Source organism: Pelosinus sp. UFO1, from assembly GCF_000725345.1.
In the GTDB taxonomy this organism is placed as follows: domain Bacteria; phylum Bacillota; class Negativicutes; order DSM-13327; family DSM-13327; genus Pelosinus.
Window position 1 is genome coordinate 3066027 of sequence record NZ_CP008852.1, and the last position, 115343, is coordinate 3181369.

115 protein-coding genes, 1 tRNA gene, 1 pseudogene, 1 riboswitch and 1 other annotated feature (1 of these 119 only partly in view) are annotated in these 115343 nt (G+C 38.7%); of the genes and pseudogenes, 12 read left to right on the plus strand and 105 right to left on the minus strand.

What is annotated here, in order from left to right; translation table 11 throughout:
• Positions 1-62: 62 nt before the first annotated feature.
• The 3 genes from UFO1_RS14535 (at position 63) to UFO1_RS14545 (ending at position 3988) form a co-directional block, all read left to right on the plus strand.
• Complete coding sequence (locus UFO1_RS14535; RefSeq protein ID WP_038671923.1) at positions 63-1037, plus strand: GDP-mannose 4,6-dehydratase; 975 nt, start codon at positions 63-65, stop codon at positions 1035-1037.
• Positions 1038-1252: 215 nt separating this feature from the next.
• Positions 1253-3187 (plus strand): glycosyltransferase, encoded by a 1935-nt coding sequence (locus UFO1_RS14540; RefSeq protein WP_038671924.1) that lies wholly within the window; start codon positions 1253-1255, stop codon positions 3185-3187.
• 21 nt (positions 3188-3208) lie between these two features.
• A complete protein-coding gene (locus UFO1_RS14545; RefSeq protein WP_038671927.1) occupies positions 3209-3988 on the plus strand; it encodes a bifunctional 2-polyprenyl-6-hydroxyphenol methylase/3-demethylubiquinol 3-O-methyltransferase UbiG in 780 nt (259 codons plus the stop codon).
• A gap of 202 nt (positions 3989-4190) precedes the next feature.
• Here UFO1_RS14545 and UFO1_RS14550 read toward each other — a convergent pair whose 3' ends face one another.
• The 78 genes from UFO1_RS14550 to ribB form a co-directional block, all read right to left on the minus strand.
• Positions 4191-5027: a hypothetical protein gene (locus tag UFO1_RS14550; RefSeq protein WP_038671929.1), complete on the minus strand. Its 837-nt coding sequence runs from the start codon at positions 5025-5027 to the stop codon at positions 4191-4193.
• Positions 5028-5231: 204 nt separating this feature from the next.
• Positions 5232-6488, minus strand: coding sequence for a glutamate-5-semialdehyde dehydrogenase (locus UFO1_RS14555; protein ID WP_038671931.1), 1257 nt, complete (start codon positions 6486-6488; stop codon positions 5232-5234).
• Positions 6489-6503: 15 nt separating this feature from the next.
• Complete coding sequence (gene proB / locus UFO1_RS14560) at positions 6504-7631, minus strand: glutamate 5-kinase (protein WP_038671933.1); 1128 nt, start codon at positions 7629-7631, stop codon at positions 6504-6506.
• Between the two features lie 89 nt (positions 7632-7720).
• Positions 7721-8035, minus strand: coding sequence for a ribosome assembly RNA-binding protein YhbY (gene yhbY, locus UFO1_RS14565; RefSeq protein ID WP_038671935.1), 315 nt, complete (start codon positions 8033-8035; stop codon positions 7721-7723).
• A 12-nt stretch (positions 8036-8047) separates the two neighbouring features.
• Positions 8048-9319, minus strand: coding sequence for a GTPase ObgE (gene obgE / locus UFO1_RS14570; protein WP_038671938.1), 1272 nt, complete (start codon positions 9317-9319; stop codon positions 8048-8050).
• 216 nt (positions 9320-9535) lie between these two features.
• A complete protein-coding gene (locus UFO1_RS14575; RefSeq protein WP_038671939.1) occupies positions 9536-9751 on the minus strand; it encodes a Spo0B domain-containing protein in 216 nt (71 codons plus the stop codon).
• A 170-nt stretch (positions 9752-9921) separates the two neighbouring features.
• The gene (rpmA, locus tag UFO1_RS14580) at positions 9922-10212 is read right to left on the minus strand and encodes a 50S ribosomal protein L27 (RefSeq protein ID WP_038671941.1); all 291 of its coding nucleotides are present in this window, start codon (positions 10210-10212) and stop codon (positions 9922-9924) included.
• A gap of 7 nt (positions 10213-10219) precedes the next feature.
• Positions 10220-10540 carry a ribosomal-processing cysteine protease Prp gene (locus tag UFO1_RS14585; protein WP_038671943.1) on the minus strand — a complete coding sequence of 107 codons (321 nt, stop codon included), beginning with the start codon at positions 10538-10540 and terminating at the stop codon, positions 10220-10222.
• 1 nt (position 10541) lies between these two features.
• Positions 10542-10853 (minus strand): 50S ribosomal protein L21, encoded by a 312-nt coding sequence (gene rplU, locus UFO1_RS14590; RefSeq protein WP_038671945.1) that lies wholly within the window; start codon positions 10851-10853, stop codon positions 10542-10544.
• Between the two features lie 156 nt (positions 10854-11009).
• Positions 11010-12452, minus strand: a complete 1443-nt coding sequence (locus UFO1_RS14595; RefSeq protein ID WP_038671947.1) for an Rne/Rng family ribonuclease — start codon at positions 12450-12452, stop codon at positions 11010-11012.
• Between the two features lie 70 nt (positions 12453-12522).
• Entirely contained in the window at positions 12523-13218 is a 696-nt protein-coding gene (locus UFO1_RS14600) for a TIGR03936 family radical SAM-associated protein (protein WP_038671949.1), read from the minus strand.
• Complete coding sequence (locus UFO1_RS14605; RefSeq protein ID WP_038671951.1) at positions 13218-15071, minus strand: TIGR03960 family B12-binding radical SAM protein; 1854 nt, start codon at positions 15069-15071, stop codon at positions 13218-13220. Before UFO1_RS14605 ends, UFO1_RS14600 begins: the two co-directional genes overlap by 1 nt.
• A gap of 223 nt (positions 15072-15294) precedes the next feature.
• Positions 15295-16182: a M50 family metallopeptidase gene (locus UFO1_RS14610; protein WP_236639208.1), complete on the minus strand. Its 888-nt coding sequence runs from the start codon at positions 16180-16182 to the stop codon at positions 15295-15297.
• Complete coding sequence (locus UFO1_RS14615) at positions 16179-16919, minus strand: M23 family metallopeptidase (RefSeq protein ID WP_038671953.1); 741 nt, start codon at positions 16917-16919, stop codon at positions 16179-16181. The genes UFO1_RS14610 and UFO1_RS14615 overlap by 4 nt, the downstream gene beginning before the upstream one ends.
• Before the next feature lie 214 nt (positions 16920-17133).
• Positions 17134-18240 carry a rod shape-determining protein RodA gene (rodA, locus tag UFO1_RS14620; RefSeq protein ID WP_038671955.1) on the minus strand — a complete coding sequence of 369 codons (1107 nt, stop codon included), beginning with the start codon at positions 18238-18240 and terminating at the stop codon, positions 17134-17136.
• A gap of 169 nt (positions 18241-18409) precedes the next feature.
• Complete coding sequence (gene minE, locus UFO1_RS14625) at positions 18410-18688, minus strand: cell division topological specificity factor MinE (RefSeq protein ID WP_038671957.1); 279 nt, start codon at positions 18686-18688, stop codon at positions 18410-18412.
• A gap of 11 nt (positions 18689-18699) precedes the next feature.
• On the minus strand, positions 18700-19491 hold the full coding sequence (minD, locus tag UFO1_RS14630) for a septum site-determining protein MinD (RefSeq protein WP_038671959.1): 792 nt from the start codon (positions 19489-19491) through the stop codon (positions 18700-18702).
• 21 nt (positions 19492-19512) lie between these two features.
• Positions 19513-20121 (minus strand): septum site-determining protein MinC, encoded by a 609-nt coding sequence (gene minC, locus UFO1_RS14635; RefSeq protein ID WP_038671961.1) that lies wholly within the window; start codon positions 20119-20121, stop codon positions 19513-19515.
• 143 nt (positions 20122-20264) lie between these two features.
• Entirely contained in the window at positions 20265-22121 is a 1857-nt protein-coding gene (gene mrdA, locus UFO1_RS14640; protein ID WP_038671963.1) for a penicillin-binding protein 2, read from the minus strand.
• A 247-nt stretch (positions 22122-22368) separates the two neighbouring features.
• Positions 22369-22854, minus strand: coding sequence for a rod shape-determining protein MreD (mreD, locus tag UFO1_RS14645; protein WP_038671964.1), 486 nt, complete (start codon positions 22852-22854; stop codon positions 22369-22371).
• The gene (mreC, locus tag UFO1_RS14650) at positions 22851-23768 is read right to left on the minus strand and encodes a rod shape-determining protein MreC (protein WP_038671966.1); all 918 of its coding nucleotides are present in this window, start codon (positions 23766-23768) and stop codon (positions 22851-22853) included. The genes mreD and mreC overlap by 4 nt, the downstream gene beginning before the upstream one ends.
• A gap of 24 nt (positions 23769-23792) precedes the next feature.
• Entirely contained in the window at positions 23793-24827 is a 1035-nt protein-coding gene (locus UFO1_RS14655) for a rod shape-determining protein (RefSeq protein ID WP_038671968.1), read from the minus strand.
• A gap of 53 nt (positions 24828-24880) precedes the next feature.
• A complete protein-coding gene (gene radC / locus UFO1_RS14660; protein ID WP_038671970.1) occupies positions 24881-25582 on the minus strand; it encodes a DNA repair protein RadC in 702 nt (233 codons plus the stop codon).
• Positions 25579-26148, minus strand: a complete 570-nt coding sequence (locus UFO1_RS14665) for a nucleoside triphosphate pyrophosphatase (RefSeq protein ID WP_038671972.1) — start codon at positions 26146-26148, stop codon at positions 25579-25581. Before UFO1_RS14665 ends, radC begins: the two co-directional genes overlap by 4 nt.
• Positions 26149-26172: 24 nt before the next feature.
• Positions 26173-26445, minus strand: coding sequence for a DUF4321 domain-containing protein (locus tag UFO1_RS14670; RefSeq protein ID WP_038671974.1), 273 nt, complete (start codon positions 26443-26445; stop codon positions 26173-26175).
• A 65-nt stretch (positions 26446-26510) separates the two neighbouring features.
• Complete coding sequence (locus tag UFO1_RS14675) at positions 26511-27017, minus strand: Gx transporter family protein (RefSeq protein WP_038671976.1); 507 nt, start codon at positions 27015-27017, stop codon at positions 26511-26513.
• Positions 27018-27161: 144 nt separating this feature from the next.
• Positions 27162-28034, minus strand: coding sequence for an RnfABCDGE type electron transport complex subunit B (gene rnfB / locus UFO1_RS14680; RefSeq protein ID WP_038671978.1), 873 nt, complete (start codon positions 28032-28034; stop codon positions 27162-27164).
• 47 nt (positions 28035-28081) lie between these two features.
• The gene (locus tag UFO1_RS14685; RefSeq protein WP_236639209.1) at positions 28082-28675 is read right to left on the minus strand and encodes an electron transport complex protein RnfA; all 594 of its coding nucleotides are present in this window, start codon (positions 28673-28675) and stop codon (positions 28082-28084) included.
• Positions 28668-29327 carry an electron transport complex subunit RsxE gene (gene rsxE, locus UFO1_RS14690; protein WP_051788956.1) on the minus strand — a complete coding sequence of 220 codons (660 nt, stop codon included), beginning with the start codon at positions 29325-29327 and terminating at the stop codon, positions 28668-28670. The genes UFO1_RS14685 and rsxE overlap by 8 nt, the downstream gene beginning before the upstream one ends.
• 11 nt (positions 29328-29338) lie before the next feature.
• Complete coding sequence (locus UFO1_RS14695; RefSeq protein WP_038671980.1) at positions 29339-29905, minus strand: RnfABCDGE type electron transport complex subunit G; 567 nt, start codon at positions 29903-29905, stop codon at positions 29339-29341.
• A 5-nt stretch (positions 29906-29910) separates the two neighbouring features.
• Positions 29911-30906 (minus strand): RnfABCDGE type electron transport complex subunit D, encoded by a 996-nt coding sequence (locus UFO1_RS14700; protein WP_038671982.1) that lies wholly within the window; start codon positions 30904-30906, stop codon positions 29911-29913.
• 11 nt (positions 30907-30917) lie between these two features.
• A complete protein-coding gene (gene rsxC / locus UFO1_RS14705) occupies positions 30918-32240 on the minus strand; it encodes an electron transport complex subunit RsxC (protein WP_038671984.1) in 1323 nt (440 codons plus the stop codon).
• Positions 32241-32280: 40 nt separating this feature from the next.
• The gene (locus UFO1_RS14710; protein WP_038671986.1) at positions 32281-32703 is read right to left on the minus strand and encodes a SoxR reducing system RseC family protein; all 423 of its coding nucleotides are present in this window, start codon (positions 32701-32703) and stop codon (positions 32281-32283) included.
• Positions 32704-33037: 334 nt separating this feature from the next.
• Entirely contained in the window at positions 33038-33424 is a 387-nt protein-coding gene (locus UFO1_RS14715; RefSeq protein WP_038671988.1) for a biotin/lipoyl-containing protein, read from the minus strand.
• Positions 33425-33458: 34 nt separating this feature from the next.
• The gene (locus tag UFO1_RS25470) at positions 33459-33605 is read right to left on the minus strand and encodes a hypothetical protein (protein ID WP_173406224.1); all 147 of its coding nucleotides are present in this window, start codon (positions 33603-33605) and stop codon (positions 33459-33461) included.
• Between the two features lie 233 nt (positions 33606-33838).
• Positions 33839-35368: an acyl-CoA carboxylase subunit beta gene (locus tag UFO1_RS14720; RefSeq protein WP_038671990.1), complete on the minus strand. Its 1530-nt coding sequence runs from the start codon at positions 35366-35368 to the stop codon at positions 33839-33841.
• A 97-nt stretch (positions 35369-35465) separates the two neighbouring features.
• Positions 35466-35873, minus strand: a complete 408-nt coding sequence (mce, locus tag UFO1_RS14725) for a methylmalonyl-CoA epimerase (protein ID WP_038671993.1) — start codon at positions 35871-35873, stop codon at positions 35466-35468.
• 17 nt (positions 35874-35890) lie between these two features.
• A complete protein-coding gene (meaB, locus tag UFO1_RS14730) occupies positions 35891-36832 on the minus strand; it encodes a methylmalonyl Co-A mutase-associated GTPase MeaB (protein WP_038671995.1) in 942 nt (313 codons plus the stop codon).
• Between the two features lie 65 nt (positions 36833-36897).
• Positions 36898-37290, minus strand: coding sequence for a cobalamin B12-binding domain-containing protein (locus UFO1_RS14735; protein ID WP_038671997.1), 393 nt, complete (start codon positions 37288-37290; stop codon positions 36898-36900).
• A gap of 19 nt (positions 37291-37309) precedes the next feature.
• On the minus strand, positions 37310-38956 hold the full coding sequence (locus tag UFO1_RS14740) for a methylmalonyl-CoA mutase (RefSeq protein WP_038671999.1): 1647 nt from the start codon (positions 38954-38956) through the stop codon (positions 37310-37312).
• Between the two features lie 19 nt (positions 38957-38975).
• Positions 38976-40481: an acetyl-CoA hydrolase/transferase family protein gene (locus tag UFO1_RS14745; RefSeq protein WP_038672001.1), complete on the minus strand. Its 1506-nt coding sequence runs from the start codon at positions 40479-40481 to the stop codon at positions 38976-38978.
• Between the two features lie 30 nt (positions 40482-40511).
• Positions 40512-41162, minus strand: a complete 651-nt coding sequence (locus tag UFO1_RS14750) for a redox-sensing transcriptional repressor Rex (RefSeq protein WP_038672003.1) — start codon at positions 41160-41162, stop codon at positions 40512-40514.
• A 686-nt stretch (positions 41163-41848) separates the two neighbouring features.
• Positions 41849-43027 (minus strand): O-antigen ligase, encoded by a 1179-nt coding sequence (locus UFO1_RS14755; RefSeq protein WP_236639210.1) that lies wholly within the window; start codon positions 43025-43027, stop codon positions 41849-41851.
• A 197-nt stretch (positions 43028-43224) separates the two neighbouring features.
• Positions 43225-44508 carry a folylpolyglutamate synthase/dihydrofolate synthase family protein gene (locus UFO1_RS14760; RefSeq protein WP_038672007.1) on the minus strand — a complete coding sequence of 428 codons (1284 nt, stop codon included), beginning with the start codon at positions 44506-44508 and terminating at the stop codon, positions 43225-43227.
• Between the two features lie 166 nt (positions 44509-44674).
• On the minus strand, positions 44675-47353 hold the full coding sequence (locus UFO1_RS14765; protein WP_038672010.1) for a valine--tRNA ligase: 2679 nt from the start codon (positions 47351-47353) through the stop codon (positions 44675-44677).
• Positions 47354-47399: 46 nt separating this feature from the next.
• Positions 47400-47635: a binding site (T-box leader), on the minus strand.
• A gap of 73 nt (positions 47636-47708) precedes the next feature.
• A complete protein-coding gene (locus UFO1_RS14770) occupies positions 47709-48287 on the minus strand; it encodes a 3'-5' exonuclease (protein WP_236639211.1) in 579 nt (192 codons plus the stop codon).
• A 144-nt stretch (positions 48288-48431) separates the two neighbouring features.
• Entirely contained in the window at positions 48432-49904 is a 1473-nt protein-coding gene (locus UFO1_RS24115) for an ATP-binding protein (RefSeq protein WP_051788957.1), read from the minus strand.
• A 531-nt stretch (positions 49905-50435) separates the two neighbouring features.
• Positions 50436-50669 carry a hypothetical protein gene (locus tag UFO1_RS14780; protein ID WP_038672011.1) on the minus strand — a complete coding sequence of 78 codons (234 nt, stop codon included), beginning with the start codon at positions 50667-50669 and terminating at the stop codon, positions 50436-50438.
• A 265-nt stretch (positions 50670-50934) separates the two neighbouring features.
• A complete protein-coding gene (locus UFO1_RS14785; RefSeq protein WP_038672014.1) occupies positions 50935-51705 on the minus strand; it encodes a DUF2680 domain-containing protein in 771 nt (256 codons plus the stop codon).
• A gap of 97 nt (positions 51706-51802) precedes the next feature.
• Positions 51803-53074 (minus strand): cell wall metabolism sensor histidine kinase WalK, encoded by a 1272-nt coding sequence (locus UFO1_RS14790; RefSeq protein WP_038672015.1) that lies wholly within the window; start codon positions 53072-53074, stop codon positions 51803-51805.
• Between the two features lie 3 nt (positions 53075-53077).
• Positions 53078-53752, minus strand: a complete 675-nt coding sequence (locus UFO1_RS14795; protein WP_038672018.1) for a response regulator transcription factor — start codon at positions 53750-53752, stop codon at positions 53078-53080.
• Positions 53753-53814: 62 nt separating this feature from the next.
• Positions 53815-54132, minus strand: coding sequence for a hypothetical protein (locus UFO1_RS14800; protein WP_038672020.1), 318 nt, complete (start codon positions 54130-54132; stop codon positions 53815-53817).
• A gap of 266 nt (positions 54133-54398) precedes the next feature.
• Positions 54399-54830: a peptidylprolyl isomerase gene (locus tag UFO1_RS14805; RefSeq protein WP_038672022.1), complete on the minus strand. Its 432-nt coding sequence runs from the start codon at positions 54828-54830 to the stop codon at positions 54399-54401.
• Positions 54831-54987: 157 nt separating this feature from the next.
• Positions 54988-55197 (minus strand): hypothetical protein, encoded by a 210-nt coding sequence (locus UFO1_RS14810; RefSeq protein WP_038672024.1) that lies wholly within the window; start codon positions 55195-55197, stop codon positions 54988-54990.
• 96 nt (positions 55198-55293) lie between these two features.
• Positions 55294-55608, minus strand: coding sequence for a hypothetical protein (locus tag UFO1_RS14815; protein WP_038672026.1), 315 nt, complete (start codon positions 55606-55608; stop codon positions 55294-55296).
• Between the two features lie 320 nt (positions 55609-55928).
• On the minus strand, positions 55929-56543 hold the full coding sequence (locus UFO1_RS14820; RefSeq protein WP_038672028.1) for a LysE family translocator: 615 nt from the start codon (positions 56541-56543) through the stop codon (positions 55929-55931).
• A 16-nt stretch (positions 56544-56559) separates the two neighbouring features.
• Positions 56560-57012 (minus strand): Lrp/AsnC family transcriptional regulator, encoded by a 453-nt coding sequence (locus UFO1_RS14825; RefSeq protein ID WP_038672029.1) that lies wholly within the window; start codon positions 57010-57012, stop codon positions 56560-56562.
• 113 nt (positions 57013-57125) lie between these two features.
• On the minus strand, positions 57126-57512 hold the full coding sequence (locus tag UFO1_RS14830; RefSeq protein ID WP_038672031.1) for a hypothetical protein: 387 nt from the start codon (positions 57510-57512) through the stop codon (positions 57126-57128).
• 214 nt (positions 57513-57726) lie between these two features.
• Positions 57727-58656: a 1-phosphofructokinase family hexose kinase gene (locus tag UFO1_RS14835; protein WP_084159840.1), complete on the minus strand. Its 930-nt coding sequence runs from the start codon at positions 58654-58656 to the stop codon at positions 57727-57729.
• Between the two features lie 92 nt (positions 58657-58748).
• The gene (locus UFO1_RS14840; protein ID WP_051788958.1) at positions 58749-60209 is read right to left on the minus strand and encodes a rhamnulokinase family protein; all 1461 of its coding nucleotides are present in this window, start codon (positions 60207-60209) and stop codon (positions 58749-58751) included.
• Positions 60210-60261: 52 nt separating this feature from the next.
• On the minus strand, positions 60262-62034 hold the full coding sequence (locus tag UFO1_RS14845; protein ID WP_236639212.1) for an L-fucose isomerase: 1773 nt from the start codon (positions 62032-62034) through the stop codon (positions 60262-60264).
• Positions 62035-62055: 21 nt separating this feature from the next.
• A complete protein-coding gene (locus UFO1_RS14850; protein ID WP_038672037.1) occupies positions 62056-62748 on the minus strand; it encodes a class II aldolase/adducin family protein in 693 nt (230 codons plus the stop codon).
• A 62-nt stretch (positions 62749-62810) separates the two neighbouring features.
• The gene (gatY, locus tag UFO1_RS14855; RefSeq protein WP_038672039.1) at positions 62811-63677 is read right to left on the minus strand and encodes a tagatose-bisphosphate aldolase subunit GatY; all 867 of its coding nucleotides are present in this window, start codon (positions 63675-63677) and stop codon (positions 62811-62813) included.
• A gap of 107 nt (positions 63678-63784) precedes the next feature.
• A complete protein-coding gene (locus UFO1_RS14860) occupies positions 63785-64786 on the minus strand; it encodes a LacI family DNA-binding transcriptional regulator (RefSeq protein WP_038672040.1) in 1002 nt (333 codons plus the stop codon).
• Positions 64787-64958: 172 nt separating this feature from the next.
• On the minus strand, positions 64959-65993 hold the full coding sequence (locus UFO1_RS14865; RefSeq protein WP_038672042.1) for an aldo/keto reductase: 1035 nt from the start codon (positions 65991-65993) through the stop codon (positions 64959-64961).
• A 45-nt stretch (positions 65994-66038) separates the two neighbouring features.
• A complete protein-coding gene (locus UFO1_RS14870; RefSeq protein WP_038672044.1) occupies positions 66039-67085 on the minus strand; it encodes a galactitol-1-phosphate 5-dehydrogenase in 1047 nt (348 codons plus the stop codon).
• 2 nt (positions 67086-67087) lie between these two features.
• A complete protein-coding gene (locus UFO1_RS14875; protein WP_038672046.1) occupies positions 67088-68617 on the minus strand; it encodes an FGGY-family carbohydrate kinase in 1530 nt (509 codons plus the stop codon).
• 2 nt (positions 68618-68619) lie between these two features.
• Positions 68620-69045 carry an RbsD/FucU family protein gene (locus tag UFO1_RS14880; protein ID WP_038672048.1) on the minus strand — a complete coding sequence of 142 codons (426 nt, stop codon included), beginning with the start codon at positions 69043-69045 and terminating at the stop codon, positions 68620-68622.
• A 225-nt stretch (positions 69046-69270) separates the two neighbouring features.
• The gene (locus tag UFO1_RS14885) at positions 69271-70266 is read right to left on the minus strand and encodes an ABC transporter substrate-binding protein (RefSeq protein WP_038672050.1); all 996 of its coding nucleotides are present in this window, start codon (positions 70264-70266) and stop codon (positions 69271-69273) included.
• 112 nt (positions 70267-70378) lie between these two features.
• Complete coding sequence (locus UFO1_RS14890; protein ID WP_236639213.1) at positions 70379-71350, minus strand: ABC transporter permease; 972 nt, start codon at positions 71348-71350, stop codon at positions 70379-70381.
• Positions 71351-71381: 31 nt separating this feature from the next.
• Positions 71382-72872: a sugar ABC transporter ATP-binding protein gene (locus UFO1_RS14895; RefSeq protein WP_038672052.1), complete on the minus strand. Its 1491-nt coding sequence runs from the start codon at positions 72870-72872 to the stop codon at positions 71382-71384.
• Between the two features lie 475 nt (positions 72873-73347).
• Positions 73348-74286: a DUF1848 domain-containing protein gene (locus UFO1_RS14900; RefSeq protein ID WP_038672054.1), complete on the minus strand. Its 939-nt coding sequence runs from the start codon at positions 74284-74286 to the stop codon at positions 73348-73350.
• A complete protein-coding gene (locus UFO1_RS14905; protein ID WP_038672056.1) occupies positions 74283-74846 on the minus strand; it encodes a bifunctional transcriptional activator/DNA repair enzyme AdaA in 564 nt (187 codons plus the stop codon). The genes UFO1_RS14900 and UFO1_RS14905 overlap by 4 nt, the downstream gene beginning before the upstream one ends.
• 77 nt (positions 74847-74923) lie before the next feature.
• Positions 74924-75382, minus strand: coding sequence for a methylated-DNA--[protein]-cysteine S-methyltransferase (locus UFO1_RS14910; protein ID WP_038672058.1), 459 nt, complete (start codon positions 75380-75382; stop codon positions 74924-74926).
• Between the two features lie 228 nt (positions 75383-75610).
• Positions 75611-76063 (minus strand): N-acetyltransferase, encoded by a 453-nt coding sequence (locus tag UFO1_RS14915; RefSeq protein WP_038672060.1) that lies wholly within the window; start codon positions 76061-76063, stop codon positions 75611-75613.
• A 107-nt stretch (positions 76064-76170) separates the two neighbouring features.
• A complete protein-coding gene (locus UFO1_RS26015) occupies positions 76171-76332 on the minus strand; it encodes an aspartyl-phosphate phosphatase Spo0E family protein (RefSeq protein ID WP_038672062.1) in 162 nt (53 codons plus the stop codon).
• Between the two features lie 234 nt (positions 76333-76566).
• On the minus strand, positions 76567-77313 hold the full coding sequence (locus UFO1_RS14925; protein ID WP_201771024.1) for a class I SAM-dependent methyltransferase: 747 nt from the start codon (positions 77311-77313) through the stop codon (positions 76567-76569).
• 388 nt (positions 77314-77701) lie between these two features.
• Positions 77702-78355, minus strand: a complete 654-nt coding sequence (ribB, locus tag UFO1_RS14930) for a 3,4-dihydroxy-2-butanone-4-phosphate synthase (protein WP_038672064.1) — start codon at positions 78353-78355, stop codon at positions 77702-77704.
• A 117-nt stretch (positions 78356-78472) separates the two neighbouring features.
• Positions 78473-78618, minus strand: a riboswitch (FMN riboswitch).
• 219 nt (positions 78619-78837) lie between these two features.
• Between ribB and UFO1_RS14935 the strand changes: the two genes are divergently transcribed.
• The gene (locus tag UFO1_RS14935) at positions 78838-79674 is read left to right on the plus strand and encodes a methyl-accepting chemotaxis protein (RefSeq protein WP_038672066.1); all 837 of its coding nucleotides are present in this window, start codon (positions 78838-78840) and stop codon (positions 79672-79674) included.
• A gap of 67 nt (positions 79675-79741) precedes the next feature.
• On the opposite strand, the gene UFO1_RS14940 is transcribed toward UFO1_RS14935, so the two are convergent.
• The gene (locus tag UFO1_RS14940; protein WP_038672068.1) at positions 79742-80068 is read right to left on the minus strand and encodes a hypothetical protein; all 327 of its coding nucleotides are present in this window, start codon (positions 80066-80068) and stop codon (positions 79742-79744) included.
• 344 nt (positions 80069-80412) lie between these two features.
• Between UFO1_RS14940 and UFO1_RS14945 the strand changes: the two genes are divergently transcribed.
• Positions 80413-80922: a DUF1003 domain-containing protein gene (locus UFO1_RS14945; RefSeq protein ID WP_051788960.1), complete on the plus strand. Its 510-nt coding sequence runs from the start codon at positions 80413-80415 to the stop codon at positions 80920-80922.
• A gap of 484 nt (positions 80923-81406) precedes the next feature.
• Here the strand turns inward: UFO1_RS14945 and UFO1_RS14950 are convergent, their stop codons facing one another.
• The 8 genes from UFO1_RS14950 to citD form a co-directional block, all read right to left on the minus strand.
• Complete coding sequence (locus tag UFO1_RS14950) at positions 81407-83437, minus strand: methyl-accepting chemotaxis protein (protein WP_038672070.1); 2031 nt, start codon at positions 83435-83437, stop codon at positions 81407-81409.
• A 163-nt stretch (positions 83438-83600) separates the two neighbouring features.
• Complete coding sequence (locus UFO1_RS14955) at positions 83601-84869, minus strand: lactonase family protein (RefSeq protein ID WP_201771025.1); 1269 nt, start codon at positions 84867-84869, stop codon at positions 83601-83603.
• Between the two features lie 41 nt (positions 84870-84910).
• On the minus strand, positions 84911-85882 hold the full coding sequence (locus tag UFO1_RS14960; RefSeq protein WP_038672072.1) for a 2-keto-3-deoxygluconate permease: 972 nt from the start codon (positions 85880-85882) through the stop codon (positions 84911-84913).
• Positions 85883-85997: 115 nt separating this feature from the next.
• Positions 85998-86882, minus strand: coding sequence for a triphosphoribosyl-dephospho-CoA synthase CitG (citG, locus tag UFO1_RS14965; RefSeq protein WP_051788961.1), 885 nt, complete (start codon positions 86880-86882; stop codon positions 85998-86000).
• Between the two features lie 263 nt (positions 86883-87145).
• Positions 87146-87274, minus strand: a complete 129-nt coding sequence (locus tag UFO1_RS26020; RefSeq protein ID WP_256380517.1) for a hypothetical protein — start codon at positions 87272-87274, stop codon at positions 87146-87148.
• A 104-nt stretch (positions 87275-87378) separates the two neighbouring features.
• Complete coding sequence (gene citF, locus UFO1_RS14970) at positions 87379-88938, minus strand: citrate lyase subunit alpha (RefSeq protein WP_038672074.1); 1560 nt, start codon at positions 88936-88938, stop codon at positions 87379-87381.
• A gap of 17 nt (positions 88939-88955) precedes the next feature.
• Positions 88956-89867 carry an aldolase/citrate lyase family protein gene (locus tag UFO1_RS14975; RefSeq protein ID WP_038672076.1) on the minus strand — a complete coding sequence of 304 codons (912 nt, stop codon included), beginning with the start codon at positions 89865-89867 and terminating at the stop codon, positions 88956-88958.
• Positions 89864-90166 (minus strand): citrate lyase acyl carrier protein, encoded by a 303-nt coding sequence (gene citD / locus UFO1_RS14980; protein ID WP_038672077.1) that lies wholly within the window; start codon positions 90164-90166, stop codon positions 89864-89866. Before citD ends, UFO1_RS14975 begins: the two co-directional genes overlap by 4 nt.
• A 264-nt stretch (positions 90167-90430) precedes the next feature.
• On the opposite strand from citD, the gene UFO1_RS14985 reads away from it, so the two are divergent.
• The 5 genes and pseudogenes from UFO1_RS14985 (at position 90431) to UFO1_RS15000 (ending at position 93984) form a co-directional block, all read left to right on the plus strand.
• On the plus strand, positions 90431-91312 hold the full coding sequence (locus tag UFO1_RS14985) for a LysR family transcriptional regulator (RefSeq protein WP_038672079.1): 882 nt from the start codon (positions 90431-90433) through the stop codon (positions 91310-91312).
• A complete protein-coding gene (citC, locus tag UFO1_RS14990) occupies positions 91299-92360 on the plus strand; it encodes a [citrate (pro-3S)-lyase] ligase (protein ID WP_038672081.1) in 1062 nt (353 codons plus the stop codon). The genes UFO1_RS14985 and citC overlap by 14 nt, the downstream gene beginning before the upstream one ends.
• Before the next feature lie 26 nt (positions 92361-92386).
• The gene (gene citX / locus UFO1_RS14995; protein ID WP_201771026.1) at positions 92387-92896 is read left to right on the plus strand and encodes a citrate lyase holo-[acyl-carrier protein] synthase; all 510 of its coding nucleotides are present in this window, start codon (positions 92387-92389) and stop codon (positions 92894-92896) included.
• 327 nt (positions 92897-93223) lie between these two features.
• A pseudogene (locus UFO1_RS26225) lies at positions 93224-93274 on the plus strand (hypothetical protein); the annotation flags it as partial.
• A 521-nt stretch (positions 93275-93795) separates the two neighbouring features.
• Entirely contained in the window at positions 93796-93984 is a 189-nt protein-coding gene (locus UFO1_RS15000) for a hypothetical protein (RefSeq protein ID WP_038672083.1), read from the plus strand.
• Between the two features lie 107 nt (positions 93985-94091).
• On the opposite strand, the gene UFO1_RS15005 is transcribed toward UFO1_RS15000, so the two are convergent.
• From UFO1_RS15005 to lon, 15 genes are all read right to left on the minus strand, one after another.
• Positions 94092-94167, minus strand: a tRNA-Lys gene (locus UFO1_RS15005).
• 142 nt (positions 94168-94309) lie between these two features.
• Positions 94310-95719 carry an NADPH-dependent glutamate synthase gene (gene gltA / locus UFO1_RS15010; protein WP_038672085.1) on the minus strand — a complete coding sequence of 470 codons (1410 nt, stop codon included), beginning with the start codon at positions 95717-95719 and terminating at the stop codon, positions 94310-94312.
• Positions 95704-96558, minus strand: coding sequence for a sulfide/dihydroorotate dehydrogenase-like FAD/NAD-binding protein (locus tag UFO1_RS15015; RefSeq protein WP_038672086.1), 855 nt, complete (start codon positions 96556-96558; stop codon positions 95704-95706). The genes gltA and UFO1_RS15015 overlap by 16 nt, the downstream gene beginning before the upstream one ends.
• A gap of 193 nt (positions 96559-96751) precedes the next feature.
• Positions 96752-98419, minus strand: a complete 1668-nt coding sequence (locus tag UFO1_RS15020; protein ID WP_038672089.1) for a formate--tetrahydrofolate ligase — start codon at positions 98417-98419, stop codon at positions 96752-96754.
• 102 nt (positions 98420-98521) lie between these two features.
• A complete protein-coding gene (folD, locus tag UFO1_RS15025) occupies positions 98522-99388 on the minus strand; it encodes a bifunctional methylenetetrahydrofolate dehydrogenase/methenyltetrahydrofolate cyclohydrolase FolD (RefSeq protein WP_038672090.1) in 867 nt (288 codons plus the stop codon).
• A 31-nt stretch (positions 99389-99419) separates the two neighbouring features.
• The gene (locus UFO1_RS15030) at positions 99420-100268 is read right to left on the minus strand and encodes a UbiA-like polyprenyltransferase (RefSeq protein ID WP_038672092.1); all 849 of its coding nucleotides are present in this window, start codon (positions 100266-100268) and stop codon (positions 99420-99422) included.
• Complete coding sequence (locus tag UFO1_RS15035) at positions 100261-101721, minus strand: menaquinone biosynthesis decarboxylase (RefSeq protein WP_038672094.1); 1461 nt, start codon at positions 101719-101721, stop codon at positions 100261-100263. The genes UFO1_RS15030 and UFO1_RS15035 overlap by 8 nt, the downstream gene beginning before the upstream one ends.
• Before the next feature lie 39 nt (positions 101722-101760).
• On the minus strand, positions 101761-102510 hold the full coding sequence (tatC, locus tag UFO1_RS15040; RefSeq protein WP_038672096.1) for a twin-arginine translocase subunit TatC: 750 nt from the start codon (positions 102508-102510) through the stop codon (positions 101761-101763).
• A 10-nt stretch (positions 102511-102520) separates the two neighbouring features.
• Complete coding sequence (locus UFO1_RS15045; protein ID WP_038672098.1) at positions 102521-102718, minus strand: twin-arginine translocase TatA/TatE family subunit; 198 nt, start codon at positions 102716-102718, stop codon at positions 102521-102523.
• A gap of 145 nt (positions 102719-102863) precedes the next feature.
• Positions 102864-103817 (minus strand): polyprenyl synthetase family protein, encoded by a 954-nt coding sequence (locus UFO1_RS15050; protein ID WP_038675268.1) that lies wholly within the window; start codon positions 103815-103817, stop codon positions 102864-102866.
• Between the two features lie 316 nt (positions 103818-104133).
• Positions 104134-105762 (minus strand): L-lactate permease, encoded by a 1629-nt coding sequence (locus UFO1_RS15055; RefSeq protein WP_038672100.1) that lies wholly within the window; start codon positions 105760-105762, stop codon positions 104134-104136.
• Between the two features lie 348 nt (positions 105763-106110).
• Positions 106111-106590, minus strand: coding sequence for an AsnC family transcriptional regulator (locus tag UFO1_RS15060; protein ID WP_038672102.1), 480 nt, complete (start codon positions 106588-106590; stop codon positions 106111-106113).
• Between the two features lie 43 nt (positions 106591-106633).
• Positions 106634-107086, minus strand: coding sequence for an Lrp/AsnC family transcriptional regulator (locus UFO1_RS15065; protein ID WP_038672104.1), 453 nt, complete (start codon positions 107084-107086; stop codon positions 106634-106636).
• A gap of 228 nt (positions 107087-107314) precedes the next feature.
• Entirely contained in the window at positions 107315-107995 is a 681-nt protein-coding gene (gene yihA, locus UFO1_RS15070) for a ribosome biogenesis GTP-binding protein YihA/YsxC (protein WP_084159843.1), read from the minus strand.
• Entirely contained in the window at positions 107988-110315 is a 2328-nt protein-coding gene (gene lon, locus UFO1_RS15075) for an endopeptidase La (RefSeq protein WP_038672106.1), read from the minus strand. The genes yihA and lon overlap by 8 nt, the downstream gene beginning before the upstream one ends.
• 214 nt (positions 110316-110529) lie before the next feature.
• Here lon and UFO1_RS15080 point away from each other — a divergent pair, with 214 nt between their 5' ends.
• Complete coding sequence (locus tag UFO1_RS15080; protein ID WP_038672108.1) at positions 110530-111063, plus strand: hypothetical protein; 534 nt, start codon at positions 110530-110532, stop codon at positions 111061-111063.
• Position 111064: 1 nt separating this feature from the next.
• Positions 111065-112573, plus strand: a complete 1509-nt coding sequence (locus tag UFO1_RS15085) for an AAA family ATPase (protein WP_038672110.1) — start codon at positions 111065-111067, stop codon at positions 112571-112573.
• Positions 112574-112600: 27 nt separating this feature from the next.
• On the opposite strand, the gene UFO1_RS15090 is transcribed toward UFO1_RS15085, so the two are convergent.
• The 3 genes from UFO1_RS15090 to clpX all read right to left on the minus strand — a co-directional run.
• Positions 112601-112795: a DUF378 domain-containing protein gene (locus UFO1_RS15090; protein ID WP_038672112.1), complete on the minus strand. Its 195-nt coding sequence runs from the start codon at positions 112793-112795 to the stop codon at positions 112601-112603.
• A 22-nt stretch (positions 112796-112817) separates the two neighbouring features.
• Positions 112818-114494 carry an ATP-dependent protease LonB gene (gene lonB, locus UFO1_RS15095; protein WP_038672114.1) on the minus strand — a complete coding sequence of 559 codons (1677 nt, stop codon included), beginning with the start codon at positions 114492-114494 and terminating at the stop codon, positions 112818-112820.
• 221 nt (positions 114495-114715) lie between these two features.
• A protein-coding gene (clpX, locus tag UFO1_RS15100) for an ATP-dependent Clp protease ATP-binding subunit ClpX (protein WP_038672116.1) crosses the window boundary here: on the minus strand, positions 114716-115343 show its 3' end. The gene runs 635 nt beyond the window's last position; only the last 628 of its 1263 coding nucleotides appear in the window; its start codon lies off the right edge, out of view — the gene reads right to left on this strand; the stop codon is at positions 114716-114718.

A 115343-nucleotide genomic window follows, 5' to 3' on the forward strand; every position in this document is an offset into this window, starting at 1 on the left:
TGATCATAAAATAATTAGGACATTGGAAATACGCGATATTTTCAAAAGGAGCTTTTAAAAGCATGAAAAAAGCGCTTATCACTGGTATAACTGGTCAGGACGGCTCTTATTTAGCAGAGTTTTTGCTAAATAAGGGCTATGAAGTGCACGGAGTCGTTAGGCGATCAACTATGGAAACACTTACTAAAATGAGTAATTTAAAAAATGTTTTAGATAATATACACTTGCATACCTGCTCATTGGATAACCATTTAGCCGTTTATAAACTTATTTCACTAGTTCAGCCAGATGAATGCTATCATTTAGCCGCCTCTAGTTTTGTAAGTTATTCCTTTGAAGATGAAGTAAGTACTATTTTTTCAAATTTTATTTCTACTCATTATATTTTATCGAGTATTAAAGAGCTTGTTCCAAAGTGTAGAGTATACTTTGCAGGATCAAGTGAGATGTTTGGCTATGCCGATCATTCACCTCAAAATGAGCATACGAAATTTAATCCCCGCTCAATTTATGGAATATCAAAGCTATCAAGTTATTATATTGTGAAAAATTATCGTGAATATCATCACCTATATGCCTGCACGGGATTTACTTATAATCATGAATCGCCGCGCCGTAGCCATGCTTTTGTCACGCGAAAAATTACATCAGGTGTTGCTAAAATAGCTCTTGGATTGGCAACAAAAATTGAATTAGGTAATATTGATGCGATCAGAGATTGGGGGTATGCTCTCGAATATGTTACAGCAATGTGGCTCATGCTAAATAATCCACAAGGCCCTACTGATTATATAATCGCAACTGGCATACCACATACCGTAAGAGATTTATTAGAGGTAGCCTTTGGAGTGGTTAATCTTGATTATCAAGACTACGTAGTTGTAAGCAATGAGTTCTTTAGACCCGCCGAACAAATTCCATTATTAGGTGATTCCTTTAAGATTTACCAAGATCTTAAATGGCGTCCTACATGCCCTTTTAAAGATATTATTAAAGAAATGGTGGTTAATGATATAAATTTGTTAAAAACCTTTTAGTTGTCACACAATTTTGTAACCTACACTACTACACCTACTGCCTGAATTTGGTACTGGTCGCCTATTAAAATTCACCCGGAGAAGTTCTACGGTTGAATTGGTATCTACAAGACGATTTAACATTTTTACTTTTTTGCGAATATACTACAACTATGACGCCCATTATTTATAAAAGCTCAGTAATTGCGGTCATTAGAGCGGGAAAGGAGCGTATTATGAGTGTAAACATCCGCGTTGCCATCCCTATAATCGGCGGAGACTCTTGGTATGCGGGAGTTTCTCTCGTTGAATCAATTGTTAAAGCTGCTGCTTATCTGCCAGAAGATGAGCGTCCACAATTATTTCTTGTGGTAACAAACGATACTCTGCCCAGTTTCAGTTTGCACCAACCCTTTATCTCATATTTTGATGCTGTCATTTTCGTTGGTAACAACATAATAAATGCCCAAGCAACAATTAAGACGCCCTTTATTCACTATATATCCATGGATGAATTATTCGAAAAAATCGACTTATTATTCCCTGTTAACACAAAAGTTTACCCTGGCCACTGTGCAGCATCATGGATACCAGACTTTCAGCATCGTTATTTACCATTTCTTTTTTCTCAAAAGGAGTGTGATTCGCGAGATAAAACATTTGGAGAAATTGCTGCACAAGCACAGCTCATCATGCTTACCAGCCGAGCTGTAGAAAAAGATTTTCACGAATTTTACCCTTCCTCTGCAGCAGTCACCAAAGTTTTAGTAATCCCCACCTTACCCAATGAGGAATGGTATACTGCTGATTCTGTTGAAGTACAAAAAAGGTATGAATTACCTGACCGCTTTATCTTATGCTGTAACCAGTTTTGGACCCACAAAAATCATATCGCTTTATTTAAAGCCATCGCACTGATAAGAAGCCAAGGACAAGACGTACATCTTGTTTGCACAGGGTTTAATCTTGATTATCGCGATCCCGATTATTTCTCCAAATTACAACAAATGATAGTCGAACTTGGCATCACTGACCTAGTCCATATTCTTGGCCTAATTCCTCGTCGTGACCAAATACAGCTTATCAGGCGTAGTATGTTTGTCGTGCAACCTTCCCTTTTCGAGGGTTTAAGCATGATTGTTCAAGAATGCCAAGTGTTGGGTAAAACAATTATTGTTTCAGACTTAGATGTTCATCTTGAACATGAGTACGGAATCTATTTTCAACGTACTAATTTTCAAGATTTAGCAAAAAAAATTTCCGAGCTGCTACCAACATCGCAACCCGGCCCTGACTTGCCCCGTGAAATTCAAGCTAAAATTGAAAATACTACCAAAATGAACTCTTTCTCTCAGGAACTCTATACATTTATTAAACAGTCACAAATTATTTTTAATAAAATACCCCAACCAACAAATTCCGAAACAGCTACTCCCCTTCCTAATATCCCTACGATAACAATTGCCACTTCCTTGACAATAAGTAAAAATTTAGATATCCAAAAACAAGCGATTAGTAGCTGGGTACATCTAGGTTTCAAGGTTGTTTCAATAAATGCCTCTGATGAACTTGTTGTATTACAACCACATTTCCCAAATGTCGAATTTGTTGCCGCTCAGCGGGATGCTAGAGCTAATTATGGCAAACCTTATATTTATTTTGATGATATTTTATCATATTTAGCCAAACAGGACTGTAGAATATGCGGAATAGTCAATTCAGACATTCACTTCTTAAGAGAAAATCTTCCGGCATTAATTTACCAGAATGCGCTAGATTCTTTGGTTTTTGGCTCAAGAATTGATATCGTATCACTTGACGCCCCTGCTGAGGGCCAAATATTTGACGGTTTTGATTATTTTTTCTTTGATAACAACGTTCTACCCCGTTTTTTGCCCGAAGATTTCTGTATTGGATTACCTTGGTGGGATTATTGGCTGCCACTAAACTTCTTATCTAACAAACGTACTATAAAAAAAATAATTACCCCTGTCGCCTATCATATCATACACCCCTGTGCTTATAATTTAGATTCATGGAGAGTCCTTGGACTTAACTTGGCAAAATTTTATGGTGAACCAGCCAACGTATCAAGCAATATATTGGCTGATTTACAGCATTCTATTTTTAGTGTTATACAAACTTCTGCCATCCCTATCTCGCTAACGTAAATAATCTTGGAAGTGATAAAAATGGAAAAGTACTCTATCTGGGAAACACCTCGAAATATCCAAAATATAAATGACTGTTACTTTTATCATACCATCAACTTACCATATTATGGAGTAATGAATGGTTCATGGGACTTACGAGCTAACATTGATAATTATTTAGGCAATGTCAACTTTAATGGCAAACGCGTATTAGATGTAGGCACTGCCAGCGGATTTTTATGCTTTGAGATGGAAAAAAGAGGTGCAGAAGTTGTAGCCTTTGATTTATCATTAGATCAAGCATGGGATCATGTGCCTTTTTGCACCAAGGCTGGCGTATATACACAAGAGGTCCAAGATTTTATAGCACAACGTATACCACACATTCAGCAACTGCATAATAGTTTTTGGTTTTGTCATCGTGTGTTAAACTCCAAAGCCAATGTCTGCTACGGCAATGCTTATGAAATACCTCGGGAAATCGGTGATGTGGACATTTCCCTTTTAGGTTGCATTTTATTGCATATGCGCAACCCTTTGGCTGCTATTGAAAGCGCCGCCAAACTTACAAGAAAAACAATAATTATCACTGAACCGGCTTTTTTAGATATTGACTACAACTTACCGGCCATGACTTTACATCCTAATTTAGACAATCCAAATTGTTTAGAATCGTGGTGGCAATTGACCCCCAGGCTTGTTGGAAATTTTTTGCAGATTTTAGGGTTTACAGAAATATCAGTTACCAACCATATCCAAATAGGTACTAATCAGCAGCCTTATCGCCTGTTTACAGTTGTAGGCAACAGAGTCGGTTGACTGAATAAGAAAAGACAAAGGCTTGTGCTAACCGGCAGAAGCCTTTGTCTTTTATGTCGATAAAAAGAGTTTATATACATACTATCAGACTAATAAATCCCTGAACCCAGATAAAGATCGGATTTCGGGGACTTTATGCTGTTCAGCTCAAAAGAATAGCCTGATCTTTCCACTTCAAAAGTCCGACTATTAAATTTGACTACTACAGGCCCACCCACCGGCAAGCAGCATAATCAAAAACTACCGGAACATTACTTGCGTATACTATTTCTCCTGCAAAGTACTTCATAAACGGCTTAGCCACTCCTTGAAAATGAAGTGCTTTCAATCGAATCAATTTATTTAATTCTATGTGCTTACCAAATATCCCCTCATTGGTAAGATATATTTTTTTCCGTCCAAACCAAGTTTCAAATCCTTGAGAACAGTTAATATTAAAATCAAACACAGATTCATTTGCTATATTTGATAAATCAAATATTTTATCTGGATACTGTTGGTAATAAAATAAAAAAAGAGTCATATCACTAATACCATTTAAAATACGTTCTTGATATATGGCTTCAAGCTCTATACTAGATTTATTAACATAAAAATCTTCTATATAACTACAAAAATCACATAGCGTATTAAAATTATTTATAAAAATTGAGCTTCCAGTACCTGCAGTAAAAACCAAATCAAAACTGCTAAAATTTGCTTCGTTTATATCTGTATACAATAATACATCTGAGTCCTGATAGTAACATGTATTTAAGCCATATTTAATCATAAAATCTCGTAGTATAAACCACCTTTGAAAACAAATTAATTCAAAGTCATATGCGTTGGGACTCATATGTTTATATAGTTTTGCAAATTCTGCTGCCGATTTTGAATTGTCATTGACATTTATATGAGTTATAAAGGGATAGCAATTATTACTATCATCGCCAATTAATATCACATCACTATTTTTATTAGCTATTTTAGCTTGCAATAAGCTATATCTTAAATATTCACTGTTACCATAATGTATGAAAATTACAGGATTTGTCATAATCATCCTCTCTTTCTTAGTTAAAATAAGCCTTAAAACCTTGGCTATAGGCAATCCTTTATCTGCTTAATCGTTTTGTTAAATAACATTATTAACGGTCTATCCTATACTATGCTGACTACTAGCTAGCTGATACTCCAAAAACATCAAAGTAAATAAAACAAGCCTCAAAATCAGATTTTACGCTGATTTTGAGGCTTATCTTTACTCCCTTATCTGTCCATTGCCTGAAATAATATATTTGATACTCGTTAATTCTGCCAATCCCATAGGACCGCGAGCATGTAGTTTTTGGGTACTGATACCAATTTCAGCGCCAAAGCCGAATTCAAACCCATCTGTAAAACGAGTAGAAGCATTCACATAGACAGCAGCTGCATCTACTTCATGGTGAAAACGTATGGCATTCTCGTTATTTTGCGTAACAATAGCCTCTGAATGACGAGTACTATATTGATCAATATGTTCCAACGCCTCATCAAGATCAGCAACTACTTTTACGGATAAGATGAAGTCTGAGTACTCCGTAGCCCAATCGTCATCACTAGCTGGCTTTACGCACTTGTGATAGTTTCTTGTTACAGAACATCCTCTAAGCTCTACACCAGCCTGCTGATATTTCATAAGCATCTCTGGCAAAAACTTGCCTGCCACTTCCTTATGCACTAGCAAGGTTTCCATGGAATTACATACACCTGGTCTGGATACCTTAGCATTAAAGGCAATGGACTGTGCCATATTAAGATCCGCCGATTCATCCACAAAAGTATGGCATATTCCTGTACCTGTTTCAATAACAGGTACCGTACTATTTTCTACCACTGTTTTTATCAACCCAGCCCCACCACGAGGAATAATGACATCCAAATACTGATTAAGCTTCAACATAGCATTAACAGCCTGGCGATCTGTAGTTTCAATCAATTGAAACGCACCCACAGGAATCCCAGCATTATACGCCGCTTGGGAAATGACTTTGGTAATGGCAGTATTCGAATGAATCGCCTCAGACCCCCCTCGTAGAATTACAGCATTTCCAGTCTTTAAACAAAGTCCTGCTGCATCAACTGTCACATTAGGACGTGCCTCATAGATAATACCAATTACACCAAGAGGAACTCGTACCTTAGTAATTTCTAGACCATTAGGCCTGCAATTTGTACTAAGAACTTCACCGATCGGATCCGGTAATTCTGCAATTTGCCTTAAGCCATCTGCCATACTTTGAATTCTACTTTGGGTTAGTAATAAACGATCTAGTAAGGATTCAGACAAGCCCTTTTCTTTACCATTCTCTATATCTATCACATTAGCAGCTAAAATAGCTTCCCATTCTCTCTCTAGAGCATCTGCCATACTAACAAGGGCCTGATTTTTAACCGTAGTGGATAGGGTAGCAAGTTTTCTCGCTGCCTGTTTGGCACTCTTACCTTTAACCTCTAGTTCTGATAGATGTCCCATATAAACCTCTCCTCTTTATACTAACAATACCATGTTATCTCTATGGATCACTTCATCATATGGTTTTGATCCTAATATAGAAACAATCTCATTCGTATGAGCTCCCATAATTTTTCTGGTATCGATACCATTATAATTGGCAATGCCTCTAGCGATTTCCCGCCCTTCCATAGTGACTACACTAATGGTATTTCCATGTTCAAAATCTCCCCTGACTAAAGTAACGCCAGCGGCTAATAAGCTAGATCCTCCTGATAGTAGTGCCTGTTCACAGCCTTTATCTACCGTTAGTACTCCTTGGGTACGAGCGCCAAAGGCTAACCACTTTTTACGTATTTGTAATCGATTTTCTTTTGATAGAAAAATGGTCCCCACACTTTTCCCACTTAACACTTCGCGTAAAATACCATCTTGTAAACCGGAGGCAATGACCATCGTTACACCTGAATTAACAGCAATTTTCCCGGCTTGTATCTTCGTATACATACCACCTGTACCCCTTACTGTACCAGCACCACCAGCCAAGGCTTCAATCTCTGGTGTAATATCTGTTACTTCCCCAATTAACTGTGCATCAGGGTTATTTTGTGGATTATCTGTGTATACTCCTTCAATATCTGATAAGATAATTAATACGTCCGCATCAACAATACTAGCTACCATGGCGGATAAGGTATCATTGTCACCAATCTTTAATTCATCAATCGCAACAGCATCATTTTCATTGATTACCGGGATGACACCCATTTTAAGTAAGGTTAATAAGGTATTCCGAGAATTGGTATAACGAGTTCGCTTTACTGAATCTTCACGAGTTAACAGTACTTGGGCTACCACTTGCCCGTATTCACCAAATAGCTTTTCATAAGTATGCATCAACCTGCCCTGGCCAACAGCTGCTGCAGCTTGTTTTTCTGGTATGGTTTTAGGTCGTTCTTTTAGTCCCAAAACGTCCATGCCAGCTCCCACTGCCCCGGAGGTAACCAAAATGATTTCTTTGCCTTGGTTGGCCAAATCAGCTAATTCTCGTACCAGTTTTTCAATACGCCACAAATTTAATTTACCAGTGCTATGTGTTAACGTACTGGTTCCTACTTTTACAACTACTCGTTTGGCTTTAGCCAAATTTTCTCTGGTAAACATTCCGCTCCCACCTATATTAAAAATTTGACACTAAGCACGAAGGGACACAAAGGGAGTTATCATCCTTTTGTGTCCCTTTTATCTCATAGTTAAGGTAATTCGATTTTATTACTTTTTTGTGGATTGCGATTGCGCTTATATAAAAGTCCATTACGTCCAATAACTTGTACTAATTCAGCACCAATTCCTTGTGCCAATTCCGCAATGATATCTTTCGGTTCTTCACTACAATTCTGCAATACACGTACTTTTATTAATTCCCTCGCAATTACCGCATCTTTTGCACTATCCAGCAGGGTTGCTGATATTCCTGTCTTGCCAATTTGTACAACAGGATCCATAGTGCTTCCCAGCGAACGCAAATAGCGTTTTTGTTTTCCTGTTAATTCTGTAATTTCTTCCACTTATATTTCCCCTTATGTTCTAAATTCAAATTCCATTTCGCCAATACGTACCGTATCGCCTTCATTAACACCTTTTTCTTTTAATGCCGCCTCAATACCTATGCGCTTAAATAGTTGCTGAAAACGACGTACGCCTTCATCATTATCAAAATTAGTCATTGCGACTAATCTTTCAATTCCTCTACCACGAATTAAAAATGCACCGTCTTCATCACGGCCTATAGTAAAGTCTTCTTGTGGTTTCGCTTCATAAACAATTGTTTCCGTGGTTTCTTCTGGTATTTCTACGTGTTCTAATAACAGCTTCGCTGTCCGTTGCATGAGTTCTGGTAATCCTTCACCTGTAGCCGCGGAAACTGGGTAAATTTCATGACCGAGATTTTTCATGTATTCGGCCACCCTTGGGTAATTCTCCTGGGCTTCCGCTAAATCCATTTTATTGGCAACAATTAGCTGGGGGCGAGTTGATAAACGCTCATTATATAATTTCAGTTCATTATTTATCTTGTTGTAATCTTCTATGGGATCACGGCCTTCTATACCAGATACATCTAGTACATGAAGAATCACTTTCGTACGCTCAATATGACGCAGGAAATCATGTCCCAAGCCAATTCCTTCATTGGCGCCCTCAATTAATCCTGGAATATCAGCCATTACAAAACTATGTCCTTCATCAAGACTGACTACACCAAGCACGGGAGTCAATGTTGTAAAGTGATATGCTGCTACTTCTGGCCTTGCTGCAGATACAACGGAAATAATACTAGACTTTCCTACACTAGGATACCCTACTAAACCAACATCCGCTAATAGTTTAAGTTCCAATTGCAGTATCCGCCCTGCACCAGGTGCACCATTTTCAGAAAAAGTTGGTGCCCGGTTAACACTGTTTACAAATCTAGCATTACCTCGACCACCACGACCACCCTTAACAATGATTGCTTGTTGACCTACTTTCGTCAAATCGGCTACCACTTCTCCTGTTTCAGCATCCTTGACTAAAGTACCTGGTGGCACTTTGATATAGGTAGGTTCCGCATGCTGTCCATGCATATTTTTTGTTTGTCCATTTACCCCATTATCGGCAACGAATTTACGTTTATAACGAAAATCGATCAATGTATTGGTATTGGCATCCACGATTAATATGATATCGCCTCCACGGCCCCCGTCACCACCACTGGGTCCACCTTTGGGAACAAACTTTTCTCGACGCCAGCTAGACATACCATTACCGCCATTACCAGATATCACTTCAATTTTTGCTCTATCAATAAACATCTTTTCAAACCCCTTTAGGTATATACCTATCTATAATTCATTACTATCAGTAATATATGTCATTATGTAACAATTTACACGCCAACTATGTTCTTTTCCATAAAGATTTAGAAGCATTAATAAGATTCACTTATTAAAAACCTCTATAGAATGATCAATAGTTTATCAGCGCTTTAGTAGACCTTGTCCACTTCAAAACAGTTATGTACGGTTAGCCTATCCCTTATGCAGGCAACCACATTGCTCTTCATAAGCCTTTATCGCATCAGATACGAGCCCAGGATCTTTCGCTAACTCTTCAATATAAAGAAGTGCCTTTTCCCCGCGCCCCATCTGTAACATGGCATGAATTACTTGCAAATGGTTGACAAAATCATGCCGTTGTTTTTTTAATAAGGTAACAATTTCTTCACACACTTCATGCTTCTCCATTTTTATCATCCCTTCTACCATAAGGCCAAACCGAATATGATCCCTATAATTATACAACAATTCTGTGTGCTTTTATATGTTTTTTTATCGAATACTGTTTAAAACAACTGCTTTGAAGTAGACAATTCTAAAAAAATAATACCTGCGGCTGATTAAGCCGCAGGTGTATATTAGATAGCTTCTTCCGTTGCATATACGCTTACTTGGCGGTCATTACGGCCTTTACGTTCAAAAGCCACACGTCCAGCAATTTTCGCATATAAGGTATCATCCTTACCAATGCCAACATTTTGACCGGTGTGGAAATGAGTACCTCTCTGACGAACCAAAATGCTGCCAGCAGTTACTACTTCACCTGCGTGACGCTTAACGCCAAGGCGTTTAGACTCACTGTCACGACCGTTACGAGTACTACCTACACCTTTTTTATGAGCAAATAGCTGTAAATTAAAATTAAACATCTGTACTTCACCTCCTGTGTTCAGAAATACGAACACTTTGCGGATTTATTTTTGCAATTTCGGTTAACCCGATTAGCATAGTTTCCAACACAGCATCCGTTAATGGATCCGGATTATCTAATAAACACATCTTTAAATTACCACTGGCAATATCAAGATGTATCTTGGTTCCTAGGTGACGATCCAATCCCAGCACAGCTGTTTGAGTCAATGCAGATATACCCGCACATACTATATCTTGTCCGTGAGGACCTGTATTAGCATGTCCAGTAACGCTAAACTCAACCATACTCTGTTCTGAGTTTCGAACAATCTTTATCTTGATCATCTTATGCTTCGATCTTCTCGATCATAACCTTAGTGAACGGTTGACGATGACCTTGACGTCTACGGTAGTTAGATTTTGCTTTGTATTTGAAAACAAAAATCTTCTTGCCTTTACCTTGAGAAACTACTTTACCAGTTACTTTTGCACCAGCTACTAGAGGTTTACCAATTTCTACATTACCTTCTGTTACTAAAGTAAGTACACGGTCAAACTCTACTGCTTCGCCATCAGCAGCTTCAACTTTTTCAATGAAAACAACATCACCTTCAGAAACGCGATATTGTTTACCACCAGTTTCAATAATTGCGTACATTATTATATTACACCTCCCTCGTTCTAATACTCGCCGAGTACGGTATCGCTATAAGCGAATTTTGGGACCTCTTCGTGCGGTTTGGGACGTAAGCACAGTGGCCTACATTGAATGATAATAGCATATGAAGACAGCTTTGTCAATTACTTTTCAAGGTTACTCACCTTCGTGTAGTAAAGAAAACATTTCTGGATGCATCTCTGCCAAAGATTCAATTCTGAGGGAACAGGCCAATTCTTGTTCCATACGAGGTAGCTCTCCTTGGCTCTTAATGATCTCAGCGACAAGGGGGTGCACTTGGATGACAATACGTCCTTGACGTCTAGACTGACTCATAACATGACGCATCTTACGCCATATATTAATCACTACAGTCTCTGGGGACTGCACTCTACCACGTCCCTCACAACAAGGGCATTCGCTATAAAGTACACCTTCTACATTTTGCCGTGCCTTTTTCCTTGTGATCTCGACTAATCCCAATCCAGTAAAACCTAGCACATTCGTTTTCGTACGGTCACGTTTAAATTTTTCTTCTAATGCTGCTACAACTGCTTGTTTTTGTTCTTCCTTATCCATATCAATAAAATCGACAATAATAATGCCACCAATGTCTCTAAGGCGAATTTGCCGAACAATTTCGCTGGCTGCTTCTAAATTGGTCTGAAAGACGGTATCCGATAAATTGATAGATCCGACAAATTTACCTGTGTTTACATCAATTACAGTTAATGCTTCTGTTTTATCAATTACTATGTATCCGCCGCATTTAAGCCAAACAGAGCGTTGCCCAAGTTTATTTAATTCCTCATCAAGACCATAATGAGTGAAAATATCTTCTTTTCCCTGGTATAACCGGACCCTGCTTACTAGTTCTGGTGATGCATACTTTAGCAAATCACAGACCCGCCCATAGGCTTCTTGATGATCTAATACGAATTCTTCCACATCATCGGATAAATAGTCCCGTACAATACGGATCACCAAATCAACATCACGATATAATAAAATAGGCGCAGTAGCTCGTTTTCCTCTGGCAATCAATGCTTTCCACAAATTATAAAGATACTCAATATCTTTCTGCAAATCTTCTTCGCTTTTACCTTCAGACATGGTACGGACAATAACTCCCATACCTTCCGGCCGCACTTTCTCTACGATCTGCTTTAGCCGCACCCGCTCTTCTTCATTGGCAATTCGCCTGGAAGTAGCAATATAATCCACCGTCGGCATTAATACTACATAGCGTCCTGGCAGAGTCAAATGAGTTGTAGCCCGTGGTCCCTTTGTGCCAATTGCGTCTTTCACAATTTGAATCATAACATCTTTACCTACTGTTAAAGCACTATCAGCAATGGCCTGGGCAGCAACTTGAGGCAACGTATCGCCAATATACAAAAAAGCATTTTTTTCTCTACCAATGTCAATAAAGGCAGCTTGCATACCCGGCAATACATTTTTCGTTTTGCCCTTATAAATATTGCCAACATTATGACCACTACGAGTTCGTTCTATCGAAACTTCAATAAACTCTTCATTTTCGAAAACAGCCATTCGCGTTTCTTCTGGTGTAATATTTACGATAATTTTTTTCGCCATTTACTTTCCTCCTTTCTTTCAATTTTAAAATCTAACTCCTACCGAATTTTGCCCCAAGCGCAACGCACCTTTAGCATTCAATCGGAGATACTGTTCTTTTCTCATCACAAATATAAAGTCCAGTGCGATGAATTAATAGATTATCAATATCTACAGGTAAGTCGAACATATCTACTAATGCTGCTACGACTTCACCAGGTTTAATGCTGCCAGTAGGTGTAATTTTTATATCAATCATCAGACGTATCGCTTTTTCTAGGATTATGACTTTAACGGCTTGCGCCATATACTGTTTGACTTCAATCTCCTTTCTTCCTTTAGGAGACTCGCGGGTATAAGGAACTGTTTCTGCTTCATTAAACCAGCGGATGCTATCTTCAATAACCCCAATATCCTCCGCCAAGAGAGGCATCGTCACTTCATAAGTTGCTAAATTAACGATTGCCATTAAGGCGGGAACATTGCCGTGCATATATCTGGCACCCTTTATTTTAATCCCGGATGGAAGGGACTGGGTTAAGCGAATTACCGCTTGACTCAATTCTACTTCTTCTTTAAATTCAACATCAATATATTCGGCTTGGCTTGTTACCCCTACCGCTAAGGCGGAGGCAAAGGATATTTTCATATGAGGATTAAAGCCTTCTGAATAAGCTGCCGGTAATTTAGCTCTTATAATAGCTCGCTCCATCGCACTAGCGTAATCAAGATGGGAAATATAACGAATTTCTTCCCCTTTTGTAATCTCTAAACGTAATTTTGCCATTATGCTTTATTCCCCCAATCTAAAACCTCAACACCGAGTCCCGGACAAACACCGCAAGCACTACACTTTTCTCTCCTACAATCACAAGTCAATTCTTCTTGTACCGCTTGCTGATACTCCCGCTGTAAAAAGTCTTTGGTGGCCCCTGAAGATAAATGATCCCATGGCATAACTTCCTCAAAGCTTCTTTCCCTTGTGGCATAGAAATAAGGATCCAGGTCAGAAGCTTTAAAAGCATCGATCCACACATCGTATTTAAAGTATTCAGACCAGCCATCAAATCTAGCGCCATTTTGCCATGCCTTAAGTAATACTTGTCCTAGTCTTCTATCACCACGAGCAAAAGCCCCCTCTAAAAAGCTGGTACGGGCATCGTGCCAATTAAAGGTGATATTTCTATCACGAAGTTTCGCCTTTAACAGTTGTTGTTTGCGTTCAAATTCAGACGCTAGATTCTGAGGAAACCATTGGAACGGAGTATGAGGTTTCGGAACAAAACATGAAACACTCACCGTTACCTTAGCACCCCTGCGTCCTGTAATTTTTTTATACAAATCAAGTACTTTATAAGCCAAATCGGCAATTTCAAGCACGTCTTCATCAGTTTCTGTAGGTAACCCCATCATAAAATATAGTTTTACAGTAGACCAGCCAGCTTGAAAAGCAGCACTCACAGCATCCTCTAAGTTTTGCTCTGTTACACCTTTATTAATTACATCACGCATACGCTGAGACCCAGCCTCAGGAGCAAAGGTTAAACCACTTTTACGTACCTGCTGCACCTTTTGTGCTAACTCAATAGAAAAACTATCAATTCTAAGGGATGGCAATGAAACGCTCACACCCTGCTCTTTTAAATCGTCAACAAGAGACTGCACTAGATCTGGCAAACAGGAATAATCTGCAGAACTAAGAGAGGTCAGGGATATTTCATTATACCCTGTGCTATCTACCATTTCTTTTGCCATTTTCAAAAGAACTTCAGGGCGGCGTTCTCGTACTGGGCGATACAAAACGCCGGCTTGGCAAAAACGACAGCCCCGTGTACAACCACGAAACAACTCTAGCATAATACGATCATGAACAATATCCAAAAAAGGTACAATTGGTCTAGTAGCATACTCTACAGTGTTCAAGTCTTTTACTACTCTCTTCGTGACAACTGCCGGTGCATCAGAACAGTTAGGAACTATCTCAGCTACCGTACCGTCATTATGATAAGTGACATCATATAAGGAGGGAACATAGATGCCTTCAATTTTGGCTAATCTTTTTAATATCCCTAACCTGCCATCTACTTTTCCTGACTGTTTCCAAGCTGAAACTGCTTCAACTAGGTCTTCCATAACTTCTTCGCCTTCCCCTAATATTAGACAATCAAAGAAATCAGCAACGGGTTCTGCGTTAAAGGTACAAGGTCCGCCTCCCACGATAATGGGCATCCTCTCATTACGCTCTACTGTAAATAAAGGAATCCCTGCTAGATCTAGCATATTAAGTACATTGCTATAACTCATTTCATATTGTAAAGAAAAACCTACCACATCAAACTCACTGACTGGTTTTAAACTTTCTAATGTATAGAGTGGAATATTCCGGGCTCTCATTTCCGACTCCATATCTACCCAAGGTGCATATACCCGTTCCGCTGCTGTATCTGTACGATTATTTAATATCTGATACAATATTTTAAGCCCCAAATTAGACATACCTACTTCATATACATCTGGCAAAGACAAGGCCACTGTTACATTTACCTTATCATGATCTTTTTTTATACTATTCCACTCATTCCCAGTATACCGAGCGGGTTTAATTACCCGATTTAACATGGCAGGATCTAAAGTTATCATAAATACTACTAACCTCCAAAATTTTGCTACGAAAAATTATTATATAGTAAACCTATAAAGAAGCATTCCCTTTTTATTAGGTTTTATATATTATATACTGCCCAAAAATATCCAACATTTAGTCAGATATCCTACCTTACGTTCTACATAATAAAAAAAAATCCTGCCAAAAACGGTATATTTGCCAATAATGTTCTATTATCATTTATTTACGATGGGCTTTTTACGGAGATATAAGTTCCCTAATCGTTGCATTAAGTCCTTTCTTAGGTAATTCTTCCCACATCTCAGTTTCCGTTATGCTCCCGCAAACCTTACAATCTGCATTTAAAACAAGCATAATATAATATTGATCAGGTCTAAACAAACGAACAATATCCTTTAATACGACACCCTCCACCACGGTAATATGGGTAATTGGCATAACACCTCGCGCTCTTAGCAAGGCTTTTTTTTGCGCCATAACACGTAAGTTACGGAAACCAGCTACTTTTACTTCACTTTTCGCCGTTGTATATAAAAATATAGCTGCTACTAGAAAAGTTATGTTAATTGTACCTCCCACAAAATACTGATACGCCACAGTGCCAACCAAAGAAATACTGCCCCATTGACTAATACCAGCTGCAATGGCAGTAGCCTTACAATAGTCTATTTTCAAGGCCAGCCAAGCTCTAAAAATACGTCCGCCATCAAGGGGCAAACCTGGTATCATATTAAAAATTACCAGCATTAGATTGGTCTTATAATAAAACTCCCCCATCTCACTCCAATTATTCAAGTAGAACATACCGCTATAAATAAGAGCCGCCAAAACCGAACTTGCGATGGGTCCGGCGGCGGCTATTATTATTTCACTCCTTGAACTAGCGATCCCTAGCCCCTCAATCCTTGCCACGCCTCCAAAGGGGAGCAGTTCAACCTCATGGACCTTAAACCCCAAAGCCAGAGCAGTTCCCGCATGTGCTAACTCATGCCACAATACTGCGCTAAATACCAAGCAAACTTTCACCAACATCCCCGCGAGGGCAAACAATAGAATCATTGCAATAAACCAATAATTCAATTTCAGTTCAATACCCGCAATAGTAGCAACCCGCAAACAATTCACTTCTCCTCTCCAACAGGAAAATCACCTTTTAATCTAGTTGCAGGATCAATCGGTTTGCCTTTTTCTCTTACTTCAAAGTAAAGGACTGGAGTATTTATCATACCACTCTTGCCTACCTTAGCTACGACTTGCCCTTGGCTGATTAGGTCTCCTTGATGTACTAACACTTCCCCTAAATGTCCATAAAGTGTCTCAATATCTTGGCTGTGTTCAATAATTAATACTTTTCCCAACTGAGCACTGTCTGTAATTATTTTAACCTTACCAGGCGCGACAGCCCTCACATTGGTTCCAATTGCTGCTTCAATATCAATTCCTTCGTGCATCATTTCTTGTTTCAGTACTGGGTGAACTCCCCAGCCAAAAGGAGCTATTATTTTCCCGCTGACAGGCTTATTCATATACAATAAAGGATCCGCAGGTTTCGACACCGTTGTCTGCACTTTTTTTAGCACTGATAAATCAATGCTTGGCGGAACACGGCTAATGATTTGTTCTAGTACATAGTTAATATCTGTCTGTGTTGATAAAGTATAATGAACCCCATCATCTACCATTTTTCCAAGGGTAGTTTCTGATATATGAGCACAGTAAACAACAGTAAACAAAACACCTGCCACTACTGTCTTTTTTAACCAACTATAATCAGATGGCTCATCTTGATACTGCCATGAATAATCATACCCTCTATTCTCTTCTGCTCTATTTTTTTTCCACCTACTCCACAGCCTCGCCATATAGACACCCCCCGCACAGCACATACTACTACAAATATATATGAGCAGTGAAAGGTAATATATGCTTAGAATATAAGAAAAGACTTGGCTTGTGCCAAATCCTCGGACGCAGGCAGAAGCCTTAGTCGTTCTTACTTGGAATCAAGAAAGTGTTATACTTTCTGATTCCGTAAAAGAGATGCGCCAAGTGGCGCATCTCTTTATCGCTAGGCTTTTAAAACATAATTTTCTGCCTACGCATATATATATTTAGTAGTATCCCAATACTAACCATATTGGTCGTAAGAGCACTAACTCCATAACTCATGAGAGGTAAAGGGATACCTGTTACTGGCATAATGCCAGCAGTCATGCCTACATTAACTAATACATGAAAGGTCAGCATAGAAGTAATACCAGTAGCTAGCAAGGTTCCAAAATTATCTTTCGCTGCTCCAGCAATTTTTACACCGCGATATAGTAAAATAAAATACAATAATAAGATAAGGATTGCTCCGATGAAGCCAAGTTCTTCCCCAATTACCGCAAAAATAAAATCCGTATGATTTTCCGGCAAAAAATTCAGTTGACTTTGCGTGCCGCCAAACAAGCCCTTACCAAATAACATCCCTGATCCAATGGCTATTTTCGATTGTATGATATGGTAACCAGAACCTAAAGGATCCACATTGGGATCGAGAAAAACAGATAGTCGCATTTTTTGATAGTCCTTTAAAAAATGCCAAAAAATAGGCATAAAAGCGGCGCCTGCCCCAAAAATTATCATTAAATGCTTATTTTTAATACCTGCAATAAAAAGCATACCAAATAAAATTGCTAAGAATACCAGAGAAGTTCCAAGGTCAGGTTGCTTCAATACCAATAAGAATGGAATTCCAACATACAAAAAGATCGGAATTAAATCTTTAAATGAATTTAGCTTTCCCGCCTTTTTATCAAGCAAATCCGCCAGGGCAATAATCATAATCAATTTAGAAAATTCGGAAGGCTGCAGACTAATCGGACCAATTTGTATCCAACGCTGGGCACCCAAAGCCGATTGACCGATAAACATAACCGCTAATAACATGATTAAATTGATAAAATATAACCCATTCGCAAATTTCGATAAGATTTTATAATCAAAATTAAGTATAACAAAAATGATTATAATATTAAACACTGCAAATAGACCTTGACGTTCCACATACCAGTATCGTTCTTCGCCAGGAGTATTTATGTGAGTTGCACTTCCGATAATTACTAAACTTATTAAGATAAGTAGAGTTACCGTAGCAATTGTAATAAAATCTAAATTCCGTAATAACCTGCGATTTAACATTCCTTACACTTACCTTCCATAGCAAAAGTCATTCCTATATTATAATATCATTTCCCAATTCCGTCCACTTAAAAAGGCACAGTATGTAATACCGTGCCTTGGTAATTTTTGCCCAATGAATAGTCTTACAAAAATTACAATTTTGATCAATTAGAACTCTACCTACTCTTTAACCTTTTGGGGTTCCGCCTCTTTTCATACTCGTCACAGGAATATTAGCGACTAGGGTTACGGATGAATCCGTATGAGTAAGGCTAACCTCCATACACTTTTCATTAATATCCATATAGTTAGATATAGCTCTAAACATATCATCTTTTAATGTTTCCATTAATTGTGGCGAAACATTTACACGATCATGTACCAATACTAATCGTAGACGTTCCTTGGCAACATCTTTCGAGCAAGAAGACTCTTTGCCAAAAAGTCTTTGAATTAAATCAAGCATTTTCATCCCCCCTAAAAATTAAACATTTTTTTTAGTTTAACAAAAAATCCATCGTTTTCTTCAATGGACATTAAAGGCACATTTTCACCTGTTAAACGCCTTACAATATTTTTATATGCTGTACTTGCTTGGGATACAGGATTAGCAACTGCTGGTTCCCCTCGATTTGTAGAAACAACAATATAATCGTCTTCTGGTATAATTCCGAGTAAATCGATAGCCAAAATTTCGATAATATCATCAATACTCATCATATCGCCTTTTTTAACCATCTTGGGACGAATCCGATTTACAATCAATTTCGGATTATGTTTCCCCTCTGATTCTAGTAGCCCAATAATACGGTCGGCATCACGCACTGCTGAAACCTCCGGGGTAGTAACAATGATCGCCCGATCAGCACCAGCAATTGCATTTTTAAAGCCTTGTTCAATACCCGCGGGACAATCAATGATAACAAAATCGAAATCTTCTTTTAGTTCATCACACAATTTTTTCATTTGTTCTGGAGTTACTGCATTTTTATCCCGGGTTTGAGCAGCAGGCAAAAGGTATAAAGATTCATACCGTTTATCACGAATTAATGCCTGCTTTAATCGACAATTCCCGTCTGTCACATCAATTAAATCATATACAATTCGATTTTCCAGGCCCATAACTACATCTAAATTACGTAATCCAATATCTGTATCCACCAATACTACTTTCTTACCTAACAGCGCAAAACCTGTACCTATATTGGCAGTTGTAGTCGTTTTTCCAACTCCACCCTTACCAGACGTTATAACAATAACTTCCCCCATGTACATCCTCCTATAGATAGATTAATCTATCTTCTTTATAATTACAGTTCCATCTTCAATCAGTGCTACCTCTGCTTCTGTAGGATCCTCCAAATGATCTGGAGCCCTAGCTATTAAGTCTGCAATTCGGATTTGTGAGGCTAAAAGCCGCTGCGCAGTAATTGTCGCTTTACTATCACCATATGCCCCAGCATAAACTAACCCACGACAAGTTCCATTTATGACAATATTCCCCCCCGCTATTATCTTTGCACCGGGGTTAACATCGCCTTCAATAACCACTGAACCTTGGTGTATAACTTCCTGTCCGCTGCGTATAGTTTTACTAATGACTAAATTTTGTATCTCTTGAGGCTCAAACGTAGTATTTTCCTCATCGGCACATTGCTCTTTTGCTTCATAAAAAACTAAACCATAATTAGCTAACACTTTACTTAAATCTTCTTGTTCCTCTGAAGAAAGAATACGCACTGCCTTTAGTACTTCTACCTTTGTCCCTTTTGTAAAAAAGTCAACTGCAGACTCCAACTTAGCCTTTAAATTTTCTAGAATGAGTTCAAACTCTACCGATTGATCAAGCACTAGCTGCAATCCATTTCTGCTGCCCTTAAATATTACATATTCGCGCATGTCCATCTCCCAAGTATTGTACAAGTTATATATTATCTGCCACTAAGAATTCGCGATTTTCATCAATATTCCTGCCAAAAATAAGAAGTTAATTTAAGAAAGTGAAATTAGTAAAAAGGACTTGGCATTCGCCAAGTCCTTTCTTATAATGCAGTCTGCGGTTTATAGGTCTGAGGTGCTTCAACAGGAGCCTGATTAATATTAAAGGCAGCCTCCATAATTTTCCTAGCAATTGGAGCTGCAGACCCTGCTCCAAAGCCACCTTGTTCTACAATAACTACAACGACAATACTTGGATCTTCATAAGGACCGTAAGCAATAAACCAGCCATGATCGCTCCCATGGGGATTCTCTGCTGTCCCTGTTTTTCCGGCAATTGACACAGGAAAGTTTTGAAAGGCTTGGGCAGCTGTCCCTCCCTCAAGAGCTACATCTCTAAGAGACTCACGGATAAGCCCTAAAGTTTTGGGAGAGATCTGGATATTGCCTACTTCTTCAGGTCCAAAGGTCTGAATCGTGTCCCCATTATCTGAACTAATCTTATTGACCACGTATGGGCGATATCGATGACCGCCATTTGCAATTTCACTCATTAAAACGGCAACCTGCAGGGGAGTTACTAACTGAAACCCTTGGCCAATAGCAGCATCAAATGTTTCTGACAAATACCATTCCTCACCATATACCTTTTCCTTATATCGTTGGTTGGCTACCAATCCATCCGATTCTCCTTGCAATTGTATACCAGTTAATGCACCTAATCCAAACATGCGAGCATATTTTTCTAAGTTGTCGATACCTAAGCGATTACCCATTTCATAAAAATAAACATTATCTGATTTAGTTAGAGCTTCTTTAAAATTAATCCAACCTAGAGCCTCACCTTCAGCATTTCCTTTAGCAATAATCCAGTGCTTACCTGTATCCAGTATTTTTTCTTCGGGAGTGACTTTACCTAATTCTAAGGCTGCCGCACCCGTAACTATTTTAAAAGTGGAACCAGGGGGATATTCCCCGGAAATAACTTTATTATCCATAGGGTTATTAGGATTTTCATTTAACATCTTCCAATCCTTACTCGAAATACCCCCTGAAAATAAATTAGGATTAAAGGTTGGCCTACTTACCATGGCCAAAATTTCACCTGTCTTAGGATTCATAGCAATAGCTGCAGCTGCTTTAGCATTACGAAATTCGCTCTTAGTCTGCAAATATGTAAGCTGTTCATCAATAGCGACCTCGGCTGCTTTTTGTATTCGGTAATCAATTGTTAGTGTCAAATTTTTCCCTGGAACGGTTTCCTTGCGCCCTAGTACATTTACTGGTCGCCCCGTTACATCAACTTCAACTTGATTACCTCCGTCAACACCACGTAATTCACGATCATACATCTTCTCTAAGCCAAATTTACCGACAATATCTCCTGTCTTATACTCATTGGCCTTTGGATTTGTTTTTGCTTTTAATTTTGCCTTTTCTAGTTCGTCATCATTGATTTCACTCACATATCCAAATAAATGAGCCGCTAACTCATTGTTGACATAATTGCGAATCGGTTGAATTTCAATCACTACTCCAGGTAGTTCTGCACGTCGTTCTTCAATTTTGGTTACAATATCTTGACCAATATCTGATTTGATACGCACCGGCTCAAACTTTCCATTATGTTGGCTAAGTTTCGTCTTAATCTCATCGATGGGCATATTTAAAATACTAGCCACTTTAGCAATAATTTCATCAGGAACAGGTCCTGTAAGAGGCAGTATTGACACTGTAAAACCAGGGCGATTCGAAACCAGTGGAACTCCGTTCCGATCATAAAACATTCCACGGGGAGCCATAATAGGAGCTAGCCTAATACGATTTCCATCAGCTTTTTGTCCATAATACTTTCCCTGAACCACTTGCAAGTATCCCAAACGACTGATCAATGCTACAAATACTAATATAATAATAATTGCCAATACATCCAGTCTGTAATTTGATCGTTTTACCAACATGATTACAACCTCCCTTCTTCCAGATATTACAGTAAATAAACGTAAGGAAAATGCTCACCAACTTTTAACAATAGGATATTCTGAACCACAAAGACACAAAGGATATTCTAGATTACTCCCTTTGTGTTTCAATTAGCGCGTATTGTGTCTTTGTGGCTCATAAAACCCCATATGATCACTTAAAAGGACTTGGCTATGCAAGTCCTTTACGCAGCTCTCAGGAAATGAAATCTTATTGTTCCCTTTTTTATTCTGCTGTGAATTTAACCACTCGGTAAACAATATGGTGTACCGGGATAGCTATAATCAGATTATAGCCAACCAGCGGTACTATATTTTGCAAAAGTGCAGTGATAAAGTCAACCTTATGACCTAATAAAATTAACAGTACAACCCCTGCTAGACCATTAAATAAAGTAGCAACTAACGTAGCTAATAGGGGTAATAGCACGTGTTCCTTAAACACTTTACGTTCAGCCAAACCAAATAAATAGCCTGTAGCCAATTTTGATAAGGTATTAATACCAAAAATACTTCCGGCAACTAAATCTTGTAATAACCCAGCAAAGAATCCGATTCCTACTCCATTTTCTTTCCCTGACAACAGGGCGCAAGATACAACCGTTACAAGTAACAAGTCGGGGTGAATCCCTTTAAAAGAAACTAAGGGCAGTAAAGTTGATTGTAAAATAAGGGCGATAAGAAGCAGGCTCAGCCAAATTAATATACTCATCGTCCTACTCCCTGAGATGGTGCTACTGTCTTTCCAGGAGCGGTAGGGGTAGGAACCGCCACAGGTGGCGGCGGTAGGGTAGGAATAGGTTCACGAGAACCTACGATGACTGAAACCTCTTCTAGTCTATCAAAATCCACTGCGGGATTCAAGACAGCATATTTTAACAAACCACCCTCTTCATTCACAAGGTCTATCACTTCACCAATTAACAATCCTTTGGGATAAATTCCACCAAACCCGGATGTAATGAGCTTATCCCCTTTGACAATATCGGCATCACGAGCAATATTTACCATCCGAGGTGTTAAAGGTGTCCCACTGTGACCTTCTACAATCGCAGCAACCCTTGATTCAGGTCGTTGCACCAAAGCTCCCACTGCACTACGTGGGTCAAGAACTAACTGTACTTTAGCTACATTCGCATATGCTGTTACAACACTACCAATAAGCCCTTGTGGAGCCACTACAGGCATGTCTTTGGTGACACCATCAGCGGTTCCACGATTAATAATAATAGTACTGGTCCAATTCCCTGGATCACGCCCCACCACTGCAGCAGTGACCAAATCAAACTGAGGCACCCCTTTTTTGTAATCCAACATGGCTTTTAGGCGTGCATTCTCGGCCATAACTTCAGTCACATTTAAGTTGTTTTGACGTAGCTCATCATTTTCTGCCCGTAATTTTTGATTATCACGGTATGCAGTCATCAATTCCCCAGTAGATAAACTAATATTACGGAAAGTGAAACCTACATTAGAGACAACATATTCAACAGGTGCCAAAACAGTGGTAATAATTTTCTCCATAAAGGCAAATTTAATTTTACCTTGGGCGAGAGAACTAGCCAGCAAAAAGACGATTACTACAGCCACCAACAGGATGACCGTCTTTTTGTGAAACAAACGCACTAGTGTAAGCTCCTCTCTATCCTTTTATCCTAATTTTTTAGGAGACATTAGTACCCGTTTTAGTAAATCAATACTTTCTAACGCTCGTCCCGTACCCATACATACACACAATAAAGCATCTTCAGAAATATGCACTGGCATACCTGTTTCCTTACAAAGAAGCCTATCCAATCCTTTTAGCAGAGAACCACCGCCAGTCATTACAATACCCCGGTCCATAATATCAGAAGCTAACTCAGGCGGTGTTTTTTCCAAAGTGACCTTAACAGCCTCAATGATACTACTAACTGGTTCACTTAAAGCCTGCTGTACTTCACTGGCTCTAATGGTTAATGTCTTAGGCAGACCACTGACTAAATCACGGCCTCTAATTTCCATCGTCTGATCCACTTCAGGTACAATAGCAGCTCCAATCGTTACTTTAACTTCTTCAGCAGTACGTTCACCAATCATTAAATTGTAGGTACGTTTGATATACTGTATGATCGACTCATCCATCTCATCGCCACCAACACGGATTGAACGACTTGTTACTATTCCGCCTAAAGAAATAACAGCTACTTCTGTTGTACCGCCACCAATATCAACTACCATATTACCTGTTGGTTCATGAACCGGTAATCCAGCGCCAATTGCCGCAGCCATAGGCTCTTCAATTAAATAAGCTTCCCTAGCACCTGCTTGGATCGTCGCATCAATGACAGCGCGCTTTTCCACTTCTGTAACGCCAGAAGGTACACCTACAATTACACGAGGGCGAATAAATGATTTTGTATCGATTGACTTGCGAATAAAGTATTTAAGCATTGCTTGGGTTACATCAAAATCAGCAATAACTCCATCTTTTAACGGTCTAATAGCCACAATATTACCGGGTGTGCGGCCGATCATTTGTTTTGCTTCTTCCCCTACTGCCAACACCTCACCTGTATCACGTTGAATCGCAACTACAGAAGGCTCGCTAAGGACAATTCCTTTCCCCTTCACATGTACCAACGTATTCGCAGTACCAAGATCTATACCCATGTCTCGGGAAAATGATCCAAAAAAACTCTTCATAATATATAGCCCCTTTCAATAAGCAAGTATATATATCTTGCTACTTAACAAATTCATTCTATTATTCCCTTTTCTTTAAGGCTAACATACTTGTTATCGCCTATAATTACGTGATCTAACACAGAAATTCCTAAAATTTTCCCTGCATCCACTAATTTTCGAGTAAGTACAATATCCTCTGAACTTGGAGTTGGATCTCCACTTGGATGATTATGTGCTAAGATAACAGAAGCCGCTGCATGATGAATGACCTCGCGAAATAATTCGCGGGGATGCACAATAGAGGCATTTAAACTGCCAATCGAAATCGTTGGGGTCGCTAATACATGATTTTTAGTCGATAAGAGTAACACAATAAAATGTTCTCTTGATTCGTAGCGCAGCCTAGGCATCAGCAAATTAGCAGCATCTTGCGGGGAGCGAATAATCACTCTTTGCCCCGATGATAAGCTATTTAGCCTTTTACCAATTTCAATAGCGGCTGCAACAGTTACTGCTTTTGCTGGACCGATCCCTTTTATTTTACTAATCTCCTGAGGTCCAATACCTGAAAGAGCAGCAATACCTAAGTCTTCATACTTTTTTAAAAGTCGTTCGGCAACTCGCAAAACAGAATCATTTTTTGTGCCTGTTCTAAGTAAAATGGCCAATAATTCAGCATTACTTAAAGCTTGAGCACCTTTTGTTAGCATTTTTTCCCTTGGTCTTTCTTCTTGTGGCAATTGTTTTATCATGAGTGGCTTACTGTCATTCATAATAACGTGACACCAGCCTTTAGTAACAAATCGGATATTTTATTGAGTGGTAATCCCACAACATTCGCATAGCAGCCAGTAATACTTTCTACCATAAGTGCGCCTATCCCCTGGATAGCATATGCACCAGCCTTGTCCATGGGTTCGCCAGTAGCTAAATAGGCTTCAATCTGCTCACTTTTACTATCCCTCATTCTTACAGTGGTAATACCAAAATCAGTCCAAACTTGTTGCGCTGTAACAACAGCAATACCTGTAATCACTTCATGCTCTCTGCCAGCTAGCTCAGTCAACATACGCCTAGCATCTCTTTCATCTACAGGTTTGCCATATACTTGTCCATCTAACACCACTATCGTGTCAGCACCAATGACAACATCATTTTGCTGAACATTCGAAAATACATCTAATGCCTTATCTTTTGCCTGTAAAATAGCAAGCTCATGAGGTGGCAAATTCTGTGTATTATCTTCTACCAGGGTACTAGTAATGGTAATAAATTTACAGCCAACTTGTGTTAAAAGTTCACGGCGTCTTGGTGATGCTGACGCCAAAATAATTGCCATGAGCAAGACCTCCTATGACATAACTCAAACACGTCTAAATAGCAAAAGAGCTACCACCATGCCTAGAATACTAATTAAATTAGGCTGCAGTGCAAAACCTAACATAAATCTTACAACATACAAATTGATGGTAACGGGTGGTACATCCAAAATAAGAAAGGTTTTTACTAAATAGGGAGCAAAACCAATTGCAATTTCTGAATGGGAAATGAGTTCTCCTAGAATACCCCCAAAGACTGCACCAGTAAGCAAAACTAATATTAACATACCATATCCATTACTTTTACCGCCTCGCAATATTCTTACCCCCTGTATTTATTATAAGATAGTATAAATACATTGAACAATAGTAGTTTTTGCCTTTAGACTAACCTTGGAGCCTTCCTTAAGAAATAAACCACTATCATTCCAGTAGCCCAACCTGTCGGCAAAGCAAATAGTAGAAGATAAGGTAAATACCATAATAAAGTTCCACTCGATACTATCAGAGCTGCAACCACAATTTGTGCTACATTATGCGCTACAGCACCCAGTATACTTATGCCAATAAGAGAAAAAGCGGACCGCCAATGTTGATAGACATAAGCCATAACAACAGTACTACCGACTGCACCACTTAAACTCATAGCAAAGGCTGGTCCTAAAAAAACTCCTCCAAACAAAGATGCTAAAAAAACACGTACGACTACCACATATATAGCATCACGCCACCCCAAAGTTGCAATTATAACAAGAGATACAATATTGGCCAGTCCTAGTTTAATTCCTGGTACAGGAAGTGGAAATGGTATCCACGATTCTACTACATGCAATACACTGGCTATAGCTATAAATAAAGCCAATAGCACTAAACGTCTTGTTTTATTCATACTGTATCAGCCTTTGTTTTTATTACTTTGCAACCTTGTGAGTTAGTCTAGATTATTTTACCGCAAAAACCCCTAACTTGCAAATAAGAACAGGGTAAAAAAACCGCAGAAGATGTATTCTTCTGCGGTTAGCTACTATTCTTTCTATTTTGCGCAAGATGCACAAGCAATGGCGATACTTTCCTCATCTTCTGTACCAGGTACAATTCCTGTTACAAAAGGACGAATGGCCTTTGTTGGGCATTTACTTAAACATACAGCATCTGAGCATTTTTCTTCACAAATTTTGGCATCTACAATGGCTAAATTATTTTCCATTTGTATAGCGCCATGTGGACATTGCCGCATGCATAAGGAACAACCAATACAGGCAACACTACATGCCTTTTTAGCTACAGCACCTTTATCTTTTGAACTGCAGTTTACACGCACCCTCGCCCCTGTCGGCATAAGGGAAATAACTTTTTTCGGACATACTGTTACACATTTTCCACAGGAAGTACACTTCTCAGGATCAATGATAGGTAATCCATCTTCACTCATAACCATAGCATCAAAAGGACAGCTTTTTACACAAGTTCCCATCCCTAAGCAGCCATATTTACAATTCTTAGGTCCTCCAAAGAGCAAGTTTGCAGCAACACAATCCTCTACCCCAGTATAGGCATACGATTTTCCCGCTTTTAGATTTGTGCCGGCACATTGAACTTGAGCAATTTGCGGCTCCATCGGAGCTGCTGCTTTACCTGTTAGTTCAGCAACTATTTTAGCGACTGCCTCTTTACCTGGTGTGCATAAATTAGGAGCAACATCAGGATTTAGTACAACTGCCTCAGCATAAGCCATACAACCGGCAAAACCACAGGCACCACATTGTCCTTTAGGCAAAACGTCTTCTACAATATGAATGAGTGGATTGACCTCAATAGCAAACTTTTTATTAGCAAAAGCCAGTATAAAGCCAAAAATTAAACCTAATGCTGTCAATACCAACAATATCAATAACGACTTATCCATTTATTCTCCCTCCGCTCTATTTTACAACAGTTTATAATACTATCTACTTATAGCGGAATCATGCCTGAAAAGCCGAAAAACGACAATGCCAGCATTCCTGCTAAAATAAAGGCAATACCTAATCCCTCTAGTGACTTAGGAACATCCGCATATTGCAATTTTTCCCGTAAGCTAGCCATTAAAATAATCGCTAGCGCAAAACCAGCACCAGAACCAATGGCATGCACAATACTTTTTCCAAAAGCAAAATTCGACTCAGCATTTAAAAGTGGCACACCCAGCACTATGCAGTTTGTTGCAATTAGTACTAAATAAATACCCCACATATTATATAAAGCTGGCGCATGCTTTTTAATTACCATTTCTAACAATTGTACGAAGCTGGCAATGAGCACAACAAACACAATTGTAGTCAAAAAGGTAAGACCAAAAGGATGCAGAACATAGTTATACACAACCCAAGCTAATATGGAGCTAATTGTCATAACAGACGTAACAGCCATCCCCATACCAATTGAGGCATTTAGACTTTTTGATACACCGAAGAAAATACACAAACCGAGAAAACGGGTCAGTACAAAGTTATTCACAATTACCGCACCCATAAACAGCGTAAAATACTCACTAAACATTTCAGCCATTTACTGCTTCACCCCTTTGTACAACAGCTTTCGCATTTGCTGTATTCTTTGCTTTTGCTTTATCTTGGTATTGCCCAATAATATTAAAGCTAGCAATTAATAAACCAATAAGAATAAATCCGCCTGGTGGTAAAATCATAATTAACGCTGGATTATACCAAGAACCAAAAATTTGGTAGCCAAGGATAGCTCCCGTACCAAAGAGTTCACGGATAACACCAATAAAAACCATCGCCAGCGTAAATCCTGCTCCCATACCTAAACCATCAAAGAAAGACGGAATTACCGTATTCTTGGCAGCAAAAACTTCAGCACGAGCTAAGATAATCGCAAATACTACGATTAGAGCCAAGTAAATGCTAAGCTCCTTATACACTAAAGGCGCATAGGCTTGGAGCGTTAATTGTACCAAGGTAACAATGGTAGCAATCGAAGTAATGTAAACTGGAACACGTACTTTTGGGTTTACCCAATGACGAAATAGAGAAACAACAACATTGTTTAATGAGATAACAACCATAACGGAAAGCCCCATTGCCAATGCATTTAATGTAGTAGACGTAACCGCCAATGCTGGACATAGACTTAAAGCCAGGCGGAATATGGGGTTTTGCTCAAATAAACCTTTATAAAAAATATCCCATAACTTCATATTCTCACACCTCACTTATTTTGAGAAGCTGCATAAGCAACAACTTCCTCTACAGCCTCTTTAATACCTTTGGTCACTGCACGAGACGTAATCGTTGCCCCTGTCAGTGCTTGAATATTCTTATCCGTCGGTACTTTTACTACTTCTAAATCCTCTGTAGATTTACCCGCAAATTGATTTTTAAATTTTGGCTCACTCGCCTTATCACCAAGTCCTGGTGTTTCATTATGTTGTAATATCTTGTAATCCATTACTTTTCCTTCAGGCGATATGGCAGTTACTATTTTAATAGCTCCGCCATACCCCTTCGTTTCAGCGGGGACAACATAAGCAATTACTTTACCATCTTTCATAGCTGTATACCAATCGGTCTTACCAGCTATTGGTTTAAAATCTTGTGCCTCAGCGACTAATTCTACCATAGCCTTATTTTTAAGATTGATCCGTTCTTGCGCTGCTACTGGCTCCGTTACTGCATACGTGGCGGCAATTATACCACCTGATAATAAACAAGCCAATGTTAAATTAATTCCTATTTTAAAAATGCTATCATTTTTTTCATGTCCATCATGTGCCATATGCCTTACCTCCTCGCCCCGTATTTTACGGGTTTTACCACACGATCAATTAGTGGAGTTACACAGTTCATCAATAAAATGGCATAACATACGCCTTCTGGATAACCGCCGAGTAAGCGAATTAACACAGTCAACATACCAGCCCCAACTGCAAATAGAATTTGTCCCTTAATTGTTATCGGAATGGTAACCATATCAGTAGCCATATAAAATGCACCTAAAATAAGTCCGCCTGACATCATATGCAAGATAGGATCGCCAGTGAATAATCCTGCTTTTCCACCAAATGCAAAAGTTAAAAATCCAACAGTACCAATCATAAATACAGGAACTTGCCAGTTGATATATCCGCGATAAATGAGAAAGATTCCTCCAAGAATCAAAAGTACTGCTGAAGTTTCTCCCATACTACCGCTACGCGTACCAAAAAACATAGCTGTATATAAATCAGATTTGTCGCCAAATATTTGTACTAATTTGTCATAGCCTTGCAACTTTAAGATTCCTAGTGGTGTTGCTGATGTAACACCATCTAATTTACTAGCCATACTAGGCCAAGTCGTCATAGCAATCGGCCAAGAGGCTAATAAAAATGCACGACCGACTAATGCAGGGTTATAAATATTGTAACCCAAGCCCCCCATTGTGTGCTTTGCAATCCCAATCGCCGCGATAGAGCCGACAAGTGGTATATACCAAGGCACAGTAGCTGGAATATTCATAGCTAATAGTAAGCCTGTTAAAAAAGCACTGCCATCATTAATTACCATAGGTTTTTCTTGCCATTTTAAAATCAGATATTCAGTAGCTACTGCTGCTATAATGCAAATCAACATGTTTGTTATAGCGGGTAGACCAAATTGATATACTGAAAAAAGCGCCGCTGGTGCTAATGCTCCATTTACGCTCCACATAATTTTCCCAATCGACTCGTCACACCGGATGTGCGGTGATGCCGAAACCGTTAATGTACCTACATCTATTTTTGCCTCTGCGCTCATGCCGCCACCTCCTATTTCTTAACCGCCACAGCCGCATTCTGGGCTTTGGATAATTTAATATAATGTACAATATTGCGTTTTGCTGGACATACATAGACACAAGATCCACATTCTACGCAGTCTAATAAATCATATTCTTCTTTTGCAACTTGGAATAAACCTCGTTCACCTACTATGCTGAGCATACTAGGTATTAACCCCATTGGACAGGCATCTACACAACGCCCGCAGCGAATACAAGGACGTTCTGGACCAATATTCACATCAGTTTGACTTAATGCCAAAATGCCTGAGGTTCCTTTTATGATGGGTACATCGAGAGTACGTTGCGCCATTCCCATCATAGGACCACCCATAATAACTTTAGCTGGCACTTCCGTAAATCCACCACATAGTGCTGCAGCTTGGGAAAAGGTTGTACCGATCCGAAGCAGTAAATTTTTAGGATTCACTACAGCGCCACCAGTTACCGTTGTCACTCTTTCAATCAATGGTATCCCTTTTTCGACTGCATCAGCAATAGCTACTACAGTACCTACATTCTGTACGACTACTCCAACGTCCATTGGCAATCCGCCTGTAGGAACATCCGTACCACAGATTACACCGATTAACGTTTTCTCCGCACCCTGAGGATATTTTGTTTGCAATGCAACTACCTCAAGACCAGTAATTCCACTACAAGCCTTATTCATAGCAGCAATAGCGTCAGGTTTATTTTCTTCTATTCCTATATATCCTTTAGTCACACCTAACACTTTCATTGCTATTTGTACACCAGTTACAACTCTTTCTGACTGTTCTAGCATTACTCGATGGTCAGCTGTAAGGAAAGGCTCACATTCTGCTCCATTTAAAATAAATGTATGAATCGGTTTCTCAGCAGGTGGTGCCATTTTTACATGGGTAGGAAAGGTTGCTCCCCCCATACCAACCATACCTGTCTGACGGATAATTTCCTTAATTTCGGTTATTTCAAGAGTTTTCCAATCGCGTTGTAAAGGTAACCCTTCAACCCATTCATCTTGGCCATCACTTTCAATAACTACAGACAAGCAAGTGCCAAAAACCGGATGTGGATATTCTGCAATCTCTACTACTTTACCAGAAGTAGATGCGTGAATTGGACTCGAAACAAAAGCTTGTGCCTCTGCAATAACCTGTCCTTTTTTAACTAGATCTCCAACCTTTACCGTTGATGAACATGGTGCACCAATGTGTTGTCTCACAGGAATAATGACTTTTTCAGGTATCGGAGCTATTTCGATTGGTTTACTTGCCGTATACCTTTTTCGGTCGTCAGGATGTACACCCCCACGAAAGCTTTTTGCCATAATTTCACCCCTCTTAAACTACTAAATGCTCTTTATTTTCCTAGTTTGATAGAATGCGTATAATAATCGGCTGCATCTTAGCATCTGATCTAGCATTAGAATCAAAGAATTTAATATACAATACTGATAAAATAAAGGCAATTATACCACCTGCAATCTGAGGTCCTAATAGTGGATAACCGAAAGATTCTGCACAAAATCCTCCTGCTACCACACCAACGAAAACCATAAGAAGTGGTAGTATATACACTATAAAAGCAGCTTTTAGCATATTAATCTCTTTTATCTCTATTGCTACACGCTGACCCACTTTGGCCCCTATATCATTCCTAGCATCTAGTACTAGTGCTGAATTCCCTGGACAAGCGCCACAGTTTTCACAATCATTATGGCGACTGGTCTTAACCCTTGCCATATGATTGCTAATGGCCTCAATCACGATACCCTCCTGCTGCTTATCCATATAGAACTCCTTTCTACACCAGTTTCGATTAGAATATAAATCACATAAACTTACTCTACACCAAGTAATTAGACTCTGTCAATATTATGAGAACAGTTACTTTTTTCACTTTATTTCTACATTTTACCCTAATTTCACAATCAAATTTAACTGATTATTTGCTCAATTTTCAATTACCAATTACTGGTCAAAAAATTAAGTGTACTTATATAAAGAAAATAAGGCTTACCCAAGCCTTTTAAATAGAATTAAAAAAGTAGACATACAAAAAAAATTGTGCAGTTATAAATAACTGCACAATTTCCCTTTTATAATTTATGTTAAATAAATTATATTACTTAATAACAGCTAACACTTCGTTAGGTTTTACGCTTTGGTCAGCAGCAACATTAATGGATTTTACTGTACCATCAACAGGAGATGTAATTTCATTTTGCATTTTCATAGCTTCAAGAATCATTAATACATCGCCTTTTTTCACTGCTTGTCCAGCTTGAACAAGAACTTTTACGATTTTACCAGGCATTGGAGAAGGAAGACCAGTTTCACCGGCACCAACCACAGCAGCAGCAGGAGCGGCAGCAGCGGCAGGAGCAGCTGCTTTAGGAGCAGCTGGAGCGGCAGCTTTAGGAGCAGCAGCTGCTGCTACCTTAACTTCTTTTACTTCTTCTACTTCTACCTGATATGCAGTACCATTTACAGTAATATTAAATTTCTTCATTGTACAAACCTCCAAATTTTTTTATAAATTATATTTATGCGTTTTTACGACCATCGACAGTCCATACTTCACTGTCACGTCTAATTTTTACAGCCTGAAAGCCTGTACCCATCATTTCATAAATAGCCGCAGTAATTGCTGCTATTACTTGAGGGGAAACACCTTTTGCATCTATTGTCATACTATTCCACACCTTTCTTTAAGACTGTCGCAAAACATCCATCTGCGTCGCTCTCCGCGCGTTCTACCCGCAAGGGGTAAGCCGAAGTTCTAAGGTGCTGAAGCACCAAGAACTACGCATTCTCTCAACGTACGACCTGTACGATTTCGCTCAAATGCTCGTCACGCCTAGCATCTGAATATTTTTCCCCAGTCTAATTACATTAAGGTTCTGTGTTTTACAACACATTCTTATTATAGCGGAATATTGCCATGTTTCTTTTGTGGCCTTTGCTCGCGTTTGCTAGCCAACATGCTTAAAGCGGTGATAATACGTGGTCTAGTTTCTTTTGGTTCAATAACCTGATCAACAAAACCGCGTTCAGCTGCTTTATAAGGAGTGGCAAATTCTGCTATATATTGCTCAGTTTTAGCCTTTACATCTGGATCTCCACGGAAAATGATATTAGCTGCACCAGCAGGTCCCATTACCGCAATCTCAGATGTTGGCCATGCCATTACTTGATCAGCGCCCAAATCTTGGGAACACATAGCCAAGTAAGAACCGCCGTAAGCTTTACGAGTAATTACCGTTATTTTTGGTACAGTAGCTTCTGAATAGGCATACAGCATTTTAGCGCCATGACGGATAATGCCACCATATTCTTGGCTAACACCAGGTAAGAATCCTGGAACATCAACTAAGTTAAGTAAAGGAATGTTAAAAGCATCACAAAAACGAATAAAGCGTGCTGATTTATCAGATGCATCTACATCCAGACAACCTGCCATTACGGATGGTTGATTTGCAATAATACCAACTGTTTGTCCATCAAAACGAGCAAAACAAGTAATGATATTTTGTGCAAAGAACGGTTGTACTTCGTAATATTCGCCATTATCCACTATAGATGTAATAATGTCCTTCATGTTGTAAGGCTGATTTGGATTGTCAGGTAAAAGAGTATTTAACGATTCATCCATACGATTAACATCATCTGTGTTAAGTGCAACTGGAGAACCTTCTAAATTGTTACCTGGTAAGAAGCTCATCAAGCAACGAATTTGTTCTAAGCAATCATCATCATTTTCAGCAACAAAGTGAGCAACACCAGAAGTAGTATTGTGAGTCATTGCTCCACCTAATACTTCAGCTGTAACTTCTTCACCGGTAACGGATTTAATAACTTGTGGACCAGTGATAAACATTTGACTGGTGTTTTTAACCATGTAGATAAAATCAGTCAAAGCTGGAGAATACACTGCGCCACCAGCACATGGTCCCATAATAACTGAGATCTGAGGAATTACCCCTGATGCCAACGTGTTATTATAGAATATTTTTCCATATCCGGATAAAGCATCAACTGCTTCTTGAATACGTGCGCCACCGGAATCATTAATACCAATAATAGGTGCACCCATTTTCATAGCTAGTTTTTGTACTTTAACAATTTTATTCGCATGCATTTCTCCTAAAGATCCACCTACTACAGTGAAATCTTGGGCAAATACATACACCAAGCGTCCGTCAATTGTACCATAACCAGTAACAACACCTTCAGCAGGAGCTTCTACGGAAGCCATATCAAAATTCACACAACGGTGGGTAACAAACTGATCTAATTCCACAAAAGTATTAGGATCCAGTAATTTCTCCACACGTTCACGAGCAGTTAATTTGCCAATCGCATGTTGCTTGTCAATACGTTTTTGACCGCCACCTTGCTTTATCTTTTCCTGTCTCGCTTTTAAGTCTTCGATTTTCTCTTGGACTGTAGCCATTTTACACCTCCAACAACATTCAAATATCACTATATAGTAAGCCTATATATTATGCAATATTTTCTAATTGTATACATCTTATTAATCTACACAAATCTTATTTGCGCTGTGATAATTCAAGCAAAATCCCGCCAGTAGCTTTTGGATGAACAAAAGCAATACTCGCACCGCCAGCACCATAACGAGGTGTTTCGTCAATCATACGAACGCCTTTTGCTTTAAGATCAGCAATGGCTGCTTCAATATTGTCTACACGAAGAGCAACGTGCTGCATGCCTTCGCCATTTTTTTCAATGAACTTAGCAATAGGGCCATCTGGTGAGGTAGATTCAAGTAATTCTACTTCACTATCACCGCAAGGAATAAAGCAAACTTTTACTTTTTGTTGTTCTACTGTTTCCTCACCCATTACTTCCATACCAAGCACTTCGGTATAGAATTTTTTTGCTTGTTCTAAATCTTTTACTGCAATACCAATATGGTCTACTTTTAATGTTTTAAACATCAAAAATCCCTCCTAACTTACTTTTGCAAAATAGTTGCCATTATATCATTGACAACACCATATGGATTCTTTTCACGACTTTCTACACTGGCTACTAGTTCATCAAATTTTCCATAGTTCTCTAGCTGCTTTCTTACATACCGGCCAACTTGTTCATCAAGCATAACCAATAGCTCGCTTTTGGTGCGATCTGTACGACGCTCGACGAATTGACCGGATTGTCTCGATTGGGCAATCTGTTCTTCTATGGAGGCTAACAAATCGGTAATGCCTTCTCCCCGATTTGCAATGACACGTTTAATTGGCGGACGCCAATCGGTCATTTTTTGATTTAGGTCTAACATCATTTCTAGTTCCGTATGTAGACGGTCTACACCATCATGGTCTGCTTTGTTAATGGCAAATACATCGCCAATTTCTAATATACCTGCTTTGATGGCTTGAATGTCGTCACCTAAGCCAGGTACAAGTACGACTAAGGTTGTATCCGCGGTTTTGACAATGTCTACTTCCGATTGACCAACGCCTACGGTTTCCACTAGAATTACGTCTTTACCCGATGCATCTAGGATTTTTACGGCTTCGGCTGTTTTACGGGATAAACCGCCTAAACTGCCCCGCGTACCCATGCTGCGGATAAATACACCTTCATCTAATGTCAATTCATTCATGCGTATCCGGTCACCTAAAATAGCCCCACCCGAAAATGGGCTTGTGGGATCAATCGCGATGATACCTACTGTTTTTCCCTGCCGACGATATTCTTTTGCCAATTTATCGGTCAAGGTGCTCTTGCCTGCTCCCGGTGGACCGGTAATGCCTATTATATGAGCATTACCGGTATGAGGATATAGTTGCTGCATAATGTTTACTGCATCATCATATTCGTTCTCCACCGCTGTGATCGCCCTTGACAAGGCTAAGCGAGAGCCTTTTAATAATTCTTCTGCAATGTTCATTGGTTACACCACCTCATGTTACTATACACTCCCAAAACCGGGGGCATAGTGCAACATACAGCTATTTACTTTACGTTTGCATTGATGTAATCAATGATGGTCGTAGTGGGTGTGCCTGGTGTAAATACTTCTGCGATACCAGCTGCTTTAAGCGTTGGAATATCGGCATCAGGAATAACACCGCCGCCAATCATGAGTACATCGGTCATACCTTTTCCACGAATTAATTCAACAATACGTGGGAACAAGTGATTGTGAGCTCCTGATAATAAGCTAAGTGCAATTACGTTTACATCCTCTTGCAAAGCCGCTTCTGCGATTTGCTCTGGGGTTTGACGTAATCCTGTATAGATAACCTCAAATCCAGCGTCTCTGAGCGCACGAGCTACTACTTTCGCTCCGCGATCATGTCCATCTAAACCAGGTTTTGCTACTAATACTCTAACACGTTTTTCCATTGTTACCCCTCCTATCCTCTTACAGTGTTGCATGCGCTTGGTATTCACCAAAGACTTTACGCATTACGCCACAAATTTCGCCTAGTGTTGCATAGGTCTTAACTGCTTCTAAAATAATTGGCATTAGGTTTACGCTCTCATCCTTACATGCAGCTTCTAGTTTGCTCAAAGCAGCAGTTACAGCAGCGTTATCACGTTTGGCTCTTAGATCAGCCAATTTTTTCTTTTGCAATTCGCCTACAGAAGCATCGACTCGTAAGAGGCCTTCTATTGGTTTTTCTTCGATTTGGAATTTGTTTACTCCAACGATTACGCGATCATTGTTTTCCACTTCTTTTTGCCATTTGTAAGCACTGTCTTGGATTTCTCTTTGGATATAACCTTCTTCAATGGCAACAACTGCGCCACCGATATCATCAATTTTCTTAATATATTCCCAAGCAGCTGCTTCGATTTCATTGGTCATAGCTTCTACATAGTAGGAACCGGCCAATGGATCGACAACGTCAGCAAGTCCACTTTCGTAAGCAACGATTTGTTGGGTACGAAGTGCTACACGTACAGAATCTTCTGTTGGCAATGCCAATGCTTCATCTTTGGAGTTCGTGTGCAAGGATTGTGTACCACCCATTACAGCTGCTGCTGTTTGCAAGGCAACACGAACGATGTTGTTTTCAGGTTGTTGTGCAGTTAGCATGGAACCTGCTGTTTGTGTATGTACGCGAAGCATCCAAGATTTTGGATTTTTTGCGCCAAAACGTTCTTTCATGACTTTTGCCCATACACGACGGGATGCACGGAATTTCGCTACTTCTTCTAATACGTTGTTGTGTGCGTTCCAGAAGAAGGATAAACGACCAGCAAAGGCATCAACGTCAAGGCCTGCTTTAATCGCTGCTTCACAATACGCAATACCATCCGCAATGGTGAAAGCGATTTCTTGGGCAGCAGTGGAGCCGGCTTCACGGATATGGTAACCGGAAATGGAAATGGTGTTCCAGTTCGGTACATTCTTGGAGCAATATTCAAAGATGTTAGTGATTAAACGCATAGAAGGTTTTGGAGGGAAAATGTATGTACCACGTGCTGCATATTCTTTCAAAATATCATTTTGAATGGTACCGTTTAATTTGTCAGCTCCAATGCCATTCTTTTCAGCTACGGCAATGTACATGGCAAGTAATACGGATGCAGGAGCATTAATTGTCATGGAGGTGGATACTTTGCCTAAATCGATTTGATCAAACAAAATTTCCATATCTGCCAAGGAGTCAATCGCTACCCCAACTTTACCGACTTCGCCTTCGGAGATGATATCATCCGAATCATAACCAATTTGGGTTGGTAAGTCGAAGGCGCAAGAAAGGCCTGTGCTGCCTGATTCTAACAGGTAGCGATATCTTTTGTTGGATTCTTCTGCTGTGGAGAAACCTGCATACATACGCATGGTCCAGAAACGACCGCGATACATAGTAGGTTGTACACCACGAGTGAAAGGATAAGAGCCTGGTAATCCTAGATCACGCTCATAATCTTGTCCCTCAAGGTCTAATGGAGTATAGAGTCTGTTATACTCCAGGTTTTTGCGTTCTGGGAATTTTGCACTTGCTTTTTCTACTTTGGCAGTATACTCCGCCACTTTTGCTTTCAAACTTTCATTATCCATACTAAAAATCCTCCTTCACTTACTTTTTCATGCTACCAGTTTCTAAGAAACGGGTATGCCATGAAAGGGCTTCTGATAAAATATGTGGTGTATGGGCACATTTGGTAGCTGCCTCGGCTCTTTCCAAATAGTCCATAAGCATTGGCTTATAGTCAGGATGAGCACAATTTTCTATAATTACCCGCGCCCGTTCTCTTGGACTGAGTCCACGGACATCGGCTACACCCAATTCTGTTACAAAGATATCCACGTCATGTTCGCTATGGTCTGCATGCGATACCATAGGCACGATGGAGGATATGGCGCCATTTTTGGCGGTGGAGGTACTAAAGAAGCAGGTTAAATAGGCATTACGAGCAAAGTCTCCTGAGCCGCCAATACCATTCATCATTTTGCTTCCCATAATATGTGTGGAATTTACATTCCCATATATGTCAAGTTCTATCGCAGTATTCATGGCAATAACACCAATGCGTCTAGCTACTTCAGGGCTATTTGCAATTTCTTGCGGACGCAGCATCATGATTTTGCGATAGGAATCAATATTCTTGTAGAATCTTTCAAGGCCTGCAGGTGATGGTGAGAAAGAAGTACCTGAGGCAAACTTTAACTTCCCAGCATCCGCTAAGTCTAGCATTCCATCTTGGATAACTTCTGTATACACTTCTAAATCAGTAAAATCAGATTCAGCAAAGCCACTGACAACCGCATTGGCTACCGATCCTACACCGGATTGTAACGGTAAGAGTCCTTTTGGCATACGTCCCGCTTTAATATCGGCTTTCAAAAAGTCAATGAAATGTTTACTCATGGCTCTAGCATCATCGTCAATGGCTGCTAAATCACGAACATCATCACGGATGTCGCAAGGAACGATATAAGTTATCTTGTCCAAACCACATGGAATATATGGAGTTCCAATACGATCATCTGCTTTTGCAATGTTAATGGGTAAACGATGAGGAGGATCAAGAGGAATATACACATCGTGCATACCTTCAAGAGCCAATGGCTGGGATGTATTGATTTCAACAATAACAATATCAGCACTTTGTACAAAAGATGCAGAATTTCCCATAGACGTCGTTGGTACGATATGTCCTTCTTCGGTAATCGCACACGCTTCTACAATGGCTACATCCACTTTACCGCCCAAAAATCCATATCTGGATAGTTGTGCTGTTTCGCTTAAATGCAAATCGCAATATTTAACGCCACCGGAATTCAGTGACTTACGGATTTCGTTATTTGTTTGATAAGGTAATCGTTTATTAATCCCATTTACTGCTGCTAATGCGCCATCTAGCTCTTTACCGACTGACGCACCAGTCCAAAGGTTGATTTGAAAATGATCTTTCTTGATTCTTTCAGCTAGAGCCATTGGTACAGCTTTTGGGTAACCAGATGGTGTAAATCCACTGGTTCCGATATTCATTCCCGGCTTAATAACTGTCGCAGCTTCCTCTGCGCTTACAATTTTGGCATGAAGCGCTTTGTTACGCACACGATCTTTGATATCAATCATTTTAATACTTTCCTCCAAACATTTGAGTGATTAATTCGTTGGTATCTGCCTTGCTAAGTAAAAAGACAAACTACTTAGTCCGACAGACAAGTCCTCATTGATAATTCGGACACTATCAGGCACCCGTATTTTCCTTGGCGCAAAGTTCCATATCCCACGTATCCCATTCGCAACTAACTGATCTGCTACTCCTTGGGCATACGCTTCTGGTACGGCAATAATGCCAATATGAATTATTTTCTCCTCCATCACCTCTTTTAAACGGTCTAAATGAAAGACCTCTGTACCTTTTATACATTGCCCAATTTTATTGGGGTCAATATCAAACATAGCAACTAAATTGAAACCTAATGAGTCAAAATTACGATAATTAGCTAATGCCCAGCCTAAATGTCCAACACCAATTACAGCAATGTGCCAATTATAATCTAGCCCTAGTATTTCTCCAATGTTGCGAATGAGTTCACTAACATAATATCCAACACCCTTTTTACCAAATTGACCAAAAGATGCCAGATCTTTACGAATTTGTTCAGGAGTTACACCTAAACGTTGTCCCAACTCTTCTGAAGAAATAATCTCCATACCCTCTTCCTGGCTAAGTCTAAGAGTACGAAAATACAATGGTAAACGGTCTATAGTAGCCTTAGAAATGGCATTCTTATCCTTAATATCTCTCAACTCAAAAGCCTCCTCTAATGTCAGTGGCAAGCGCTGCTAATAACATTTTTTTCTCTTTTCTCTAGTATGTACAATTTCTCACATAAACCAGAAAATCCTGCCTCAGAATTAGAGATTATTCAAATTTTATTTTATTTTTTTAATTATTATCTATATTTTTTTACTAATCATACCAATTTTCTCTTTTTTTTCCTGTATTTTATCTTAATATGCAATTAAGGCATAAACCGCATTCTTAAATACTTTCTTTTCCGTAATAGCAAAAATAGAGCGCAATCGCTCTATTTTTTGAAACATCTTTATATTACTTTTCTTAAAGAATGACCTTGATCACAACGCTGCTGATTCTATTGCAAAAACCAGCGCAAGTTGAGTATATACTATATGCGTGAAAAATTTTAGTATTCGCATTATTTATGAAAAAATCATAGTCAGATAACATTCTTTTCTCTAGTATGTACAATTTGTCACATAAGGCCAAAAATCCTGCCTCAAAATTAAAAATTATTCAAATTTTATTATTTTTTTTAATTATTACTGATATCTTTTACTAATAATACCAATTCTTTATTTCTCTTCCTTTATTTTGTACTACTATGCAACTAAGGCATAAACCCCATTCTCAAAGACTTTCTTTTCCGCAATAGCAAAAATAGAGCGCAATCGCTCTATTTTTTGAAACATCTTTATATTACTTTTCTTAAAGAATGACCTTGATCATAACGCTGCTGATTCTGTTGCCAAACAACAACAATCAGCGCATTTAACAACCAAAATAACATAGATAATTGTATATTAAACAGTACATAGTCTGTAAATCCGTTCACAATAAGGCCACAAATCGCTCCTACTATCCCCAGCATAACACCTGATGAATGATATGCTGCTCCTTTTACCGAGGACAAAGCTAAACGAAAGTGTCCATACATCATAACTAAAAAAGCAAACAAACCTGGAATACCAATCTCAGCAGCAATATTTAAGTACATATTATGTGCGTGAAAAATTTTAGTATTCGCATTATTTATGAAAAAGTCATAGTCAGGATATACCATCCAATAAGCACCCCAACCGATACCGAAAAAAGGTTTATCCATTATCATCGCAATCGTGCTTTCCCATAAGGCAATCCGCAAGGTAGATGAGGTATCTGTAGGATTTGTGATGGACATAATTCGCTCTAATAAGGCATCATGAGCAAAAAATCCAACAATAGGTACTACCAGTAGCAACCAAAAGATTTTACGATTACACAACATGCCATACATGCCAACGATTGCTAATACACTGAGCCAAGCACCCCGTGAATAGGTAAGAACTAAACACCCACCAAATAGAATAACCAACGCAGCTAGGATCACTTTACTATTAATCGTAGCCGCTTTATATCCCATACCTGCGGCGATGGCCATCATAGTTACTAAAAAACCAGCTAGTAAATTAGGATTTTCTAAGGTAGAAAATACTCTCATTTTAAGATCAGGAAATTGCGCTCCATCTACCCACTCAACGGCTGAAGCCGTTGCACCAAAGAAGTACTGATAAAATCCATATAAGGAAACTACTAAGGCTGATGCTAACATACTCCATACCAATCGTTTCACTTGGCCTCGAGAGCGAATGTTATTGACAGCTAAATAGTAAATTAATATGTATCTTCCCATTAAATTATAGTAATTATAAAAACTAAATCCTCGGTCAGGCGAAGCCCATATGGAAGCCGCAGATAATGTAACTAACAAAGCGACCCCTAAATCAAAAGGAGTTGCCTTAAAATCCATCCTGCGCATTACAACCATTTTTCCTAGCCATACCAGTGCACCAAGGCCTAAAAACCCACTGCTGACCTTCAGTGACAGCGGCAAAAAAAAGGCCACCGCCAGAATGCAGTGCTCTATTATATATTCTAAAAAATACTGAGTTTGGGTCGTTCTATATGTTATATACACAATTTCACCTGTCTAATAGCATTTGCTATTTAATATTTTCTTTCAATACAATACTATTTACAAATGCCAAATTCAATGCCATTTTTTATTATAACCAAGAACAAATCATTTGTCTACTTACATATTATTTTCCTAGCCTCACCAATTAAGTACAAAGAACCTGCAATGCAGATCACATTGCCCTCTCCAGCTAATAATTTGGCTTTATCTAAACCTTCACTAATAGAGTGAGCTACTTCTACATAAGCCGCTTGTATTTCCCGGGCAACATCCTCTGGCTTGCCCGCCCGCTGAGAGATAGGAGCTACTACAACAACCTTATCCGCAGGACGTATTAGGGTTGTAACAATTGTTTTCACATCTTTATCTTGTAAAATCCCCAATAAGAATACAATTTCCTTATGACCATAAAATTGATCTAAATTTTCACGCAGCGCTCTTGCTCCATCTGGATTGTGAGCACCATCAATAATAATCGTTGGGCTTTTCGATACTATTTCAAATCTTCCAGGCCAACAAACCTTGCGCAAACCTTTTTCAATTGCTAGTAAATCAATTCTTTTTTCACTTTTCCCTAGGATCAATCCGGTCATAACAGCTACTGCACAATTATTAACTTGATGGCCACCTAGAAGATTAACAGCAAAGCTTCCAATTTCCCCTTGTTCTTTAAGCTTTACTCCCACTTTTTGATAATACTCATCCATTCCGAGAAAAGTCCCGGAAAAATCCTGTCCATATATATAACATGCTGTAGATTTCTCCTGAGCAGTTTTTATAATTACCTCTAAGGCGTGTCCTTTAGCTGCTGTAACTACGGGGACCCCTTGCTTAATAATACCGGATTTGTGATGCGCAATTTCTTCAATGGTGCTGCCACACTTATCCATATGATCTAATGTAACATTTGTAATTACAGATAAAATTGGCATAATAACATTGGTCGAGTCAAGCAACCCACCTAACCCCACCTCTATAACAGCATACTCTACTTCACACGATGCAAAATAGTAAAATGCTGCTGCTGTTAATACCTCAAACTCTGTTGGATGATCAAAACCTTGTGATACTATTCTATCCACAAATTGGCTTGTATACGCAATTGCTTGGGCAAATTCCTCTGGTGATGCCTCTTGTCCATCCACAATCATCCGCTCCGTATATTCCGCCAAATGGGGTGAAGTATACATGCCCGTTTTTATGCCTCCACTACTTAAAATAGAAGCGAGCATGGCAGTTGTTGAACCTTTACCATTTGTTCCTGCCACATGAATACTTTTAAACTTTTTTTCTGGATGATCCATTAATTCCAACAGCTTTTCAATTCGCGCTAAACCCAAGTTAATGCCAAACTTATTTAAATTTGCTAAGTAGTTTAAGGATTCTTCATATGTCATCCTTGTCACACCTTTCTAATAAAAAAGCAATTGAACCACAAAGACACAAAGGACACAAAGGGAACTATCATAAACTTCCTTCATACCTACTTTGTGTGCCGCCGCAGCGGCATTGTGCCTTTGTGGTTCTAATTTTGCTTTAATATAAATTTTCTTGTTTAGAATACTATAACGTAGACAAATAGGCTAATCTCTCGCGAATGGCTGTTTGTTTTTCTTGGTATTCACCTGCCTTGGCTTTCTCCTTGGCGATGACCTCTGCTGGAGCTTTGGCGACAAATCCTTCATTAGATAGTTTCCCCTCAATTCGAGCAATTTCTTTGTCCAATGTAGCCAATTCTTTATTCAAACGAGCTGATTCTTTTTCTACATCAATTAACCCTTTGAGAGGCAAATAGATTTCAACACCACTTACCACAGCAGTCATGGCATTTTCAGGTTTTGCTTCTGCATCACCTAATAATTGAATCGGTTCTGCAGCAGCCAAAGTTTTCAAGTATGGCAAGTTCGTTGCAAAAACTTCTTGTAGCTCTTTCGCAATAATTTGCAAAATAACCTCACTCTTTTTCCCTGGTGGCACATTGACTTCGGCGCGCATATTTCGAATGGACTTAATGGTTTCCATAATAGTATTCATTTGGGTTTCTACATCGTCATTCATCAATGCTGAACTGTCCAATGGCCAATCAGCTACCATAATACTTTGCCCTTCATGAGGCAAGTGCTGCCAGATAGTTTCTGTAATAAAAGGCATAAAAGGGTGTAATAGTTTTAGTGTATTTTCAAGTACATACCATAGGACATATTGGGCAGTTGCACGCGCTGTAGATTCTTCTTTATTATATAATCTTGCTTTTGCCATTTCAATATACCAATCGCAATACTCATTCCAAATAAACTCATACAGCAGACGAGCTGCTTCTCCTAATTCAAATCGTTCTAAATTACGTGTCACTTCATTCACGGTCTTTTCATAACGACTTAAAATCCACTTATCTGCTAAGGTAAAGTTGTCTTCCTGCTTTGCCCTTACTCCATAATTGGTTAATGTATCAACACTATCTACATCTTCCAAATTCATTAGCACGAAACGGGAAGCATTCCATAATTTATTGGCAAAGTTACGACTTGATTCTACTCTTTCCCAATAAAAACGCATATCATTTCCTGGTGTATTGCCAGTTACTAGGGTAAACCGCAAAGTATCTGCACCATTTTTATCGATAACTTCTAATGGATCAATCCCATTCCCTAAAGATTTACTCATTTTTCGTCCTTGAGAGTCCCGAACTAAACCATGAATAAAAACATGTTTAAAAGGAATTTCCTTCTTAAACTCTAAACCCATCATGATCATTCTAGCTACCCAGAAGAAAATAATGTCATATCCTGTTACTAATACACTGGTAGGATAAAATTGTTCTAATTCCTCGGTATCTTCTGGCCAGCCCATAGTGGAAAAAGGCCACAAACCGGAACTAAACCATGTATCTAGTACATCCTCATCTTGCTCAATCTTATGACTGCCACACTTTGGACATACGTTAACTTCTTCTCTAGTTACAATGGTTTCACCACATTCGCAATACCACGCAGGAATTCGATGCCCCCACCAAATTTGCCGTGAAATACACCAATCCCGTATATTGCTCATCCAATTAATGTACGTTTTTGTGAATCGCTCGGGAACAAATTGAATTTCACCTGAAGTCACAGTTTCAATGGCTGGTTCAGCTAGCGACTGCATTTTAACAAACCATTGCTTAGATACCAAAGGTTCTACAACTGTGGTACAACGTTGGCAATGACCTACTGCATGCATATGATCATCAATTTTCACCAAATACTCTTGCACTTCTAAATCTTTGACTAAGACCTTACGACATTCATAACGATCTAGTCCTGCATATTTGCCTGTACCTTCTGACATTTTGCCATCGTTATCAATGACTACAATTTGCGGTAAGTTATGACGTAATCCCATTTCAAAGTCGTTAGGGTCATGAGAAGGAGTAATCTTAACCGCACCTGTACCAAAAGCTTGATCAACATATTCATCGGCAATTACGGGAATTAACCTTCCTACTAACGGCAAAATTAAATTTTTACCAATCAAATGGCTATATCTGGTATCCTCTGGATTAACTGCTACTGCGGTATCTCCCAAAATAGTTTCTGGCCGCGTAGTAGCTACTGTCAAATACTCACCTTCACTCCCCTCTACTGGGTAACGAACATGGTATAAATGACCTGGCTTTTCTTCATGTTCTACTTCAATATCACTTAAAGCAGTATTGCAGCGTGGACACCAATTGGTTATCCGATTCCCCTGATAAATAAGGCCTTTCTCATATAAAGAAACAAAGACTTCTCGTACAGCCTTGGAACAACCTTCGTCCATGGTAAAACGCTCTCGCTGCCAATCACAAGAAGCACCCAAACTTTTCAGTTGTTTAATAATCCTGTCGCCATACTGTTCTTTCCATTCCCAAACTTTTTCAATAAACTTTTCCCGCCCCATATCATAACGAGAAATGCCTTCCTTTGCTAACATTTCTTCTACTTTAATTTGAGTAGCAATACCTGCATGGTCTGTTCCTGGCATCCACAATGTATTGTAGCCTTGCATACGGCGAAAACGAATTAAAATATCTTGTAATGCATTATCTAAAGCATGCCCCATATGTAGTTGTCCCGTTACATTAGGAGGCGGAATAACAATACTAAAAGGTTTTTTCCCCTTATTTACTTCCTGATGAAAGAAACCATTATCTTCCCAATACTTATACCATTTTGCTTCTACCGCTTGAGGGTCATATACTGTTGGAATATTTTTTTCTGTCAAAATTAACTCCTCCTACTTTTTGAAAAATAAAAAAGCCCCTTCATCCTAAAAGGACGAAAGAGCATACTTTCGTGGTACCACCTTGTTTCTTCGAGTAAAGGCAAAATAAAGATTTACTCGAACTCCAATACCATAACGGGGCATAACCGACTGCACCTACTATAAGTTCAATGCAATAACTCCAGGACTACCTTCCGTTACCCCATTCCGAGAGACCTTTCAGCCAAGGATCCCCTCTCTATTCGGCGGCAATAACGTACTCCTTCCTATCATCGCTTTTAATATATATACCATACTATACCTATAATATACAGTCTTTGTCAAGATTAGTGAAAAAATACTATGTCGATACTACTTAGGCAAAATCTTTTACAGGAAGCTTCAACAAATGCATCATCTGCAGAAAATTGTCAGCTTTTAACTCTTGCCCCGCTAGCAGAGCAATTTTAGCACAAGTTCGTGCATCATGCAGAGCATTGTGATGGTCAAAATCAATCTGAAAGCGCTGAGCTAATGTATTAAGCTTATAGTTTTCCCCACCAGGCCATGCTTTTTTCGCAATTTGAACTGTGCAACTATGTTTAAAAACTGGCATAGGCAATGAATATTCCCTTAGGACACCTCGTAGCACACTAATATCAAAAGTTGCATTATGGGCAATCACAATTTTATTTTCAAGATGCGGACGAATCCGTTCCCACAATTGATCAAAAGTTGGTTTATTCACTACATCTTCTGGGTGAATGCCATGCACCTGTATATTACGATAGTCAAATTTAAGAACTGGCGGGCGTATTAAAGAGTAAGCCGATCGGACGATTTGTCCATTTTCCACTGTTACCGCAGCCATGCTACACACACTAGAACGACTCGCATTGGCCGTTTCAAAATCAATTGCTACGAAATTCATTCTTATTGGCGCCAACTCGCGCACTTACTCCTCTCCATGATACATTATTTTCTTAGATACATATTCCTTAGTATATCATAATCTCGAGTAACATCGATAGCCTTAATTCAACTACATTCTTAAATTGCACTAATACACAAATTACCCAAATTCGCATCCTAGTTAGAATTAGAAGCCCTGAGAGTGAGTAAAGGATATTATAAAAGTACTACCCCGCCCCTCTTCGGACTGTACCTCAATACTACCATTATGCTTATTTATAATGCTTTCACAGATTGCTAAGCCCAAACCAGTCCCATTATCCTTTGTTGTATAGAAAGGATTGAATATTTTCTCTAACTTTTCCTTTGCTATACCACTACCTGTATCAGAAATCGTTACTACAATTTGTTCGTCAACTAAAGTCGTCCGAATTGTCAACATACCGCTATCATCCATTGATTCAATGCCATTGCGAGTTAGATTAAAAAGTACTTGCTTAATTTCTTTCTCGCTTAATAATTGATCCGGCAGATTTTCCTCTAAACATAGATCTACTACTACATTATTTTTTGTTGCATCCGTTGCCACAAGAGGAAATGCTTGCCTAATAATAGTATTAATATTGTGTTTGTTTCGTTCAATTTTGGTATTTCCTGCTAAAGAAAGAAAATCCGTAATAATGCTTTCAATGCGAATTAATTCTCCTAAAACAATATCAAATTGTTCATTTAAACTAGCTGGTACTTTCGATCCTAAATATTGCAAATATCCCTTAATTACTGTCATTGGGTTACGTATTTCGTGTGCTACGCCAGTTGCCATTTCTCCGATGAGATTCAATCTATCCATTTTATATAATGCATGACGCATTTGTTCATATTCTGTAATATCATGAAATATGGCTAGTGCCCCTTTATTTCGACCTTCCATGTCTCTTATCGGAATTGCGTTAATCAACATTTGCTTATTCATTATATCTTTAGAGACATTTCTCACCGCGATTCCTCGCACCGCTTTTTGCAAAGGACTATCTTTCCACTGAGTGCCAATGTGGGCTGTACGAAATTCAGGGTTTGCACCGATTAATTTTTCTTTTGTAAATCCAGGGAAAAATAAATCAATATAGGCTTGATTGCCATTTTTAAAATTACCAAGTTCATCTACCATAATAACCGAAAAAGGACAAAGATCAATGAGTTGATTAAAATCCCGAGCTGATTGCACAGCGCTCAATTGAGACAACTTTCGTATTGTAATATCTCTAACTGTGCATAAAACTGCCTCCACAATTCCCGCAGAACTATATAGAGGATAGAGATAATACTCAAAATAGCTGATTCCATAACTTGTTACTTGCGGATCCTTTAACTCATTTTCCACTGGTTGTCCCGTTGAAAAAACAGTTGTAAGGTCCTGTTCTAATTGCTCATTATGAGGTAACCCTATTTCTCTACGTTCCTTTCCTTCCATATCAGAAGGTTTTAAGCCGATATAACGTGCTCCAAATCCATTAACAAATAAGTACCTGTGTTGCTTATCAAATACACTTACTTGGTCTGGAAAACTACATTCCCTAACTGGATTATTAGCGATAATTTTTTCTAACTGTTCCTCTGTTGATTTTAAATTGCGGATGTACTCTTTAATTGCCCCTGACACAATATCTTACCCTCCAAAATTCACCTATCTATCAACATATTACAATATAACGATATGCACAATTTGTAATTTTATGGTAATATTTTCATGGTTTTAATTATAATTTAAATTTTTGTGTCTTTAGGGGGAGAAATTTTAAAATTAAAAAGAAAAAGACCAAAATACAAGGCAGAAATAGCCTTTTTTGGGTCTTTTTGTCGTATAGTTTATAGGTAAACAAAGTAAATATAAATGTGACATAATTTTAAATAATAAAATAAAACTAGCACCTATAAGAGCAACTTTTGTCCTGTGAATTTTTTCGAAATAATCACTGCATAACATATTACAAACAAAATCAAAGCAATCCAAGCTTGTTCTGATAACATGATATTCTCCTTACATCTTATTTTAAAAATTTCTTTGGAATTTCTCTATCTTTTAAAAAGGCTAAAGGACAGTTTAACTGTCCTTTAGCCTTTTTAATCTAATGTCTCATTCTATTAAAATCCGAAAAACATATTACTTTAACTTAAAACGTTCGAGCTAACTTTACCCTCTTATTAAATACTCTAACAGTATTTTAGTATCTTCTGGCTCTGAAGCAATAATTTCGATTTCATCAATTTTTGCTTCACTAAATATTTTTGATAATGCTAAGTACTGACACAATTTTGATTTTAAGTTTAACCGATCACCTTCTGAAGTTACTAATTCAATCTTCCCCTGACACTTATCAAGGACTTCTAAAAACTTCTCTACATTAGTTATTCCTATAATTTTCACAGTATATTCCTCCTTTTTATAAATGGAGCTCCTTAGACCAAGGTATGATAACTATCTCTTCGTCATGCCTCCATTTTTTTCCTGCCTAAAACTCATGCTGCTAGTTCACATACTACCAATAAAAAAACCGACATATTAACTATATTAATGTCTTATCGTAAGAGGTTATACAAGTAGAGCTATTACTCACGTTGTGAATAATAGCTCTACACCTAATTTATATTTCCCCTCCAAATTTATAATCTATAATTGATAGACTAGCAAATTAAGGATTGTTTTTTTCTTTGTTGTGTTCGGAATGCATCGGCCTCTTACCGTTCATCATATCGGATACATGCTTTTCAATGTTTGCTTTCATTTGCTCCGCTTGATCAGCTGAAATTCGCCCTGCCTTCACACCTTTTTCAATACGCTGCAGCATTTGTTCAACCAAAGTTGTCTTAAGCGTCTCTTCTGATACACCCTGTTCTTTGGCGATCTCCACTAAGGTTTTACCAGTTTTTATTTCATTTTTTAGGCTTTCATCACTCATTTTCAACAGTTCTAATAATTTCGTTTTATCAACGGGGGCATGGTGCATTTGTCCATGATTGTGATGCATATTCCCCTTACCATTCATCATATCTGATACATGTTTTTCGATATCGGCTCTAGTATATGATTTTTTGTTTTCAGGTAATTTACCCTCTTTTGCTCTTTCTTCCATATGCTTGGTCATTTGCTCAACCATAAAGTCTTTTAGCACCTGTTCTGATATACCTTGTTCTTTTGCAATAGCAACTAAAGACTTACCTTCTTTCCTTGCTGCTTCAAAGGTTTGGGCATCTATTTTTAAGAATTGGAGTAACGCTACATGATCTGCGTGATGATCTCTCATGCCTTCTTTTTTACCCGAATCACTTTGAAAAGATGCAGTTGATTGATTCGTTCTTATGTTCTCTTCTTTATCTGGAGCAGAAGCAGCCATAACTAAACTATTTGCTGTAAGCATTGTTGCAACACTAATTGCCAACATCCATTTTTTATTCTTGTTCATTATAGTAACCACCTTTTCTTTATCTTTTGTAGTGAAGACCATAGTTGTATTATGAAGCGCTAATTTTAGAATAACTTTTGATTAAAGAAAAGATGGCTTAGTTCTCTTTTGATACTTTGTTAATTGGAATCGATACTGTGAACTTAGTACCCACTCCCAACTGACTTTCAACCTCTATCTCCCCTCTATGTTTCTCAACAATCCATTTTGCAATTGCCAGCCCAAGGCCTGTTCCCCCTTTATCTCGAGACCTGGCCTTATCTCCACGAAAAAAGCGATCAAACACTCGGGGTAAATTTTCAGTAGAGATACCACATCCCGTATCCTTCACAGAAAAGACAATATCTTTGTCCACTTTACAAGCAGACACGAAAATAGTTCCTCCCTGGGTTGTATACTTAAAGGCATTGTCTAGTAATATAACGATTAATTGATGAATACGTTCTTGATCTGCAATAAGTTCTAACTTGGGCTCAACATGAGTGGAAAGATTAATTTTATTTAAGTCATCTAATGATCTAAAATGTTCGATTACAATTTGTATTACGTCACTAACATTAATCGGACCTAAACGCAGATCGGCTTTGTTCGCATCCGATCTTGCCAGGGTTAACAAGCTCGATATTAGTTTAGTCATACGTGCTGATTCCTTCATAATGTTATTAATTCGATAACTTTCTTGTGCAATCGTACGTTCTGGGTGCCTTAGCATCAACTCAGCATTACTATAAATTCCCGTAATTGGCGAACGTAATTCGTGGGATGCATCAGCAACAAACTGCTGCTGCTTTTCCCATGCAGCCTCAATAGGTATCATTGCCCGCCTAGCCAAAAGATGCCCAGCTAGTACAATGACAAGCATGCCAGCTATTAGTCCCCCAATAATAATCCAGAGAAGATTATTAAGTAGTCCAACCTCAGAGTCAACAATGCTAATCGCGACTACCTCTTTGATCTTAAATTCTTCTTTAGGGTTCGAAGTCTTATCATTAGGGTAAGGTACGATCAATCCACGATATACATGATTCTCATATTCTATTGTTTGCAATTCCCCTGTACTAATTTGTGAAGCGATGGCAATAAGATTACTACTCTCTTCTGTCCTAAAGGGTGTTAGATTGACAATATGTCCTTCCTCATCACGCAAGATCAGAAAGATTCTTGGATCTAATATAGGACGTCCCCTAGGCTGAGAGACACGACCATTTTCAATTCGCACGGAAGAAGCTTGAAACCTCATAGCATCATCCACTTTATCATAAAGCCGAAATGACAAATATCCATAAATAATTGAAGTAAGCGTAATAAATATGAGCAAAAATACTAGTGAATTTAAAGCTGTTAACTTACGAAGTGTTTTTTTAAACATCTTCTACTTCTCCTTAAGCATAAATCCAGAACCACGTACCGTTTGGATTATCGTATCTAAGCCGTAGGAGGCCAACTTTTTTCTCAAATAATGAATATATAGGTCAACAATGGCAATCGTGGTTTCGGAATCGAACCCCCAGATCCGATCAAATATCTGGTCCTTAGTAAGAATTTGCTCCTTATTTAAGATGAAAAATTCTAAAACTTCATATTCCTTGGCAGTTAATCCTAAAGATTGTTCTCCAAAAAAACCATCCCGAACTTTACTCTTAAGCAATATCCCCCCAAATGCTAATTCACCTTCAAACCCAACACTACTCTTACGACGAATTAGTGCTTTTATTCGAGCTAAAAGTTCTCTGATAGCAAAAGGTTTTACTAAATAGTCGTCTGCACCAGTCTCTAGACCAATGACACGATCGTCCACACTATCCCTTGCTGTAAGTAACAATATTGGAGTTTCATTTCCATTCGTTCTAAGGCTTTTAACTATGTCTAAGCCATTCACTTCAGGCAACATAATATCAAGTACTAGAAGATCATAGATACTTTGTTCCGCCATAAATAAGCCTTCATCACCTGTCGCAACCTCATCTACGCTATACCCTTCTTCTTTTAAAAGCGTAACTACAGCCTCCCTCAGTATGCTATCATCCTCAACCACTAAAATTCTCATAAAAACATCTCCTTACTCGCTATTGATACCGTATATTTGATTGGACAACTTGTATGGAGCCATCATTCACTCCTCCATGAAAGAGCATTTTTTATTGAATTATTTGTGAAATTTTTATTCCCCTCTCTTGTTTTGGATAGGGTCATTATGATTGGGTCATCAAGCAAATCAGGCTCCCAGTCCTTAACTTTTTTCTCAATCCAATCTGATTTTGCAAGGAAAAGTTCTTCTTGGCCCATAGAAACGTTTCTTATTGTGTCATTGTTCCCATCTATAGGTTCAGATATATATACGATTGCCGCTACGGGAGAAGCCATTAGGATAAAGGTTGTAACTATACTCAATATATTGTGCAGTAAGCGTCTTAGTAAATTTTTCATAATATACTCCTTTCTGTCTGAATTACATATATCACCCTATTATGAACTAAAAGTTTTAGTTTTTATTTTGAAAGATCCCCACTTTACTTTATCCTAACCAACTGATTACTTTAATAAACGTAAAACCTTACCACCCATACCCTGCTCCTAGGGTTAGCAATAAAGATTCTGTTTACCCTAAAAAAAAGCCCTCGCATAACCTGCGAGGGCTTACATGGTGAATATAAAGTTCAAATCACAAGGCGCACATAAATTATTGCATGAAGTTACCCTTGTTCTACTGTAACCTTATTCATTTTATCGCCTTTTTTAATTTGATCCACGACATCCATACCTTCAATGACTTTACCAAAAACAGTATGAACACCATCTAAATGAGGTTGTGGCTCATAAACAATGAAAAACTGGCTACCACCTGTATTAGGACCAGCATGAGCCATAGATAATGCGCCTCTGTCATTCTTATGAGGATTCCCCTTTGTCTCGCAAGGAATTTCATAGCCAGGCCCACCGGTACCGTTTCCTTTTGGGCAGCCACCTTGTGCCACAAAACCTTTAATTACTCTATGAAATGTAAGCCCATCATAAAAACCTTTGGTAATTAACTTTTCGAAATTAGCCACAGTATTTGGTGCTTCCTTGTCAAATAACTCAATTACAATATTACCCTTATCCATCTCAATAATTGCTTTTTTCATGATAATCCCTCATTTTTACATTATTTTTGCTATTATACCATAATTGACTAAGGATTACCAAAATACCTTACCTCATACCCCTGCCTCATACGAAGCCCCATAAATAAACCGTCTCACCTCAGAAAGATAGATGACTACTTATAGTCTCTTAGATATTTTATTCTGGTGGTGGACCATCATCTACGATTTCAATTATATTGGTATTCTCATCGGAATCAATACCACAAATGACATATTTATCTTTATATTTCTTACTGTCCGTAGAGGGTAAAACCACAGTTGCTTTTGTATTGTCCATGAAATCAACATCCACAAATGTTTTATTTTCTTTATTTTCAACGTTTGTTACCTTGCCAGTTTTAACCATCCAAAACACCTCCTTTATAATAGTATCTCCATTAAAACACTTTAATTAGACATATAAAAATTCCCTAAGTTGATTAAACTTAGAGAATTTAAAACTTTAACTATTCGTAATAAGGTACAATAGTGCTAATCCACCAATCGTTCTCATTACCTCTTCATGATGCTCTTTTTCACGTTGTTGACGCTCATGCCATTGCCATTCTTCCTCATGATGACGTCGCTTCATTTCCCTTTCATGACGCTCTCTTTCTTCTTGTATCCGATGATCTCGATCTTTATGGTGTTCGTATCGCTCTTCATAATCCTTATTTTCATGATGTCTTGGTGATGCTTCTATTACAGCCGTGCCTATACCTAATTGCATAATACCTATCATTGAGCAAATAATTCCTTTTTTTACTATACTATTCATGGAAGAACCCTCCTTTATTTTCTATTCTCATTATAATCTGGAAATGTGACAAAAATATGACTACACAGTCAATTTTTACATGAAAATATAAAAAGGATAACTTATCCGATGACTAAACCGCTCTAAGACTCCCATCTTCATCTCGTTAACAGCCTGTAATATCCTGCCCTCTGGTTAGGATAACAGTCTGTAAAACTCGAAGTAAGTTCGCTCTAAGGATTTTCGAATCCAAGGCTCACTTATATAAGTGGGAGTTAAGAGCGGCTAAGTCCCTGGATAAGTGCGACTAAGATTCAGATGGAGTTAAAACTCCATCTGAATCAAGTCTTCTTTATCAGGCTTACTATGCCAAAGCAAGCTATTACGAAGCCTGAAATTTGATTAATCCACTTAAGTCTTTGAGAATCAATTTTCCCACGAAGTACATTCACTGTTCCACTTAATATCAACCACCAAAGCATTGAACCAACAAAAACACCCAGAACTAACAAAGCTGCTAACACATAATCCCCACCAGTTGTTGCTATCCCTAATCCTGCAAAAACTGCCGCAAAAGACATAATAGTCATTGGATTCGTCAATGTTAAGAAAAAGGCTGAGACGTAGGAACTTAATTGACTTTTACCTTCTTCCTTTAAGGTTATTTCTGCTGGAGTAGCTTGGAACGTTACATAGCCAAGATGAAGTAAAAATAGTCCGCCAATCAAACGAAAATAGACTTGATTATCTAGTAAAAAGGTGGAAATAACTGTTATGCCAAAGGCAGCAACTAAGCCATAAATACCATCAGCCGTTGCCGCACCTAACCCTGAAAGGAAACCATTAAAAAAACCATTTGCTAATGTACGCCTAATACAAAGAACTCCGATCGGCCCAACTGGTGCGGCTATCGAAAATCCGAGCAGTACTCCTTTAATGAAGAAGGGCATTTCCATCCTACTTTAAACCTCCTTACATTTTTATTGGTAATATTGGAGTTTCTTTAATGGTTGATAATATTATAGTGGTTCGCGTTTTAGCCCCTGGCAAAGCCTTTATTTCTTCACTGATTAACCGTTCTAGATCACGAGTACCTGAACAACGCACTTTAATAATATAATCTTCCGCTCCAGCTATGTGATGGCACTCCATAATCTCGGGAGAATTATTAACTAAATGCAGGAATGCTGCCCTATTCTCAGGTTTATCCAATGTGACAGATATCAAAGCTCCTAAGCCACAACCTATCTTTTCAGGGTCTATCAATGCTGCGTAACCTTTTATTATCCCCATTTCCTCTAACTTACGAACCCTATCAGCCGAAGCTGGGCCGGACAATCCGAGAAGCGTTCCAAGTTCTGCCCACGTTGTACGAGCATGTTCCATAAGTCGTTTAATAACTTTCAAATCGTTATTATCAATCATAATAAACCTCCACAATGAATGTAATAACACTATAATACATTTGATTATAATAAAAGTAAAGATCGATTATAAAAGAAAAAGAGCCCGAAGGCTCTCCGTTATTTTTTTAAAATTTAGCGTAAAAATTTGATCGTAACGTCAGGCAAATATTTAGCAATTGAGCTAAATATTTCTGTCTTAATCTGATCATCTTTAACTAAAGTTTCGATTGCATTGCGTTCAATCACTATATAAGGTTTTACGACACCTAGCAATGGATGATGAAGAGCAGAATCCAATGTTCCACTTTTCGCCTCAACAACGTGAACCCCGTCCATCATCAACGTATATGTGCCAACAATATTTCCGCCTTCTGTCACTTGTAGTCCCACCATATTTTTACGACCTGATAGCATATGATCCATTATTGAAAAAATATGGGGGTGTTGTTCTTTAAAACTAGTAAGCAATTCACGGCGAAAGTTAAGTAAATCTTCTTGAATTAAAGTGTCTATACTCATTCTTAATTTCCTCCTTTGCAATGTGCTAGGATTTAGGATTCCCACTACAAAGTAATCTTATCATTTTAATTAATGGTATTATATCCAAGAAGACCCGAAAATTCGCTTATTCTGCAGAAGTATTTACGATCCTTCACTATACTGTTTTCTAATAATAAAAAACATTCTTTGAAAGTCCAAAGGCTACTGCTTTCGATAAACTAGCCAAATAGTATTACATCAATTTATTAATTTTTACTTGTTTTATGAAAGCTTCCACTTCAATCTTTTCTATCATTCCTGCGCCATGATGCAAAGCATTCGATGCCGCAGTAGCTGTAGCTAATTTGATCATTTCCTTTATTTCCATCCCCCGCGCCATCCCTACGGCAAATCCAGCTACAAGGGCATCACCACAACCAACAGGATTTATTGCATCGATATGAGGCGGAATTACTTGAAATACTTCTCCTTGATAACCTACTAACGCGCCCCGTGAACCCATAGATAAAACAAATAATTGAATACCCTCATGCAAATAGTGTTGAATGGTAGCACAGATCTTAGCATCTGTATCCAGTGAATACCCCAGTACCTTTTCTAACTCTTCTATATTAGGCTTTACCATATAGGGCCTACCCATTAAGCCCTCACTAAAAGAATCACCACTACTATCTAATACGGAATAAGCCCCATTTCTATTCGCTATTTCAATCATTTGTTTATAAATAGTAGGGGGAACTCCTCTAGGAATGCTACCTGACATAGCGACAACTCTAGCCTTTCGTGAAAGACTATCAAACTTTTCTAAGAATGCCATCAATTCTTCCGGTCTAATCTTGGGCCCATTTTCTAATATTTCTGTACTTGCATGATTGCTTAATATATTAATGCATAACCTAGATTCTTCCCTTATTTCTTGAAGATCGCACTGGAAAGTTTGTTCACTTAAACTTTTGCCAATATATCTGCCGTTATATCCCCCAACAAAACCTGTAGCTACTACTTCCTCACCAAGAATACTTGCTACCCTAGCAACATTTATCCCTTTACCACCAGGAAGAGCAGTAACTTTTCTTGTACGATTTACTTGTGTGAGTGCAAAGTGATCTACAGCATACGTTTTATCAATTGCTAAATTTAAAGTAACAGTTAGTATCACCATCTTCACCCCAATGCTTATTTTTTGAAAATGAGGACTACTAATGATTAGTAGTCCTCATTTGTATCGTCTACAGCAGCATAGAATTCTTACGACTACACCAATGAAAATTTATAATAGACATCTTCCCAATACGCCTTATCTTTCGGGCTATACTCTATTATCGTGCAGGAATTTTTCACGATTTGTCTCAGTTCTGACAACCCTTTAGCCTCTCCCAGTGCTTTCATTTGTGTTAATATATTTCCCATCGAACTAGCCTCTACCGGTCCTGCGATAACAGTTTTTTTCGTTAGATTCGCTGTGATTTCACATAATAAGGAATTTTGGGCACCACCGCCAACCATGTGGATAACTGATATAGGATGTTTGATTGCAGTTTCTAGTTCATCGACCATCTTTTTATAAGTACAGGCTAAACTTTCAATAATACACCTTATCATTTCAGCTTTATTATTAGGAATATGTTGCTTTGTTTTTAGGCAATAGTCTTTTATTTTATTAGGCATATTCCCTGGAGATAAAAATGTATGGTCACTTAAGTCAATGAAGGACTTATTTTCTTTAATTTTTTCTGCCATTTCAACCATGAAAGGATAACTAATCTCTTCACCATTACTTTGCCAATATCTTCTGCACTCTTGCAAAACCCATAGTCCTGTTATGTTTTTTAACAGCCGAACCGTATCATCAATTCCTCGTTCATTCGTGAAAAATACTTTACTTGTATATTCATCTATGATTGGCTCCTTAATTTCCACCCCGATCAAAGACCATGTACCACAGCTAATGTATGCTGAATACTCCTGAGATATCGGAACGCTAACTACTGCCGACGCAGTATCATGAGATGCGGTAGAAATTACTTTTGTTGTATTGCATTTTGAATTCCCCAATATATTCGAAGACAATGCACCTAATACAGTCCCCGATGAAACAATCTCCGGTGTAAACCATTTTTCATTAAATCCCAGTTTGTTTAAAATTTCTATATTCCACTGGCGTTCATAAGGATCTAACAAGGAACTAGTACTTGCAATTGAATATTCAGTTGCTTTTATCCCCGTTAAAAAATAATTAATCAAATCTGGCATGAATAAAAGTTTATCTATGTGATCTAATAAGGGTGAACGATTATACACCATGGAATATAACTGAAAAATGGTGTTGATTTGCATAGGTTGTATACCGGTCTTCTTGTATAATTCTTGCTCTGTTATCTTCTTATGCAAGATTTCTGGGATATGATTGGTTCTCTCATCTCTATAATGAATAGGATTACTTACCAATCGACCTCTTGTATCTACTATTCCAAAATCAACACCCCAAGTATCGACTCCTAAAGATGCCACTTCCTCTTGTACATTACTCATACCTTGCTTTATCTCTTCGAAAATTAGCGGCATATCCCAGTATAGAGTATGACTAAGAGTAATAGGATTATTGTCAAATCGATGTATTTCTTCTAGATTTATTTTGTTTCCATCAAACGTTCCTACTATGCATCTACCACTACTAGCCCCCAAATCGACAGCTAATAGGTTTAGGTTTTTCACAATATCCCCCCTTTTTGGGAACTTATAATGGGTAAGGACTAACTCCAGTATTTTAACTATACAGAGCACCAAATGTTTTACATGCCGCATAATCAGCCTGTTCTAAATTCTCCGTACCAAATGAATTCCAAACTTTTGGTCTAAAGATCCGCTCTTCAGAAACATTATGCATATTAACAGGTATTCTTAGCATTGAGGCTAATGTTATTAATTCTGCACCTATATGTCCATAACTAATTGCTCCATGGTTTGCCCCCCAATTATTCATAACCGAATAAACATCTTTAAAAGCTCCCCTACCCGTTATGATTGGTGCAAACCATGTAGTTGGCCATGTTGGATCCGTTCTATCATCAATTTTATCGTGTACCTCTTTGGGTAATTCAACGCTATGGCCTTCAGCTAATTGCAATACAGGCCCCACCCCTTTAACAATATTCAATCGAATCATGGTTAAAGGCATACCCCCTCGAGTTAGAAATTGGGTAGAGAATCCACCACCCCTAAAATATCCAAGATTGGCAGCTCTAAATCGCGTGGCTTTTAAACACGCTGTTACTTCATCATCTGTAATCTCCCAATAAGGCTTAATTACTGGCTTATTTTCTCGTATTTCTCTCCCAGTACCATCTAAAGCCGCCGACCCAGAATTAATTAAATGTATAATTCCTTTCTTACCATAGCCTTCTAGGTCATAGCCAGTAACACGTTTGACTGATTCAGGACTCCAATAAGTACGTACATCAGAAAAAATTTGAGCTGTATTGGTTAATAAATTGCCTAGCAACATAGACACTCCATTTAAGGAATCATTTTCAGTTGCTATCAAATAGGGTGCTCTTTTGCCATTCCAATCAAAAGAGGAATTTAATATGGTTTCCATAAAATCTCCATTAGGAAAATGATCAGTCCATTGTCGTTGTCCTTGAAAACCTGAAAGAATAGCATTATGCCCTAAAGCCTCTTCCCCAAATCCTAAAGCCTGTAACTTCTGATTTCCCACCATTAAATCTCTGCCAATTAGAGTCATCTTTACAATTGTTTCCCAATCCTTATCTTTCTGCTCCCGAGTAAGCTGTGCGTCTTTAGGGTTGTTGTCCGGGCCTTCTTGGCAATTTTCTTTAACCCAAGCTAAAGCTCTTTTATATTCATCTTTATCATATATTTCTTTATCAATACGACGTATGAATTCTGACATATCAATATATTCATTGCGCATTCCTAAATAATCCTGAAAGAAGGATGCATCTACGATGGAGCCTGCAATTCCCATGGATACAGACCCCATCGATAAATAGGATTTCCCTTTAATCGATGCAACAGCTAATCCAGCCTTAGTAAATTGGAGTAATTTGTCTTTTACATCCTGGGGTATCGTTGTATCAGAAGAATCTTGTACATGTTGCCCATATATCCCAAAAGCAGGAATCCCTTTTTGTGCATATGCCGCTAATACTGCTGCTAAATAAACAGCACCTGGTCGTTCTGTACCATTAAATCCCCATACAGCCTGAGGAATTTTAGAGTCCATATCCATCGTTTCTGACCCATAGCACCAACATGGCGTTACTGTTATAGAAAGCCCTACATTGTTTAGTTTAAACTTTTCTGCAGCTTCTGAAGCTTCTTTAACGCCACCGATGCAACTGTCAGCAACTACACATTCTACAGGTTTCCCATCTGAATAGGTTATGCTATCACTTAAAAACTTCGCTACACTCTTTGCCATATTCATCGTTTGTTCTTCTAAGGATTCCCTGACTCCGTTCCTCCTGCCATCAATTGTTGGCCGAATACCAATTCTTACATAGCTATTTTTGCTCACTTTTTTCCCCTCCATCAGTACTTATTTCTTTAAACATTTTTTACCTGGATGTCTTCCTACTACTTTGTATACCTTTTCCCTCAACTCTAGCAACTGTGTTACCTGTTCTGCCGATAATTCCTTAGGAGTTCCTATATTACTAGATAAATACAAAAGTTTTGCATAAAACTCTAAAGACTCCATTTTATAATAAGCACTTACAACATTTTCCCCATAAGTGACTGCACCATGATTAGCAAGTAATACTGCATCATACTCTTCTAAATAAGGTAATAAAGAATCAGGTAATTCGGTTGTGGATGGTGCCCCATATTCTGCAATTGGAACAATTCCAAGTGCAATCGTTGCCTCTGGCATAATTTGCTTATCCAATTGTTTATGACATATAGCGTGAGCTGTCGCATGTAAAGGATGGGCATGAACTACAGCGCTAATATCCCCTCGCTTCTCATATATTTTAAAATGCATCTTAATCTCAGAAGATGGTCGCAAACCTTGAAGGTTGTCTTCAATAAGTTCCCCATTTCCATTAATTTTGCAGAGCATTTCTGGCGTCATAAAGCCTTTCGATACACCAGTTGGCGTGCAAATAAACGAACCTTCCCCTAACTTAGCTGATATATTCCCATCATTCGCAGCTACCATATCTTTTAGATACATCCTTCTTCCCATGTCGCATATTTGATCACGTAAAAGTTTTTCTCTTGTATCCAACGTTATATCCCCCATCATTATCTATATTTAAAATATTCTCGCAATTTAAATTTATAAAGAACTCAATGAGAAATCCTAGTTACTTTATCCGCTGAGCCAACTAGATTAATTTTGTTTTTAACAACTGCTTTCATCGCATCAATCGCTGGAGTAAAAAGTTTGCGGGGATCATTTTCGGCAGGTTTTTCATAATATACGGTTTGGACAGCAGCAGAAAATGCAATTTTAAGTTCTGTCGCGATATTGACCTTACTAATACCTAATTCGATACATTTTTTCACACTCTCATCAAGTAAATCAGAAGCACCATGCAACACTAGAGGAATGGATACTAACTTGCGAATTTCTGCCAACCTTACATAATCCAATTGTGGCTTCTTTTTATACAAACCGTGGCAAGTGCCAATTGCAACTGCCAAAGAATCCACTCCTGTCTTTTCGATAAAATCAAAGGCTACTTCTGGATTGGTATACACACCATCCCCCATGATACTCAAATCATCTTCTACACCGCCAATTGTCCCCAGCTCAGCTTCAACGGGAACCCCTAGGGCGTGGGAAAGTTCTACCACTTTTTTTACAATAGAAATATTCTCGGTATAAGGATGCTTGGAACCATCAATCATGATGGAGGTAAAGCCAGCTCTAAGACACTCCAGAACCATATTGTAATCTTCACCATGATCTAAATGCATAACAATCGGGATATTGTATTTGTCGGCAGCCGTTTTAGCCATAGCCACTAGGTAATCTGCACCAGCAAACCGTACTGTGCCTGGCGTTGCTTGCAAAATAACAGGAGAGTTACTTTCAAATGATGTACTAGTTACGGCTTTTAATGTTTCTAAATTATGAATGTTAAATGCACAAATAGCATACTTGTTATCTCTAGCATGTAGGAGATACTTTGTTGATGTTACTAATCCCATATACTCCACCTCTTAAATTTACATATTTTCATCGCTACCTTATAAAAGATAGACTCACGCCCCAATAAATGAAACGTTTCAATATTGCTCAAAAAAATACTGACTCTCTAATACAGCTTTTTTACAGAATCAGTTACTATTATTTCTGTTTTTAATCGATTTACATGGGGAAATCCTGTTTGGTCACCTTTCATTCTGCTAATTAATGTTTCAGCAGCTTTCCTGCCAATCATCTCCATTGACTGAACAACAAAAGAAATCGGCGGCACAATGATTTGCGATAATTCCATTTGATCATAGCCAAAAAAAGAAATATCTTCACCAATAGCGACGTTGTGCTCATTTAAAAATTTAATGGCACCGATGGTCATTTCATAGTTGGAAGTAAAGATTACCGTAGGTAACTCTTTCAATTGATAAAGTTTTGCGGTAGCCTGATATCCGCCCTCTTTGGTATAGTCGCTATAAAAGATAAAATTATCATCTACTTCAATATTGTAATCTTTTAGAGCACGCAAATATCCTTCAAGCCGTTCTTTGGCAGTATAGATATTTTTAGGCCCAGCTATCATACCTATTTTGCGGTGACCCCGATTAATAATGGCTTCTACTGCTTGATAAGCACCGTTCACGTTATCAGATACAACACCATCGCAAGCTAAATTGGTGACAAGGCGATCCATTAATACGATTGGCATACCTTCTTCTAGCATTTGCTGTATATGTTCTCCAGAATCTTCTACCGGCATCAAGATGATACCATCGACGAGTTTTTCCTTAAATAATTTCAATTTCTCTTTTTCTTTTTCTAAACAATTTCGAGAATCACAGACCAAAATGCTATAACCAAATTCGTCAAATGCTCGCTCCATACCCTCAATAATGTGAGTACTAAATATATCGGCAAGCTTTGGTATCAATATTCCGACGGTAAAAGTCTTGCTGGTCTTGAGTCCTCTGGCAATAGAATTAATACTAAAGTTAAGATGCCGAATAGCATCTTCTATTTTTTCACTGTTAACAGACTTTATTTTATAGCCGTTTAAATATCTGGACACAGTACCAACAGAGGTTCCAGATAATTTAGCAACATCTTTTATTGTTGACATTAGCACTCTTCACTCCAATGAAACAATTTATCTGAATAAGCTTCTAGAAAACCCTATATACTTATAGGATTATCTGCAATAGAAACGTTTCAATTGTTCTTCTACTATTTTACTTGCTTGAGCCACTATTTGCAATTGTTTTTTTGAAGCAGGTGCTAACTACTCTGCTGATTTATAGTGGTGTAATTTCGCCCGTAATATCCCATAGATCTTGCCATGTCTGACCGTCTTTCCACAAAAATACCTGCCCTTTAATTAGGCGGCAATTTTTATCACTACCCTCAATTTCTTTCATTTCTTCCTCTGTGAGCAAATCGCTTACTGCTGCCTTAAGATTGCTAGCGTACTCATTGCGATGGATGGAAAAGGGTATTGGTATCTGTCCACGTTGTACTCCCCATTTTACACAAATAACTGCTGGATGAACCTTATGTTCTTGAGCGATTCTAACAATTACTGGGTCCTGAATATCAACTACATCATCCGCTGTTTTATCACGATCGGGGCGAGTCGGAGAACCAATGGGACAAAAACCGATTGGCACAATATTATTATCTATTACAAATTTAAAAAATTCTTTTTGCTGGAAGCATGGATGAAGTTCCATTTCATTGGCTGCCGGCTTAATTCTAGCATCACGCAGAACTAACTTTAATTTGGGAATTGTCATATTAGAGGTACCAATATGCCTAACTAAACCTCTGTCGACTAGTTCTTCCATCTGTCTCCATGTTTTCATATAATTTTCATGAATATATCCAGTTGCATCAGGACTACGAGAATCCACACTGCAACCTTGCGCATGGAAATTCGGAAAAGGCCAATGTACTAGAAATAAATCTAAATAGTCAAGCTGTAACTCTTTGAGTGTCTTTTCGCAAGACTCTATTACGTTATCATGCATATCATTCCAAACTTTAGAGGTAATAAATAGCTCTTCCCGCTTAATTCCTGTCGCCAAAATATCTTGGAAAACCTGGCCAATTAAATGTTCATTTTCATAAACAGCTGCACAATCAAATAGTCTAAATCCTACTTCGGCAGCCCCTCTTACAGCTGCTGCTATTTGCTCTGCTGTGAAACGGTCCGAGCCAAATGTCCCCATACCTATTGCTGGAATTTTCGCACCAGTATATAGTGTTCTCTGGGGAACTGTACTTGGATCAATACTATCGCTACCAACATGAGTCAATATTTTTTCTTCCATAAATCAATTCACTCTCCCTCTACGTTTATTCTTAAAATAGCTTCCTTACTCATTAACAAACATAACTTTTCCTTTTACGAGTCCAGGTGTCTTATACATAGCAAAGCCATTCTTACTCTCACTAAGTGGCAGTTTTTTATAAATTAGACTTTCATCAAATTTCAATGCCCCTGTGCCAAAATAATGAGCCGTCAACTGCCACTCCTGGCCAGGAAATGGAGCACTATAAGACATCCAAGAACCAGTTAGTGTAAACTCTTTACGATTCATATTTTCAAATAGAGCTGGCGTAAAGATCAACTCCTTACTTGGGGTTCCAATAAAGCAAACACTAGCTTTGTTAGCTGCTATCTCAAAAGCTAGCTTCATTGTTACATCGACACCTGCTGTTTCAAATACAAAACCAAAACCTTTATTACGGGTAAGTTTATTGATGGTTTCTTTAAATTCCTTATCTAAGGTATTCATCGTTATATCCGCACCTAATTTTTTAGCTAAAGCTAATCTAGCATCATCAATGTCAAAAACGAATACTCTCTTGGCTCCATAGATTCTAGCCCATTGCGCTGTAAACAAACCAATAGTGCCTCCACCAAGAATAGCTACATCTTCTCCACCATGATATCTCGCACAATTAATACCATGTAACGCTACTGTTGACGGTTCGAAAAAAGCCCCCTGTTCGTAACTGATCGACGGATCAAATTTTATCGCATGCTTTTCTGGCAGTTTGACATACTCGGCAAAACTGCCCTGTATTCTTGAGCCAATAAATGTATATTTTCTACACTGGGAATAATTGCCTTGCTCACAATCATCACATTTCATACATGGCACTAAGGGGGCTCCAGAAACGCGATCCCCTACTTTTACCCCTGTTACTTCTTTACCAACTTCCACCACATCACCTGAAAACTCATGTCCTAATACAATTGGATAGCTATGAGCCGCATTACCCAAGACTCTTGAGATGTCGGAACCACAAATACCAGTAGCCCTTACCTTAATTAAAACTTCCCCATCACTTAACTGGGGCATGGGAACTTCTTCATACCGCAAATCTTCTTTTCCATGTAAAACTGCAGCTTTCATTGCTAAACCTCACCTTTTGCAAAAGTATCTTTTAATTTTTCATATATTTCACGATATACTTCGTAATATTTCTGATACACCCTATGTGCCTTCATATCTGGTTCATGAACCCTAGTAATACTAACAGTGCGGTGTACTGCTTCTTTAAAATCTCTATATAGTCCCGTTCCTACTCCCGCCAACATAGCTGCTCCTAATGTAGTTGCAGTATCCGATGATGGTACTTTTATCACCTTTCCGGTTACATTTGCTTTAATTTGTGTCCATAAATTGCTATTCGCTGCTCCACCCATAGCAATTAATTCATTAACCTGTACGCCTACTTCTTCAGCTGCATTCAAATTATGATGAAGTGCATAAGCGCAGCCTTCTAATATAGAGCGCACCATATGCCCCCTAGTCTTGTCATAGCCAAGACCAAAGAATACACCTTTCGCATTTTTGTCCCAAATTGGTGATCTTTCTCCTGCCATATATGGTAAGAAAATTACCCCTTCTGAGCCATCCTTAATACCTGCTGCTTGGTTAACCAGTAGATCAAAAGCATTTTCTCCCGTGGTTTTCTCTTGCAGGGCTTCAAAAGCTCCGAGCTCCTGCTTAAACCATTTCAGACTACCACCGCCCACCGTTCCCCCTTGCAAGAGCCAAGCATTTGGAATTACATGACTACTTAATATAAGTTTTGGATGAGCTAACGCTTGGTTTAAGCAGATACTCATGCCACCAGCCTGACCACCTTGTTCTTGCGTCTGTCCAAATTCAATAACTCCAGCGCCCAAAGTCCCACATGCAGCATCCAGTCCACCAGCCACAACCGGAATACCCATTACTAAACCTGTTGCCTCTGCTGCCTGCTTCGTAACGTGACCAATGACATCATGACAATTGAATATGTCTGGAAGCTTTGAGAGTTCTATTCCCATATCCTCACATAAATCTGAGTCATAAGTACCGGTCTTCACATTAAAAACATGAAAACCATAACCTTGTGATAAATCTTGCGTCATTGTACCTGTTAATTTAAAAGCTATATAGGCATTACTTTGCAGAAATTTATAGGTATTGTCATAAACACGTGGCTGATTTTCTTTCAGCCATAAAATTTTTGGTGTAATATAGGTAGGATCAAAGGAGTTGCCACTAACAGCAAAGATCCGCTTAAAACCAAGTTTATCAACAGTTTTTTGTGATTGCATCACTGCCCGCCTATCCATCCAAATCATAGCATTTCGCAGTGGTTTTCCTTCACGGTCTACTGGTAAACAGGACCAACTTTGTCCATCAATACCTATACCAGCAATAGAACCAGGTTGAATAGCGCCTTTATGCAATACTTCTTTAATGGCCTCACAAATAGCTTGCCACCATTCCACAGGATTTTGTTCTACAAAATCTGGTGCTGGATAATACACTGGATAAGGTTTACTTGCTTGCCCAATTACTCTGCCATCAAGATTAAATATACATACCTTACATGCTGACGTCCCAAGGTCTATACCGAGTAATAACTTATCTAAACTTGTAGTGTTCACTATTATACAACACCCTTTTTTAGAATGATGTTAGCATATAATGCCCCTTCACTAGTAGCCACTACCACATATGCTTTTTTCGCACGTTCATAGAAGGCAAAACGTTCAATCTTTTCAATCTTGATTCCTTTTTCATGTCTATCAATTATGCGTTTGTAGTCCTCCCATATAACGGGTTTTACATTGTCACCCGGCACAACTTCCATAAGTGCTACAGGAGCTTCCACATAAGGATCCAAAGGAAATAATGATAAGATCGCATCTAATATCTCTGGCACATTATGTCCGTCACATCTCACCAAATAGTTAGTTGCACAAGTACCGGCCGGAAAATTACCATCAGCTATAACAATTTCATCGCTATGTCCCATCTCCATTAATACTTTCATCAGCTCAGGTGAAATAATCTTTGGAATTCCTTTTAGCATAAAATACCCACTCCTACTCTTAGCTATGTAAATATACATAATGAAACGTTTCATAATTATTCTAATAAAAATGATCACTAGTTTAAAATAATCTTGGTTTATTAAACGAATGATCGTTATGGAGCTGTAACCTATATTAATACTAGAATAAACACATTACTTGTTCTTTGTACAATAAGTTAGCATGAATTATACTAACTTATTGTACATACGTACTATAATGAATTATTTTTTACCAGTTGGATATAATGCTTTTTCACTTTCTGGGCTAGTCATATTTTCAGGAGTAACAAGGGTAAACCCAGTATCTACTTTCTTTTCAACAGATTTACCAGCTAATATATCAACAATTGCTTGAACACCTTTAAAGCCCATATTGTATGGCATCTGAACTACAGCTGCTTTACAATAGCCTTCCTTTATAAGTGGAATAACATCATCAGAAGCATCAAAACCAACTTCAATAATTGTTTTGTTATTTTTTTCTTTTAATGCTCTACCAACACCAACTGTACCTGGTTCATTACAAGCATAAACTGCAGCTAAATCAGGATTTGCAGTCATTAAGTCCTGGGTTAAAGAGAGTGCCTTTTGTTTGTCGGAACTATAGAATTGAGTTGGCAATACTGTTATGCCAGGATATTTGGCCATAACATCTCTAAAGCCTTTTTCACGCTCAATAGCAGTCTGAGCACCTGGTACAAAGTTTACAATAGCTACTTTCCCTTTGCCATCCAGCATTTTAGCCAAAGATTCGCCAACTGCTGCAGAAGCAGCTACATTATCAGTTGTAAGAAAGCTTTTATATTTATCTGTATTAAGACCTGAGTCAATAATAACTACAGGTATACCTGCCGCAATCGCTTTTTCAGTAACAGGTACCAATGCTTTTGCATCTGACGCAGCAAGTACGATACCAGCAACTTTCTGATTAATCGCATTCTCAATCAAATTAACCTGACCATTGATATCAGATTCCCCACCGGGTGCACCTGTGAATGTCATTTCGACTCCACCAGCTTTTGCTGCAGCTTCAGCACCAACTTTAACAGACTGCCAGTATACATGTTCTGTTCCCTTTACAATCACTGCAACTTTCTTCTTCACACCAGAATCTGCACCTTTCGTAGCATCTGCTGCTTTAGTATCTGACTTTCCACACCCCACTAATAACAGGGCTACCATAAAGACTGTTAAGAAAATACTAGCTACTTTTTTCAAACAAATCTCCCCCTCTTTATTTTAGTGACTACAACTATCCTCTACGTTCCTTTATTCCCCCTTTCAAATTACGAGAATTCCTCCTAATATTATGGTATAAAATAGCACTAATTTATTTTCTTCTTATTTTATCAATATACACGGCAACAATAATTACCAAACCAATCGCGATTTGTTGCCAGAAAGCGTTAACGCTCAATAAATTAAGTCCATTGCGCAAAATTCCCATAATACCTGCACCGATCATCGTACCTAAAATTGTCCCTGATCCCCCTAAAGGACTTGTACCGCCGATAATTGCGGCAGCAATTGCATCAAGTTCGTACCCAATACCTGCTTGCGCCTGTGCTGATACGAGCCTTGCTGTTAACATGACACCGACCAAACCAGATAATAAACCTGATACGATATATACACCATTCAGTGTTTTAGCAATATTAACACCCGATAATCTGGCTGCATCTTCATTACTACCTAATGCATAGATATATCTTCCGAACGCCGTTTTGTTAAGTATAAATCCAAATAATAATGCCATGATAATGGTTATTACTACAGGTACTGGAATAATACCTAGGATAGTTCCACCACCTATAAAATAGAAATCTTCTGGCAGTCCAGATACAGGTAACGAGTCTGTTATTACATAAGCAATCCCTCTGGCGATGCTCATCATGCCTAACGTCGCAATAAAAGGTGCTATCCCTAATCTAGTAATAGCTAATCCATTAGCCAGGCCGCAGACACCACCAACTAATACTCCTGCAAGCACGCTTAGCGGTATTCCAAAACCAGCTAATAAGGTTTTACCACAAACGATACCAGCTACAGCTAGTATCGAACCAATTGAAAGGTCAATACCTGCGGTTATTATTACATAGGTCTCTGCCATTGCCAGCATAGCGACTGCTGCAGTCTGTAATGCCACGGTTAATAGATTATTTACCGTAAGAAATGTATCTGTTGCTATGGAAAACACAAAACTTAATAATAATAATCCTGCAAAAGAGCCTAACTCATTGTATAATTTTTTATTAAATACTGTTTGTTTTCCTGACTGAACTTTAACTATATCTACACTCACATTATCACCCTTTCCAACAATGTCTTTCCTATTACTGGACAGCATGAGCCAACAATTTTTCCTGGGTAGCTACTTCTCTTATTGCCTCACCAGTAATACGTCCACCACGCATGACTAGTATTCGATCACTCATCCCCAATACTTCAGGTAACTCACTAGAAATCATTATGACCCCTACTCCTAATGCCACAAGCTTATTCATAAGCTCATAAACCTCAAATTTAGAACCTACATCAATTCCTCTTGTAGGTTCATCAAAAATTAATACATGAGATTTACGGCATAACCATTTTGCCAAGATAACTTTTTGCTGGTTACCACCGCTTAAAAATTTGGCTTTTTGCTCAAGATTAGGAGTTTTAATTTTAAGATCTGCCGTGTAACGTTCGGCTATTTCACGGCATTCTTTAACATTCACTACGCCCATCCTACATAGTTCAGGGATATTTGCTAAGACCATATTATCCTCAACCGATAACCCTAATGCTAAGCCATCTCTTTTTCGATCTTCTGTTAAATATCCAATGCCATTTTTTATGGCATCTCTAGGACTTTTAATTTTTACATTTTCTCCATGAATTTTAACAGTCATAGTAGCAGTTTCATCGGCACCAAATAATGCTCTTGCAAACTCCGTACGACCAGCTCCCACCAACCCATATATTCCCAAGATTTCTCCCTCATATAGTTTGAAATCTTTAATATCGTGGATAGTTTTACTAGCCATATGCTCAACTTCAAGTATAACTTTTCCTTTACTGACGTTATGATGAGGCGGGAATTTATCTTCTAGGCTTCTACCAACCATTGACGCTATCAAATCTTCGAGTAATGATTCATCATAATCAACAGTCTTAATATACCGACCGTCACGCATTACCGTTACTCTGTCTGCTATATGTTTTAATTCTTCTAAACGGTGGGAAATATATACAATACCAATTCCACGGCTTTTAAGTTCTTTTATAACTCGAAACAATTCTTCTACTTCTTTTTCAGTAAGAGCAGCTGTTGGTTCATCCATAACCACAACTTCTGAATTCATGGACAATACACGTGCTATTTCTACCATCTGCTGCTGTGCTACGCTAAGGTCTTTAACCAAAGTATCAGGGTCAATGTTGAGGTGAAGAGATTCCAAGATCTCTCTGGTTTTTTGTTTTAGTTTTTTTTCCATTATTACAAAGTTAAAGACTTCATTTCTAGGCTCACGACCGATAAAAATATTATTGGATACACTAAGATCAGGAAATAAACTAAATTCCTGATGAATAATATTAATCCCCAAACTTTGTGCGTCTTTTGGTTTCCTTATACTAACTTCTTCACCTTTAAAGATGATTTTTCCCGAATCACAAGTATATACGCCAGTTAGAATTTTCATTAGGGTGGATTTCCCCGCACCATTTTCACCTAACATCGCATGAAGTTCACCTTTTCTAAGATCAAAACTTACATCGGTTAATGCCTTAACTCCAGGAAAAGTCTTATAAATATTCTCCATCTTTATTAATTCAGCCAAATATTTCACCACCTAATTTTTTAAATAGTTTATTGAGTCGCCGTTGTGCGTCATCACCCCTTTGCTTAAACTATCAAAAACAGATCTACCTAACTCTCATACAACTGCATTTTTGAAACGTTTCATAATTTGTCATAAAAAAAGCAAGTAGCTCTTTTTTTGCAGTATTTTATCAGAATAATTCAATCATTCATCACGCAGTAAAAGAAATACTTAGCCGTTTTGTAACGTTTCAATCTTGTATTATTTGTATAGTAACCCATTTTCTAGTAAACTGCAATAGGTTTTTTTCAATATTGCATGAAAATTTTGTTAATTATTCTTTACTTTGAAATTATCACTATTATCAACTGATATATCGTTTCAATTTATTTATTTCACAGATTATAGCGTATTTAATTGGCTAAATGGTATTTCCCTTGAGAATACTTGCTAAACTTATATCTAATTATGAAGCAATAAACATATACATAATTTAAAACAATGATGATTGCCTAATTTTTAGTGAATATGCCTCTCTGACTTTCATGATTTCGTCCCCACGAGGATGACCTACTAACATTGGTGAGTGAGGATCATGCAGATACATATTTTTTCGTATCATGTGTTCGTTGGTAGTAGCATAACAATATACACAGCCATTGGAGCAGCAGTCATAGGCTCCAATATCAATACTTCTGATGCAGCCACAGACCGGCCGCTGATTAGGGTCTTTTTTCCCATGAATCGGATATCCTATGATATTCTCAATCAGATTTAGGTCAATACAAGATGCGTGATGAATACCATACTGACTTAGATCGATGGCCTCAGCACAGGTTTCTAGCAAGACATTGTATTTTTTCGCAATGTCAGAAAACCTCTGAGAAATTTTATTCATATCTATCGTGTTTACCTCAGAACTCACAACATTTTTTGCATTTCGGAGGACCTGGGTGTATAGATCGACAAAACTAATAATGCACTTGTTTGTATAATCACCCAAGATATCAATCATTTTCCCAAAAGCATCAAGATGATACTGCACTGAAAACGTTTCATTGACGATTACTGGGTCATAGCGCCAAATCACACGTTGTTTTCCAATTTTATTACTTAATTGTTTAAAAGTTTCCATAATCTCCGTTTTCCTAGGCAGGCCTTTTTCTACTTTATGCCCATAGGGCGTAATCGTAAACTGAAAATAATATGGATACCCCATTTTATCAATGCTTTCTAACTTACTTAGCATTGGCTTGGGATTTTTGGTCCAGAATACAATACAATCAACCACATCATTGTTCAGCAATACACTTGTCATGCGATTTGGATTCTGCGGGTTTTTAACGTAGGCAAAACCTGCCTTTAGACGATTAATAAACCATTCCGAATAAAATGCTGGAATGTCCGTTCGTCTGCTAGCGCTTATAATCATTTCTTATCACCACTACTTTGCTTCCGGTATTTGCTCGGAGTAAGCTTGGCCTGTCTTTTGAAGAATTCATAGAAATTCGAGAGGCTACCGAATCCACATAGTAATGCGATGTTTAATATATTGATATCCGTATTTATAAGCAAATACATGGCCTTTTGTACACGCAATTGATTCATGTATTCCGTAGGTGTCATATGAAATTGCTGACGAAACAAATAGATGAGATGATTTTGGCTAACACCTAACTCTTTTATTTCAACTGAAAGCTTCTCTCGATCAGCAAAATAGGTATCGAAAATATTTTTTGCTTTTTTAATTAGGACTAACATCGGATTAAACTCAATTAAATCCGGTCGGCATCTTTTGCAAGGCCGTAATCCATAGGAGTAAGCTTCTTCGATTCCGTCAAAAAACTCAACATTATTTATCTTAGGTTCTTTCGATTTACAGGATGGCCGGCAAAAGACGCCAGTTGTTTTCACACCGTATAAGAACACACCATCATAGGAACTGTCGCAATGAACAACTGCATTCCACTTTTCCTCTTTGCTTAGTGCCATAATTATCACCGCCATACTTATAATGATAAATTTCAACGATAAAACGAAGCAATTGAACGTAAGAAAAAAATTTTATTCTACTGCTCCAACTTCAAAAGATGTTCTTTAACGTTGAGTCCTGCAGCATATCCGACTAGTTTTCCATTTGCCCCTACTACACGATGGCACGGAATAAATATCAAAATAGGATTTTTGTTATTTGCCATACCTACTGCACGAGCAGCGTTCGGCTGACCAATCCGCTTTGCGACCTCTCCATAGCTTCGTATTTCACCACAAGGAATGTCTTGTAACGCTTTCCACACCTTTTGCTGAAATTCTGTACCTTCGGGAGCAAGAGGCAGTGCGAATGACCTACGCTTTCTTGCTAAATAATCATTTAGCTGCTGGCTGGCTTCCTTTATTAATGAGGTTTCCTTTACAGTAGCATCTTGGAGGACGTTATCTTCTTTTAAAAAAACATTTGTAATTGCCTTTCCATCTTCCATAATCCCAATCTTACCAATGGTTGTTTGATAGAAAAATATACTTTTCATGGGTTTACCTCCCAAGCTCTTATCTGGTATTGCTTGCCTTTATTTTACGCTATAGAATAACTATTTGTCTTTCTAAATATCACTTTCTAATTCTTCGTAAGTTATTAAAAATGGGCATCACCCTTTGCGAGTAAGCCCATTTTTTAATCAACATTATATCACCGTTAAGGCAAGTCGTTCTTTCTTATGCCAAGCCCATGGTAAAATTATTGAATCATCCCTATTTAGTTATATTTCTATCTTTAGAGCAATTTCATCACAGTTAGGAAATTTTGTACAGTTTATACATTCTTTCCATACCTTATGCGGCAATTGGTCTTTAGATAATTCGATAAAACCTTGTTTAACAAAAAAATTAGGCTGATATGTTAACGTAAATATCGTCTTAATCTCTAAAGCTTTCGCTTCTTCAATTAGGCCTTGCACAATATTACGGCCGATACCCGATTTAATAACATGGGGGGCAACTGCCATTGCTCGGATTTCCGCTAGTGAATCCCATACTAAATGCAATGCCCCAATACCAACAACTTCTCCATTATCTTCTGCCAAAATAAAATCTCGCAACGTTTCATATAACATATTACGCGAACGCCCTAACATCAGACCCTGTTCAGCATAAGCGTTAATTAAATTATACATACTTTCTACATCTTTAAATGTAGCTTTACGATAAATCACTTATACCACTCCCTTAATGTATAATTTCACATTATACATTAATAAAAATACTGGCACAATACATTTTTAAAAAGCTTATCCTATTTCTAAGAATGTACCTCATTCACCTATCCAGCTTTTTGAATGGGGTCTACTCTATATAATTCATTTATTGCTTCGTCTAGTCTTTGACTAACGAATAACACATCTGGATGTGATATTCCTTTTTTGAGCGCCATTACGTGCATTTCATGCCGCAAGTACTCTATCTTACACCATAAATTTTCCACGACAAAATCCCTTCATTCTTTCTTTATTTTCAGCACATTATCCATTATATGTAAAACATCTTGCAAATTGTGTCGAACTAAAGTTCTAAAATAAACTTTATTTCATTAAATAAAGTTTTTCTTATCCTTATGTCGAAGATACAGGTTCTTTAGTGCGCTTTAACTCCACTGGCACCCATACAAAGGAAACTATTGCAGCATAATAACAAACCAAGGTGCTGCATGCAACAAATTTTATTTACTCTTCTTTGCTCGCAAAAAAAGAAATTGAGGTTTCTGGGTTAGTTTTTCGTATACTTTAGGATGTAATTCTTTGAATTTTTCTGTTGGCATAGGTTCTATTAACTTTTCAATGGTAAATCCTGCATCTAAAATAGGCGAGACTATTTTAGATAAAGGTCTTCTGTAAAATTGAACTTTTACTTTCCCCTTATTTGTCTCCCACTCATCTTCTATAATCTCTGTTAAAAAGTAGTTTTCTCTATTAAAATATGTAAAATCCATAAATGGATGATGTACAGACAGTATTAAAGAACCTAATGGCTTTAATACTCTAATAAATTCAGCCATCACAAGATTCCAATCTCGAACATAGTGAAGTGTTAAAGATGACAATATGATATCTATGGATTTATCTTTTATAAAATTAAGAGGTTCATTGAGATCAGCTCTTATAATATCAGCTTTATCGCCAATTCTTTTCTTTGTCATTTCTATCATTTTGGGACTAAAATCTATCGCTGTTACATTAGCTCCCTTAGTAAGTAACCAGTTACTATACCATCCTGCAGCACACCCAGCATCTAGCACCTTTTTTCCTGCAACATCAGGAAGCAATGATAAGGTAGCTGGTCTTTCATAGTAGGCATTAAATGGTTTCGTATCAACACACTCAAAATAATACTCTGCCATTGTCTCATAGGAATCATAAGAAATCGAATTTTCATTTACTGTTCGTTTATTTTCCAATAAATTCGTCAATATTATCTCCCCCTAATATGTAATGAAATTAAAGCTTCTCACAATTTCACAAAATTCTTAATGAACTATAAAATGTACTTAAATGAACGAGTAGTGTACCCACTTTATCGTTATTAAAGAAACTAAACCCTCAACGTTCTTTTAAAAAGGTTGCTACTATACAACGCCATATTTAGTATATACAAAAAACGTAACAGCATTACGCTGATACGTTTTCCTTAACTAATCCTACAAGTAGTCTTCCTGCTATACTTATTTTTCTTATCACATAATTCCCCACGAAATAACATAATGCCAAACACCTGCAAGCTAAGCTGCTTTGCAGGTGTTTGGCATTATATATTATCCGCAGGATCTTTCATCCTAGGTCCGAGGTTCGGACTAGACTTTATGATGCGAATATTTCTCTACTTTTTCGATACGCAATTACATCGTCAACCGTAACCACAGGCATATTATTCTTCTCTGCAAATGCAATGATTTCGGGTAGCCGTGCCATTGTACCATCAGGATTTGTCAATTCACACAATACGCCAAAAGGTTTCAAACCAGCAAGTCGCATTAAATCAACGTTGGCCTCTGTATGTCCAGGTCGCTCCAGTACACCGTCCCGTTTGGCCTTTAATGGGAAAACATGTCCCGGACGCACAAGTTGCTCTGGACTTATAGGATCCGCAATCGCTGCTTTCACTGTAGTAACCCGATCGGCAGCAGAGACACCTGTAGTAACTCCATTTGCTGCTTCAATAGAAATTGTAAAAGGGGTTCCAAAACTGCTTGTATTAATATCTACCATCATCGGTAATTCTAATGCCTGCACTCTTTCCTCAGTCAAACATAAACAGACAATTCCACTGCCCTCACGAATTAACATTGCCATTTGTTCGTCTGTTAAAGACTCTGCTGCAAAAAAAATATCACCTTCGTTTTCCCGATCTTCATTGTCGGTAACTAAGATACCACGACCACTGCGCAATGCAGTAAGAGCGTTTTCCACCCTTTTGTCAGCGTTTCCAAAATGAGTTAGTAAAGTTTGATTCATAGTATATTCCTCCTAATAATTTAGTAGGACTTACCAGAATCAGGGCACAGAAAAAGACAGTTCAACTTTAAACATAAATAAAAACTTGATTCCTTCTAAGAATCAATTGGTTGACTGCCTTACTCTCTTTCATCCGGACTATACCGTCGGCACTGGCTTCTCACCAGTTCTGCTGACCTCTTCCTATAGAAGAGCGCTCGCGGGCTCCTCAGTAAAACTGAGATACCGCCGGTGGGGATTTTCACCCCGCCCTGAGAATAAGTCGCTATTTAAATAATATTCTTAAAGGTTTATATTGTCAAGCTTGCAATCGTCTTGTGTCCGTCAAGAGGGACGAATCCTCTAATTCTCTGCCTTTTTTGCTTTTTCTGGATTCTATTATAAAATTATTACAAATTTCGATAATTTTCACCGTTTTTTTTAAAGGTTTTTTGTATTTTGATATAGAATTGATAATCTGAAATTGTTAGGAGGTAGTAAATATGGAGCAACTCACCAACGAAAAAATACTTGAGGCTTTTAAAATTGTTCTTCCCTACTTAAACAAAATTGTCCGGGAAGATATGGCTGTTGGATTAACAGACAAAACGGCATACTTATCCTACTACCGTGCAAAAGAGTTTGAGCTTGATTTACCTGCTGGTAAGCCTATCAGAGGAATTAGTACTATCGAAGACTGTATTAACACAGGTAAAGAAACGTTTGCAGATATTCCACCTGAAGTGTATGGTCGTACTATAAAGACTATCTTCACTCCAATTTATGGCGTTAATAAAGAAATTATTGGGACTCTAAGCTCTGGAATCGATTTAAATGATAGCCTTAAATTAGTTGATACTGTTGAAAAATTAGCGAATTCAACTGGATTAGCCTCAGCAAGTGTTGAGCAAGTTGCTCAGAGTGCAAGTGAACTAGCAAGCGCGGGGCAAAAAGCAATTCAGCTAGCAGGAGATTTGATAAAACGGAATGAAGAAACAGTTCAGGTCATTAGTTTTATACGTACCATAGCGCAGCAAACAAATCTCTTAGGACTAAACGCGGCGATTGAAGCAGCCAGAGCAGGAGAACAAGGCAGAGGATTTGCTGTTGTAGCTGAGGAAGTTCGAAAACTTGCTGATCAATCGCAAGAAGCAACAAAGAAAATACAGTTAACATTACAAGAAATGAGTAAGGCTGTTTCCGATATCTATAAATCAATCGAAAATACTAGCTCTATTAGCCAAGAACAGGCAGCATCTACTCAGGAGATCGCAGCTAACTTAGAAGAAATAAATAAAGGCGCGAGCAATTTAGGAAAATATGTTGAGCGGTATAAATAAATAATTAAAAAGTAAGAAGTGATATCTTACCGCAAAGATATCACTTCTTACTTTTTTTCCTTATCTACTATTCAATCATCTTACTCCTAGTAACTTTGGAATAAAGCCACATGAACCAAGTACGCAACACAAAAAAACTTTCTACAGCTACGAACATACTATAGAGAGCTAAAAATAAAATACTAATTCTTTTTACAAATTCATTTCCTATAACTAATTGAAATAAATATTTAGAAACATCAATTACATCGTTACCAATCGGCGCATTTACAGCATGGGGTACGTGTTCCATAAAAAAAACTAAACGTGTTGCAATCAATAAATATAAGTACATTTTCCCTAATTTCTTTATAGACCGATATCTTTCATTCGGCAATTCCTTAGATGTTGACATGTAATGTACCTCCCTTTTGAAATAAGAATAGTAATATTTATGATAGTCCACTTATTATTTTAGGATAACTACATAAAACTATAATAGGAATCTCTAGCCTTGGCATTACCCCTATTATGACACAGCATAGCCTAGGATAACAATGTATACTTATTTCCTATTTTACTTTATGTTCATCATCCACTACCCCGCAGAGGTCAGCGAACCTGTCCCTTGACACCGTGAGTCTTGACACAAGTTCTATTATTTATGCACGATATATTTAACAACCCTTCAGAGGTACTGCAGGAATCTAATGTAATTTTGTGGTATATGAATCTATATGATAAGAGCGGGGAGGATTTATGAAGATTTCTAAGCTACAAGGTCCAGCAGCAACTTATAAACACGACGATCATGTTATAAAAAATATAAACAAAGAATTTCGCATTCAACTGACATATGGTCAACGTATAGCCGATTGGTTAGCTAAAGTGGTTGGCAGTTGGCCCTTTATTATTTATCAGAGTGTTGTAATTGTGATTTGGATGGCAACAAATGTGTATTTGACTTATAAGGCGGTTAATGACACAGATTTTTTTCATTCTTGGGACCCATATCCTTTTATACTGCTTAATCTTGTTCTAAGTTTTCAAGCTGCGTACACTGGTCCAGTAGTAATGATGAGTCAAAACAGGCAGAATGAAAAAGATCGGTTGGCAGCAGAGCATGATTATGAAATAAATATAAAAGCGGAAGAAGAGATAAAAGTAATTATGGACCACTTAGTTCATCAAGATATTATATTGAAAGAACTTATAGACCATATAGCAAAATTAAATGTAGAGTCTCTAATAACAAAGGATCACCGCTAGTAAAATTAGCCTGAAAAAAACAAAACCATGTCCTAGAGTTTTTCTCCTCAGACATGGTCTTAGATGTTATTGCAATACATCCTTTAATGATTATACTATACTCCATTTGATAATCATTGTCAATTAAATCAATATCCATCCCCTTTTATATTAATTTAGGTATTTCTACTACCTAAATTGAATGTATGCTAAATAATTTCATTATTGTTATTCTGTTTAAGCCACCAAACAATAAAAGGATATGACCAAAAATGACAGGCTATATAAAATAGCTTGTCATTTTATCTTTGAAAGCCCTCACAGAATACGCAAGGGCTTTCTTATTTAAGAGTACTTATCATTCTAGAGAATAATATTTATGCTTAATTTATATTTCACGCATAGATAGGTTAAGTTGTATACTCAGACAATCGAAGGTGATGAGCAAATAGTAAGCTTAAACAAAAGGAGTCAACATCATGGAGAACTGTCCACTATACCAATTTTATACCTTGAACTTCTCCACTGCTATTTGTAAGTCACCCGCCAAATTAGCCAAACTTTTGCTGGCTGAGGCAATTTCCTCCATTGCCGCTGACTGCTCTTCTGTCGCAGACGATACGGTCTCTGTCTCCATTGCATTTCCTTTGCTTACCTTATCAAGCTCATGACTGGCTGTTACCAATTTACGATTACCTGTAACTATCCCATTGATAGCATTAAAAACATCTTGAATCTGTTCCGAAAGCTGCGTAATACTTATGACAATGCGATCGAAGGTTTCACCCGTGGAATTCACAAACTCAACACCTGCTTTAACACCTGCCGAACTTACTTGCGCTGCTTCGACAGCTTGATTTATATTGGCCTGATTATGATTAATCAATCTCCCGATTTGCTGTGCAGCACGATTGGACTCTTCAGATAGTTTTCTTACTTCATCCGCTACCACCGCGAAACCTCTACCATGTTCACCAGCTTTAGCCGCTTCAATGGCAGCATTTAATGCCAATAAGTTAGTTTGTCCGGCAATTGTCGAAATAAGGTTAACAATGTTACTAATTTCGTGAGAGCCTCTAGCAAGCTCGCTAATCGCTTCGTGTACAGCTTCAGATCCTTGATGAATTTGCTGCATTTGCTGGATAACCTGTTCTAAGCCTCGTTTACCTTGCGTGGCTTCATCAGAAGCATGTTTGGCAGTTTCTGACGTTTCATTCATTACTACTAAAATTTGCTGAGTTCCAGCCGAAATCTTCTCAGCCACTGCTGTTATTTGCGCAAGCCCAGTCACCTGTTTCCTGGTTCCCTGCGCCATTTCAGTAATTGAAACGGCTACTTGATTTGCCGCCTGTGCTGACTGCTCTGCACAGGATGTTAATTCTTCACTTGACGCGGCCACCTGCTCTGCCTTACCTTGTACTTTATTTACTAATAAACATAGATTTGTCTTCATATCCCTAAAGCTTTGCGCCAATTGTCCGACTTCATCTGCAGAGTTTATCTTTGCCGGTCGATCTCTAAAATCTCCCTGAGCCAACAGTAGACATTCATCGCGGATAATCCGAATAGGTTTGGCAAATAACTTGCTTATATAAAAGATAAATAATATGGCAAAAGTGATAAAGATCACCGATACCACTAACATCGTCCGAGATAGAATGGCCACCTCTTTGGTAGCTTCCGCTTCTGCAACAGTTACTATCATCACCCAATGCATACCATCGGGCAGTTCAATGGGCGTAAAAACAGCCCTATGACTAACACCATCAATATATGTATATCTCCCCTGAACCTGTCGACCGTTTTCAACTGTCGTTTCAAATAAGTTGATCAACCGGTTATCTAGTTCGGCTTTTGGCAATTTTAGTTCGGCATCTATATTACTTTCGCTCAATTTTAACTTAGTAATTAATTCCGTCCTTGGATGAGCAATAACAACTCCCGCACTATCTGCTAAATATCCGAAACCACTATCCATAAATCTCAGACTCCCCATTATATCCGATAACTTCTCCAATGAGCATGAACCACCTAAAATCCCCACCAATTGGCCATTATATACAACGGGTACAGTTAGATTAATAGCTAATTTGCCGGTAGTTTTGGAATACAATGGATTAGAAACATAAGCCGTTTTAGTTTCAACTACCCTTTTAAAATAATCACGATCATTGTGCTTACCAAGACTACCATCCGATCGAACCCCTGAGCCATCAGGAGAAATAAAGAAAATAACATCAAACATCCCCATCCTCTGTTTTGCTTGCGCCATTAATGTAACAAGCTCACTTTTATCGCTGCCTTTTTGAATAGCAGGAACACTAGCAAGATCCTCTAGACGAACTATTCTGTCCTGTATCATATTTTCAATTCGGTTGGCATAATCAGTACTAGTAGCTCTGGCAGTATCGTCTATGCTCTTTTCCAGTGATCCACTAGACAGATAATAACTGAGACAAGATAGTATGCCTAGGGACAAAATAAACACTGGCAGCAAAATAATCAGTAGTCTTGTTTGAATACTTGTTACTTTCACTTTTTTCTCACCTTTCAAATTTTATGTAAATCTATGATTTTCAAATTACTTCTCACGCCAAATACAATATTTGAATAGTGTCAACCCTTACCGTGTCAGAAAAGCACAACTTTACCTTATGGCAAACCTGTGCTTGATTCTGACATATTAATTGTTTACGCCCTTATTCAACAGCAAATATAATACATACTGGGCTACCGGTTTTTATTACCTGACCAGTTGGCGTTACTTTTCCCGTTTTAGGATTTATTTGAAAAGTGACGATAGTATCGCTATTTTCGTTAGCTGCATACAAAAATTTACCTGATGGATCAAAAGTGAAGAAGCGAGGGCCTTTGCCCTGTGAAGACTCCCAACCGACGGGTGACAAGGTACCATTGGCTTGATCAACAGCAAAAGTGCCAATGCTATCATGCCCACGATTAGATACATATACAAACTTTCCCGAAGGCCCTATCATAATTTCAGCTGCCGTATTGTCACCAGTATAAGTGCTGGGAATACTAGGTATAATTTGCAGCGGTTTCAATTCACCGTTTTGCGCATTATAACGATAGGTTGTAATGGTAGAATCCAGTTCATTGGAAACGTAGGCAAAGGGGCTATTGGGATGAAAAGTTATATGACGGGTGCCTGCGCCTTCACGGGCAGTAACAACCGAAGTTTCTCCCGGAATCAGCTTGCCATGTTCCGCATCAATTTTAAAGGTAAATACTTTGTCCAATCCTTTGTCAGGAACCAAAAGAAATTTTTGCGTAGGATCAAACATTATCTGATGAGGATGAGAACTGCCCTGTTGGGTACGGTGCGGACCTGGTTTGCCAGGAAGCTGCGCCTGATCAACAATTGGCGACAAGGAACCATCAGGATTAATTGGTAATGAAACCAACGATCCAGTTGCATAATTAGCTACCAACATGAACTTATTAGAAGGATCAGTCACTAAATATACCGGATTTTTCCCATTCGTGGATTGTTGATTCAAAAAGGTTAACTTCCCGGTTTGTTTATCGATCGCAAAGGCACTGATTTCACTAAAATCGCCATGTACTGTATACAAGTAATCTTGACCTCGATCTAATGCTAAAAATGAAGGGTTTTCCTGAGATGTTTTTACAAGTTCCACATGTGTCCATTCTCCAGTTACAGGATCAACACGATAAACATTAATTCCCTCACCACGGGCATTACGTTCTTTTGTGGTACGAGAACCTACATAAGCATACATTACACCGTTTTTTTTCATCGTTGCACTAGCTAATGGCTTAGCTGGTGATTCCGTGGCCGCTGCAACTAGCGGCAAAAACGTGAATACCAAAAGAAGTACCATACTGATTATAACTTTGGGTAAATCTAGAAATAATCTCTTATTTAAAAGATTATTTCTAGCAATTTGGAAAGAGTATTTGCTATTATAAGCAGTTAATCTCATATATACGTCCTCCCTCTTTTCTTTAAAATCAAAGAAAATATTTACGACTGGAGTGCTAAGGTATCTTGTTTTTCTTTTCCTGACCCATATCGCTTAACTACAAATTTGGTAACCATAGGTACAACGACGGCAGTAAGTAGCACCGCTGTTGCAAGTTGTATAGTCGAAGCTGCTACATATTGTTGCATGGATGGATCAGCCAGTGCAATTGCGGCCGGCGTAGCCATGGAAATCCCCGCCGTACCAGCTGTAGCTATACCAGCATAACCAGGTCTTCTACAAATCCACCGATCTGCCAACAGCGCAGGAAGAGCACCACAGACTATCATAATAAAGCCTAAAATAATACCAGAAATTCCTCCTTGGATAACTGTCATTAGATTTACACCTGCTCCTAAAGTAAAGGCAAAACAAGGTATAATGGGCTCTACTCCTTTTCCTAATAATTTACGTAAATCTTCATCCATATTTCCTAATATAACGCCTACTATCATTGGTGCGATGGCCGCGATCAAACTTGACATCGGGATGGTAGCCATGCCAGATGCTCCTAGTGCAATCAAGGCCATAAATGGTCCAGATTTGATGGCCAATACGCTCATAGCCCCTAAATCAACGTCATCACCATATTCCGAAACTAAGGCCATGTACAATCCACCGTTACCACTAGTAAGCGCACTTATAATGGCTATTACGGAAATTCCCCAGAATCCGTCCATGCCGAATAGTTTAGCTACAAGCATCCCAAAGACAATACCGGTTATAAATTTCATAGCTAACAGTACTGAGCCCCTTTTAAAAGCTTCCGGTGCACTTTTAAGCCTCAGTTGGCTGCCTGCGAATAAAAAAGATACGCCTACCAAGCTTTGCGCTCCTTTATTAGAAAAAACACCTGTCATATACCCACCCATGTCCAATACCTGAGGAAAAAACGTGTTTACAATTGCTCCCAGAAGCAATGGCACTACCATTACCCCTCCTGGAATTTTTTTTACATTTGATAATACTTTCATACTAATTATCCTCCTCGTACAAAATATAATATTAAGATTGATGGGGTTTATATTGATTAAATCAACAGACCAAGAATGTTAACCTTTATCATGCGTAGATTACCGGTAACGAGCATCACATTCTTTGCTTTAAAAAATATAAAAAATAAGTAACTGCTAACATATCTGCTGATCCTCCCGGACTAATCTTTTTAAGCGAATATTCCGAATCTAATTCTTCAATTTGCTTTCGGCCACTCTCTGTGAGCATACCTCCTGCCGCCAAAATCGATCTAGCAGATTTTTGAACAAGAACAAGGGTAGGCATATCATGCCTGTTCAAAATAGTTGTGTCTATGGTTTCGGTCATGATTCCAATCAGGGAATGTATTAATGCATCATTGAGTGAAAGACTGGCAGCTAATGCTTCGTTTAAACAAGGCAAACCTTTGGTTTTTATAACAGGTAAACCTGCTGCAATTTCACCACGTATACCTGTAATACCAAATGTCAAATAAAGCTGTTCCCCTGCAGTAAGCTTTCTATTTGGCAATGTATTGTTCAAAACGGCAAGCTCACGTTCCACAATGCCGCGGCATATTTGAGAAGCTTCCTGCAATGTTCCCTCAATAATGCAGCCTTTATATCCCTGCTGCACGCATCTTGCTGCTGCAGCCGTCAGAATCCCCAGCAGAAACAGTAAACCTTTTTGCGTATTAACGCCATTTGTTGCTTCAAACATAGCCTCTTCCGCATTCTTGCCAATATTACGTAAAGCTGTCAGCAATTCTTCTGCCGGACCAATATGTTCCCAACCGGCCAGTGCACAACGCTGCATGGCTGGACCTAGGGTGCTGCTACTTTTTAAGAAAGTAAAGATGTCCATATCTTGATGAGCTCCAGAATTAAACCGGTCAACTAAGCCAGGAGCAGGAGCACATGCTGCCTCCATTAGCATAGCTTCTAGTGCGATTATCCCTATTCTTTCAATGGGTTCCAACCAACAGTCCCGCAGATTCATTGCCTTTCACTCCTTGCTGTAATGTTAATGACGCGATACAGAATTCCTGATTGTTTCTATAATTTCTTGTGCTGCAACTGAAGTCAAATACTCAAATGTGGTATCGGGAACCATTTTCCGCAATATACGGCTCCTAGCAATTTCCTTAAAGCCGAGGGCTATAATCTAGGCTGGTTTCGTGGGTTTGGTAAAAATGAAATAATGATATCTTCCGCGCCTTGCTACCGCTTGCATTAAGGCTGTAACAATTGCACTAGCAAGTCCTACCCTCTGAATATTCTCATCAATTGCGAAATTTCCGAGTATTTTCTGGCAAAAGAACCTGTTCCAACCAGTCTGCCATCATCATCTTGGCGCAACACTACGGTATATTCTACCTCACGGTCAAGCAATTTGTACTCCTCTAAAGCTATGGAAAAACGCCTTCTGTGCTTATGAATCTCTCTAGCAAGTATCTTAAAAGCACAGAAGGCATCACATTTAAGCTTTGCTTTAATTAGTCAAGCTGTAGAGGTTTTATCTTGCGCACTACGTCAAGAATCGTACCATCTCTAGCTTCCACAATAGCAATTACTTTATCTTCCCATTCTAGATCATCTGGTGTTCCGACAAGGCTATACGCCTTTTCCTGAAGTGACTCAACCGTTACATGAGCTATACCATCTTTATCCAAGCACTCAATAAGATCTGGACGCAGAGGATTCACTGCTATGCCATAGTCAGTAACCAATACATCTACACAATCTCCAGGAGTAGTCACAGTAACCACGTTTTTACATACAGTAGCCATGCGTCCACGAACAAGCGGTGTAACAATGATACAACATTTGCTGCCAGCAGCTGTATCCGGATGTCCGCCCGGAGCACCACGCAAAACACCATCCGAGCCTGTAATAACATTAACATTAAACTTTGTATCTATTTCCAATGCTGCTAAAACGACAAAGTCCAATTTATTTACATAAGCACCTTTATTGGCCGGATTTGCATATTGGCTTGTACAAATTTCATGGTGATTAGGATGCGTGGCAAGATGTTCAATAGCTCCCTTGTCAAAATCCTGTGTATCCAAAAGATGCTTCACCAAACCCTTATCCTGTAACTGGCAAATTGCACTGCCCATTCCGCCAAGGGCAAATCCCATAGTGATATCCTTTTCCACCATATGCTTTTCCAAAAAACGATTTACTGCTAGCGAAGGGCCGCCAACACCTGTTTGAAACGAGTACCCCGCTTTAAAATACGGAGTTGCAGCAATAACATTGGCAACATTCTCAGCCATCATCAATTCACGCGGGTTGTCTGTCATACGTGCTTCCAGAGTAGAAATCTTTGCGGGATCGCCAACAGAATCCACGATACATACGCAGTCAACGTCAATAGAAGAAATCGTCGCCGGATGGTTTGGGAAATCCACGAGGGTATCTGTGATGACCACGACATGATCAGCGTAATGCGAATCAGGAACGGCAAACCCCATTGAGCCACAATTGTTTTTACCGCCAGTCCCTTTTGCATTACCATAACAATCGGAGGTAGACGCCGCCAAGAATGCGATGTCAATATGCACTTCACCAGCTTCAATTGCGCGCGGCCGTCCACCATGGCTGCGAATAATTGCAGGTGTTTTAAGCTTTCCTGCGGAAATCACTTCGCCAATACGTCCACGAACGCCAGAAGTCTGTATGCCGATAACCTTCTTGGCTTCAATATATTCTGCAATAAGATCCTGTGCGCTTCCCAGAGAAGTTGCAGCAATCGTAAGATCCTTTAACCCCATCTCTTCAACGAGAACCTTTGCGACCATACTCGCTACATAATCACCATTACGGAAATCCGAATGGAACGAAAAAGTCATCCCGTCATGTGCGCCACATTTCTCACATGCTTCGCGGATGCTTTTGAATATCTTACTCTCTCGCGGCGTTTCATATCGTTTTGTCCGCGGAGAATCTTTTTTGACATATTTTCCGTCCATGTAAAATTTCCCCTGATAAACCTCTTTTTCGTCCTTCAGAAGTTCATCCGGAATTTCTCTACCTACTGCATTTATCATTGTGTGTAGCCCCCTTATTATAAATTTCCCTCATATACGCCACATGCCTTAGCTAACGCCAAAATTCGTCTTGCATCCTCAAAAAATGGAATATCTACCATTTTTCCGTCTACAGTGTAAACGCCAACACCAGCATCCGCCTGTTCATTGAAGGAGCGAATCAGTTTCTCTGCGTAAGCAATTTCTTTCTTGGTCGGAGCAAATGTTTCGTGAACAAAACGGATTTGCTTTGGACTTACGATGCTTTTTCCATCAAAGCCCATTTCTCTATTTTGCAGCACTTCCGCTTGGAAACCTTCCATATCATCGATGTTAGGATACATCGTATCAAAGCATTGCACACCAGCTGCACGAGCTGCAAGCAACATCTGGCCTCTGGCAGCCAACATCTCAATGCCGCCTTTGACTATCTGTACATGCATACTCTTTCTGAAATCCCCGCCAGAAATTGCACAGCCAAACATTCTCGTCGATGCCGTAACGATTTCATACGCATTCATAATACCTTTTGGACTTTCTAATGCAGCCATTAGAAGTGTCCTGCCCTCTTCCATTCCGAACTCTCGTTCTGCCGCAAGTACATGTTCTTCAACAGTTTTTACATCCTGTGCACTTTCGCATTTTGCAATGCGGATGCCGTCAGCACCTCCTGCAACAACACAACGAATATCCTCTTGCCAGTGGGGTGTATCAAGTCCATTGATCCTTACGATAACTTCGGTATCACCGTAATCAATTGTTTTAAGTGCATGATACAGCGAAAATCTCGCCGCATCCTTCTGATTTTCAGCAACCGCATCTTCCAAATCCAAAATAATGCTATCGCTGCCATAAATATATGCATCCTTAATTAGACCTGGTTTTTGCGCATTCATGAACATCATTGTCCGCCGGAGACGATCTTTTTTGGGCTTTGCACGTGAAATCATTTTACAATACCTCCCCAAGGAATATTTTCTTCAGAAATTCCGGCACTTCTAAATACAGCACATTCAACGCGAGCATTCAGCGTGCATTCTAGCGCCCCTTTATCGACTACAATAAACTTACCATGTTTAACACCAAGACGTTCCAATGTTTGTAAAACAGTCGCTTTTATTTGGCGTCCATATTGATTCATAACACTACTCTCAATGCTCAATTCTATTCCATGAGCAAATGGTTCAATACTGACCTGTGCATCACTAGATTCTAAAGTTCCAGCAATGGCCGGCTTTTGAATTTCCATAATTATTTCGCTCCCCTTATCTTAAAAATTTCTACAAAGTAGTTATCACAATTAAACATAAATTTAGACTATTTGTAAAAGTCATGTTTTTCTTATATCTCCATTCAAAAATAGAATGTAATTGTTTTTTGAATTAACTTTCAAATTAATTATGATCTGGATATAATAAAGGTGCAATTTAGTCAAAATTTAATGATTATTATATTTTAATTTCTTTATAAGAATTTGTTTTGCATGTTGTAAAAGCTTAGGAAAGGAGAAATTATGGACGAACGCGACTTTGAATTGCTGACTACATTAAACAAGACCAGAAATATTACTCATGCTGCAGATATCCTATATATTTCACAATCATCTCTATCCAAGCGAATTCGAGCCATTGAGCAGGAACTTGGAGTATCTCTCATGCTGCGCTCGCACCAAGGTATACACTTCACTCCAGCGGGCGAAGCCGTTCTGAAGTACACACTTGAAGCGTCCAAACAGATGGCTCATATGCGTAAAGCTATCGAAAAGAGCCGAAATTATATCTGCGGAACATTAAACGCAGGGGTTTCCATTAATTATGCTCTTTATCGTCTGCCTGACCGTTTGGTCTCTTATCGGGAAAAATATCCTCACGTAAATACAAATATCACTACGGATCAAAGTCGCAAACTATATCTTCAACTGCAAAATGGCGTCATTGATGTTGCCATTTTACGAGGTGAATACACTGATTGGAAAGGTGAAAAAATTCTATTAGATAGAGAAAAAATTTGCGCCATCTACAACCAAAAAGATGAAAAAGCGTCTTTAACTGAACTACCTTTCATTGGCCGGAAGACCGATTCGGAATTCGAGCGGGAATTGGCTCAGTGGATGCGTGAAAACAACATTCGGACTGAAGAACATGGCATTTGTGTCGACAACATTACAACCTGCGTAGAAATGGTACGCAGGGGACTGGGATGGGGAATCACACCAGAAATCTGCCTGAAGGATTTCAAAGGCTGTATACATCCTCTCTTCTTCGCAAACGGAGAACCCCTTCTGCGCTCGACCTATATCATGTATCCAAGTCAAAGTCTAGCTCTGCCGCAGGTCAAAGCCTTTATCGATTTACTCAAAAATCCACAGGAGGAATTTCCTTATGTCCAACTATAATATTGCTAAAATTTTTTTATCAGATAAAAGGAGCCGCCAACAAATTGATTCGTTGCTACAGCACGAAGGACTTCACCTTGATAATAATCTTGATTATACCTGTGGAATTTATGATGATGATATGAACATCATTGCTACAGGTAGTTGTTTTGGTAATACTCTACGCTGTCTCGCTGTAAGCAGCTCCCATCAAGGTGAAGGTCTTCTCAATGGGGTGATCACTCATCTAATTGAATTCGAACATGCTCGCGGTAATCAGCATTTATTTCTCTACACGAAATGTAATACAGCCAAATTCTTTAGTGACTTAGGCTTTTATGAAATTATCCGCATAGAAGATCAAGTGGTCTTTATGGAAAACCGGCGCAAGGGCTTCTCTGATTATCTGCATGCACTTTCCGGTAGCAATCAAAATCACCCGGTTTCTCAACAGAGCAAAGTCGCAGCAATTGTCGTGAATGCTAATCCCTTTACCCTAGGGCACCTTTACCTTGTAGAAAAAGCCGCATCAGAAAATGATATTCTACATCTCTTTATCGTGAGTGAAGATGCTAGTGTGATTCCTTTTTCCATCCGAAAAAAACTTGTCATAGAAGGAACTTCCCATCTGCGCAATATTATTTATCACGACAGCGGACCTTACATTATCAGCAACGCCACTTTCCCTAGTTATTTTCAAAAAGATGAAGTCACTGTCATAAGCAGTCATGCTGAACTTGATTTGGAAATCTTCAAAAAAATATCGTCTGTATTAGGCATTCATCGTCGTTACGTAGGAGAGGAACCATTAAGTCAGGTTACCGGAATCTACAATCAAATTATGCACAAGAAACTACCACAAGCAGGAATTGACTGTATCGTGATCCCCCGAAAAGAAGTAAACGGAAATATTATCAGTGCTTCTATCGTAAGAAAGGCACTCCAGGATAACGCTATAAATGTATTAAAGAACCTTGTACCCGAAACCACTTTTCGTTTTTTCCAAAGCGAAGAAGCACTCCCTATCATCCGCAAACTCAAAAATAGTGGAAACGTTATACACTATTAAAACGTTTCTTAAAGGAGATTTCCATTATGCTGATTGGTGAATCTGTATTGCTAAAGGATATGATGGACTGTAGAGAAAACCGTGTCAAGCTGCAAACAAAGTATCGCCTACATTTTCAAAAACCGATTATATCATTCTGCATGAATATTCCCGGTCCTATAAAAACCACAACCGAAATCCAAGAAGCTTTCGATATAGGATGCAAAAAAATAGAAGAAATACTTCAAGCGACAAAAATCAAAATATTAGATTCTACACGCATTCATAAGATCACTGGCGATGAATGGATCCTTTGTACAGAAGGTGATGCTGTTAAAATAAAAGCGTCCATGTCAAGTATTGAAGATTTCCATCCTTTTGGGCGCCTATTTGACATTGACGTTATCGACGTTAATGGGGAGAAGCTTTCAAGAACTGCATTTAGAAAATGTCTAATCTGCGATGCACAAGCACAAGTATGTGCTAGTTTAAGAAAACATTCTATCTTTGAAATGCAAAATAAAATAGAAGAAATTCTTAAAGCCTTTCTTCATTAGATTGTATTCTTATTCCCAGACGCACAAAACCAGAGCCTCCGATGAAAGGCTCTGGTAACTCTGTTCTATAAAGAAAAACTCTATAACAAATTTATATCAGTCAAGAATCGTGGTAGTGTAAAATAGTGACCCAGGCCAGTTGCCGGAACTAAGAACAGCTGATAAATAAATACTATAAGAAAGGCTGTGTTAAGAGATGAAGGGCAAGAAATTTGATGCTGCGCTTAATCAAAAGGCAGTCAAGAAAGTACATGAGCAAGGTAAAGGTGCTTTGGCTGTAGCAGAAGAACTGTAGAATATTCATTAACTGAAAGCGATCAGGCCTTACTTCCTATATTTTTTGAAATGGCAAAATGGGGTGAAATTTATTTAGGATAAAAAAAATTAAAGTTGCTTTCCAAGAACTCAAGGTATTGCATCATCTACGACAAGCTGGCTTTAAGAAGAGATTTGGATTTGCTTGCTCCTATTTGTTTCAAATTATATTTTGCCTCATCTTTAACCACAGAAACTGGTATCAACTACTGGAAAGCCCCCAAAAAGAAACACTTCCAGGAAACGCTGAACTGAACCCCTAAAATGGAAGATGAAAGAAAAAACCTCCTATGGTAGGATAAAACTAACTACCATAGGAGGTTTTGCTATGTCTGGAAAAAAAGGAATGAAGCACTATCCAACTGCAATTAAAGAAGACAGCAAGACGGTTAGAACTTGGCGACAAGTGGCGGCCTGATGTTCCCGTAAAAGAGAAAACAGTTGAGAAAGAAAGAGTTTTCACGACTTGGAATGGACTCGCAGCTCATCCAGACGGCATGAATACCTGGTTTAAGAAAATTCACTATTACCAATAACCTGCCACATATTACGCCACATGCTTTCGACACATGGCCGAAACCTATATGCTAGATGATGGTGTTGGGCTTCGGACTGTTGACGGTAAACTTGGACATGCTTCTACTAACACAACAACGACGGTATATAGTAACCTTCTTAAATCAGCCGAAGCGAAAACGGCAGGCATAATGGAAAATAGATTAACCAATCTCAAGAATATAACAATAGACAAAAATAAGAAGCAGGCCAAATAGCTGCTTCTTATTTTGTTCATATTTGATTATATTAGTATCTATTTTATATCATTAAGGCGCAGTGACATAAGAAAAGCCCCCGCAAACTGCGAGAGCTTATAATTTACTGGTGACACACCGGGGAATCGAACCCCGAACCTACTGATTAAGAGTCAGTTGCTCTGCCAGTTGAGCTAGTGAGTCATTCAATTCAAGAACATTTATATAATATAATATTTTACTACAATTGTCAACTAGTTTTTAAAATAACAGTGCTACAAAAAAGAAAGTAACGCTAACAAGAAGCTATCTATTCTTAATGCAATAGATAGCTTCTTGTTCTTTTTTATTTCTTTGCTCTTTTTTCTTGTAAATAGCTATCAATTGCTACAGCAGCTTTTTTGCCCGCTCCCATGGCAAGAATAACCGTGGCTGCGCCTGTTACGATGTCACCACCGGCAAATACACCTGGCTTACTGGTAACGCCTGTTTCTTCGTGAGCCGTAATATTACCTTTTTTATTAACGTCTAATCCCTTTGTCGTAGATTGGACCAAAGGATTAGGGCCTTGACCGATTGCAATAATGACAGTATCTACTTCTAGAACAAATTCAGAATTTGGAACTTCGATAGGACGACGACGACCTGATGCGTCTGGTTCGCCTAGCTCCATACGGACACATTGAAGGCCTGTGACCCAGCCATCTTTATTACCAATTACAGCGGTAGGCGCAGTAAGGAATTGAAAATCAATCCCCTCTTCTTTGGCATGATGCACTTCTTCCAGTCTCGCAGGCAATTCAGCTTCCGAACGACGATATACAATATATGAGGTTTCAGCGCCTAACCGTAGTGCGGTTCTAGCGCCATCCATGGCCACGTTACCACCACCCACAACGGCTACCTTTTTGCCGACATGAATTGGTGTTCCATAGTCAGGAAAACGATAGGCTTTCATCAAATTACAGCGGGTTAAAAATTCATTCGCAGAATACACCCCGTTAAGATTTTCCCCAGGGACTCCCATAAAATAAGGCAGCCCTGCTCCTGTACCAATAAAGACAGCGTCAAAACCTTCTTCTTCCATTAACTCATCAACGGTAAAAGTGCTACCAATCACCGCATTTACAACAATTTCTACGCCTAGTTTACGTAAATTGTTGATTTCAACTTGCACTACTTCATCTTTTGGTAAACGGAATTCTGGAATACCATACATCAAAACGCCACCAGGCAAATGCAAGGCTTCAAAAATTGTTACTTTGTAGCCTTTTTTTGCTAAATCGCCAGCCACAGCCAAGCCCGCTGGGCCAGAACCTATTACGGCTACTTTTTGCGCATCTGAGGCATACTCAATTGGGGCAGTATCTTCCCCTTTTTTTCGTGCTGCATCTGCAACATAACGCTCTAGACGTCCGATTCCCACTGATTCACCTTTTTTAGCTAACACACAATATTTTTCGCATTGTTCTTCTTGAGGACATACTCTACCACATACAGCTGGTAGGCTATTCACTTCTTTTATCTTAGCGATCGCGGCATCCATGTCGCCTTCTTTTATCTGCCTAATAAAAGCAGGGATATCTACTTCTACAGGGCACCCTTTACGGCAAGGAGCAGCTTTACACTGTAAACAACGTTCGGCTTCCGCTTTTGCAAGTTCTTCTGTATAACCGAAACTTACTTCTTCAAAATTCTTTGCCCGTACTTTAGGATCTTGCTCTGGCATACCATTCTTTTTTAATGAGAGTGACATTTACAGCCCCCCTCTTTCTTGCCATTAATATGTTCACTATGTTGCTTTTCATGAGGTTTGTACATACGCTGACGCGCCATTAAGCTTTCAAAATCTACCTTGTGGGCATCAAATTCAGGACCGTCTACGCAAGCAAACTTATTTTCTTGCCCAACTGATACGCGACAACCCCCACACATACCTGTTCCATCTACCATAATAGGATTTAGACTGACTACCGTAGGCACGCCATACGGTCTTGTTGTTTCAGCAACGAATTTCATCATAATTACGGGGCCAATAGCTACAACTAAGCTAATTGTTTTATCTGAATCCAGTAATTCTTTTAAAGGTTGGGTAACTAAAGCTTTACGTCCTTTGGAACCATCATCTGTTGTAATGATCAATTCATCACTTACTGCTGCCATTTCTTCTTCATAGATTAAGATGTCTTCGGAACGGGCACCAATGATGGAAATGACTTCATTTCCTGCTTCTTTCATACCACGAGCAATTGGGTATACTGGTGCAATACCGATACCGCCGCCTACACAGACAACAGTACCCATTTTTTCAATGTGAGTTGCCTTACCTAAAGGACCAACTAAATCTAGCAAAAACTCTCCTTCATTCAAAAGACCTAACTCCACCGTAGAGGCACCCACCTCTTGAAAAATTAGGGTAATAGTGCCCTTTTCCCGATTAAAATCAGCAATCGTCAAAGGAATCCGTTCCCCTTCTTCATTGACACGTAAGATTACAAATTGTCCTGGTTTTGCCTTTTTTGCAATTAGTGGCGCTTGTACTTCAAAAAGTTGCACACTAGGCGCTAATTGCTGCTTCACGAGTATTTTATACACAGGAAACCTCCTTGAAATAGGGATCAGTAGAGCTAATAGTTAGTTTTCTACCTTTCCATAAATTTTACATTCTCCCAATAAGACAATTAGTTTACAGTCTTACTAATATTCTAATAATTTACTATTACATGCTTTTCACAGTAAGTCAATAGGTATCAATTCTCATCAGATGACTGTTTCTAATTTTTTTAACTTAAAATAAACCAACGATTTTTCCGGCATTATCAATATCCATTCGTTCTGCTGCTGGGCGTTTCGGTAATCCAGGCATTGTCATAATGTCACCTGTAAGTGCAACCAAGAATCCCGCCCCTGCTGCCACACGAACTTCCCTTACTGTAATGGTAAATCCAGAAGGACGTCCTAGCTGAGTCATATCATCACTCAACGAATATTGGGTTTTCGCCATACAAATTGGTGTTTTGTCAAACCCAAGGCTAGAAAGTTCCTTTATGGCCTTTTCTGCCGGCTGCGTGTAATTTACCCCATCAGCCCCATAAATCTCTTTTGCAATTGTTAATATTTTATCTTTAATCGATGCAGTTTCATCATAGATATAATTAAATTTGTTAGGTTGCTCACAAGCTGCTAAAACTTTTTGTGCCAGCTCTATCCCACCTTGACCGCCTTTGGCCCAAACCTCTGACAAAGCGACCTCGGCACCCAATTCTACACACTTTTCTCGTACAAAATCAAGTTCTTCTTTCGTATCAGTAGGAAATGCATTAATTGCCACCACAGCTGGTAGACCAAATTTCTGCATGTTTTCAATGTGTTTTGTTAAATTCGCTAAACCTCTTTCAAGAGCAGGCATATTTTCTCCTACGAGTTCTGCCTTAGGTACACCGCCATGCATTTTAAGCGCACGCACTGTAGCCACAATCACTACTGCATCTGGTTTTATCCCCGCAAAACGACACTTTATATCTAAGAACTTTTCTGCGCCAAGATCGGCACCAAAACCGGCTTCTGTTACACATACATCCGCCAACTTTAAAGCAAATTTTGTTGCCATGACACTATTACAGCCATGAGCGATATTGGCAAAAGGACCGCCATGAACAAAAGCTGGGGTGTTTTCTAAGGTTTGCACTAGATTTGGCTTAATGGCATCTTTAAACAGTAAGGTCAATGCGCCAGTTACATTTAATGCTGCAGCAGTAACAGGCTCATTTGTATAGGTATAACCAATGATAATCCGGCCAATGCGAACCTTCATATCATCTAAATCGCTAGCCAAACATAAAATAGCCATCATTTCGGATGCTACCGTAATATCAAAACCACTTTCTCTTGGTACTCCATGAATTTTCCCACCTAACCCACAAATGATAGAGCGAAGTGAACGTTCATTTAAATCCATAACTCGACGCCAAGTGATCCGTCTAGGATCGATATTCAATTCATTTCCTTGGTGAATGTGATTGTCAATAATAGCCGCTAACAAGTTATGCGCCGTAGTTATTGCATGAAAATCTCCTGTAAAATGCAGGTTGATATCTTCCATTGGCACGACTTGAGCATAACCGCCACCAGCTGCACCGCCTTTCATACCAAAACAAGGTCCGAGGGAGGGTTCACGAAGGGCAATGGCGACCTTTTTCCCTACCTGACGTAAGGCATCTCCAAGACCTACTGTCGTAGTAGTTTTTCCTTCACCTGCTGGAGTGGGATTGATAGCCGTAACTAACACTAATTTCCCATCAGGACGTGATTTAATCTCTTCCCATTTTGCTAATGAAACTTTCCCCTTATATTTGCCGTAAAGTTCTAGATCATCTTGGGTAATACCGAGTTGGCTGGCCACTTCCTCTATGTGTTTCATCTGTGCCTCTTGGGCTATTTCAACATCGCTTTTCATATATGTGCCTCCTTATATAACTACAGCCAAAGTGAATAGCTGAAATGATAACCATTTCAACTATCCTTTGGCTGTGACTTACTAAAACAACGAATGGATTTGTTATTTTTTGACGTGTAGTAAAGCAGCCGCCTTCACCGTATTACTTAAAAGCATAGCTATCGTTAAAAGTCCTACCCCACCAGGCACTGGGGTAATGGCTCCTGCTACCTCTTTGACTTGTTCAAAATCAACATCGCCTACTAATTTTTTGTCTGGTAAGCGATTAATTCCTACATCAATCACTACGGCACCAGGTTTCACCATATCTGCCGTAACAAAATGCGCTTTGCCAATTGCTACAATTAAGATATCAGCTTGGCGAGTAATGCTAGGCAGGTCAGCGGTACGAGAATGACAAATGGTAACGGTAGCATGACGCGCTAATAGTAAGTTGGCCATTGGTTTGCCAACAATATTGCTACGACCAATAATAACTGCATGTTTACCGGCAATTTCTACATTAGCAAGTTCCAACATTTTGATACAGCCTGCAGGGGTACATGGTACAAGATGTTCTTGACCAATTGCTAGTTTTCCCACATTCACTGGGTGAAATCCATCTACATCTTTATCCGGATGAATTGCCTTTAAAAGTTCTGCTTCCTCATTCTTTAAGGCTTCAGGTAATGGCAATTGCAGCAAGATGCCATGAATCGCTGGATTTTCATTTAAACTAATAATTTGCGCTAATAGCTCTTCTTTGCTGATGGATTCGGGCAAGCTTATGACCTCTGAATAAATCCCGAGTTCCTCGCAGGCTTTATGTTTATTGGCTACATATACTTTAGAAGCTGGATTCTCACCAACGATAATGACAGCTAATCCAGGATTCATTCTCTGAGTTGCCTTTATCTTCTCGACTTCCACTTTTACACTCTGCTTAATTTGTGCAGCAAAGACTTTGCCTTCTAAGATTCTTACTGACATGAACTATTCCCCCGTACTACGTATTTATAAATTACACAATAATGCTAATCACCGTAAATACTAATAAAGCGATACTAACCAAACCATTGCGCATAAAATAGGCCTGGGTTACTTGCCGAAAATCAGTAGGACTAACAATCGAATGCTGATAGATTAGTACGCTGGCAGCTAGTACAACTCCACCATAATATGCCCCATGCATATTCATCAGTATCCCTACAGCAACAAAACCTGTAATGCTAATAACATGGAGTGCTTTACTAATGGTAAGAGTTCCTTGTATTCCAAAGCGCACAGGCATAGAATGTAGTCCATGCTTTTTATCAAACTCTAGATCCTGGCAGCCATAGATCGCATCAAAACCAGCAATCCATACACCAACAGCAAGGCCTAATAGGACAATTGGTAAGGTAATATCCCCCCTGATCGCTACCCAAGCGCCAATTGGTGCAACGGAGAGAGCTAAACCTAGTACTAAATGGCAAGTCCAAGAAAATCGTTTCATATAGGGATAGATAGATAAGGGGATTACCGCCAAAGGTGCTAGTTTTAAACATAAGGGATGTAGATTCGCTGCCGCCACAGCAAAAAGAGCAAAACTTGCCAATGTCATTAGTACGGCTCCCCTAGGCTTAACTGCTCCTGTAACCATGGGGCGGTTGGCAAACCTTGGCTGCAATCGGTCATATTTTAAATCAATAAAATTATTCAATGCCATGGCGGCACTACGTGCACCTACCATGGCCAAAGTAATCCAGAATAAGTCTCTCGCTGCAGGTATACTGCCGGCGGCTAATATAGCGCCAATATAAGCAAAGGGCAAGGCAAACACGGTATGGGATAATACGATATTATCAAGATGTGCTTTAATTTTACTCAAGTCCCAATTCCTTCCATTTCTTGTCAACTATTTCTTTAACATCAGCCGACATTTCAATTTCATCCGGCCATTCACGGCTATATCCCTCTGCGGCCCAAGCTTTTGTAGCATCAATCCCTACCTTAGTCCCCCAATTGGGCATTGGTGAAGAATGATCCAGTACATCAAGAGGCCCGTCAACCATCACAATATCACGACGGGCATCAATATTATTGTACACACGCCACCAAACTTCATTCATATCTTGGACATTCACATGTTCATCTACAACAATAACCATTTTTGTAAACATCATCTGTCCCATTCCCCATATGGCATGCATTACTTTCTTTGCCTGTTGAGGGTAAGTTTTCTTTATTGAAACTACAGCGCAGTTATGAAATACGCCTTCCAACGGCAAATTTAGATCAATAATTTCTGGTAAATTCATCTGTAGTACAGGTAAAAAGATACGTTCTGTAGCTTTTGCTAAGAAACAATCCTCCATAGGTGGTTTGCCCACAATGGTCGACGGATAGATAGGATCTTTCCGATGGGTAATGCAAGTAATATGAAATACAGGGTAATCATCGGCAAGAGAATAATATCCAGTGTGATCACCAAAAGGGCCTTCCCGTCTAAGTTCATCAATCATAACGTAGCCTTCTAGCACGATTTCTGAATGTGCCGGAACTTCTACATCAACAGTTTCACATTTTATCATTTCTACGGATTTTTTACGTAAAAATCCAGCAAATACCATTTCATCAATGTCTTTTGGCAAAGGAGCAGTTGCAGAGTAGGTAATCGCAGGGTCCGTACCGATAGCTACTGCTACTTCAATACGATCCTTTCCTAAAGCCTGATGCGCTCGATAGTTTTCAGCCCCATTCTTGTGAATGTGCCAATGCATACCTGTAGTTTTCCCATCATATACTTGTAAGCGATACATTCCTACATTCCGTTTACCATTTAGAGGATTTTTAGTAAAAACTAAAGGCAATGTGATAAACTTACCTGCATCACCAGGCCAACATTTTAAAATAGGAAATTTATCTAATGATGGTTGATCTTTAATAATGACTTCCTTACACGGACCATTTTTCACATACTTCGGAAAATTAATGGCCCGTTTAGCGGTCGGAATAATCTTTAGTAAATCTAATTTATTTTGCACCGAAATATAAGGTAATTTAAAAATTTCTTTTATCTCTGCTGCAATGTCATCAATTTTATCTACACCAAATGCCAGGGCCATACGTTCCATGCTGCCAAAAGCATTCATCAAAACTGGCATATCATAACCTTTTACATTTTCAAAAAGTAAGGCTACATTTTTATCTCCCGACATTTTGGATACCCGATCAGTTATTTCTGTAATTTCCAGCTCGCAGTCTACTTCTTTCTTAATGCGTTTTAACCAACCCCGCTCTTCTAGAGCACGAATAAAGTCACGCAAGTCATTAAATGCCATGTAATATAACTCCCTTTCAATTCCCTACTATAGATCCTTTTACTTTCTTAAGATATATTTTACAATAAAAATACTAACTTCATACAATACAATGACTGGTATGGCAACCATGGTTTGCGAAAACACATCGGGTGTAGGAGAAAACACAGCACCTACCACAAAGGATAAAACCATGACATGCTTACGTTTACCTGTTAAAAATGCAGAACCAACAAGACCAAATTTGGCCATAACGACAATAAATAAAGGCAATTCAAAAATAAAACCAAAAGGCAGTAAAAACGAAATGACAAAAGATAAATACTCTCCTAGGGATAGTAACGGTTGAAGATTTTCAGTAGCAAAACCCATAAAAAACTTAATTCCAGCTGGCAGTACCAAAAAATAAGAAAAAGCCAGTCCTATAAAAAATAAGAGCACTGAAGAAGGTATTAAAATAACAGAAGCCATACGTTCTTTACTCGTTAATGCTGGAACGACAAAAGCCCAAATTTGGTATAAGACGATAGGCAGTGCTAATAGAAAACCAGCAAATAATGATACCCTCAAATATGTAAAAAAAGCCTCCGCAGGACTCATATAATACAATTTACCAGCAGGTGCTGTAATATACTGTACTAGTTCAGCAGCGAAAAAATAACTGATCATACTCCCTACAGCAACAGCCATAATGATAATAATCAGCCGCCGTCTTAATTCCTCTAGATGCTCCACTAAGGACATTTGATTTTCTATCGGATCCTCTTGAAGCTGCTCTTCCCTCTTCTCGTTACCTACAATCTCTGCCATTGAGCATTCCTCACTTTTTCTCCTCAAACTTGCTATCAACTTTTATGGCTGGATCTTGGACTTGAGAAGATTCGCCAGTTGTTGCTTTTCTAAATTCTTGGATCCCTTTACCCAGCGCCTTACCTACTTCAGGTAATTTACCAGGCCCAAATACAACAAGGGCAATCACTAAGATTAACACCAATTCCGGCATGCTAAAACTAAACATTTGCACATAGCCCCTTTCAAATCCTATTACCTATATATTATACCTAAAAACCAATAAGAAGAAAAGACTTGGCTTGTGCCAAGTCTTTTGCATTTGGAACAAAAGCTCACATTATAAAATTATTTGTCTTCTTTCTGAAACCTAATCAGTAGCTGCGTAAACCTACAAAGTCCGCAACTGCATGGAATGCATCGCGATGCTCCCCTGTAATACTGGCAGGTATCACACTTCGTGCATGATCTAAATAGTCTGAAACACGTTTATAAGAATATTCGATTGCCTCAGTATCTTGTATAATAGAAAGTCCTCGTTTAATTTTTTCTTCAGACATATTCTTAGTTTGTACAATTTCTCTTAATTCATCACGATCAGCGCTATTCTCTAAAGCAAAGATGACCGGTAAAGTCACTATTCCTTGCCGCAGATCGTTTCCTACTGGCTTACCAATCTGTTCCGAAGAAGCAGTAATATCTAAAATATCGTCTGTGATCTGAAAAGCCATTCCTAATGAATAGCCATATTCCCGTAAAGCCTTAGTTTCTTCTAAAGATAAACCGACAGCTAATCCACCTAATTCGCAGCTTGCCGCAATAAAATCAGCAGTTTTTTGTTCAATACGTTTTAGGTAGTCATTTTCTGTTTGATCCGCAATAAAAGTACTGCGGTTCTGATTAATTTCACCCTCACACATAGAACAGATTACATCAGTCAATACTTTTAGCATTTCGTTGCTCGCTTTATTTGCTACTAAGGAAAAAGCTTTAGCAAACAAATAATCACCAATCAATACAGAAGAATGATTACCCCAACAAGAATTAGCAGTAGATTTTCCCCTTCGCGTTGTTGCATTATCAATAACATCATCATGTACCAAAGTTGCCATATGTATTAATTCAATAGCAATTGCCATTGGCATTATTTTTTCCATATTGGATACTTGGTTTTTGGTACACATAAAATACAAAGCGGGACGTAACCTTTTTCCACCTGCTTCGACTAAATGCTTGCTAATATCTGTTATTAATTTTTCCGGAGAATGTATGACAGAAAGTAATTCCGTTTCCAATAACAATAAATCACTTTTTACAATTTCAAACATCGAATTTTTATTCACTATTTTAATCACCTACACGCAAAGTCTGTTACTATAATACACTATTATCTGTCTTTACGTCTATTGCTTTTTTCAAATTCTATGACAATTCTGTATCAATTTTCTTCATAAATTGCCATTATTCTATAAAAAAACATCTATATTATAGAATTGATGATGGCAATCTACTTAGGAATATAGACTCTTCTCCTTATTACTATTTACTATTCTGAACAAATTCATCCCCTTTTTTCCTTACCATAAAAATACTGGGTAGAGAACCCTCTCCACCCAGTATTTTATCTTTTTATTTATTTCCCTTTTAGGGAATCATCCAACTGAGCCAGTACGCTTGTGCGTAGGTCATGAATCCTACAATTATAGCTAAAATCAGTGAATGCTTCACTGTGAAACTAAATAGATCGCCTTCCTTACCAACTAGCCCAGTGGCGGCAGTTGCTACGGCAATACTTTGTGGGGAAATCATCTTACCGCAAACACCACCGGAAGAATTTGCTGCTACTGTCAAAATTGGATCGACCCCAACTTGTTGTCCAGTAACTGCTTGCAAGTTGCCAAATAATGCATTTGCAGAGGTATCCGAACCAGTTAAAAATACTCCTAGCCAACCTAGAAAGGGCGAGAAAAAAGGAAATAAAGAACCTGTCCCAGCTAAAAATAAGCCTAGAGTAGAACTCATACCAGAATAATTCATAACGTAAGCTAAGGCCAATACAGAAGGAATTGTAATAAGTGGCTTTATTAATTGTCTAAGGGTTTTGAAGAAAATGGAAATAAATCTGCCTGGTCCAACGCCTAAAAATAAAGAAGTAATTATACTCGCAATGAATAGCCCCGTTCCTGCAGCGCTTAACCAGTTTATTTTATAAAGTGCTGTCATAGGCGTTGGTTGTTTTACAATCGGTGCAACTTGCACAATTAGTTTATCAAGTCCGGGAACCACCCATTTTAACGTTACCGCATCTAACATTGCTGTTACGGGTTTTAACCCCCACAGGATGACCATCACAGTAAGAATAATAAAAGGTGACCATGCTTTTAATACCTTACCTAAGGTTAATGCATTCCTATTTGCAACAAGGGTCGGTGCAGGCTCATTTTCAAATCGCCAAATTTTTGCTGGCTTCCAATATTTTAAGAAAACCGTCAGTGCAATGATACAAGTTAGAGACGATAAAATATCTGGCAACTCTGGGCCAATATAATTGGAGGAAAACCACTGAATACTAGCAAAGGCAATACCTGCTACTAAACATGCAGGCAATACTTCCATAGCTGCTTTCCAACCTGCCATCAACACAACTAACCATATTGGAATAATAACTGAGAGAAACGGTAATTGTCTTCCTACCATGGCACTGATATTCATTGTTTCGATACCAGTAACTTGTCCTGCAACAATAATTGGAATACCAATACCGCCAAACGCTACAGGCGCCGTATTCGCAATTAAGCATAACCCCGCAGCATATAAAGGGTTGAAACCAAGACCTACTAACATACCCGCTGAAATAGCAACAGGAGTGCCAAAACCAGCTGCCCCTTCCAAAAAAGCACCAAACCCAAAGGCAATTAACAAAGCTTGCAGCCGACGGTCGTCTGTAATTGTGGCAATCGAATCTTTTACTATTTCAAATTGTCCGGTCTCAACCGTTAAATTGTAAATGAAAATAGCAGTGATTACGATCCAATAAATCGGGAATATTCCATATAAAGCTCCCATGACCGCTGATGTAAGTGCAAGGCCAACAGGCATTTTATAGGCAAAAATGGCCACTAATAAAGCAGAAGTTAACGCTATTAGGCCTGCAATTTGGCCTGGAGTTCGACGAATAGCGAGCAAATAAAAAATCACAATGATGGGGATAGCCGCTAGCAACGAGGATAGCGCTAGACTATGCATCGGGTCATATATTTGCGTCCATGTCATTAAAGTAACACCCCTTTGTTTTTTTAGCTGTTTCATTAGGCATATGGCACATTTATGTACCAACAAGCAGATGCTTTTTATCACCTCTCTTTTTGGCTATTTATAGTTTGACCATTAACCAAATTTATATTACTTTTAATTTATTTGCTGGCAGGTACTTATGAATTACCGTTCCCAAGAATTCAATGAAATGTATCATAAGAACAAGACTTGGCTTAGGCCAAGTCCTCAGACGCAGGCGGAAGCCTTAGTCGTTCTTACTTGGAATCAAGGAAGTGTTATACTTTCTGATTCCGTAAAAAAAGATAGCTACACATCTTTTATGTGTAGCTATCTTACAATTATCATTTACTTACTATTTTCTTTAAAATATTGCATACTAATTTTTTTCCATTCGCGGGTACTAAATAACATGACATAGTCTTTTAGGCCAGTACGATTTGCTATATCCGCTGCTATAGCCTTACATTCTTCTCGATTATGGGCATGGAGCATGGTATAAAAGTTATAGGGCCAATCAGATTGAGGAACTCTCCCGTACAAATGGGATATAATTGCATCTTGCGCCAATAATTTCCCGATCTTTTCAATCCGTTCCTCAGGTACAATCCATGCACACAAGGCATTTGCTGCATATCCTACTTCACGATGCCTAAGTACTGCACCCATTTTACGAATTTTCCCTGATTTTCTATACCCTTGCAATCGCGTTAAAAGTTCGTCCTCACTAATACCCAGTTTTTCTGCTATTTCACGATAAGGCTCGGCTACTAGTGGGAAGTCTTCCTGCATGATCGCAATAATTTTCTTATCTAACTCATCTAGCATTAAGGTACCTCTCTTCCTACTTGCTTGAAACTTCTACTAGTCCTTACGATAAGGAAAACTGCACACTCACCTTAAATTTTTTAGTCGCTGGCAAATTAAGCAGCCTAACTACACCATCCAAATTCCGCACTGTCTCCAAAATTTCATTTTGTTTTCCTAAATCTGGACTTAACAAAGTAAACCATAAATTTAAGGTTCCTTCCCGTTCATAATTGTGAGTGACGCCATAATAAGAATTAATTACTTCAGCCACTTGAGGAATGTACTCCTCTTTTACCTCTAGGGCTACTAATGTACCAATATAACCAAGCTTTGTCGAATCAAAGAAAGGGCCAATACGGCGAATTAGACCTTGCTCTTTTAAAAACTTAAGCCTTTCAATTACCACAAACTCCTCCGTCTTAAGCTTTTCGGCCAGTACGGCGAAAGGACGTTTGTCAAAAGATAAGTCTGTCTGAATCAGATTTAATAAGCTCTTATCAAATGCAGTAAGCATACACAACTCCTTTATTATTTTCTCCTACAAAATGATCTATACAGTCATCAGAATGCCATTACAACGTAAATGAAACGGCGTTTATTAATAGATAACATTCTGATTGTTTTTATTAAGTATTCTTCACAGAAAAAATCTTATACCATCCTATTAAAAGAAATGGCTTAATGATGCCCCCGAACCTTAAAAAGGAGAACAGCATCAGCTATTCTCCTTTTTATTTATGTTCTATTTTAACAGAATTTGTCCAATCACGTCAAGTAACTCAGGACGACCTAATCCTTTTTCTGATGAGTAAGCGATAATGTTACCGCCTTTCATTCCTAGACCTTTACGAATGGCAGCTACATTATTCTTCACACCCATGCGGGTGAGCTTATCCGCCTTTGTCGCAATGACCTGTACAGGTATATCATTTTCAACTAGCCACTTGTAGGTACTAACATCACTCTCCATAGGAGCGTGCCTGATATCAATCAACTGACAAGCAAGCTGCAATCTCGGAGATTTTAACAGATATTCTTCAATGAATTTTGCCCACTGCTGCCGATTGGATCGACCAGTTCGGGCATATCCGTATCCAGGCAAATCGACGAGAAAAAATTCTCGTCGGTCTGTTTCACTCATTTTTGCCATCAATTTATAAAAATTAAGGGTCTGAGTTTTACCTGGGCTACCACTGGTGCGAGCCAATCCATTACGGCGGCTTAAGGAGTTGATCAAGGAGGATTTCCCTACATTAGAACGCCCCATAAACGCAATCTCATGCAGCTCTCCCTCTGGGTATTGATTGATACGTACAGCCGAAGCAACATATTGACCACTGGTAATATTAATTTCTTTTTTAACTACTTCTTCATTAACTATTTCTTCTTTAACTACTTCTTCTTTTATGATCGCTTCATTCATTTTTTGTCACCAAAGCTGTTTTAAGCACCTCATCCATATGTTCAACAAGCACAAATTCTAAGTTCTTTTTCACATTTGCTGGTATTTCATCCATATCTCTTTTATTCTCCTTAGGCATGATGATTGTTTTAATTCCTACACGATGGGCTGCCAGTACTTTTTCTTTGATACCGCCTACTGGCAGAACTCTGCCTCGCAAGGTAATTTCCCCTGTCATCGCCACATCACTGCGCACAGGTCTACTTGTTAAAGCAGACACTACTGCTGTAGCCATGCTGATACCTGCAGATGGGCCATCTTTTGGGATCCCGCCTTCTGGCAAGTGAATATGAATATCTGCCTCATCTTGGAAATTTGCATCAATTCCGAGCTCTTGTGCACGGGTACGAATGTAACTAAAACCAGCCTGAGCCGATTCACGCATCACTTCGCCAAGTTGACCTGTAAGCATTAATTTGCCTTTACCTTTCATCACGGAAACTTCAATAGCCAGCACATCTCCGCCAACTTGAGTCCAAGCAAGACCTGTGCTCACCCCGATCTGCGGTTGACGTTCTGCTTGTGTATGGCGATATCTAGCAGCTCCCAAATAAGTATGCAAATTCTGTGCTGTCACTTTTACATTCTTGCGTTTTTCTTGAACAATTTGGCGAGCCACTTTACGGCATAACGTTGCAATGTTGCGTTCCAAGCCACGAACTCCTGATTCCCGGGTATAATCGCCAATTATCTTTTGTAGAGTACCTTCCGAAAAAACGATTTGTTTATCCGTCAAGCCATGATCACGAACTTGTTTGGGAACCAAATACCGTTTCGCAATCTGTACTTTTTCTTCTTCTGTATAGCCAGGAATATTAATAATTTCGATTCGGTCTAACAATGGACGTGGAATGGTATGCATTACATTTGCAGTGATGACCCATAAAACCCGGGAAAGATCGTAAGCCACTTCCACATAATGGTCACTAAAGGTATTATTTTGCTCCGGATCAAGAACCTCTAATAATGCTGCAGAAGGATCCCCTCGGAAATCAGCGCTCATTTTATCAATTTCGTCTAACAAGAATACTGGATTTTTTGAGCCGGCTGTACGTATTCCTTGAATAATACGGCCAGGCATTGCCCCTACATAGGTACGACGATGACCGCGAATTTCAGCTTCATCGCGCACACCACCTAAAGAAACTCTCACAAATTTCCGGTCCATTGCCTTCGCAATAGAGCGTGCTAAGGAAGTTTTACCTACACCAGGAGGCCCTACTAGACATAAAATAGGTCCTTTCATCGTTTCCGTAAGTTTTCTGATGGACAAATATTCTAAAATACGTTCCTTGACCTTTTCTAAACCGTAATGGTCTTCATCCAAGGTCTTTTCCGCCCCATCAATATCTAGCATATCTACTGTCTCTTTTGTCCAAGGCAGTGATAGTAATGTATCAAGATAAGTGCGAATCACGGCACTTTCAGCTACCATCGCAGGCATTTTTTCTAAACGTTCAATTTCTTTATTGATTTTTTCTGCAACTTCTTTAGGAAATTCCTGTTCTTTTAGCCTTGTGCGATATTCCTCGACCTCTGCTGCCCGATCATCTTTTTCACCTAATTCTTTTTGAATGGCTTTTAGTTGTTCCCGTAAATAATATTCCTTTTGCGTCTTTTCCATTTGCTTACGCACGCGGACACTAATTTTCTTTTCTAATTCGAGAATCTCCATTTCACGACCAAGGATATCACATAGTTTTTCCAATCGTTCTTTTACATTTACAGCATCTAGTAATGCTTGTTTATCTTCAATTTTAAGAGATAAATGACTTGCAATTAGATCTGTCAAACGTCCTGGTTCCTCAACAACAACAACAGAAACCAAAGTTTCTGGTGGAATCTTTTTACTAAACTTAACCCATTGTTCAAATTGAGAAATTGCTGTCCGGGTTAAAGCCTCAATTTCCAACGTTCTAGTTTCTGGTTCATCAAACTCATTGATTTCTACTTGATAGAAGGCTTCAGACTCTACATATTTTACAATTTCCGCGCGGTGTAATCCTTCTACTAATACTCTGATTGTTCCGCCTGGGAGCTTTAAAAGTTGCTTTACCTCTGCCACAGTTCCAAAATTAAAGATATCGTCTGGCTTCGGTTCATCATTCTGCGCATCCTTTTGTGTGGCTAGCATAATGAATCGATCATGTACCATTGCTTCTTCTAAGGCACTAATCGATTTTTCACGACCCACATCAAGATGAATAATCATATATGGAAAAACTAAGATGCCTCTTAAGGGCAGTAGTGGTATTGTTCTTGTTTGTGTTTTCTTTACCATAAATTCGTCTCCTTTACTTGTCCTTATCCTATTACTATTATTTTCATCCTTAACAATTATAAATATTCTTATTTACCATGCCAAAATCCTTTTTAGACAAAATAAAAACTACAAAAAATAGTGAATTTTTCCTTTTACACCTTTTCTAATAGATAGTATAATATATTATGTTAACTAGATTGTCTTTATCATGGAATTAGAGAGGGGAAAGTACATGAATTGGCAAAAGATTAACTGGCCAGTCATTGTTATTGGAATCATACTCACTTTTGCTGCTACCAGCAGCAGTTATTTTTTTTGGCAGCAATATGCTGTAACCAAACCAGTTACCCAAGGAGTAGGAGAAATTGCCGGGGTTGAAAAAGTAGTTATCGACTCTAAAAATCAAATTATCCCAAAAGTTCACGTTACTCTTACAAACGTAGATAACTTAGAAGTAGCTTATCAATCTATCAATGATGCACTTACAGGTAGTTTAGGATCGTCAAAATATAAGCTGATCCTTCATGACCATCGAACCCCTGAATTGGAGCAACTTTATTATACAATCCACTATTATGTATACGAAGGAATTTCCACGGGAAAATTTAGCGCTATGTCTGAAAAGATCCAAGAAAAAGCCGCCGCTGCCAATACAAAAACGCACGTATACATCGATGCAAACAATGTTTATCTTCAACTTACAACCACCAATGGTGATTTATACCAGATCATCCCCCGAGAACCAGATAGTAAAGGGGTGAGATAAAATGTATTACGCAGAAATAGGGTTTGGTATTAGTACAGGTTTCTTGCTCTTTTTGTTTTGGCAAGGGTTTGATATTGTACCTATGCTCTTTGTTATAACATTAATCATTGCCGCTGTCTATCTTAATCATGCAAAACTTGCCAAAAACTCTTTTGCAAAAAAAGAAGCAAAAACTTCAGCCTCTACACTGATTCACTTTGATGATATTGGCGGACAAGAAGTGGCAAAGCAAGAGTTACGCGAAGCTTTAGAATTTATTAAAGATGCTACTCGTATTACACATCTTGGTATCCGCCCTTTAAAAGGTGTTTTATTAAATGGGCCACCTGGTACAGGAAAAACACTACTAGCTAAAGCTGCAGCACAGTTTACTGACTCCGTATTTTTTTCTGTCAGCGGTTCAGAATTCGTTGAAATGTATGTAGGTGTAGGTGCACAACGTGTTCGGCAATTGTTTGAACAAGCTAAGAAGCTTGCTAAGAGTCAGCATAAAGAAAGTGCGGTGCTCTTTATTGACGAATTAGATGTCGTTGGTGGCAAACGCGGCCAAACTACTAGCAATATAGAATATGATCAAACATTAAATGAACTGCTTGTACAAATGGATGGTCTCTCTTTCGATGACAGTGTTCGCATATTGGTCATAGGAGCTACCAATCGAATCGATATGCTTGACCCAGCCCTGCTACGTCCAGGACGGTTTGATCGACAAGTCAAAGTTGACTTGCCTGATAAAAAAGGGCGGCTTCACATTCTTACACTTCATACCAAAAATAAACCTTTAGCAAAGAATGTCTCTTTAGATAGTATTGCAGCAAATACTTTTGGTTTTTCAGGATCTCATTTGGAAAGTTTAACAAATGAAGCTGCCATTATGGCCCTGCGCGAAGAGCAAACTTTAATAACAGCAGATCACTTTCAATGTGCAATTGACAAAATTATTATGGGTGAAAAACTAGACCGGGTACCAAATCAGATGGAAAAACATCGCATTGCAGTCCATGAAGTAGGACATGCTCTACTCAGCGAATTGACCCGGCCAGGATCTGTAGCAACCATTAACATTGCTTCAAGAAGCAATGCTTTAGGCTACGTAAGACAAACACCGCTAGATGATACCTATTTATATACAACCAAAGCTCTCACTGATAAAATTGCAGTCGCATTAGCTGGTGCAGTTGCTGAAGAAATTCAACTAGGCAATCGCAGTACCGGTGCAGCTAGCGATTTTAAACATGCTACTGAATTGGCAAAACAGATTATCCACAGTGGTATATCAACCTTAGGAATTGTTTCTCCAGAGGATCTATCAAAAGAGTTATTGCATGTTACCTTAACATCTATTATAAAAGAAACAGAGCAATACGTTCACAATATCCTTGCTGATCAGCAAGAATTGTTGGAAAGGATAACTACGCTCCTATTAGATAAAGAGTGTATAAATGGTGATGAACTGAGAGATATCATCAATATAACTCCACAGCAATACGAAAACAAGATAGCCCTTTGAAGGGCTATCTTGTTTTCGTATTCATCTTTATGCTGATCTACGTTCCGCAAATAAAAACTTCATAGACCAAAGACCAGATAAGCCAACCAGTACATAGACTGCACGACTCAAAAAGGAATTTTGCCCGCCAAAAATTGTGGCAACTAAATCGAACTGAAATAGCCCAACTAAAAGCCAATTCAAGGCACCAACGATTACTAAGAGTAACGCAGTTTTATCCATTTCTAAACCACCTATTACTTATTTAATTTGATATCCCTGCAGCCGCCAAGATATCTGGCTGTGGCACTGCAATATCTCGATGCAGCACATCTACATTCTTCATTAATGTATAGTCTAAAGCTTCTTCAATCGTTTCTATTCCAATGACTTCGATTGGCAATGTTTGATACATTTCCTGCCAGTTATCTTTAGGTATTAAAACTCGACGTGCTCCAGCCTGCTCGGCAGCGTACACTTTAGCACTAACTCCACCTACAGGTCTGACTAAACCACGAATCGAGAGTTCTCCTGTCATTGCTACTGTATTACTAATAGGGATGCCTTTAACCGCGGAGTAAATTGCCACTGCCATAGTTACACCTGCTGAAGGACCATCCACTGGACCACCACCAGGAAAGTTAACATGGATATCGTAGCTATGTAACTCCATTTTAAAACGGTTAGAAAGCACAGTAAGCACATTTTCTAAAGAACTTTTGGCCATACTTTTACGACGTATTGTACGACCTGGCGCATCTAATTCTTCTTCATCAACTACCCCAGTAATAGTGAACTTTCCTGTACCAGGAACAGCTGTAACTTCGATTTCAGTAATAGCCCCTACGTCAGCTCCATATACTGCCAGTCCATTTGCAAAACCAACTTGAGGAGCATCCGGTACTTTCTTTTCTGGTCTTCGACTATAGTGGCTAAAATTAATAACCCATTCAACATCTTTACAAGTAATGGATTGACGCTGCTCATTAATCGCAACACCAGCAGCGATCTGAACAATATTAACACCATCCCGCCCATTGGTAGAATACTGTTTTATCACTTCTACCGCTTTATCATCAATAGCAAAGTTAATTTTTTTCGCTGCATTATAAACAATTCTGCCTATCTCATCAGGTAGTATAGGACGGAAGAATATTTCCACACACCGAGACCGAATTGCTGGTGGAATATCTTGGGGGGTACGTGTTGTAGCACCTACTAAGCGAAAATCTGCAGGTAAACCATTTTGAAACATATCGTGAATATGACTTGGAATATTTGTGTCTTCACTATTGTAATAGGAACTGTCTAGGAATACTTTACGATCTTCTAATACTTTTAAAAGCTTATTCATCTGAATGTGATGCAGTTCACCTATCTCATCTATAAATAGTAAGCCGCCATGAGCTTTCGTTACTGCGCCAGGCTTAGGTTGAGGAATACCTGCTACACCTAAAGGACCTGCTCCTTGGTAAATAGGATCATGAACTGTACCAATTAATGGATCTGCAATACCGCGTTCATCAAACCGAGCCGTAGTGGCATCAAGCTCAATAAACTTCGCACAGCTTGAAAAAGGTGATAAGGGATTTCGTTTCGCTTCTTCTAGTATCAATCTCGCCGCCGCTGTTTTTCCAACCCCAGGAGGCCCATAGACTAACACATGTTGTGGGTTAGGTCCACACAAAGCTGCTCGTAAAGCCTTCAGCCCATCTTCCTGCCCAACAATTTCGGCAAAAGTCGTTGGACGAGTTTTTTCAGATAAAGGTTCTGTCAAAGAAATGGACCTCATCCTTTGCAGTTTGTCCATTTCCTTCTTAGACTCACGTTCAACAGCAACCCGATTTCCTTGTTGCGATCGTAACAAATTCCAAAAATACAAGCCAATAACAACGGCAAAAAAGAATTGTATCACCGTGACAATGTTTATCGCATAATCCACTGATTACAAAACCTCCTCCCCAACATTTCTGATTCTGAATTTAGTATTGGCAGACGGCTTGATTTTATCCTGTTAAAAAAAGTAAATATAAGAAAAGACTTGGCTTGTGCCAAGTCCTCAGACGCAGGTAGAAGCCTTAGTCGTTCTTACTTGGGATCAAGAAAGTGTTATACTTTCTGATTCCGTAAAAATAGGAGAGACTCTCGTCTCTCCTGTTTAACTCATGCTGATTCTTCTTTTTTCTTAGCCTTGCGATCAACCGTAACTAAGATAGGTTCTTCCTTATTCAAAACCACTTCTTTTGTTACTGTACATTTAGCCACATCTGCACGAGATGGTACTTCATACATCACATTGCACATAATGCCTTCAATAATCGCTCTTAATCCCCGTGCGCCTGTATTGCGCTTCAAAGCTTCCTTCGCAATTGCATCAAGGGCATCTTCTTTAAACTCAAGCTGCACATTATCAATTTCTAAGAATTTTTGATACTGCTTAACTAATGCATTCTTAGGCTCTAGCAGTATACGGACAAGGGCAGATTCATCTAGTGCATCTAGTGTTACAACAACTGGTAAACGGCCGACAAATTCGGGAATAAGACCAAACTTTAAGAGATCCTCAGGCAAAATTTGCTGCAAAAGATCACCAATGTTTTTCTTTTCCTTACTCCTCACTTCGGCGCCGAATCCCATATTTTTCTTACCTGTACGTGCGCTGATTAACTTATCGATACCGTCAAAAGCACCGCCACAAATAAATAAGATATTGGTCGTATCAATTTGAATAAACTCTTGGTGAGGGTGCTTGCGTCCACCTTGCGGCGGCACACTTGCTACAGTACCTTCT

Bases quoted from the DNA above. Each gene is read 5' to 3' on its own strand.
- UFO1_RS14865 (WP_038672042.1), bottom strand. From the start codon at position 65,993: ATGGAAGAAAAAATATTGACTCATGTTGGTAGCGATAGTATTGATCCA.
- meaB (WP_038671995.1), bottom strand. From the start codon at position 36,832: ATGAACATTGCAGAAGAATTATTAAAAGGCTCTCGCTTAGCCTTGTCA.
- UFO1_RS15050 (WP_038675268.1), bottom strand. From the start codon at position 103,817: ATGTTTGAAATTGTAAAAAGTGATTTATTGTTATTGGAAACGGAATTA.
- UFO1_RS14905 (WP_038672056.1), bottom strand. From the start codon at position 74,846: ATGGCACTAAGCAAAGAGGAAAAGTGGAATGCAGTTGTTCATTGCGAC.
- UFO1_RS14675 (WP_038671976.1), bottom strand. From the start codon at position 27,017: ATGAATAAAACAAGACGTTTAGTGCTATTGGCTTTATTTATAGCTATA.
- UFO1_RS14605 (WP_038671951.1), bottom strand. From the start codon at position 15,071: ATGATAACTTTAGATCCTGCCATGTTAAATCGGGTAATTAAACCCGCT.
- UFO1_RS15020 (WP_038672089.1), bottom strand. From the start codon at position 98,419: ATGAAAAGCGATGTTGAAATAGCCCAAGAGGCACAGATGAAACACATA.
- UFO1_RS14960 (WP_038672072.1), bottom strand. From the start codon at position 85,882: ATGAAAGTATTATCAAATGTAAAAAAAATTCCAGGAGGGGTAATGGTA.
- UFO1_RS14720 (WP_038671990.1), bottom strand. From the start codon at position 35,368: ATGGCTACAGTCCAAGAGAAAATCGAAGACTTAAAAGCGAGACAGGAA.
- gltA (WP_038672085.1), bottom strand. From the start codon at position 95,719: ATGTCACTCTCATTAAAAAAGAATGGTATGCCAGAGCAAGATCCTAAA.
- UFO1_RS14555 (WP_038671931.1), bottom strand. From the start codon at position 6,488: ATGGGACATCTATCAGAACTAGAGGTTAAAGGTAAGAGTGCCAAACAG.
- UFO1_RS14745 (WP_038672001.1), bottom strand. From the start codon at position 40,481: ATGATTGATATCAAAGATCGTGTGCGTAACAAAGCGCTTCATGCCAAA.
- UFO1_RS14740 (WP_038671999.1), bottom strand. From the start codon at position 38,956: ATGGATAATGAAAGTTTGAAAGCAAAAGTGGCGGAGTATACTGCCAAA.
- UFO1_RS14860 (WP_038672040.1), bottom strand. From the start codon at position 64,786: ATGTCAACAATAAAAGATGTTGCTAAATTATCTGGAACCTCTGTTGGT.
- UFO1_RS15080 (WP_038672108.1), top strand. From the start codon at position 110,530: ATGAATTGGCAAAAGATTAACTGGCCAGTCATTGTTATTGGAATCATA.
- UFO1_RS14985 (WP_038672079.1), top strand. From the start codon at position 90,431: ATGGACGAACGCGACTTTGAATTGCTGACTACATTAAACAAGACCAGA.
- citG (WP_051788961.1), bottom strand. From the start codon at position 86,882: ATGAATCTGCGGGACTGTTGGTTGGAACCCATTGAAAGAATAGGGATA.
- UFO1_RS14600 (WP_038671949.1), bottom strand. From the start codon at position 13,218: ATGGCAAAATTACGTTTAGAGATTACAAAAGGGGAAGAAATTCGTTAT.
- UFO1_RS14870 (WP_038672044.1), bottom strand. From the start codon at position 67,085: ATGAAAGCTGCAGTTTTACATGGAAAAGAAGATTTGCGGTATGAAGAA.
- UFO1_RS14760 (WP_038672007.1), bottom strand. From the start codon at position 44,508: ATGACATATGAAGAATCCTTAAACTACTTAGCAAATTTAAATAAGTTT.
- UFO1_RS14900 (WP_038672054.1), bottom strand. From the start codon at position 74,286: ATGATTATAAGCGCTAGCAGACGAACGGACATTCCAGCATTTTATTCG.
- UFO1_RS14585 (WP_038671943.1), bottom strand. From the start codon at position 10,540: ATGATCAAGATAAAGATTGTTCGAAACTCAGAACAGAGTATGGTTGAG.
- UFO1_RS14735 (WP_038671997.1), bottom strand. From the start codon at position 37,290: ATGGAAAAACGTGTTAGAGTATTAGTAGCAAAACCTGGTTTAGATGGA.
- UFO1_RS14940 (WP_038672068.1), bottom strand. From the start codon at position 80,068: ATGTCAACATCTAAGGAATTGCCGAATGAAAGATATCGGTCTATAAAG.
- UFO1_RS15085 (WP_038672110.1), top strand. From the start codon at position 111,065: ATGTATTACGCAGAAATAGGGTTTGGTATTAGTACAGGTTTCTTGCTC.
- UFO1_RS14540 (WP_038671924.1), top strand. From the start codon at position 1,253: ATGAGTGTAAACATCCGCGTTGCCATCCCTATAATCGGCGGAGACTCT.
- UFO1_RS14935 (WP_038672066.1), top strand. From the start codon at position 78,838: ATGGAGCAACTCACCAACGAAAAAATACTTGAGGCTTTTAAAATTGTT.
- UFO1_RS15055 (WP_038672100.1), bottom strand. From the start codon at position 105,762: ATGACATGGACGCAAATATATGACCCGATGCATAGTCTAGCGCTATCC.
- UFO1_RS14815 (WP_038672026.1), bottom strand. From the start codon at position 55,608: ATGAATAGTATAGTAAAAAAAGGAATTATTTGCTCAATGATAGGTATT.
- UFO1_RS15045 (WP_038672098.1), bottom strand. From the start codon at position 102,718: ATGTTTAGTTTTAGCATGCCGGAATTGGTGTTAATCTTAGTGATTGCC.
- mce (WP_038671993.1), bottom strand. From the start codon at position 35,873: ATGTTTAAAACATTAAAAGTAGACCATATTGGTATTGCAGTAAAAGAT.
- citX (WP_201771026.1), top strand. From the start codon at position 92,387: ATGCTGATTGGTGAATCTGTATTGCTAAAGGATATGATGGACTGTAGA.
- UFO1_RS14910 (WP_038672058.1), bottom strand. From the start codon at position 75,382: ATGAAAAGTATATTTTTCTATCAAACAACCATTGGTAAGATTGGGATT.
- rpmA (WP_038671941.1), bottom strand. From the start codon at position 10,212: ATGTTTAATTTTAATTTACAGCTATTTGCTCATAAAAAAGGTGTAGGT.
- mreD (WP_038671964.1), bottom strand. From the start codon at position 22,854: ATGAGTATATTAATTTGGCTGAGCCTGCTTCTTATCGCCCTTATTTTA.
- obgE (WP_038671938.1), bottom strand. From the start codon at position 9,319: ATGTTTATTGATAGAGCAAAAATTGAAGTGATATCTGGTAATGGCGGT.
- UFO1_RS14695 (WP_038671980.1), bottom strand. From the start codon at position 29,905: ATGGCACATGATGGACATGAAAAAAATGATAGCATTTTTAAAATAGGA.
- radC (WP_038671970.1), bottom strand. From the start codon at position 25,582: ATGAATGACAGTAAGCCACTCATGATAAAACAATTGCCACAAGAAGAA.
- tatC (WP_038672096.1), bottom strand. From the start codon at position 102,510: ATGGCAGAGATTGTAGGTAACGAGAAGAGGGAAGAGCAGCTTCAAGAG.
- UFO1_RS14710 (WP_038671986.1), bottom strand. From the start codon at position 32,703: ATGGATAAGCAGCAGGAGGGTATCGTGATTGAGGCCATTAGCAATCAT.
- UFO1_RS14805 (WP_038672022.1), bottom strand. From the start codon at position 54,830: ATGAAAAAAGCAATTATTGAGATGGATAAGGGTAATATTGTAATTGAG.
- folD (WP_038672090.1), bottom strand. From the start codon at position 99,388: ATGTCAGTAAGAATCTTAGAAGGCAAAGTCTTTGCTGCACAAATTAAG.
- rsxC (WP_038671984.1), bottom strand. From the start codon at position 32,240: ATGGCAAAAAGCTTTCGTGGGGGTGTACATCCTGACGACCGAAAAAGG.
- UFO1_RS14715 (WP_038671988.1), bottom strand. From the start codon at position 33,424: ATGAAGAAATTTAATATTACTGTAAATGGTACTGCATATCAGGTAGAA.
- UFO1_RS14550 (WP_038671929.1), bottom strand. From the start codon at position 5,027: ATGACAAATCCTGTAATTTTCATACATTATGGTAACAGTGAATATTTA.
- UFO1_RS14545 (WP_038671927.1), top strand. From the start codon at position 3,209: ATGGAAAAGTACTCTATCTGGGAAACACCTCGAAATATCCAAAATATA.
- proB (WP_038671933.1), bottom strand. From the start codon at position 7,631: ATGTTTACCAGAGAAAATTTGGCTAAAGCCAAACGAGTAGTTGTAAAA.
- UFO1_RS14945 (WP_051788960.1), top strand. From the start codon at position 80,413: ATGAAGATTTCTAAGCTACAAGGTCCAGCAGCAACTTATAAACACGAC.
- UFO1_RS14810 (WP_038672024.1), bottom strand. From the start codon at position 55,197: ATGGTTAAAACTGGCAAGGTAACAAACGTTGAAAATAAAGAAAATAAA.
- rplU (WP_038671945.1), bottom strand. From the start codon at position 10,853: ATGTACGCAATTATTGAAACTGGTGGTAAACAATATCGCGTTTCTGAA.
- UFO1_RS14835 (WP_084159840.1), bottom strand. From the start codon at position 58,656: ATGGTGATACTAACTGTTACTTTAAATTTAGCAATTGATAAAACGTAT.
- mrdA (WP_038671963.1), bottom strand. From the start codon at position 22,121: ATGTTGGTAAAACGATCAAATTACAGACTGGATGTATTGGCAATTATT.
- UFO1_RS14575 (WP_038671939.1), bottom strand. From the start codon at position 9,751: ATGGAGAAGCATGAAGTGTGTGAAGAAATTGTTACCTTATTAAAAAAA.
- UFO1_RS14790 (WP_038672015.1), bottom strand. From the start codon at position 53,074: ATGTTTAAAAAAACACTTCGTAAGTTAACAGCTTTAAATTCACTAGTA.
- UFO1_RS14785 (WP_038672014.1), bottom strand. From the start codon at position 51,705: ATGAACAAGAATAAAAAATGGATGTTGGCAATTAGTGTTGCAACAATG.
- UFO1_RS14595 (WP_038671947.1), bottom strand. From the start codon at position 12,452: ATGGCGAAAAAAATTATCGTAAATATTACACCAGAAGAAACGCGAATG.
- UFO1_RS14700 (WP_038671982.1), bottom strand. From the start codon at position 30,906: ATGAGCGCAGAGGCAAAAATAGATGTAGGTACATTAACGGTTTCGGCA.
- UFO1_RS14825 (WP_038672029.1), bottom strand. From the start codon at position 57,012: ATGATTGATAATAACGATTTGAAAGTTATTAAACGACTTATGGAACAT.
- UFO1_RS14975 (WP_038672076.1), bottom strand. From the start codon at position 89,867: ATGATTTCACGTGCAAAGCCCAAAAAAGATCGTCTCCGGCGGACAATG.
- UFO1_RS15035 (WP_038672094.1), bottom strand. From the start codon at position 101,721: ATGGCATTTAATGACTTGCGTGACTTTATTCGTGCTCTAGAAGAGCGG.
- yihA (WP_084159843.1), bottom strand. From the start codon at position 107,995: ATGAATGAAGCGATCATAAAAGAAGAAGTAGTTAAAGAAGAAATAGTT.
- UFO1_RS14655 (WP_038671968.1), bottom strand. From the start codon at position 24,827: ATGAAGAGTTTTTTTGGATCATTTTCCCGAGACATGGGTATAGATCTT.
- UFO1_RS14535 (WP_038671923.1), top strand. From the start codon at position 63: ATGAAAAAAGCGCTTATCACTGGTATAACTGGTCAGGACGGCTCTTAT.
- UFO1_RS15060 (WP_038672102.1), bottom strand. From the start codon at position 106,590: ATGCTAGATGAGTTAGATAAGAAAATTATTGCGATCATGCAGGAAGAC.
- citC (WP_038672081.1), top strand. From the start codon at position 91,299: ATGTCCAACTATAATATTGCTAAAATTTTTTTATCAGATAAAAGGAGC.
- rodA (WP_038671955.1), bottom strand. From the start codon at position 18,240: ATGTTAAATCGCAGGTTATTACGGAATTTAGATTTTATTACAATTGCT.
- UFO1_RS14795 (WP_038672018.1), bottom strand. From the start codon at position 53,752: ATGAGAATTTTAGTGGTTGAGGATGATAGCATACTGAGGGAGGCTGTA.
- UFO1_RS14615 (WP_038671953.1), bottom strand. From the start codon at position 16,919: ATGGCGAGGCTGTGGAGTAGGTGGAAAAAAAATAGAGCAGAAGAGAAT.
- minC (WP_038671961.1), bottom strand. From the start codon at position 20,121: ATGCGCGAATATGTAATATTTAAGGGCAGCAGAAATGGATTGCAGCTA.
- rsxE (WP_051788956.1), bottom strand. From the start codon at position 29,327: ATGAAGTTATGGGATATTTTTTATAAAGGTTTATTTGAGCAAAACCCC.
- UFO1_RS15065 (WP_038672104.1), bottom strand. From the start codon at position 107,086: ATGCTTACTGCATTTGATAAGAGCTTATTAAATCTGATTCAGACAGAC.
- UFO1_RS14830 (WP_038672031.1), bottom strand. From the start codon at position 57,512: ATGAGTATAGACACTTTAATTCAAGAAGATTTACTTAACTTTCGCCGT.
- UFO1_RS14955 (WP_201771025.1), bottom strand. From the start codon at position 84,869: ATGAGATTAACTGCTTATAATAGCAAATACTCTTTCCAAATTGCTAGA.
- UFO1_RS14685 (WP_236639209.1), bottom strand. From the start codon at position 28,675: ATGGCTGAAATGTTTAGTGAGTATTTTACGCTGTTTATGGGTGCGGTA.
- ribB (WP_038672064.1), bottom strand. From the start codon at position 78,355: ATGAATCAAACTTTACTAACTCATTTTGGAAACGCTGACAAAAGGGTG.
- lon (WP_038672106.1), bottom strand. From the start codon at position 110,315: ATGGTAAAGAAAACACAAACAAGAACAATACCACTACTGCCCTTAAGA.
- citF (WP_038672074.1), bottom strand. From the start codon at position 88,938: ATGATAAATGCAGTAGGTAGAGAAATTCCGGATGAACTTCTGAAGGAC.
- UFO1_RS14880 (WP_038672048.1), bottom strand. From the start codon at position 69,045: ATGCTAAAAGGAATTCCAAAGATTATTTCACCTGAGCTGATGAAAGTA.
- citD (WP_038672077.1), bottom strand. From the start codon at position 90,166: ATGGAAATTCAAAAGCCGGCCATTGCTGGAACTTTAGAATCTAGTGAT.
- UFO1_RS14820 (WP_038672028.1), bottom strand. From the start codon at position 56,543: ATGGAAATGCCCTTCTTCATTAAAGGAGTACTGCTCGGATTTTCGATA.
- UFO1_RS25470 (WP_173406224.1), bottom strand. From the start codon at position 33,605: ATGACAATAGATGCAAAAGGTGTTTCCCCTCAAGTAATAGCAGCAATT.
- minD (WP_038671959.1), bottom strand. From the start codon at position 19,491: ATGGGGGAAGTTATTGTTATAACGTCTGGTAAGGGTGGAGTTGGAAAA.
- minE (WP_038671957.1), bottom strand. From the start codon at position 18,688: ATGCTTGATTTAATTCAAAGACTTTTTGGCAAAGAGTCTTCTTGCTCG.
- UFO1_RS14665 (WP_038671972.1), bottom strand. From the start codon at position 26,148: ATGGCAATTATTTTGGCGTCAGCATCACCAAGACGCCGTGAACTTTTA.
- UFO1_RS15090 (WP_038672112.1), bottom strand. From the start codon at position 112,795: ATGGATAAAACTGCGTTACTCTTAGTAATCGTTGGTGCCTTGAATTGG.
- UFO1_RS14800 (WP_038672020.1), bottom strand. From the start codon at position 54,132: ATGAAAAATTTACTAAGACGCTTACTGCACAATATATTGAGTATAGTT.
- UFO1_RS15000 (WP_038672083.1), top strand. From the start codon at position 93,796: ATGCTAGATGATGGTGTTGGGCTTCGGACTGTTGACGGTAAACTTGGA.
- gatY (WP_038672039.1), bottom strand. From the start codon at position 63,677: ATGGGATTAGTAACATCAACAAAGTATCTCCTACATGCTAGAGATAAC.
- rnfB (WP_038671978.1), bottom strand. From the start codon at position 28,034: ATGGATAAGTCGTTATTGATATTGTTGGTATTGACAGCATTAGGTTTA.